General features: G+C 66.2%; 113 protein-coding genes and 6 pseudogenes (2 of these 119 only partly in view). 56 read left to right on the top strand and 63 right to left on the bottom strand.

Going from position 1 to position 112,245, the window contains the following annotated elements:
* On the bottom strand, window positions 1–573 hold the 5' portion of the coding sequence (locus tag EV647_RS41260; protein ID WP_134013066.1) for a hypothetical protein. 93 nt of this gene lie to the left of the window's left edge; the window shows 573 of its 666 coding nt (coding positions 1–573); the start codon lies at window positions 571–573; its stop codon lies off the left edge, out of view.
* 855 nt (window positions 574–1,428) lie between these two features.
* Window positions 1,429–2,157: a hypothetical protein gene (locus EV647_RS41255; protein WP_134013064.1), complete on the bottom strand. Its 729-nt coding sequence runs from the start codon at window positions 2,155–2,157 to the stop codon at window positions 1,429–1,431.
* A gap of 383 nt (window positions 2,158–2,540) precedes the next feature.
* On the opposite strand from EV647_RS41255, the gene EV647_RS41250 reads away from it, so the two are divergent.
* Both EV647_RS41250 and ctaD read left to right on the top strand, forming a co-directional pair.
* The gene (locus tag EV647_RS41250) at window positions 2,541–3,068 is read left to right on the top strand and encodes a TraR/DksA C4-type zinc finger protein (RefSeq protein WP_166680562.1); all 528 of its coding nucleotides are present in this window, start codon (window positions 2,541–2,543) and stop codon (window positions 3,066–3,068) included.
* Window positions 3,069–3,161: 93 nt separating this feature from the next.
* Window positions 3,162–4,953: pseudogene (gene ctaD, locus EV647_RS41245) on the top strand (cytochrome c oxidase subunit I).
* A gap of 27 nt (window positions 4,954–4,980) precedes the next feature.
* Here the strand turns inward: ctaD and tal are convergent.
* The 3 genes from tal to EV647_RS41230 form a co-directional block, all read right to left on the bottom strand.
* Window positions 4,981–6,117, bottom strand: coding sequence for a transaldolase (gene tal / locus EV647_RS41240; RefSeq protein ID WP_134013060.1), 1,137 nt, complete (start codon window positions 6,115–6,117; stop codon window positions 4,981–4,983).
* Between the two features lie 53 nt (window positions 6,118–6,170).
* A complete protein-coding gene (locus EV647_RS41235; protein ID WP_134013058.1) occupies window positions 6,171–6,923 on the bottom strand; it encodes a hypothetical protein in 753 nt (250 codons plus the stop codon).
* Window positions 6,924–7,138: 215 nt separating this feature from the next.
* Complete coding sequence (locus EV647_RS41230) at window positions 7,139–8,377, bottom strand: CdaR family transcriptional regulator (protein WP_134013056.1); 1,239 nt, start codon at window positions 8,375–8,377, stop codon at window positions 7,139–7,141.
* A gap of 178 nt (window positions 8,378–8,555) precedes the next feature.
* Here EV647_RS41230 and EV647_RS41225 point away from each other — a divergent pair, with 178 nt between their 5' ends.
* The 6 genes from EV647_RS41225 to EV647_RS41200 all read left to right on the top strand — a co-directional run bounded on the left by EV647_RS41225 (window position 8,556) and on the right by EV647_RS41200 (window position 16,239).
* A complete protein-coding gene (locus tag EV647_RS41225; RefSeq protein WP_166680561.1) occupies window positions 8,556–9,548 on the top strand; it encodes a universal stress protein in 993 nt (330 codons plus the stop codon).
* Window positions 9,545–12,298, top strand: a complete 2,754-nt coding sequence (gene aceE, locus EV647_RS41220) for a pyruvate dehydrogenase (acetyl-transferring), homodimeric type (protein ID WP_134013052.1) — start codon at window positions 9,545–9,547, stop codon at window positions 12,296–12,298. Before EV647_RS41225 ends, aceE begins: the two co-directional genes overlap by 4 nt.
* Before the next feature lie 38 nt (window positions 12,299–12,336).
* Window positions 12,337–12,978, top strand: coding sequence for an NAD-dependent epimerase/dehydratase family protein (locus tag EV647_RS41215; protein ID WP_202876497.1), 642 nt, complete (start codon window positions 12,337–12,339; stop codon window positions 12,976–12,978).
* A gap of 514 nt (window positions 12,979–13,492) precedes the next feature.
* Complete coding sequence (locus EV647_RS41210) at window positions 13,493–13,924, top strand: DoxX family membrane protein (RefSeq protein ID WP_130383205.1); 432 nt, start codon at window positions 13,493–13,495, stop codon at window positions 13,922–13,924.
* 33 nt (window positions 13,925–13,957) lie between these two features.
* Window positions 13,958–14,998 carry a slipin family protein gene (locus EV647_RS41205; protein WP_166680104.1) on the top strand — a complete coding sequence of 347 codons (1,041 nt, stop codon included), beginning with the start codon at window positions 13,958–13,960 and terminating at the stop codon, window positions 14,996–14,998.
* 161 nt (window positions 14,999–15,159) lie between these two features.
* Window positions 15,160–16,239, top strand: coding sequence for an ABC transporter ATP-binding protein (locus EV647_RS41200; protein ID WP_134013050.1), 1,080 nt, complete (start codon window positions 15,160–15,162; stop codon window positions 16,237–16,239).
* A gap of 343 nt (window positions 16,240–16,582) precedes the next feature.
* Here EV647_RS41200 and EV647_RS41195 read toward each other — a convergent pair whose 3' ends face one another.
* Window positions 16,583–18,001 carry a V-type ATP synthase subunit B gene (locus tag EV647_RS41195; protein WP_134013048.1) on the bottom strand — a complete coding sequence of 473 codons (1,419 nt, stop codon included), beginning with the start codon at window positions 17,999–18,001 and terminating at the stop codon, window positions 16,583–16,585.
* Window positions 17,998–19,692 carry a V-type ATP synthase subunit A gene (locus EV647_RS41190; RefSeq protein ID WP_238177654.1) on the bottom strand — a complete coding sequence of 565 codons (1,695 nt, stop codon included), beginning with the start codon at window positions 19,690–19,692 and terminating at the stop codon, window positions 17,998–18,000. The genes EV647_RS41195 and EV647_RS41190 overlap by 4 nt, the downstream gene beginning before the upstream one ends.
* Here EV647_RS41190 and EV647_RS43310 point away from each other — a divergent pair.
* On the top strand, window positions 19,634–19,819 hold the full coding sequence (locus tag EV647_RS43310) for a hypothetical protein (protein WP_238175810.1): 186 nt from the start codon (window positions 19,634–19,636) through the stop codon (window positions 19,817–19,819). The two genes, EV647_RS41190 and EV647_RS43310, sit on opposite strands and share 59 nt — an antisense overlap.
* Here EV647_RS43310 and EV647_RS41185 read toward each other — a convergent pair.
* The 9 genes from EV647_RS41185 to EV647_RS41145 form a co-directional block, all read right to left on the bottom strand.
* Window positions 19,794–20,168 carry a V-type ATP synthase subunit F gene (locus EV647_RS41185; protein WP_166680105.1) on the bottom strand — a complete coding sequence of 125 codons (375 nt, stop codon included), beginning with the start codon at window positions 20,166–20,168 and terminating at the stop codon, window positions 19,794–19,796. The two genes, EV647_RS43310 and EV647_RS41185, sit on opposite strands and share 26 nt — an antisense overlap.
* Window positions 20,165–21,175 (bottom strand): V-type ATPase subunit, encoded by a 1,011-nt coding sequence (locus EV647_RS41180; protein ID WP_134013042.1) that lies wholly within the window; start codon window positions 21,173–21,175, stop codon window positions 20,165–20,167. The genes EV647_RS41185 and EV647_RS41180 overlap by 4 nt, the downstream gene beginning before the upstream one ends.
* Window positions 21,172–21,735: a V-type ATP synthase subunit E gene (locus tag EV647_RS41175; RefSeq protein ID WP_134132458.1), complete on the bottom strand. Its 564-nt coding sequence runs from the start codon at window positions 21,733–21,735 to the stop codon at window positions 21,172–21,174. Before EV647_RS41175 ends, EV647_RS41180 begins: the two co-directional genes overlap by 4 nt.
* Entirely contained in the window at window positions 21,735–21,959 is a 225-nt protein-coding gene (locus EV647_RS41170) for an ATPase (protein ID WP_134013038.1), read from the bottom strand. The genes EV647_RS41175 and EV647_RS41170 overlap by 1 nt, the downstream gene beginning before the upstream one ends.
* A 13-nt stretch (window positions 21,960–21,972) precedes the next feature.
* Complete coding sequence (locus EV647_RS41165; RefSeq protein ID WP_134013036.1) at window positions 21,973–23,910, bottom strand: V-type ATPase 116kDa subunit family protein; 1,938 nt, start codon at window positions 23,908–23,910, stop codon at window positions 21,973–21,975.
* Window positions 23,907–24,296, bottom strand: a complete 390-nt coding sequence (locus EV647_RS41160) for a hypothetical protein (RefSeq protein WP_134013034.1) — start codon at window positions 24,294–24,296, stop codon at window positions 23,907–23,909. The genes EV647_RS41165 and EV647_RS41160 overlap by 4 nt, the downstream gene beginning before the upstream one ends.
* Window positions 24,293–24,955 (bottom strand): V-type ATP synthase subunit D, encoded by a 663-nt coding sequence (locus EV647_RS41155; protein WP_134013032.1) that lies wholly within the window; start codon window positions 24,953–24,955, stop codon window positions 24,293–24,295. The genes EV647_RS41160 and EV647_RS41155 overlap by 4 nt, the downstream gene beginning before the upstream one ends.
* 165 nt (window positions 24,956–25,120) lie before the next feature.
* Window positions 25,121–26,905 (bottom strand): glycoside hydrolase family 15 protein, encoded by a 1,785-nt coding sequence (locus EV647_RS41150; RefSeq protein WP_134013030.1) that lies wholly within the window; start codon window positions 26,903–26,905, stop codon window positions 25,121–25,123.
* A 1-nt stretch (window position 26,906) separates the two neighbouring features.
* Entirely contained in the window at window positions 26,907–27,323 is a 417-nt protein-coding gene (locus EV647_RS41145) for a hypothetical protein (protein WP_238177647.1), read from the bottom strand.
* Window positions 27,324–27,643: 320 nt separating this feature from the next.
* Here EV647_RS41145 and EV647_RS41140 point away from each other — a divergent pair, with 320 nt between their 5' ends.
* Window positions 27,644–28,096: a MarR family winged helix-turn-helix transcriptional regulator gene (locus tag EV647_RS41140; RefSeq protein ID WP_202876495.1), complete on the top strand. Its 453-nt coding sequence runs from the start codon at window positions 27,644–27,646 to the stop codon at window positions 28,094–28,096.
* Window positions 28,093–28,458, top strand: coding sequence for a DUF488 domain-containing protein (locus EV647_RS41135; protein ID WP_134013026.1), 366 nt, complete (start codon window positions 28,093–28,095; stop codon window positions 28,456–28,458). The genes EV647_RS41140 and EV647_RS41135 overlap by 4 nt, the downstream gene beginning before the upstream one ends.
* 47 nt (window positions 28,459–28,505) lie before the next feature.
* Here EV647_RS41135 and EV647_RS41130 read toward each other — a convergent pair whose 3' ends face one another.
* Entirely contained in the window at window positions 28,506–28,913 is a 408-nt protein-coding gene (locus tag EV647_RS41130) for a hypothetical protein (RefSeq protein WP_202876494.1), read from the bottom strand.
* Window positions 28,906–29,631 carry a DUF2249 domain-containing protein gene (locus tag EV647_RS43305; RefSeq protein ID WP_134013024.1) on the bottom strand — a complete coding sequence of 242 codons (726 nt, stop codon included), beginning with the start codon at window positions 29,629–29,631 and terminating at the stop codon, window positions 28,906–28,908. The genes EV647_RS41130 and EV647_RS43305 overlap by 8 nt, the downstream gene beginning before the upstream one ends.
* Before the next feature lie 87 nt (window positions 29,632–29,718).
* Here EV647_RS43305 and fdxA point away from each other — a divergent pair, with 87 nt between their 5' ends.
* From fdxA to EV647_RS41105, 4 genes are read left to right on the top strand one after another with little or no spacing between them, the layout of a single operon-like run.
* A complete protein-coding gene (gene fdxA, locus EV647_RS41120; RefSeq protein ID WP_134013022.1) occupies window positions 29,719–30,045 on the top strand; it encodes a ferredoxin in 327 nt (108 codons plus the stop codon).
* A gap of 4 nt (window positions 30,046–30,049) precedes the next feature.
* Window positions 30,050–30,757 carry a metalloregulator ArsR/SmtB family transcription factor gene (locus EV647_RS41115; protein ID WP_134013020.1) on the top strand — a complete coding sequence of 236 codons (708 nt, stop codon included), beginning with the start codon at window positions 30,050–30,052 and terminating at the stop codon, window positions 30,755–30,757.
* Window positions 30,757–31,125: a cupin domain-containing protein gene (locus EV647_RS41110; RefSeq protein ID WP_134013018.1), complete on the top strand. Its 369-nt coding sequence runs from the start codon at window positions 30,757–30,759 to the stop codon at window positions 31,123–31,125. The genes EV647_RS41115 and EV647_RS41110 overlap by 1 nt, the downstream gene beginning before the upstream one ends.
* Before the next feature lie 30 nt (window positions 31,126–31,155).
* Complete coding sequence (locus EV647_RS41105) at window positions 31,156–31,587, top strand: hypothetical protein (protein WP_134013016.1); 432 nt, start codon at window positions 31,156–31,158, stop codon at window positions 31,585–31,587.
* A 335-nt stretch (window positions 31,588–31,922) separates the two neighbouring features.
* On the opposite strand, the gene EV647_RS41100 is transcribed toward EV647_RS41105, so the two are convergent.
* The 3 genes from EV647_RS41100 to EV647_RS41090 all read right to left on the bottom strand — a co-directional run bounded on the left by EV647_RS41100 (window position 31,923) and on the right by EV647_RS41090 (window position 34,293).
* Window positions 31,923–32,582, bottom strand: coding sequence for a response regulator transcription factor (locus tag EV647_RS41100; protein ID WP_134013014.1), 660 nt, complete (start codon window positions 32,580–32,582; stop codon window positions 31,923–31,925).
* A 2-nt stretch (window positions 32,583–32,584) separates the two neighbouring features.
* Window positions 32,585–33,541, bottom strand: coding sequence for a HAMP domain-containing sensor histidine kinase (locus EV647_RS41095; RefSeq protein WP_134013012.1), 957 nt, complete (start codon window positions 33,539–33,541; stop codon window positions 32,585–32,587).
* Window positions 33,542–33,717: 176 nt separating this feature from the next.
* Window positions 33,718–34,293, bottom strand: coding sequence for a TetR/AcrR family transcriptional regulator (locus tag EV647_RS41090; RefSeq protein WP_134013010.1), 576 nt, complete (start codon window positions 34,291–34,293; stop codon window positions 33,718–33,720).
* A 71-nt stretch (window positions 34,294–34,364) separates the two neighbouring features.
* On the opposite strand from EV647_RS41090, the gene EV647_RS42410 reads away from it, so the two are divergent.
* Window positions 34,365–34,520: a hypothetical protein gene (locus tag EV647_RS42410; RefSeq protein WP_166680106.1), complete on the top strand. Its 156-nt coding sequence runs from the start codon at window positions 34,365–34,367 to the stop codon at window positions 34,518–34,520.
* A gap of 2 nt (window positions 34,521–34,522) precedes the next feature.
* Complete coding sequence (locus EV647_RS41085; protein WP_166680560.1) at window positions 34,523–34,990, top strand: universal stress protein; 468 nt, start codon at window positions 34,523–34,525, stop codon at window positions 34,988–34,990.
* A gap of 90 nt (window positions 34,991–35,080) precedes the next feature.
* On the opposite strand, the gene EV647_RS42405 is transcribed toward EV647_RS41085, so the two are convergent.
* Entirely contained in the window at window positions 35,081–35,302 is a 222-nt protein-coding gene (locus EV647_RS42405) for a hypothetical protein (protein WP_166680559.1), read from the bottom strand.
* On the opposite strand from EV647_RS42405, the gene EV647_RS43785 reads away from it, so the two are divergent.
* From EV647_RS43785 to EV647_RS41065, 4 genes are all read left to right on the top strand, one after another.
* Window positions 35,201–35,428, top strand: coding sequence for a TraR/DksA C4-type zinc finger protein (locus EV647_RS43785; RefSeq protein WP_370344950.1), 228 nt, complete (start codon window positions 35,201–35,203; stop codon window positions 35,426–35,428). The two genes, EV647_RS42405 and EV647_RS43785, sit on opposite strands and share 102 nt — an antisense overlap.
* Window positions 35,425–35,766 carry a TraR/DksA C4-type zinc finger protein gene (locus tag EV647_RS41075; protein WP_134013006.1) on the top strand — a complete coding sequence of 114 codons (342 nt, stop codon included), beginning with the start codon at window positions 35,425–35,427 and terminating at the stop codon, window positions 35,764–35,766. The genes EV647_RS43785 and EV647_RS41075 overlap by 4 nt, the downstream gene beginning before the upstream one ends.
* Before the next feature lie 30 nt (window positions 35,767–35,796).
* On the top strand, window positions 35,797–36,159 hold the full coding sequence (locus tag EV647_RS41070) for a hypothetical protein (protein WP_134013004.1): 363 nt from the start codon (window positions 35,797–35,799) through the stop codon (window positions 36,157–36,159).
* Window positions 36,160–36,296: 137 nt separating this feature from the next.
* Window positions 36,297–36,923: a rod shape-determining protein gene (locus EV647_RS41065; RefSeq protein ID WP_166680558.1), complete on the top strand. Its 627-nt coding sequence runs from the start codon at window positions 36,297–36,299 to the stop codon at window positions 36,921–36,923.
* Window positions 36,924–37,215: 292 nt separating this feature from the next.
* Here EV647_RS41065 and EV647_RS41060 read toward each other — a convergent pair.
* The 3 genes and pseudogenes from EV647_RS41060 to EV647_RS41050 form a co-directional block, all read right to left on the bottom strand.
* Window positions 37,216–37,437, bottom strand: a pseudogene (locus EV647_RS41060) (WhiB family transcriptional regulator); the annotation flags it as partial.
* 171 nt (window positions 37,438–37,608) lie between these two features.
* Window positions 37,609–38,473 (bottom strand): annotated as a pseudogene (locus EV647_RS41055) (type I glyceraldehyde-3-phosphate dehydrogenase).
* A 31-nt stretch (window positions 38,474–38,504) separates the two neighbouring features.
* On the bottom strand, window positions 38,505–39,116 hold the full coding sequence (locus EV647_RS41050) for a hypothetical protein (RefSeq protein WP_134012998.1): 612 nt from the start codon (window positions 39,114–39,116) through the stop codon (window positions 38,505–38,507).
* A gap of 239 nt (window positions 39,117–39,355) precedes the next feature.
* On the opposite strand from EV647_RS41050, the gene EV647_RS41045 reads away from it, so the two are divergent.
* The 4 genes from EV647_RS41045 to EV647_RS41030 all read left to right on the top strand — a co-directional run bounded on the left by EV647_RS41045 (window position 39,356) and on the right by EV647_RS41030 (window position 44,012).
* Window positions 39,356–40,165 carry an alpha/beta hydrolase gene (locus EV647_RS41045; protein WP_134012996.1) on the top strand — a complete coding sequence of 270 codons (810 nt, stop codon included), beginning with the start codon at window positions 39,356–39,358 and terminating at the stop codon, window positions 40,163–40,165.
* A gap of 113 nt (window positions 40,166–40,278) precedes the next feature.
* Window positions 40,279–41,229 carry an alpha/beta hydrolase gene (locus EV647_RS41040; protein ID WP_134012994.1) on the top strand — a complete coding sequence of 317 codons (951 nt, stop codon included), beginning with the start codon at window positions 40,279–40,281 and terminating at the stop codon, window positions 41,227–41,229.
* 276 nt (window positions 41,230–41,505) lie between these two features.
* Window positions 41,506–42,201, top strand: coding sequence for a sigma-70 family RNA polymerase sigma factor (locus EV647_RS41035; RefSeq protein ID WP_166680109.1), 696 nt, complete (start codon window positions 41,506–41,508; stop codon window positions 42,199–42,201).
* Between the two features lie 11 nt (window positions 42,202–42,212).
* A complete protein-coding gene (locus tag EV647_RS41030; RefSeq protein WP_134012990.1) occupies window positions 42,213–44,012 on the top strand; it encodes a glycoside hydrolase family 15 protein in 1,800 nt (599 codons plus the stop codon).
* A gap of 74 nt (window positions 44,013–44,086) precedes the next feature.
* On the opposite strand, the gene cydC is transcribed toward EV647_RS41030, so the two are convergent.
* Genes cydC through EV647_RS41010 form a run of 4 tightly spaced genes read right to left on the bottom strand, consistent with a single transcriptional unit; the run spans window position 44,087 to window position 49,804 of the window.
* Window positions 44,087–45,718 (bottom strand): thiol reductant ABC exporter subunit CydC, encoded by a 1,632-nt coding sequence (gene cydC, locus EV647_RS41025; RefSeq protein ID WP_134012988.1) that lies wholly within the window; start codon window positions 45,716–45,718, stop codon window positions 44,087–44,089.
* Entirely contained in the window at window positions 45,715–47,355 is a 1,641-nt protein-coding gene (cydD, locus tag EV647_RS41020) for a thiol reductant ABC exporter subunit CydD (protein ID WP_134012986.1), read from the bottom strand. Before cydD ends, cydC begins: the two co-directional genes overlap by 4 nt.
* Window positions 47,352–48,356: a cytochrome d ubiquinol oxidase subunit II gene (gene cydB / locus EV647_RS41015; protein ID WP_134012985.1), complete on the bottom strand. Its 1,005-nt coding sequence runs from the start codon at window positions 48,354–48,356 to the stop codon at window positions 47,352–47,354. Before cydB ends, cydD begins: the two co-directional genes overlap by 4 nt.
* An 11-nt stretch (window positions 48,357–48,367) precedes the next feature.
* On the bottom strand, window positions 48,368–49,804 hold the full coding sequence (locus EV647_RS41010; protein ID WP_134012983.1) for a cytochrome ubiquinol oxidase subunit I: 1,437 nt from the start codon (window positions 49,802–49,804) through the stop codon (window positions 48,368–48,370).
* Between the two features lie 157 nt (window positions 49,805–49,961).
* Here EV647_RS41010 and EV647_RS41005 point away from each other — a divergent pair, with 157 nt between their 5' ends.
* From EV647_RS41005 to EV647_RS40985, 5 genes are read left to right on the top strand one after another with little or no spacing between them, the layout of a single operon-like run.
* Window positions 49,962–51,239, top strand: coding sequence for an extracellular solute-binding protein (locus EV647_RS41005; protein ID WP_134012981.1), 1,278 nt, complete (start codon window positions 49,962–49,964; stop codon window positions 51,237–51,239).
* On the top strand, window positions 51,236–52,183 hold the full coding sequence (locus tag EV647_RS41000; RefSeq protein ID WP_134012979.1) for a carbohydrate ABC transporter permease: 948 nt from the start codon (window positions 51,236–51,238) through the stop codon (window positions 52,181–52,183). The genes EV647_RS41005 and EV647_RS41000 overlap by 4 nt, the downstream gene beginning before the upstream one ends.
* Window positions 52,183–53,001: a carbohydrate ABC transporter permease gene (locus tag EV647_RS40995; protein WP_134012977.1), complete on the top strand. Its 819-nt coding sequence runs from the start codon at window positions 52,183–52,185 to the stop codon at window positions 52,999–53,001. Before EV647_RS41000 ends, EV647_RS40995 begins: the two co-directional genes overlap by 1 nt.
* Before the next feature lie 5 nt (window positions 53,002–53,006).
* Entirely contained in the window at window positions 53,007–54,062 is a 1,056-nt protein-coding gene (locus EV647_RS40990; protein WP_134012975.1) for a glycosidase, read from the top strand.
* The gene (locus tag EV647_RS40985) at window positions 53,995–55,413 is read left to right on the top strand and encodes a phosphomannomutase/phosphoglucomutase (protein WP_370344903.1); all 1,419 of its coding nucleotides are present in this window, start codon (window positions 53,995–53,997) and stop codon (window positions 55,411–55,413) included. The genes EV647_RS40990 and EV647_RS40985 overlap by 68 nt, the downstream gene beginning before the upstream one ends.
* A 128-nt stretch (window positions 55,414–55,541) precedes the next feature.
* Here EV647_RS40985 and EV647_RS40980 read toward each other — a convergent pair whose 3' ends face one another.
* Window positions 55,542–56,393 carry an alpha/beta fold hydrolase gene (locus EV647_RS40980; RefSeq protein ID WP_238177646.1) on the bottom strand — a complete coding sequence of 284 codons (852 nt, stop codon included), beginning with the start codon at window positions 56,391–56,393 and terminating at the stop codon, window positions 55,542–55,544.
* Between the two features lie 274 nt (window positions 56,394–56,667).
* On the opposite strand from EV647_RS40980, the gene EV647_RS40975 reads away from it, so the two are divergent.
* Window positions 56,668–57,534, top strand: coding sequence for a GTP-binding protein LepA (locus tag EV647_RS40975; RefSeq protein WP_238177645.1), 867 nt, complete (start codon window positions 56,668–56,670; stop codon window positions 57,532–57,534).
* A 28-nt stretch (window positions 57,535–57,562) separates the two neighbouring features.
* On the opposite strand, the gene EV647_RS40970 is transcribed toward EV647_RS40975, so the two are convergent.
* The 3 genes from EV647_RS40970 to EV647_RS40960 all read right to left on the bottom strand — a co-directional run bounded on the left by EV647_RS40970 (window position 57,563) and on the right by EV647_RS40960 (window position 63,876).
* Complete coding sequence (locus tag EV647_RS40970; RefSeq protein WP_134012971.1) at window positions 57,563–60,358, bottom strand: LuxR family transcriptional regulator; 2,796 nt, start codon at window positions 60,356–60,358, stop codon at window positions 57,563–57,565.
* Between the two features lie 179 nt (window positions 60,359–60,537).
* Window positions 60,538–60,975 (bottom strand): cupin domain-containing protein, encoded by a 438-nt coding sequence (locus tag EV647_RS40965; protein ID WP_134012969.1) that lies wholly within the window; start codon window positions 60,973–60,975, stop codon window positions 60,538–60,540.
* Between the two features lie 144 nt (window positions 60,976–61,119).
* Window positions 61,120–63,876, bottom strand: a complete 2,757-nt coding sequence (locus tag EV647_RS40960; RefSeq protein ID WP_134012967.1) for an AAA family ATPase — start codon at window positions 63,874–63,876, stop codon at window positions 61,120–61,122.
* A 192-nt stretch (window positions 63,877–64,068) separates the two neighbouring features.
* Here EV647_RS40960 and EV647_RS40955 point away from each other — a divergent pair, with 192 nt between their 5' ends.
* The 3 genes from EV647_RS40955 to EV647_RS40945 all read left to right on the top strand — a co-directional run bounded on the left by EV647_RS40955 (window position 64,069) and on the right by EV647_RS40945 (window position 67,381).
* On the top strand, window positions 64,069–65,064 hold the full coding sequence (locus EV647_RS40955) for a GlxA family transcriptional regulator (RefSeq protein WP_134012965.1): 996 nt from the start codon (window positions 64,069–64,071) through the stop codon (window positions 65,062–65,064).
* Between the two features lie 230 nt (window positions 65,065–65,294).
* A complete protein-coding gene (locus EV647_RS40950) occupies window positions 65,295–66,875 on the top strand; it encodes an MFS transporter (RefSeq protein WP_134012963.1) in 1,581 nt (526 codons plus the stop codon).
* Between the two features lie 62 nt (window positions 66,876–66,937).
* Window positions 66,938–67,381, top strand: coding sequence for an ester cyclase (locus tag EV647_RS40945; protein ID WP_134012961.1), 444 nt, complete (start codon window positions 66,938–66,940; stop codon window positions 67,379–67,381).
* A 69-nt stretch (window positions 67,382–67,450) separates the two neighbouring features.
* On the opposite strand, the gene EV647_RS40940 is transcribed toward EV647_RS40945, so the two are convergent.
* Window positions 67,451–67,909, bottom strand: coding sequence for a MarR family winged helix-turn-helix transcriptional regulator (locus EV647_RS40940; protein WP_134012960.1), 459 nt, complete (start codon window positions 67,907–67,909; stop codon window positions 67,451–67,453).
* A gap of 114 nt (window positions 67,910–68,023) precedes the next feature.
* Here EV647_RS40940 and EV647_RS40935 point away from each other — a divergent pair, with 114 nt between their 5' ends.
* From EV647_RS40935 to EV647_RS43300, 3 genes and pseudogenes are all read left to right on the top strand, one after another.
* Window positions 68,024–68,287 carry a hypothetical protein gene (locus EV647_RS40935; RefSeq protein ID WP_134012958.1) on the top strand — a complete coding sequence of 88 codons (264 nt, stop codon included), beginning with the start codon at window positions 68,024–68,026 and terminating at the stop codon, window positions 68,285–68,287.
* 811 nt (window positions 68,288–69,098) lie between these two features.
* Window positions 69,099–70,325, top strand: coding sequence for an MFS transporter (locus EV647_RS40925; RefSeq protein WP_134012956.1), 1,227 nt, complete (start codon window positions 69,099–69,101; stop codon window positions 70,323–70,325).
* Window positions 70,325–70,570 (top strand): annotated as a pseudogene (locus EV647_RS43300) (GNAT family N-acetyltransferase); the annotation flags it as partial. The gene EV647_RS40925 and the pseudogene EV647_RS43300, both read left to right, overlap by 1 nt.
* A 32-nt stretch (window positions 70,571–70,602) precedes the next feature.
* On the opposite strand, the gene EV647_RS40915 reads toward EV647_RS43300, so the two are convergent.
* Window positions 70,603–71,088 (bottom strand): GNAT family N-acetyltransferase, encoded by a 486-nt coding sequence (locus tag EV647_RS40915; protein ID WP_134012952.1) that lies wholly within the window; start codon window positions 71,086–71,088, stop codon window positions 70,603–70,605.
* A gap of 128 nt (window positions 71,089–71,216) precedes the next feature.
* Between EV647_RS40915 and EV647_RS40910 the strand changes: the two genes are divergently transcribed.
* Both EV647_RS40910 and EV647_RS42400 read left to right on the top strand, forming a co-directional pair.
* A complete protein-coding gene (locus tag EV647_RS40910; RefSeq protein WP_238177644.1) occupies window positions 71,217–71,381 on the top strand; it encodes a GNAT family N-acetyltransferase in 165 nt (54 codons plus the stop codon).
* Between the two features lie 12 nt (window positions 71,382–71,393).
* Window positions 71,394–71,540: pseudogene (locus EV647_RS42400) on the top strand (hypothetical protein); the annotation flags it as partial.
* On the opposite strand, the gene EV647_RS40905 reads toward EV647_RS42400, so the two are convergent.
* Window positions 71,506–72,180 (bottom strand): TetR/AcrR family transcriptional regulator, encoded by a 675-nt coding sequence (locus tag EV647_RS40905; RefSeq protein WP_202876492.1) that lies wholly within the window; start codon window positions 72,178–72,180, stop codon window positions 71,506–71,508. The pseudogene EV647_RS42400 and the gene EV647_RS40905 sit on opposite strands and share 35 nt — an antisense overlap.
* 246 nt (window positions 72,181–72,426) lie before the next feature.
* Here EV647_RS40905 and EV647_RS40900 point away from each other — a divergent pair, with 246 nt between their 5' ends.
* From EV647_RS40900 to EV647_RS40885, 4 genes are all read left to right on the top strand, one after another.
* On the top strand, window positions 72,427–72,870 hold the full coding sequence (locus EV647_RS40900) for a DUF5709 domain-containing protein (RefSeq protein WP_134012948.1): 444 nt from the start codon (window positions 72,427–72,429) through the stop codon (window positions 72,868–72,870).
* On the top strand, window positions 72,867–73,862 hold the full coding sequence (locus EV647_RS40895) for a GNAT family N-acetyltransferase (protein ID WP_134012946.1): 996 nt from the start codon (window positions 72,867–72,869) through the stop codon (window positions 73,860–73,862). The genes EV647_RS40900 and EV647_RS40895 overlap by 4 nt, the downstream gene beginning before the upstream one ends.
* 75 nt (window positions 73,863–73,937) lie before the next feature.
* Window positions 73,938–74,711, top strand: coding sequence for an SDR family NAD(P)-dependent oxidoreductase (locus tag EV647_RS40890; protein WP_134012944.1), 774 nt, complete (start codon window positions 73,938–73,940; stop codon window positions 74,709–74,711).
* Window positions 74,712–74,882: 171 nt separating this feature from the next.
* Window positions 74,883–75,152 carry a hypothetical protein gene (locus EV647_RS40885; protein ID WP_134012942.1) on the top strand — a complete coding sequence of 90 codons (270 nt, stop codon included), beginning with the start codon at window positions 74,883–74,885 and terminating at the stop codon, window positions 75,150–75,152.
* 35 nt (window positions 75,153–75,187) lie between these two features.
* Here EV647_RS40885 and EV647_RS40880 read toward each other — a convergent pair whose 3' ends face one another.
* From EV647_RS40880 to EV647_RS40855, 6 genes are all read right to left on the bottom strand, one after another.
* On the bottom strand, window positions 75,188–75,856 hold the full coding sequence (locus EV647_RS40880; RefSeq protein WP_202876491.1) for a sigma-70 family RNA polymerase sigma factor: 669 nt from the start codon (window positions 75,854–75,856) through the stop codon (window positions 75,188–75,190).
* A 178-nt stretch (window positions 75,857–76,034) separates the two neighbouring features.
* Window positions 76,035–76,655, bottom strand: a complete 621-nt coding sequence (locus tag EV647_RS40875; protein WP_134012940.1) for an NADPH-dependent F420 reductase — start codon at window positions 76,653–76,655, stop codon at window positions 76,035–76,037.
* Window positions 76,656–76,685: 30 nt separating this feature from the next.
* Window positions 76,686–77,078 (bottom strand): hypothetical protein, encoded by a 393-nt coding sequence (locus tag EV647_RS40870; protein WP_202876490.1) that lies wholly within the window; start codon window positions 77,076–77,078, stop codon window positions 76,686–76,688.
* 74 nt (window positions 77,079–77,152) lie between these two features.
* On the bottom strand, window positions 77,153–77,701 hold the full coding sequence (gene msrA / locus EV647_RS40865) for a peptide-methionine (S)-S-oxide reductase MsrA (protein ID WP_134012938.1): 549 nt from the start codon (window positions 77,699–77,701) through the stop codon (window positions 77,153–77,155).
* Window positions 77,698–78,168 carry a peptide-methionine (R)-S-oxide reductase MsrB gene (msrB, locus tag EV647_RS40860; RefSeq protein WP_134012936.1) on the bottom strand — a complete coding sequence of 157 codons (471 nt, stop codon included), beginning with the start codon at window positions 78,166–78,168 and terminating at the stop codon, window positions 77,698–77,700. The genes msrA and msrB overlap by 4 nt, the downstream gene beginning before the upstream one ends.
* Before the next feature lie 103 nt (window positions 78,169–78,271).
* Window positions 78,272–78,433 carry a hypothetical protein gene (locus EV647_RS40855; protein WP_202871295.1) on the bottom strand — a complete coding sequence of 54 codons (162 nt, stop codon included), beginning with the start codon at window positions 78,431–78,433 and terminating at the stop codon, window positions 78,272–78,274.
* A 303-nt stretch (window positions 78,434–78,736) separates the two neighbouring features.
* Here EV647_RS40855 and EV647_RS43295 point away from each other — a divergent pair, with 303 nt between their 5' ends.
* On the top strand, window positions 78,737–79,048 hold the full coding sequence (locus tag EV647_RS43295) for a hypothetical protein (RefSeq protein WP_238175772.1): 312 nt from the start codon (window positions 78,737–78,739) through the stop codon (window positions 79,046–79,048).
* A 24-nt stretch (window positions 79,049–79,072) separates the two neighbouring features.
* Here EV647_RS43295 and EV647_RS40845 read toward each other — a convergent pair whose 3' ends face one another.
* The 5 genes from EV647_RS40845 to EV647_RS40825 all read right to left on the bottom strand — a co-directional run bounded on the left by EV647_RS40845 (window position 79,073) and on the right by EV647_RS40825 (window position 81,578).
* Window positions 79,073–79,330: a DUF6510 family protein gene (locus tag EV647_RS40845; protein WP_134012932.1), complete on the bottom strand. Its 258-nt coding sequence runs from the start codon at window positions 79,328–79,330 to the stop codon at window positions 79,073–79,075.
* Window positions 79,331–79,344: 14 nt separating this feature from the next.
* A complete protein-coding gene (locus EV647_RS40840; protein ID WP_238177643.1) occupies window positions 79,345–80,016 on the bottom strand; it encodes a ferredoxin reductase in 672 nt (223 codons plus the stop codon).
* A 47-nt stretch (window positions 80,017–80,063) separates the two neighbouring features.
* Window positions 80,064–80,660 (bottom strand): sulfite oxidase-like oxidoreductase, encoded by a 597-nt coding sequence (locus EV647_RS40835; RefSeq protein WP_134012928.1) that lies wholly within the window; start codon window positions 80,658–80,660, stop codon window positions 80,064–80,066.
* Window positions 80,660–81,157, bottom strand: coding sequence for a Dps family protein (locus EV647_RS40830; RefSeq protein ID WP_166680555.1), 498 nt, complete (start codon window positions 81,155–81,157; stop codon window positions 80,660–80,662). Before EV647_RS40830 ends, EV647_RS40835 begins: the two co-directional genes overlap by 1 nt.
* Window positions 81,158–81,230: 73 nt before the next feature.
* On the bottom strand, window positions 81,231–81,578 hold the full coding sequence (locus EV647_RS40825; RefSeq protein WP_134012924.1) for an MmcQ/YjbR family DNA-binding protein: 348 nt from the start codon (window positions 81,576–81,578) through the stop codon (window positions 81,231–81,233).
* Between the two features lie 186 nt (window positions 81,579–81,764).
* Here EV647_RS40825 and EV647_RS40820 point away from each other — a divergent pair, with 186 nt between their 5' ends.
* The 4 genes from EV647_RS40820 (at window position 81,765) to EV647_RS40805 (ending at window position 85,162) form a co-directional block, all read left to right on the top strand.
* Window positions 81,765–82,304, top strand: a complete 540-nt coding sequence (locus EV647_RS40820) for a carboxymuconolactone decarboxylase family protein (protein WP_134012922.1) — start codon at window positions 81,765–81,767, stop codon at window positions 82,302–82,304.
* A 36-nt stretch (window positions 82,305–82,340) separates the two neighbouring features.
* Window positions 82,341–83,180, top strand: coding sequence for an isocitrate lyase/phosphoenolpyruvate mutase family protein (locus EV647_RS40815; RefSeq protein WP_202876488.1), 840 nt, complete (start codon window positions 82,341–82,343; stop codon window positions 83,178–83,180).
* A gap of 1 nt (window position 83,181) precedes the next feature.
* Window positions 83,182–83,829: a nitroreductase family protein gene (locus EV647_RS40810; RefSeq protein WP_134012918.1), complete on the top strand. Its 648-nt coding sequence runs from the start codon at window positions 83,182–83,184 to the stop codon at window positions 83,827–83,829.
* 166 nt (window positions 83,830–83,995) lie between these two features.
* Window positions 83,996–85,162: a recombinase family protein gene (locus EV647_RS40805; protein WP_238177642.1), complete on the top strand. Its 1,167-nt coding sequence runs from the start codon at window positions 83,996–83,998 to the stop codon at window positions 85,160–85,162.
* A 133-nt stretch (window positions 85,163–85,295) separates the two neighbouring features.
* Here the strand turns inward: EV647_RS40805 and EV647_RS40800 are convergent, their stop codons facing one another.
* On the bottom strand, window positions 85,296–85,514 hold the full coding sequence (locus EV647_RS40800; RefSeq protein WP_134012916.1) for a hypothetical protein: 219 nt from the start codon (window positions 85,512–85,514) through the stop codon (window positions 85,296–85,298).
* 64 nt (window positions 85,515–85,578) lie between these two features.
* The gene (locus EV647_RS40795) at window positions 85,579–89,031 is read right to left on the bottom strand and encodes a putative Ig domain-containing protein (RefSeq protein ID WP_166680554.1); all 3,453 of its coding nucleotides are present in this window, start codon (window positions 89,029–89,031) and stop codon (window positions 85,579–85,581) included.
* Window positions 89,032–89,281: 250 nt separating this feature from the next.
* Between EV647_RS40795 and EV647_RS40790 the strand changes: the two genes are divergently transcribed.
* The 6 genes from EV647_RS40790 to EV647_RS42715 all read left to right on the top strand — a co-directional run bounded on the left by EV647_RS40790 (window position 89,282) and on the right by EV647_RS42715 (window position 94,937).
* A complete protein-coding gene (locus EV647_RS40790) occupies window positions 89,282–90,604 on the top strand; it encodes an ABC transporter substrate-binding protein (protein WP_134012912.1) in 1,323 nt (440 codons plus the stop codon).
* 29 nt (window positions 90,605–90,633) lie between these two features.
* On the top strand, window positions 90,634–91,593 hold the full coding sequence (locus EV647_RS40785) for a carbohydrate ABC transporter permease (protein ID WP_202876487.1): 960 nt from the start codon (window positions 90,634–90,636) through the stop codon (window positions 91,591–91,593).
* Window positions 91,590–92,486: a carbohydrate ABC transporter permease gene (locus tag EV647_RS40780; RefSeq protein WP_134012910.1), complete on the top strand. Its 897-nt coding sequence runs from the start codon at window positions 91,590–91,592 to the stop codon at window positions 92,484–92,486. Before EV647_RS40785 ends, EV647_RS40780 begins: the two co-directional genes overlap by 4 nt.
* Before the next feature lie 52 nt (window positions 92,487–92,538).
* A complete protein-coding gene (locus EV647_RS40775; protein ID WP_134012908.1) occupies window positions 92,539–93,546 on the top strand; it encodes a hydroxyacid dehydrogenase in 1,008 nt (335 codons plus the stop codon).
* A 42-nt stretch (window positions 93,547–93,588) separates the two neighbouring features.
* The gene (locus EV647_RS40770) at window positions 93,589–94,671 is read left to right on the top strand and encodes a LacI family DNA-binding transcriptional regulator (protein ID WP_134012906.1); all 1,083 of its coding nucleotides are present in this window, start codon (window positions 93,589–93,591) and stop codon (window positions 94,669–94,671) included.
* Between the two features lie 95 nt (window positions 94,672–94,766).
* Window positions 94,767–94,937 (top strand): hypothetical protein, encoded by a 171-nt coding sequence (locus EV647_RS42715; RefSeq protein ID WP_202876486.1) that lies wholly within the window; start codon window positions 94,767–94,769, stop codon window positions 94,935–94,937.
* A gap of 518 nt (window positions 94,938–95,455) precedes the next feature.
* Here the strand turns inward: EV647_RS42715 and EV647_RS43290 are convergent.
* The 3 genes from EV647_RS43290 to EV647_RS40755 are packed head-to-tail and all read right to left on the bottom strand — an operon-like array spanning window position 95,456 to window position 96,892.
* Complete coding sequence (locus EV647_RS43290) at window positions 95,456–95,593, bottom strand: ANTAR domain-containing protein (RefSeq protein WP_134132533.1); 138 nt, start codon at window positions 95,591–95,593, stop codon at window positions 95,456–95,458.
* Complete coding sequence (locus EV647_RS40760; protein ID WP_238177641.1) at window positions 95,581–95,967, bottom strand: GAF domain-containing protein; 387 nt, start codon at window positions 95,965–95,967, stop codon at window positions 95,581–95,583. Before EV647_RS40760 ends, EV647_RS43290 begins: the two co-directional genes overlap by 13 nt.
* A 52-nt stretch (window positions 95,968–96,019) precedes the next feature.
* A complete protein-coding gene (locus tag EV647_RS40755; RefSeq protein WP_134012904.1) occupies window positions 96,020–96,892 on the bottom strand; it encodes a helix-turn-helix domain-containing protein in 873 nt (290 codons plus the stop codon).
* Window positions 96,893–96,991: 99 nt separating this feature from the next.
* Here EV647_RS40755 and melA point away from each other — a divergent pair, with 99 nt between their 5' ends.
* Entirely contained in the window at window positions 96,992–98,347 is a 1,356-nt protein-coding gene (melA, locus tag EV647_RS40750) for an alpha-galactosidase (protein ID WP_134012902.1), read from the top strand.
* Between the two features lie 100 nt (window positions 98,348–98,447).
* Here melA and EV647_RS40745 read toward each other — a convergent pair whose 3' ends face one another.
* The 9 genes from EV647_RS40745 to EV647_RS40700 all read right to left on the bottom strand — a co-directional run bounded on the left by EV647_RS40745 (window position 98,448) and on the right by EV647_RS40700 (window position 108,631).
* Window positions 98,448–99,086, bottom strand: a complete 639-nt coding sequence (locus EV647_RS40745) for an ROK family protein (protein WP_134012900.1) — start codon at window positions 99,084–99,086, stop codon at window positions 98,448–98,450.
* A 540-nt stretch (window positions 99,087–99,626) separates the two neighbouring features.
* Window positions 99,627–100,730: a Gfo/Idh/MocA family protein gene (locus EV647_RS40735; protein WP_134012898.1), complete on the bottom strand. Its 1,104-nt coding sequence runs from the start codon at window positions 100,728–100,730 to the stop codon at window positions 99,627–99,629.
* Complete coding sequence (locus EV647_RS40730; protein ID WP_134012896.1) at window positions 100,723–101,493, bottom strand: ThuA domain-containing protein; 771 nt, start codon at window positions 101,491–101,493, stop codon at window positions 100,723–100,725. Before EV647_RS40730 ends, EV647_RS40735 begins: the two co-directional genes overlap by 8 nt.
* A 29-nt stretch (window positions 101,494–101,522) precedes the next feature.
* Entirely contained in the window at window positions 101,523–103,631 is a 2,109-nt protein-coding gene (locus tag EV647_RS40725) for an ABC transporter substrate-binding protein (protein ID WP_134012894.1), read from the bottom strand.
* A gap of 72 nt (window positions 103,632–103,703) precedes the next feature.
* Window positions 103,704–104,231, bottom strand: coding sequence for a hypothetical protein (locus EV647_RS40720; protein ID WP_134012892.1), 528 nt, complete (start codon window positions 104,229–104,231; stop codon window positions 103,704–103,706).
* Window positions 104,228–105,349: an ABC transporter ATP-binding protein gene (locus tag EV647_RS40715; RefSeq protein WP_134012890.1), complete on the bottom strand. Its 1,122-nt coding sequence runs from the start codon at window positions 105,347–105,349 to the stop codon at window positions 104,228–104,230. Before EV647_RS40715 ends, EV647_RS40720 begins: the two co-directional genes overlap by 4 nt.
* A gap of 2 nt (window positions 105,350–105,351) precedes the next feature.
* Window positions 105,352–106,455, bottom strand: a complete 1,104-nt coding sequence (locus EV647_RS40710; protein WP_134012888.1) for an ABC transporter ATP-binding protein — start codon at window positions 106,453–106,455, stop codon at window positions 105,352–105,354.
* Between the two features lie 66 nt (window positions 106,456–106,521).
* Window positions 106,522–107,634: an ABC transporter permease gene (locus EV647_RS40705; protein WP_134012886.1), complete on the bottom strand. Its 1,113-nt coding sequence runs from the start codon at window positions 107,632–107,634 to the stop codon at window positions 106,522–106,524.
* Between the two features lie 10 nt (window positions 107,635–107,644).
* On the bottom strand, window positions 107,645–108,631 hold the full coding sequence (locus EV647_RS40700) for an ABC transporter permease (protein ID WP_134012884.1): 987 nt from the start codon (window positions 108,629–108,631) through the stop codon (window positions 107,645–107,647).
* 305 nt (window positions 108,632–108,936) lie between these two features.
* Between EV647_RS40700 and EV647_RS43470 the strand changes: the two are divergent.
* Window positions 108,937–109,212: pseudogene (locus tag EV647_RS43470) on the top strand (LacI family DNA-binding transcriptional regulator); the annotation flags it as partial.
* A 76-nt stretch (window positions 109,213–109,288) separates the two neighbouring features.
* On the opposite strand, the gene EV647_RS40690 reads toward EV647_RS43470, so the two are convergent.
* Both EV647_RS40690 and EV647_RS40685 read right to left on the bottom strand, forming a co-directional pair.
* A complete protein-coding gene (locus EV647_RS40690) occupies window positions 109,289–109,876 on the bottom strand; it encodes a hypothetical protein (protein ID WP_134012882.1) in 588 nt (195 codons plus the stop codon).
* Between the two features lie 463 nt (window positions 109,877–110,339).
* Window positions 110,340–112,245: the 3' portion of a glycoside hydrolase family 3 protein gene (locus EV647_RS40685; protein ID WP_134012880.1), read on the bottom strand. It continues 1,046 nt past the right edge of the window; the window shows 1,906 of its 2,952 coding nt (coding positions 1,047–2,952); its start codon lies off the right edge, out of view; it ends in the stop codon at window positions 110,340–110,342.

Raw genomic sequence — 112,245 nt, 5'->3', positions numbered from 1 at the left:
GGTGGCCGTGGTGGGCCGGCCGTAGTCCGTGGTCCAGAGGCTGATCACCAGCCGGGTGCCCCCGGTGTCGTCGGTGTAGGAGTAGGTCATCGTCTTGGTCTGCAGCACGTCGTAGGGCTCACCGTTCGGGTGCAAACGCGGGGTCAGGCCGTCGACGACGGACAGGACGCGGAAGCCCTTCGTCCCTCGCAGTGCGGCGATCCTCGCGTTGACCACGTCCGTCCTGGTCTCCGTTGCTGGGAGGACGCAGTTGATCCGCAGCACCCAGAGGCCGTTCCTGCCGCTGAACTTCGCGTGGTAGTCGGCGACCTTGACCTTCGTCCAGCCCTGCGGCACCTGGGCTCCACAGCCGGACTCGTAGCCGGGTCCGGAGACGCCCCAGCCGTCCTCCTGGTAGGTCACCTGACCGGGCTGGAGCGGCGGTGTGCCGGCGGCGGCCCTGGCGGGCGGGAGCGTGGCGGGCGGGAGTGTGGCTGTGCTGGTCCGACCAGCGTGGGCGATGCTGAGTCCCCCGGCGGCGAGTGCGGCGACGACGGCGGTCACGCCGCCAGTACGCGCGAGGCTGAACCTCATGGTCCTCCCTTGATGATGCGCGCTGATCGCATCGGTCGATGCGATCACTTGGACAGCCCCTGGGAAGGAAAAGTTCGAGCCGCCGACATCCGTTCCTGGAGGCCGGTTTCAGTTACCGGGTTCGACCAGATCGACCGGGGATTCGGCCCGGCGCTGGCGGAGGTCTTCTTGGGGCGCAGAGCGCCAGGCATCAACTCGCCTCCTGCCGGTGACCGGTCGGCGCCGGTTCGCGGTCGGGCGCCGCGCGGAGTTCGCCACGGTCGATCCAGGCGATCCGACCGTCAGGCATCCGCACCCGCCCGAGCTACCGGCGCAGATGACCTATAGGTCACGCCGCCTCGCGCAGTCGCCTCCGCACGAAGGTGACGCTTGGGTCGTCGCCACCGACTCTGTTCTCGGAGAATTGGATGCTCCTGCGGGCCTCCTCGAAGTTTCTTCGGCGATGTCCATGAGGATGCGCGGCCAATCTCCGCCGACGCCGACAAGGCACCTTGGCCACTACGACCCGGGTTTCACGTTGCAGATGTACACCCACCTGCTCCCGGTCTGCTCCGAGAGGAAGTCAGAGCGGGCCGGAAGCCCTTGCGAACAAGGCTATTTGAGCTCGGCGGAGGTCTTGCCGAGGAGGCGGCGGGCGACGATCAGTTGCTGGATTTGTTGGGTGCCTTCGAAGATGTCGAGGATCTCGGTGGTGCTCACCGGCCCTGGTGGCCAGAGCCTGCCAATATGGGCCCTGACCTGGGAAAACGCTGCTCATCGGCACCCGCCGATGACCGCCGTTTGTCAGTGTCCCACGGAGCAGTGACGGAGCAGAACGCTCAGATCTGGACCGCTTCGGTCACACGGCGGCGAGGATCATTTGTCCGTGCCTTGGATCAGCGCGTCCCAGTCGATCGTCGTACTGCCAGCGGCTCCATCACCCAGGACTAACCTGCTGGGGTCGCCCGCCGCGCGGGCGCCTGAGGCGAGCCATGCAGCGACTCCGGGTGGATTCCGTCGCTCGAGTTCGTCGAGGAAGGCACGACGCGTCTCGATGATGCGTGAGCGCTCCGCCGGGGATTTGGCCTTCTCCAGAGCAGAGAAGCTGGCCCGCCACGCCAAGCACAACGCATCATCACTCAGCTCGGCAGCCTCGGTTTCCGCGGAGATGGTCAACTCGGCTTCCCGCATGGTGCCGGCGGGCGCAGCGCTCGACATGTGCTCGTCCGGGTCCCGGCGCTCAGGCAGTTGTTCGTGCACTCCGAGCCAGCCGATCCAACGGCGCGCGACGTACGGCGATCCACCGACGGCCAGGGCCAGCACAAGCACCGCCATCGGCGCGCCCAGGAGCGACCCGAGTCCGACGAACGCTACGGTGCCCGCCCCGGAGACAGCCGTATTCGTGACAATCAAAGGCCACTGCTGTCGTTTGACCTGGGCGTCGTCTACCGGTGTCAGGGCGACCATGGTCGCGGCAGCGCCCGTCAACGCAGCGAGGACGAACAACAGGATCAGCGTCGGCAGCTCCCATGTGAGCGCGGCCATCGCGCCGGTCACCCCGACGACAGCGCAGAAGCTCAGCCAGGCAACCCGGTGCACCCTCATCCTTCTCCTCCAACCTACGAGGCTCGTAGCTACAAGTCTGTTCTGAAACAGGAGTGACCCCTAGGGCAACGACCGGCGAACAGATCGCCAGTAGATCGCCGACGCCCGGCAATGAAGGCGGCTCGCAAGGAAGATCGTGCGCGTGCCGACTCAGGCAGACGTACGCCGGGAACGACGTTGCGAGGCATCCGAGCGGTCTGATCGGACCTTGACGGGCGTGCTGAGTCGATCGGGTTCAAGACTCGGTTGCCGGTCTTCGGCAGCGAAGCATGGTCGTGTTTGACCGGACTCGGGCATATCCGCCACAGGGGTACGGCGGCATTGTGAGCTGTCAGCCGTGAACCGACCAACCGGCTGACCCTGTCGCGATGCAAGGAGGTCCTGTGATCGAGTCCAGATCTGTGGTCCCGCCTGGCGAACACCACCGTCGCGGGGACTTGGACGTCGACGCCTTCCGGGCGGATCTTGAGCAACACCGGCGGTTTCGGGTCGAGCAGCTCGACGAGCTCACGGCCGACCTGTGGGCCGGATCCGATGATGCGATCGACGAGGTGGCGTCCGCGTTGATGGCAGCTGCGGAGACGGCCCTAGCCGACATCGATGCCGCTTTGCACCGCATTGATGAGGGCTCTTACGGGCTGTGCCGGGAGTGCGGCGGCGCGATTGCCGTCGACCGCTTAATGGCGCTCCCGATGGCCGGCCTGTGCATGTTCTGCCAGTTCGCACAGGAGGCGAGCGGTCTACACGGCGAACACCCGCCATGGCGGCGTCGCGGCATGCGACCCGCCCCAGCACAGCCGTCGCCGACAGTTCCGCATCGTTCGGCGCATCCCGGACCACAGCCTCGAGACATCGTCGATATCTGGGGCTACGACTCCTTCCCAGCCAGCGATCCGCCGGCGAACTGGTGAAGGGCGACCCGCACAAGCGCGCCTACGGAGACCTGATGGAGAGCTCGTGGTGAATCTGACCCGTAGTACCTCGCGCGGCGCCGGAGCAGGACGATGACCGGCGTCGCGGAACGGGCGGCAACCAGCGCGGTCACAAGGGCAGACGGTCGCCGCCCACTGGGGCATGCGCTGGTGCGTGTCCTCACAACCACCGATCACAAGCTGATCGGGCAGATGTACCTGATCACGTCGTTCGCGTTCTTCCTGATCGGCGGCGTGATGGCGCTGCTGATCCGCGCCGAACTGGCCAAGCCGGGCCTGCAGATCGTGAACGAAGAGGTGTACAACCAGCTCTTCACGATGCACGGCACGATCATGCTGCTGCTGTTCGCGACCCCGCTGTTCGTCGGCTTCGCCAACGTCATCATGCCGATCCAGATCGGCGCCCCTGATGTCGCGTTCCCGCGGCTGAACATGCTCAGCTACTGGCTGTTCCTGTTCGGCGGCCTGATCGCCTTCAGTGGCTTCTTCACCCCAGGCGGCGCGGCGAGCTTCGGCTGGACCGGCTACGCCCCGCTGTCGAACGCAGTGCGCTCACCCGGTGTCGGCGGCGACCTGTGGATCATGGGTCTGTGGATGGCCGGCCTGGGCACGATCCTCGGCGCGGTCAACTTCATCACCACGATCATCACCCTCAGGGCACCCGGGATGACGATGTTCCGGATGCCGATCTTCACCTGGAACACTCTCATCACCTCGATCATGGTGCTGATCGCGTTCCCGATCCTGGCCGCCGCGCTCCTGGTGCTGGAGGCCGACCGCATACTCGGGGCCCATGTCTTCGATGCCGCGAACGGCGGGCCGATACTTTGGCAGCACCTGTTCTGGTTCTTCGGGCATCCAGAGGTTGTACATCATCGCGCTGCCGTTCTTCGGCATCGTGACCGAGATCCTGCCGGTGTTCAGCCGTAAGCCGGTCTTCGGCTACATGGGGCTTGTCGGCGCGACGCTGGCGATCGCCGCACTCTCGTTGACGGTGTGGGCACATCATATGTTCGTCACCGGTGCGGTGAGTTTGCCGTTCTTCTCGTTCATGTCGTTCCTGATCGCGGTGCCGACGGGGGTGAAGTTCTTCAACTGGATCGGGACGATCTGGGGTGGCTCGGTGTCGTTCGAAACCCCGATGCTGTGGTCGCTCGGGTTCATGACGACCTTCCTCTTCGGCGGTCTGACCGGCGTCATCCTGGCCTCGCCGACCTTGGACTTCCAGGTCACCGACACCTACTTCGTGGTCGCGCACTTCCATTACGTCGTCTTCGGGACAGTCGTCTTCGCGATGTTCGCCGGGTTCTACTTCTGGTGGCCGAAGTTCACCGGGCGGATGCTCGACGAGCGGCTCGGCAAGCTGCACTTCTGGATGTTGTTCATCGGCTTCCACACCACGTTCCTGGTGCAGCACTGGCTCGGTGTCGAGGGTATGCCGCGGCGTTATGCGTCGTACGGCGCCAACGAGGGCTTCACCACCCTCAACCAGGTCTCCAGCGTCGGCGCCTTCATCCTGGGCGCCTCGACGCTGCCCTTCCTCTACAACATCTACAAGACCTACCGCAGAGCACCTTTGGTGGGAGTGGACGACCCGTGGGGCTGGGGCCGCTCGCTGGAGTGGGCGACCAGCTCGCCGGCGCCGCGGCACAACTTCGAGAAGCTGCCCCGGATCAGATCCGAAAGCCCTGCGTTCGACAGGCACCACCCGGAAGTCGCACTGGCTGAGTACCGCGCCAACCGCGCGCCGGCGGACAACCTGCTGGACGCCGGCGACGACGAGGGCCGCGTGGAGAACCTGGAAGAGAACATCGAACAGGATCACTCCAACAGGCCGAGCCGCGGCGGTGACTCCGGTGAGTGACCTCACTCGCCGCTCGACGGAGCCGGTTCAGTCCTTGCTCCCGGCAAGGGGACTCGGGTCGCCTGCGGCCGGGTCTGCAGCCAGGTTTGTGAGGTTCGCCAGTACGTCTTGGTAGGCCTTGTTGAAGCTGGCGATGCCGTTGTCCTCCAGGGTGTGACCGACGGCAGTCATGTCAACTCCGACGGCCGTCAGCCGCTGCATCAGTTCGGTGGCCTGCGGCACACCGTTGTCGACGGTGCGCGTCATCGTGCCGTGGTCCTCGAAGGCCGCGATGGTCGCTTCGGGCAAGGTAGTGACCGTTTCGGGGCCGATGAGTTCCTCGACATAGCGAGTGTCGCGGTCCATGGGGTTCTTGGTGGACGTCGAAGCCCACAGCGGACGCTGGACATCTGCGCCCAGTACCGCGAGGCGGTGCCAGCGCTTGGTAGAGAACCGTTCGGTGAACAACCTGTACGCCAGCTTGGCCTGCGCGACCGCGGCCTGGCCGCGTAGAGCCAGGGCCTCGTCCGTGCCGAGTTCCTCCAGCCGCCGGTCCACCTCGGTGTCGACCCGACTGACGAAGAACGAGGCGACGCTGCTGACAGTCGAAGGATCGCCGCCGTTGGCGGTGAACTTCTCCAGCCCGGACAGGTAGGCCTCGATGATCTCGGCGTACCGCGACAGGGAGAACAACAGCGTCACGTTGATGCTGGCACCCTCGCCGATCAAGGTTTCGACGGCGGTGACGCCTTCGGCGGTCGCGGGAATCTTGACGAGCAGATTGGGTTGGGCGATACGACGGCGTAGCCACCGCGCGGCGGCGATCGTGCCGGACGCGTCGTGAGCCAGCTCGGGGGACACCTCCACCGACACGAAACCATCGATGCAGTCACCCCCGTCGAAGACCGGTCGCAGTACGGTGAGCGCCTGACCGGCGTCAGAGATGACCAGTTCCCAGTAAGCCTCCTCCACCGACTTGCCGGCGGCCATCAGTTCCGAGAACTGTTCGTCGTAGTCGTGGGAGCCGGTGATGCTCCGGGCGAAGATCGTCGGGTTCGCGGTGACGCCGCGGATCCCGTCGGCGACCATCCCTGCCAGGGTGCCGTCACGCAGGTAGGTGCGGGTGAGGTTGTCCAGCCACGGGCTCTGCCCGAAGTGGCCGTACAGGTGTTCCAGCTTGGTCATCGTTTCCCGGCTCTCCCTGGCATCCGCCAGCTGTGGCTATCAAGTTGTGGTGTTCAGTTGTCCGTGTCGTGGAGCAGGTCGTCCCAGTCGATGGCGGCGCGACCTGCCGCGCCGTCTCCCAGCACAAACCTGCTGGGGTCTCCGGCTGCTCTCGGTCCCGACGCCAGCCACGCGGCCATGCCGTGCGCGGTGCGGCGCTCGATCTCGTCGAGATACGCCCGCCGGTCGTCGACGACCCGTAACCGTTGCGTCGGCGAACTGGCTCTTTGCAGGGCGGAGAAGCTGGCCCGCCATGCCACGCAGAGGGCTGCGTCGCTGAGGGCGCCCACGGCGATACGCGGCTTGGACGCCACGTCCGGCTCGGCCCGCAGGATGGCGGCCGTCGCGGACTCTAACGAGAGCTCGAGGCGAGGCGGGGGTGCGGGCTGAGGTGACGAGCTGGTCAGGTGACCGTGTTCGGTGAGCCAGCGAAGGCAGCGCCGAATCGCGTACGGGGACCCGCCGACGATGATGAGCAGGAGGAGCACCGCTTTCGCAGCGCCCACCAGGTTGCCCAAGCCGACGAAGCAGACTGTGACACCCGCGGTGAGGGCTGTGCTGGTGGCCACGATCCGTCGTCGATTCCGCGGCGGTCGGCTGGGACCGTCGGGGTCTGCCAAAGCGACCATGGCCACGACTGCGCCTATGAGTGCCGCGAGGATGAGGAGCATGATGACGTTCGTGAGTGACCACGTGAACGCCATGACTGCACCTAGTGCGCCGAACACACCGCAGAACAACAGCCAGAAGACTCGGTAGGCCTTCATGGTGTGTTCACCTGTCCCGTAGCGTCGGACGCGTCGAGGCGGGCGGCGACTGATCGGTCCACGACAAACCTCCTTGCGGCGGCGGGCCCTGCTCGTGCAGCTACGACTGTGCCGCGACGTCGCGATGACAGGTACGGCAACGATCGGCGAACCTGGGGCTCGGCTGTTGGCCGACGCCCGGCAACGATGGCCCCTCGGGAATCAGGGGCGGTCGGCTAGGCGTGGGCCTCCGCGCCGGATGGAAGGTCGCGGGCGGGCCAGTCAAGGAGTCGTGCGCCGAGGACGGCAATGTGCAACGTGAACCGTTGTGCCGGGTCGCCCGGGTCATGTCCGGTGAGGGTCTTGACCTTGTCCAGCCGGTAGGTGACGGTGCGAACTGACATGCTCAGCCGCCGGGCCGCCTCGGTTGCGACCTCACCGGTGGCGAAGTACGCCTCGAGCGTCTGCAGCAACGGCTCTGCGCCGCCGCGGGCCTGGGTCAGCGGGCCGAGCACAGCCTGGATGAGATCGACGATGGCGGCCTGGTCACGGATCAGAACCCGGTACACGAGCATGTCCTCTGCGTCGACGACAGCGGCGTCGAGCTGCAACCGGTCGGCCAGCGTCAGCGCTTCCCGCGCCTCTTCGTAGGAGCGGGCGATGCCGTACGAGCCGGGGTAGGGCCGGCCCGTTGTGACGCGCCATTCGCGGCCCGACCGGTGCCGGATCAACGCGTCGTGGATCAGGGTCCCCACTCCCTGTGTGGTGGTGCGGGGTGCCGTGCTGGAGGCGGTCGCCGGGATCAACACCACGAGAAGGCCTTCTTTGGTGGCGACGAGAACCTCACGGTCCCCGAAACGGTCGAGAATGAAGGCTTCCAGCGTGCTCACGCTCGTGTCGCCCTCGGAGAGGGTGTCAGCGGGGCGGGCCAGGACCACCTGGTGCGGTCGGCCGAGGTCGAGCCCGAATGGTTCCGCGCGCTCCACGATTCCGGCGACGTCAGGGTCGCCGCGCAGCAGATCGTCGATCAGTTCGCGGCGCAGCGATTCCTCCTGCCGGATCAGGTGCTGAGTGGCGATCTGGTAGCTGTCGACGAGGACGGCGCTCACTTCACCCACGGCGCGAAGTACTGCTTGTGCAGATGCGCGGACGGTGTCGCGGTCGCGGTACGGCACAACGTCGGGCAGGTCCCGCCACATCCGCCAGGCCGCGGACAGGTAGAGGTCGACGACGCGTCCGGCAGGGATGCCCTGTTCGGCGGCGCGGCGCCCGAGTTCACGCACGATCGCCAATTCATGTTCACGGGGGCGTCGCCCGGAGATCGCCGCGTCCGCGAGCAGCGTGAGGTATTCGACCAACAGCTCGAGCGGCGCCTGGGAGTCTCCAGCGGCCGCTTCTGCGATCGCCGTCAGCCATGCCTCATCCGCGCTGTTCGCGGCGGAACCGGGCCACCGCAGCCCCCCGGACTCGCTCATGCCACTCCCCTCGCACTGGATCTACGCAGGTCTCGGGCCATGTCCCAGTAGAGCATCGTTGCCGGACGTCGGCCATAAGCCTGGTCACAGGTTCGCCGATCGGTGCCCTACCTGCCTGACCGCTCGAGCGGCACAGTCGAAACCACTGGGGTACCAAGAGCTGAAGCGGAGCGGCGACATGACCAAGACAACTGCTGTAGTGAACCACGGCCGTCGGCCGGTCCTGGTGGGTGTCGACGGCTCGGTATCCGCGCAGGCCGCACTCGCCTGGGCGGCCGCCGAGGCGGCGTACAGGAGCTGCCCGCTGCACATCGTTCACACCTTCACCTGGCCGATGATCGGCGACCCCTTCGGCCTGCACCTGACCGAACATATGAACGACGGCCTCCGGGCTGCGGCCGGTTGCATCCTCGCCGAGGCGAAGGACCAGGCCCGCCAGGCTGCGCCCGACATCACGGTCACCGCCGAGTTGTTTGCTGCGGCCGCGGCACCGACGCTGCTGAGCCAGGCACAAGACGCGCAGTTGGTGGTCGTCGGCAGTCGAGGCCTCGGCGGCTTCCGCGGCCTGCTGGTGGGGTCGGTCAGCTCCACCGTGGCTGCGCACGCCCCGTGCCCGGTGATCGTCGTTCACCCGCACCGAGACGGTACGGCGTTCCCTACGTCGCCGACCGGCCGGGTCGTAATAGGCGTCGACGGGTCGGAGGTCTCGGCCGCGGCGATCCGTTTCGCCTTCCAGGAGGCGGCACGCCGCCGCGTCGGAATCACCGCCGTACATGCCGCGATGCCGACCCGTCAGCACCCGTCACTGCGTGTCCCCGCGGACATCGTCGAGCAGGTCGACCGGCAACTGTTCGCGGAGGCGATGGAAAGCAAGCGGGTACTCATCCCCGGCATCGACGTGAAGACCAAACTCGTCCACAGCCACCCGGTCCAGGCGCTGCTCGACGAGGCCGACGGCGCCGAGCTGATCGTGGTCGGGTCGCGCGGGCGCGGCGGCTTCACCGGCATGCTGCTGGGCTCGGTCAGCCAGGCCGTGCTGCACCACGCCGCCTGTCCGGTCGCGGTCGTCCACCCCCACCGAACCAAGTCCGACAAGCCAATGCCTGCCCAGCAGCCGATCCTCCAGATCGCCGCACCGCATCGTTTCGCGGATCTGAAGGAGCTGTCATGACACCGACACCGCAAGGTCTGCCGGAAAGCCTTGGTTTGCACAGCCAACTGCTCGACCTGGACCCGTCGGAGACGCAGGAGTGGCTGGAGTCGATCGATCAGGTCGTCGACCACGCTGGGCAGAACAGGGCGCGGTACCTGCTGCTCAGCATCCTGCAGCGAGCCCGCGACCGTCGCGTCGGTGTCGCGAATCTGCGCAGTACCGACTATCTCAACACGATCGCTCCCGATGCCGAGCCGGCCTTTCCCGGCGACGAGCACATCGAGCGGCGAATCCGGGCTTACAACCGCTGGAACGCCGCGGTCATGGTCCATCGCGCGCAACGGCCCGGCATCGGCGTCGGCGGGCACATCTCCACCTACGCCTCCGCAGCGGCGCTGTTCGAGGTCGGCTTCAACCACTTCTTCCGCGGCCACGACGCCCCCGGCGGCGGCGACCAGATCTACTTCCAAGGACACGCCTCCCCCGGAATCTACGCCCGCGCATTCCTGGAAGGGCGACTCACCAGCGACCAGCTCGACGGCTTCCGGCAGGAGATCTCCCATGCCGATACGGGTGGCGGGTTACCGTCGTACCCTCATCCCCGGCTGATGCCGGACTTCTGGGAGTTCCCCACAGTCTCCATGGGCCTCGGACCGCTCAACGCGATCTACCAGGCTCGCTTCAACCGGTACCTGCACAACCGTGGCCTCAAGGACACCAGCCAGCAGCGTGTATGGGCATTCCTCGGCGACGGTGAGATGGACGAACCGGAGTCTCTCGGCGCGATCGGAGTGGCCGCCCGTGAAGAGCTCGACAACCTGATCTTCGTGGTCAACTGCAACCTGCAGCGCCTCGATGGCCCCGTCCGCGGCAACGGCAAAATCATCCAGGAACTCGAGTCGTACTTCCGCGGCGCCGGCTGGAACGTCATCAAGGTGATCTGGGGCCGCGAATGGGATCCGCTGCTGGCCGCCGACACCGACGGCGCACTGCTCAACCTGATGAACACCACACCCGACGGCGACTTCCAGACCTACAAGGCGGAGTCCGGCGCGTTCGTGCGCGAGCACTTCTTCGGTCGCGACCCGCGCACCGCGGCCATGGTCGAGCATCTGTCCGACAACGAGATCTGGAACCTCAAACGCGGTGGTCACGACTATCGCAAGTTGTACGCCGCGTACCGGGCAGCCACCGAGCACACCGGGCAGCCCACGGTGATCCTGGCCAAGACCATCAAGGGATGGACGCTGGGCTCCCACTTCGAGGGCCGCAACTCCACCCACCAGATGAAGAAACTCACCCTCGACGATCTCAAGGGTTTCCGCGACCGGCTGTTCCTCGATATCCCCGACTCGGCGCTCGACGCGGTCAAACCGCCGTACCACCGGCCACCGGAGGACTCGCCGGAACTGCAATACCTGCACGAGCGTCGCCGCGCTCTCGGCGGGTACCTGCCCGCCCGCAGAGTCACCAGCAAACCGCTCACGCTGCCGGGCGAGGCCGCGTACGCAGTCGCACGACGCGGCTCAGGCCGGCAAGAGGTCGCCACCACGATGGCGTTCGTCCGGCTGCTCAAGGACCTCATGAAAGACCCTCAGATCGGTCACCGATTTGTGCCGATCATCCCCGACGAGGCCCGCACCTTCGGCCTGGATTCCCTCTTTCCGTCCAAGAAGATCTACTCCCCGCACGGACAGCATTACCTTTCGGTCGATCGCGGGCAGATGCTGAGCTATCAGGAAGACGTCCGAGGTGTCCTTCTGCATGAGGGCATCACCGAGGCCGGCTCCGCCGCGTCCTGGACGGCCGCGGGTACGTCGTACGCCACCCACGGTGAACCGATGATCCCGCTGTACATCTTCTACTCGATGTTCGGGTTCCAGCGCACCGGCGACCAGCTCTGGGCAGCTGCAGACCAGATGACCAGAGGATTCCTGCTCGGAGCCACCGCAGGCCGAACCACCCTGAACGGTGAGGGCCTCCAGCACCAGGACGGCCATTCGTTGCTACTGGCATCCACCAATCCCGCGTGCATCGCGTACGACGCGGCCTACGCCTTCGAACTGGGCCACATCACCGCCGACGCACTCCGGCGCATGTACGGCGAACCGCGACCAGGCGAAGACCAGAACGTCTTCTACTACCTCACCCTCTACAACGAACCGGTCCCGCAGCCGGCCGAACCCGACCAGATCGACATCGACGGCATACTCGCCGGGATGCATTGCTACTCCCCCGCCCCCGATGGCGACGGCCCGAAGGCACAAATCCTTGCCTCCGGCATCGCGATGCCCTGGGCGCTGGAGGCGCAACACCTCCTGCACACCGACTGGGGCGTCCAGGCCGACGTGTGGTCGGTGACGTCCTGGACCCAACTACGCCGTAACGCCCTCGCCGCAGAGGAGTGGAACCAGTCCCACCCCGACCAGCCTCCCCGCGTTCCCTATGTCACGCGGCGGCTCGCCGACACCGCCGGTCCCGTCCTCGCGGTCTCGGACTGGATGCGTGCCGTGCCCGACCAGATTGCTCCGTTCGTCCGCAGGCCTTGGACGTCACTGGGCACCGACGGATTCGGCCACTCCGACACCCGCGCCGCACTCCGCCGCCACTTCGGAATCGACGCACAATCAATCGCCGTGCGGACGCTGCAGCAGCTGGCCGACTCCAGAGACCTGGACGAGTCGGTCCCGCGGTCAGCCAGAACGACGTACCTGGCTGGACAAGCCAAGGCACGCCCGACGTCCGGCGGCGATGACAACACCAAGTAGACAACTGGCAGGAACGCGTTCCAGGAGGAGCCATGCGAGTGTTCGTGGCCGGTGCAACCGGAGTCATCGGTCGCCGGCTGCTGCCACTGCTCACCTCCGAAGGCCATGAGGTGATCGGTTTGGCTCGCTCGTACGGCGCCGCCGTCGAGGTCGAGCTGCTAGGAGCCGTGGTCGCCGAGGCCGATGCGCTGGACTCCAGCGCGCTGAGCCGCGTCGTCAAGGATGCTGCACCCGACGCGGTCGTTCACCTGCTCACCGCGATCCCGGCCAGGATCAATCCGCGCCGGATGAGCCGCGACCTGGCGCAGACCAACCGTCTTCGCACCGAAGGCACGCGCAACCTGCTGTACGCCGCCGAACAGGCCGGCGTGAAACGCATCATCAGCCAAGGCCTGGCCTGCATCTACGAACCGAACACGTGGGTCCCGGCCACTGAAGTCACGCCGTTATGGCGGGATCCACCCAGACAGTTCGCCCCGGTCTTCGCCGCCTTGAGGTCGCTTGAAGAGCGGACCAGGCAGGCAGACGGACTTGTACTGCGCCTGGGACAGCTCTACGGCCACGGCACGATCTATGGCAGACACGGATCATTCGTCCGTCAGGTACAGGCCGGAAAGATACCGCTCATCGGCTCCGGCGACGGCACCTTCTCCTTCACCCACGTCGGCGACGCCGCCTAGGCCATCGCCGCTGCTCTGCACAGCCAGGTGCGCGGCGCACTGAACGTGGTCGATGACGAACCCGCACCGATCCGCGAATGGCTGCCTGTCCTGGCCGAACTGCTAGAGGCTCCCCCACCGAAGCACATACCCGTGGCCCTTGCCAGATTGACCGCCGGCGCCTGGGGAGTCGCCTTCATGAACCAGCTGCGCGGCGCCGACAACGCCCTCGCCCGGCGCACCCTCGACTGGGCCCCGCACTACAGCTCATGGCGACAGGGGTTCGCCGCGGAACTGACCCACGCCGCGCATCCCTGATCCCAGCGGCGACACCACGAACCACGCGGCAACACATCCTGTTCCGTCCCTGACACGCACCGCCGGGACACCGTTGGCACTACCAACGTACCGGCGGGCCGCGCGTTGCCGATCTTCGGCAACCAGACAGGCGCCAAGTCAGCCGACCAGGGGCGGTGTCAGACCGCGGCCGTCAGACAAGCATGGAAGTACATCGACGCTCTAGAAGGAGCAGATTATGAGTACTGAGGGGCGCACTGCCCGCACGCCAAGCCGGGAGACACTGTCGGACCCGGCGTACCAGGCTTTCCTGGTTCTGCGAACCGTCTTCACCGTGGCGCCGATCGTGTTCGGCCTGGACAAGTTCGCCAACCTGCTCACCGACTGGCCCGGCTACCTGGCCCCCTGGATCAACGACATCGTCCCCGGCTCCGGACAAGACGCCATGTACCTCATCGGCGTCATCGAGATCGTCGCCGGCATCGCGGTCGCTCTCATCCCCCGGTACGGCGCACTACTCGTCGCAGCCTGGCTCGCGGGCATCATCATCAACCTGCTGACCCTCTCAGGCTTCTACGACGTCGCCCTGCGCGACTTCGGCCTCCTCGTCGCCGCCCTCGCACTGGCCCGCCTCGCCACCAAATACGCCCCCGCACGACACAGTTCCTGACGAGACCGCAGGCAACGTTCAAACGGAGAAGCAATGATCATCCTTTACCTGCTACTCACAGCGGTGGTTGGCGGCCTGATCGGGTCGGCGATGTGTGTCCGCGTGGTCAAACAGTTCGAGCGCGGCGTCGTGTTCCGGTTCGGCCGGGTGCGTCCCGCGATCCGGCCGCCTGGCCTCGCCTTGCTGGTACCGATCGCCGACCGGCTGCAGAAGGTCAACATGCAGATCATCACGATGCCGGTCCCAGCCCAGGACGGCATCACCCGCGACAACGTCACAGTCCGCGTCGACGCGGTGGTCTACTTCAACGTGATCGACCCGGTCCGCGCGGCCGTCGACGTCGAGGACTACATCTCGGCCATCGGCCAGGTCGCGCAGACATCGCTGCGCTCGATCATCGGCAAGAGCGACCTGGACGACCTGCTGTCCAACCGGGAACGCCTCAACCAGGGCATGGAGTTGATGATCGACAGCCCGGCCTTGGACTGGGGCGTCCACATCGAAAGGGTCGAGATCAAGGACGTCGCCCTGCCAGAGACGATGAAGCGGTCGATGTCGCGCCAGGCCGAGGCCGAACGGGAACGCCGGGCCCGCATCATCACCGCGGACGGCGAACTCCAGGCCTCGGAGAAGCTGGGCCAGGCCGCCGAGGTGATGACCAAGCACCCGGCCGCCCTGCAATTGCGGCTGCTGCAGACCGTGGTCGAGGTGGCCGCCGAGAAGAACTCCACGCTGGTGCTACCTTTCCCGGTCGAACTGCTCCGGTTCCTAGAGCGATCGACACCGGCCGAGAGCCCCCAGCCCGCCACCGCAGGCTCCGTGCCCGATGCGGCACCGGCCGCGAAGAACGGCGACGCCGTGTCGGATCGGTCGACGGGCGGCGAGATCGCGCAGTCCCAATCAGTCACGGGACCCGCCTCCTTACACCGATCGCAGCCACCGCAAATGGTGACGGCGACGGCACCGGCTCTCCCCGGCCCAGTCGCGACCGTGCCTCCGGGAACGACCGAGGCGGCACACAACCGGTGGGGCGGACTTCATTCCGGGAGCGCAGACCCGGCGTGGCAGCCGTGAGCCGTGGGCATCAAGGCCGGCCTGTGCCCTGGAAGCGCTGATCGCGTACGCGGCCAGTCGGCCACGTAGCAGCGGCAATGGGGATGGCTGACCCAGTCGCTCAGGTTTTGGTCGGCCAGATCCCCAGGTACGCAGGTGCCAGTGAAGGAAGGAAGCGCGACATGGCAACCGTCTCGTTCAAGGGAGCCACTCGGGTGTATCCGGGCTCCGACATCCCCGCCGTCGACGGGCTGGACCTCGACATCGCCAACGGCGAGTTCGTGGTCCTCGTCGGCCCGTCGGGGTGCGGCAAATCCACCTCGCTGCGGATGCTCGCCGGTCTTGAAGAGGTCAACGAGGGCAAGATCTACATCGGCGACCGCGATGTCACCAACTTTCCGCCGAAGGAGCGGGACATCGCGATGGTGTTCCAGAACTACGCGCTCTACCCGCATATGACCGTGGCGGACAACATGGGCTTCGCCCTCAAGATGCAGAGCCTGCCCAAGGAGGAGCGGGTCAAGCGCGTCACCGAGGCGGCCAAGCTGCTCGGTATCGAGGAATACCTCGACCGCAAGCCGAAGGCCCTGTCCGGCGGTCAGCGCCAGCGCGTCGCAATGGGCCGCGCCATCGTGCGTAACCCGCAGGTCTTCCTGATGGACGAGCCGCTGTCGAACCTCGACGCCAAGCTACGTGTCCAGACCCGTACCCAGATCGCCGAGCTGCAGCATCGGCTGGACGTCACCACCGTCTACGTCACCCACGACCAGATCGAGGCCATGACGATGGGCGACCGCGTCGCCGTCCTGAAAGATGGCCGGCTGCAGCAGGTCGACACCCCACTGAAACTCTACGACCGGCCCAAGAATGTGTTCGTCGCAGGCTTCATGGGATCGCCGGCGATGAACCTCATCGAGGCCCAAATCACCGACGGCGGCGCGAAGATCGGCGACTACGTCGTCCCGATCGAGCGCCGCCTGCTGGCCAAGGCCGGAGACGACCAGACGCTGATACTGGGGATCCGACCGGAGGCCTTCCAGCTCGCGGACGAAGGGCTGCCCGTCAGGGTCGGCGTGATCGAGGAACTCGGCTCGGACGCGTTCCTCTACGGCACCGCGGAGCACTCCACCCTGAACCAGCACATCATCGCGCGGATCGGCACCCGGCTGAACAGCGAGAACGGCGCCATCGTGCACCTAGCTGCGCGGCCCGACAAGCTGCACCTCTTCTCGACCTCTACCGGGCTGCGCCTCACCGCCTGACCGCTTCGCATCGAAGCGGGTCCCGTGTAGCGCGGTCCTCGCAACACTTCGAGTTGAGGAGTTGCGAGGACACGTCGTTTCTGATGACTGTGTGCTGAGCTGCTGCGGTTGCTGGACGCTCGGGTGTCGGTCGCTGGTGCGAATTTCCAGGGGCCGGCGCACCAACTAGCTCCAGTCTTCGACACAGCCGCTGCACTGAGTTCGGGTGACTGCTGGTGAGGCCCACCGCTAGAGCTTCTCCGCCGCGGACCGTGCTGGCTGTCAGTCGTTGGCGCCAGGGTAGCTCTTCGACCCCTTGGGATCCCGAGGATCGTCAGGGCCCAGACGAGTGGGGGAACATGCATCAAGCATCGGTCGCTGTCACGGACGCCTCGTGGTGGTAATGCGCAAGTTGTTCAGCGCTGACGCGTTTCAGCTCGGCTGCCGGGAAGGGTGCCAGGAGTTGCCAGCCCACATCGAGGGTCTCGGTCAGAGTACGGCGGGCTGGTCCTTGGCCGAGATAGGTGCGTTCGAAGGCGGCGGCGAAGGCCAGATAGCGCCGGTCCTCTGTGGGTAGTCCGCTCTCGCCGACGATCGACATCAGCCGTCGGACCTCACGGCCGCGGGCATAGCAGGCGTACAGCTGGTCGGCGAGGCCGCGGTGATCGTCTCGGGTCTTGCCGACGCCGATGCCTGCGTTCATCAGGCGCGACAGTGACGGCAGTACGTCGATCGGTGGCTGGATGCCTTGCCGGTCGAGTTCACGCGACAACACGATCTGGCCTTCGGTGATGTAGCCGGTGAGGTCCGGGATCGGATGCGTGATGTCGTCGTCGGGCATGGTGAGGATCATCAGTTGGGTCAGTGATCCGGCGCCCCCACGGACCCGTCCGGCCCGTTCGTACAGCGAGGCCAGGTCTGTGTACATGTAGCCCGGGTACCCCCGGCGGCCCGGCATCTCCTCCCGCGCGGCGGAGATCTCGCGCAGCGCTTCGCAGTACGCCGTCATGTCGGTCATCACGACCAGGACGTGCCGGTGCTGTTCGAACGCCAGGTATTCGGCCATGGTGAGCGCGACCCTCGGTGTCAGCAGCCGTTCGATCGTGGGATCGTCGGCCAGGTTCAGCAGGAGCACGCTGCGCGCGGCAGCCCCACCGGTCAGGAACTCCGCGCGGAAAAACTCCGCCTCCCGGCGAGTGACGCCCATTGCGGCGAAGATGACCACGACCTCGGCATCGTCGCCGGGCACGCGTGCCTGCGCGGCGATCCGGGCCGCGAGGCTGTTCGCGGGCAGCCCGGCGCCGGAGAAGATCGGCAGTTTCTGTCCTCGGACGAGCGTGGTGAGTCCGTCGATCGCCGAGACGCCGGTCTCCATGAACTGGTCGGGGTGTGCGCGGGTGATCGGGTTGAGCGGCAGTCCGTTGACGTGGCGGTAGTCGTCCGGGACGGGTTGCGGGCCGTTGTCACGTGGCCTGCCGGCTCCGTCGAGGACGCGGCCGAAGTAGTCGGTGCCTACGCCGGTCCTGGCGGCGCGCCCACGGGTGAGGACGGAGGTTTCCCGGCGACCGATGCCGGCGGTTCCGCCGAAGACCTGGACGACGGCCAGCGACCGGTCGAGCTCGAGGACCTGGCCTTCCCGGACCGGGCCGTCGCCGGTTTCGATCTCGACCAGTTCGCCGTACCCGACGCCGTCCATCCCGTCCACAATGATGAGTGGCCCGGCAACCCGGGTCACGGTACGGTGCCCGACGGTGAAAGGGACACGGGCGCCGGTGGTGGTCACAGCGAGCTCATTTCTTCGGCGATCCGCCGGGTCAGGTGAATGGCGGAGTCGTCGATGTCGTCGGGTGGCCAGCGGCGCATCCGGCCGAGTTCGGCCAGCACACTCGCTGCCGTGATGTCGGTAATGGCGACGCCCTGCTGGAGCGCTGACCTCATTGCGGCGCCGGCCTCGTGAACAACGCGCAGCATCGCCAGCAGCCGTTGTGGTGGACAGGACGCGTCGAGGTCGTCGAACGAGGACTGTTGAAGCAGGTCTTCTCGCAGGGCTTGCCCGATGCGCAGGGTGATGCGTTGTTCGGCGGCCAGGGCTTCGACGCCGAGCAGGGACACCACTTCCTGCAGAGCGCCTTCGTCTTGCAGGGCTGCCGCCGCCCACCGGCGCAGCGGCGACCAGTCCGGACCGATCTCCTCGTCGAACCATGCATCGAGGCCGTACTGCGAGAAGCTGCGCAGCCAGTTCACCGCAGGGAAATGACGTTGCCGCGACAGCGCGGTGTCGAGCGCCCAGAAGCACCCCGCGAGCCGCAGGCTGTTCTGGGTGATGGGCTCGGAGAAGTCACCGCCGGCCGGTGAAACGGCGCCGACGATCGTCACCGACCCGGTACGTTCCGGCGTGCCGAGGCATTGGACCGCGGCGGCGCGTTCGTAGAAGCCGGCCAGTCGCGTGGCCAGGTAGGCGGGGTAGCCGTCCTCGGCGGGCATCTCCTCCAGCCGGCTCGACACCTCACGCAGCGCCTCCCCCCAGCGGCTGGTTGAGTCCGCCATCATGGCGACGTCGTAGCCCTGGTCGCGGTAGTACTCCGCGATCGTGATCCCGCTGTAGATGCTGGCTTCCCGGGCCGCGACCGGCATGTTCGACGTGTTCGCGATCAGCACGGTGCACTCCATCAGCGGGGCACCGGTGCGCGGATCGGTCAGTCCGGGGAACTCTTCGAGCACCTCGGTCAGTTCGTTGCCGCGTTCGCCGCAACCGACGTAGACGACGACGTCTGCGTTCGAGAACTTGGCCAGGGCCTGTTCCAGCACGGTCTTACCGGTCCCGAATCCACCAGGAATGATCGCGCTTCCGCCCCGGGCGACCGGAAACAGCAGGTCGAGGACCCGCTGGCCGGTGATCAGCGGCACGGTCAGCGGTAGCCGGTTCGCGACCGGGCGAGCCAGGCGCAACGGCCATCGACGCATCATCGCCACCGGATGCCCATCGATGTCGACGACAGGATCAACGACAGTGGCCGGTCCAGGGCGGACTGCGGTGACGACCCCAGTGATGCCTGTCGGAACGAGGATCCGATGCTCGATCGCGCGTCCCTCCGGGACCGATCCGAGCAGGTCGCCAGGTCCGACCCGGTCCCCGATCTCAACGACGGGCCGGAAGTCCCAACGCTGGTCGCGGTCCAGCCGCGGCGGGTCCGCGCCTCTGGCGATGTAGAGGTTGCCGTCCGTGCTCAAGTTGGTCAGCGGACGCTGGGATCCGTCGAGGATGCCGCCGAGCAGTCCGGGGCCGAGTTCGGCGTACAGCGGTTCACCGGTCGCCACGACCGGATCGCCGACCTGCAGGCCGGTGGTGTCTTCGAAGACCTGCATCACCACCAGGTCGCCGTCGAGCTTGATGACCTCGCCCAGGAGCTGTTCGATGCCGACCCGCACCACGTCGAACAAGCGCGTATGGGGCAAGTCGGTGGCGCTGACCACCGGGCCGGAGATCCTGACCACCCTGCCGCTGTCGGTGGTCACCTGCCTGGCCTGTCCGGGCCGCCTCGGCTCGACCGGCTCGGTGCGTGGTCTGGTCGTAGTCATTCCGAGCCTCCGCTGGGGGTGAAGGTGATCTGGTAGCCGATCGCCCGGGCCAGCAGGTCACGCAGCGCTGCGTCCTTGGCCGCGGAGACATCGCCGTCCTCGTCGGGCAGGGTGAGGATGAGCGGGGAGGTCTGTTTGGTCCAGGTCGCGCGGACCGACGGTGCAACGAGCGACCAGAGTGCCCCGTGGACGGCGATGACTGCGGCCTGGCCGTCGGCGATCTCCTGGGTGACCGCGGCGACGGTCTGGTCGGCGTTGCCGGCGGTGATGGTTCGGGCGCCGCCGAGACGAAACCCCGTGGCCGTGGCAGGGGTGGCGACAACCAGTGCGTCGGTCATGGATTTGTACTTCCCGGGCGGTGTCGTGTTCATGGAACGAGCAGGTCTCGGACGTCGTGAGCCTGGGCCGTGCCGGCGAGCAGGAGCCGGATCGTGCGCGCTTCGCATTCGGCGGCCAGGACGTAGCCGACCGGCACGGTGGCGCCCAGGGGGTCGCCGCGGCGCAGGCCGCGCACCGCCTGTCGCCAGAGCTGCACGTCCAGATCCCATTCGAGCGCAGGGAGGTCCTTGTTGTGGAGGTGTCGTTCGAGGGGCTGCCGCCAGTTGGGGTAGGTGGCGATCGCGGGCTGCGGATCGCCGCGCCGCGCGGCCAGCAGCGCCGGCTCGGGGACCAGCCCGGCGGGCAGAAGACGCGGTGTCTGGAGTGCTGGGTCGCGCAGGACGGCAAGCAGGTTGGCCCGGTCGCATTCGGCCTGGATAAGCTCGAGGACTGGGCGGGCGGCGCGACCGATCCATTCCAGCCTGTCGGTCCAACCGTCGATCGCGGCTGCCGCGATGGTGGTCTCGAACTCGTCCGAATCGCCGGTCAGCTCGTAGCGTTCCCAAGCCGCCGGGAGCGCTCGAGCGGTGAGCGTGTCGGGGAGCCGATGGGTGGCCATTCGGATGACTGCTGTTGTGCCGTCGGATGCTGCGGCGATGTCGGCGGCGGCTCGCTGATCGATCGCACCGACCCCCATCACCGCAGCGAGCCGGACGGCAGCGGGCTGCCCGGTGCGTGCGCCCCGTAGCAGCGCAAGTGCGTCTTGCAGGTCGTGCCGGGCCAGGAGCACCCCGACCGCGGCACCGGCAATGCCGCCGTACAGTCCCCGCACTCCGCGCAGCAGGTCTCGCAGTCGGCGCCCGACCGAATCGAGCAACTGCCGGTCGTCTCCTTGGTCGCGGTTCAGGTAGGCGCGGTAGGCCGACGAGGCGGCGAGCCGTTCGGCGACCGCGCCGCCGGAGACACCGGCGAGCTGGTCGTAGTCGACGGGGCCGAGCAGTGCGGGCAGCCGGGCCCGCAGGCGAGTGTTGCCGGTGATGAAGTCGGGGCGGGGCGTCATGAGTCCTGGTTCCAGGAGCCGCTCAGTTCGGCGCGGGTCTCCGGCCAGATGTTCGCCAGCCGGGTGAGGTAGGTGTTGTCGATGTAGTGGCCTTGGTCGTCCTCGGCGATGGCGCCGCCGTGTTCGAGGTCGGCGACGATCTGGACCGTGGATTCGGGCCCCAGCGTCACAGCGTCGGCCGGATGAACGTGAACTGTCGTAGCCTGCGGCAGCGCCGCGACAGCTTCCTCCAGACTGGCGGCCGCCATCGCCGGGCCTTCCGGGCTGCCGGGTACGGCGAGCAGTCGCTCGCGTGCCTGGCTGAGGACCTCTTCCAAGGCGTCGTCGCGAACAGTCCGGACCGCCCGACGGGCATTGAACCGCGCGGTGACCAACAGAGTCTCCGCCTCCTGCCGGGCTGCGGCTTCGGCTGCTGTCACGACGTCGGCATGGATCTTCGCGCCTCGCTCGTGCGCCTCGGCGAGAAGCTGAGCTGCTTGCCGGCGCCTGTCCTGCTGAGCCTTCTCGTGCTCGGCGGCTCCTTCTTCCTCCAGTGCGGTGAGCAGATCGCGCAGCGCCATCATTTGCCGCCGAGCAGCAAGATAATCATTGCGGAGACCGCGAAACCGAGGATGACCAATGTCTCCGGAATGGCCACCAGCAGGATCGCGCGGCCGGTCAGTTCGGGCTTCTCAGCTACCGCGCCCATCGCAGCGGCCCCGATGCGTGCCTGGGCATAGCCGGTGGCCAGTGCGGCAAGCCCGACGGCGAGGCCGGCAGCGAGGGCGATGAGTCCGAGTTCCATGATGTTTGTCCTTTCAGACAGATGACCCAGCCGGGACCGGCTCGGGTGAGTTGACGGCGGACGCGGACGACACAGGAACGCTCCCGGACTCGGGGCCCTCGGCAACGGAACCGCCACCGAGCGGGGCGAAGAGCCGGCCGCCGCCCTCGTAGAACTGCCCGAAGAACTCCACGTAGTGCAGACGAAGCGCCTGGATCGTCGGGCTGAAGGCCGCCAGGGCTAGATTCAGCGCGTGGAACAGCGTGGCGACGAGCAGTCCGAGCAGCAGCGGCCCTCGGGCACCCAGCTGGTTGGCAACCTCGGCCAGGTACGTCGAAGCGAGACCGACCGCTGCCAATCGCAGGTAGGACAAGACGTTGCCGAGGGCACCGAGCAGATCAAGCGGGCCGAGCAGCAACCCGAGCGCGCCCTGGGACACGCAGGCCACGACGACACCGACGACCAGCGCGGCAACCGCAGGGGTCAACACCTCGGCGGGGAATCCCGCGGCGGCTACACCGGCCATCCCGAACAGCCCGGCCAGCACCAGAAGTGTTCCCAGCTTGGAGGCCAACGGCCGGCGGTGGTGCCCCCGCGCGGCCGTCCAGACACCCAGCACCAATCCCAAGACGACGTGGACGAGACCGATGGCCAAGGCGAACAGCAGCAACGGTTCCAGGGCGGTCGGGCCCCCTCGGTAGAACCACAGTGCCGGCATGCCAACGCGATGGCCCAGGCTGCCGAGTGCCTCGCCGTACAGAACACCGAACAAGACCGTCCAGGCGCCGCCCAGAACCATCACGCGGCCGACCTCACCGAGGGTCCTCTTGGACCAATGCAATCTGAGCCACCACCCAGCGGCCAGCAGCAGCGCGCCGTAGACGACGTCGCCGACCATGACGCCGAAGAAGATCGGCAGAACCAGCGCCGTCAGACCCGTCGGGTCCAGGTCGCCGCGCGCCGGCCAGGACAACAGCCCGACCAGCTGCTGGAACGGTTCCCAACCGGGCCGGTTCCGCAGCAGTACCGGCTGGTCTCCCACCGATTCACTGGTGTCGAGGCGCTCGACGGCCACGGCTGAGCCGAGCCGATCGGCCAGTACTTCCTCGACACGTGCGGTCTGCTTCGCGGGAACCCACAGTCTGAGGACGAAGGTACGTGAGGACACATCCGCCTGCGCGGCCGCGACAGCTCGTTCGACTCGGGCCCGCAGCACAGCGATGGTGGCGCGTAGTGGCCCCGTGGCGGGCATGACGGTGGCAACCAGCTCGACCCGGACTCGGTTGCGTTCACGAGGCAACACAGCGAGCCTCTCGCGCATCGCCTCGACCGTTGCGCGCAGCGACTTGCCGGCGTAGGCGGCGGGAACACCTACCTCGACGATGCGCTCCGTACCGAGCAGAGCGTCGACCTTGGGCAGATCGCGGCGACGAAGAACCAACAGGCATCCGACAGGACTGCCGGGAGCCGTCGTGGAGGTGACCATCAAGTGCCCACGGCCCAGCAACTCGGCCAGTTGCCGAGTCAGCTCCGGGACAATTCGCAAGTCCGGGTCGTCGAGGACCAGCGCCATACTGGCAAGCCCCAGGTTCGCCAGCTGCCGGTCGTTCAGCCGACCCAGTTCAGGCACGAGCGGCTGCAACGCATCAAGGGCTGCGATGGACCGGGGCAGCGCCTCGGCCTCGCCACGTAGTTCCTCGTCTTCGGCCAGCAGCTTCGCCACCTGAGGTTCGAGGTGATCGAGCGTGGTCCGCAGGGCGGTGTCGCTGAGAATGGTGCCGGTCGCGGATCGGTCGCCGAGCGTGAGGATGGCGTCGGTCCGGGCGATGAGCTCCGCCAGGTCGGGCGGGGTCTCGCCCGGGTCGACGACGGTGACGACTTCAGCCAGCCGCAGTTCTTGCAGGGCTCCCAGGGCGTCGTCCAGGCGCGACCTGAGCCCGGCGATCTCGAGCTGGGTTAGGGGGACCATCATGATCGGCTCACCTCGTCGTGCGATGTCTGCTGAGGCAAGGCCGCAGAGACGACCATTGCGACGTCCTGGTCACGGCGCCGGGCCGCGACCGCGGTCAGAGCGGCGGCTCGGCGGATACCGGCCTGCGTAACCCGGGCGGCCTCGGCGCGGGCGGCGGACAGGATCGCGGTTGTCCGTTGCCGCGCCACCTCCGCCGCCTGCGCTTCGGCCTCGGCGACGAGGCGATCCGCCTGCACTTGAGCTAGTGCCACCTCATCGCCGGCTCGGTTCGCCGCAGCCAGACGGGCCGCGATCGACTTCTCGAGGGCCCGCACCAACTCGTGCGGCGTCGCACCATCTGTACGGTTTGTACGGCCTGTTGTTTCGCTGTCGTTCGTGCGGGTCATGCGGCGCTCCGGTTGGGCTCGTTGCCACCTGCGTCACGCGATTCCCTGCGGGTGCGGGCCCGTCTGAGCCGGGCATGCTCCTCACGCTCGCGCTCCTCGAGTGTCAGCGCGATCCGGCGCGCTTCCTCGTGCAGCTGCGGGAGCACGATGTTGTCCAAGGCATTGACCTGCTTGGTGGTCCGTGCGATCTCCGTGGCCAGCCGTCGTACGCTGAGCTCGACCGCGCACAGGTCCAGGAGCCACTCGAGTTGCTCTTCGTAGGCCAGCGCGACGGTGTCGAGGTGCGCAGAGACCAGAGAGGGCGCCCAGCCGCGCGTGGCTGTGTTGCGGCGGACTGGGTCATGGCTCAGGTCGAACACGTGGACCCCTGCCACGGTCCGAGATCGAAGGTCCGCGCCGATCCCTGTCGCGGCGACCAGAGCGCCCGACGCGAGTGCCTCAGGGCCGCACACGGCGGTAGCCTCGTCAAGACGCTGCCGGGCTTGGACTGCAAGCGTCCGCAGCCGTTCCAGTCCGTCCAGCAGCTCAGTCCGACGGTTCCGGAACTCCCGGACAAGCGCGGTTCGCTTGTCCTTCAGTAGATCGCGGCCTTGAGCGACGAACACCGCCCGCCGACGGCGGTCGAGCAACTCACTTCGAGTGGCAACAAGGGATTGCATGGCACACTCCCGGATACGTGATCGGGTATCTCTGACACTGCCGTGATGTCGCCCCGACAGGTATTGGCAGCTTCGGCGAAGGTCGCAGCTCGTTGCTTGCCGGGAACCGGCAATGGCACAACTGATCCGCAGGTCACACCATCGAAGCCTGGTCCGGCAGGTGCATCACGAGACCGACGGGAGATCCCGGAGCGCGAGAGCTGCCTGAACGAGAGCAGCATGGGTCAGCGCCTGCGGGTAGTTGCCCAGGTACTCGCCCGTCGCGGGGTCCATCTCTTCGGCATAGAGGCCCAAGGGACTGGCGCGGCTCAACAGGTCGGCAAACAGCTCGAGCGCCTCGCGCCGACGATCGTCAAGCGCCAGCGCTTCAACCAGCCAGAAGGAACAGGGCAGGAACGCGCCCTCGGTACCCGGCAACCCGTCACGCCCCGGTGGGTATCGGTACAGCAAGGGACCACCGGCGCTCAGTTGCTTGCGGATGGCGTCGAGTGTCCCGCGGGTACGCGGTGAGCCGCGCTCCTCGATCCCGATCTGAGGCAGGATCAGGAGGGCGGCGTCGAGTTCTTGCGACCCGTAGCTTCTGGTGTAGCTGCCCATGCTGGTGTCGAAACCCAGGTTCTTGACCTCGATGCCGATCGCCCTGCGGGCGGCCTGCCAGCGTTGCCGGCGACCGGTGGAAAGCCGGTGGGTCTCGGCAATGCGCAGGGCTCGGTCGAGCGCCAGCCACGCCATCAGTTTGGAATGCACGTGATGGACCTGGTCTCCGCGGACTTCCCAGATGCCTGCGTCTGGCTGGCTCCACCGTCGCGCGACCAGGTCGGCGAATCCCTGCATCGCGCGCCACGTTTCGCCGTACAGCGGATGACCCGCCTGCACGAGGGTCCAGGCAGCGTTGAGAATCCATCCGTAGCCGTCGAGCTGGTGTTGCTGGGCCGCACCGTTGCCCACACGAACCGGGACGCTGCCGACGTAACCGGGCCAGTCTCGCAGGCCACGTTCGGGCGGCGCCTGACGGCCATCCAGGGTGAGTAGGACCGGTAGGCGGGGACGTTGCAAGCGGCTGGCGTGCAGCAGCCACCAGAGGAACCCTCGGGCTTCCTCGACCATGCCGACACTGAGGAAGGCCACGATCCCTATGCTTGCGTCGCGAGGCCAGGCAAAGCGGTAGTCAAAGTTCCGCACGCCGCCGCGCTGCTCGGGCAATGAGGTGGTCGGCGCGGCCACGGGCGCACCGGAGGGTGAGTACGTCAGCAGGCGCAGAGTCAGCAGGCTGCGGATGACTTCCTCGCGGAAGGGCAGATCCTGGTCGACCCGAGCGGTCCAGTCGCGCCACCGTCCTTCGTCCTCGACGAGAAGCGCCCAGGCAGCGGCAGCCTGGACATGGATCAGTGGTTCCCGATATGCGACGGTGAGGACGAACGTGACGGGCCGATCAGGGGTAACGGTGAAGTGGGTGGGTCGGCCGGGCTCGATGGCCGGTCCGGGATCGCAGCTCAGCGATATGGCCAGCGCGCCCCACTGACACACGAGATCCTGGCCACGGTGCCGGATGCGAGGCTCGCGGTGTTGCTCACCGCGGCGAGGATCGAACTCGACAACAGCGTCGACCGATCCACCTACAGCCGACAGTCGCCGGACGAGGACCGTCGCCGGCAACAGTCGTCCGCCCACCTCGGCCACCATCGCCTCGGTCAGGGTCAGCTTGCCGCCGGGCGTGATCCAGGTGGTCTCCAGAGTCGCGGTGTGGTGACGGTAGTTGCGGGCGACAACTGTTGGGGTGGCGGCTGGTCCCAACCGGAATCGACCCGCCGCAGGCCCGCCGACAAGTCTGCCGAAGATCGGGGCGCTGTCGAATCGCGGCACGCACAGCCAATCGACTGACCCGTCACTCGAGACGAGCGCCGCGGTGCGAGTGTCGCCCACCAGCCCGTAGTCGGCGATCGGCTGCATTTCAACGCGCCTGCAGAAGCAGGCCGAGCACGATGCCGTAGACAAGGTGGGCGACGACGGCTACGGCCGGGGTCTGCACGCCATAGTTGAGGGCCAGCAAACCCGGCGGCTCGAGAACGGCCCTGCTCGATGGTCCGGCGCGATGCGACGCCATCCGGGGATGCAACCCGGGGAGCACCGGAAGCAACACCATCAACGCAACCGAGACGTGCAGGAGGCCGAGCAGCCCGCCCAGCCACCAGGTGGCTCCATGCAGCAGGAAGAACACAGTCGCGTAACCAAGCGCGAACACCTGACCGACAACGAGGTGAACAAGGAACCCCGCGACCCGAGCACGATCGGGGTCCTCAGTCACCAGGGTTCCGAGAACGAGCGGAAGATCCAGCCGGGTGAGGCCTGCCAGCTGGGCGGTGATCATCACGGCAGTCAACGCCGATGTCGCCACCAACCCGAAGACCGCCCACCCTAACCAGTCCACGACATCGCCGATCAGACTCTTCGGCTACGGGTGCACCGAAGGCTCCGCCAGTCCGCAGTGCGACGGCCGACCTCGCGAGAAGACAAGCACAACGGCGACCGGCCGTCTGCGCGACGCACTCCCCAGGTTTCACGAACCACGGCGCACCTCCTGGTACATCGCGCGCGCCCTGTGGAGCGAGCTGCGCATTTATATCGTAACACGATATACTCGAAGGACGGCCGGGTTTCCCCGGTGAAACCACTGAGGATGTGATTCACGTGCAGCCCGACACGATGCACGACCAGCAGGCCGCGGAGCAGTTGACGAAGGCCGACTTCGAGGCGTTGGCCCGCTTCCGTTTCGGCATCCGCCGGTACCTCCGCTTCAGCGAACAGGCCGTCCGCGGTCATGGCCTCACACCGCAGCAGTACCAGCTACTCCTGGCGTTGAAGGGGTTTCCCGGCCGCGAGTGGGCGACGGTGACCGAACTGGCCGATCGTCTTCAACTGCGTCACCACAGCGTCGGTGAACTGGTGAACCGCGCGCAGGCGCAAGACCTCGTGACCAGGGCGCCTCACCCGACGGACGCCAGGGTAGTCCGGGTGGAGATGACGCAGCACGGCGAGCGGGCCTTGGCGCGGCTGAGTGCACTGCACCGCGACGAGCTTCGACGCATAGGCACAGCCCTCGCCGTACCCGACTGGAGCGACACCGCCGACGGTGCAGCATGACGCGCCGTACGGTCCAGGTACGCAGAATCTACGACGAGCCCTCCGCCGACGACGGCATCAGAGTCCTGGTCGATCGAGTATGGCCCCGCGGCATCCGCAAGGACGCCGCCGCCATCGACGAATGGCTCAAGGACGTCGCACCGTCAACGGAGCTCCGCAAGTGGTACGGCCATGTACCGGAGAAGTTCGCGCAGTTCGAGGCACGCTACCGCGACGAGCTCGCGAAGTCGGATGCGAGGACAGCGTTGGACCACCTGCGCACGCTGGCGAAACGCGATGCCTTGACCTTGGTGACCGCCACCAAGGACGTGGATCACAGCCAGGCGGCGGTCCTGGCGCGGCTGCTGCGAGATTCACGTTGACCTTCGCTGCCCGGACCGATCGACCCCGACCGGAGGCTTTGGCCACACTACTGACCAGGGCGCTTCCCGATCTGCAGGCCGGGACGGCGTCGATGGACGGTCAGGTAGGACAGGCCGTTCTTGCCGGCGGTGATGTTCCGGGTCGAACTGCGGGGCAGCCAGACTATGTTGCCGTCGGCAAGAACCTGGTCACCGTCGGGCGAACCGACAATGCCGCCACCGGCGATGACGATGAGTACGACGTCGAGATCGGGCTCGGTGTGGGTGTCCACGCGCTGCCCTGCAGGTAGATGGATGAGGTTCGCGTCGAGCTGCCGCCCCGGCTCGGCGAGCGTCCACCGGGCACCCGACGGTACGAGTGAATTCTCGACGAGTTCGTGCACGTCGACCAGGACCCGTACCGTCGGACGCTCAGGCCGGAGTCCAGCTGGATCCGCCTGCGACCCGTCAGGCATCAACAGCGACCCGGCCGATTCGGACTCGCCACTCGTCGGGCCCGGCCTGCAGATAGTCCCAGCTGAAGGCGCCTCGGTACCTGGCTTCGAACTCGCGGCGCAACGGCTTGGGGTCGTGGCTGTTGACGAGGATAAAGGCCTCTCCCGGTGCGAGCTGGGCGTACTTGGCGAACACGCGGGGATGACGGCCGCCACGAGCAATTCGCCGTACGTCGATCACCGTCGACTGCTCGACCCGCTCCCCCGCCAGATAAGCCTGCAGGCCTGAGGTCAGCAACGACGGATCCACGCCGGGCAATCCGGCGAGCGCGGGCAGCAACACCGACTCCTCGATCTGGAGTTGGGTATCCAGGGCCGCCATGATCATCACGCCGAGCCTCGCAGCATCCACAGAGCCGGCCGTCGCCAGTTCGTCGATCTGCGCGTTCACTGCTGCAGCGCCGACTCTCAGCGCGTCGGCCAGGAGCCGAGTTTCATCATCCTCGGTGGCGGGTCCATACAGGTCTCGATCTGCAGTCGTCAGGTACCGGCGCACTTCGTGGAGGCAGAAGTCCACCAACTCCGCGGATCGAGGCTCGGAACCTTGAGCCACGGGCTGCGTCGTGGTCAGGTCCGCCAGTCCGGACAACAGCCGCTCGTGGGCCTCACGGACTGCACCTCGAGCGATCACGTCAGGATCGGTTTCGGTCGCCTGGATGAAGATCTCCGCAGCCGGCATCGTGCCACTCTCCTCGCGTCGACGTTTTCAACGATTATTACATGTGCTATTTGTAGTAATTACAAGCGCCTGGACGAGGAGACTGTTGTGACCTACGTGATCGCGTTGCCGTGCGTCGACCTCAAGGACCGCGCCTGCGTCGACGAGTGCCCGGTCGACTGCATCTACGAAGGCGGGCGCTCCCTCTATATCCAGCCCGAGGAGTGCATCGACTGCGGGGCATGCGAACCGGTATGCCCCGTCGAGGCCATCTTCTACGAGGATGATCTGCCCGAACAGTGGAAGGACTACCAGGCAGCGAACGAAGGATTCTTCGACACGCTCGGCTCCCCCGGCGGAGCCTTCAAGGTGGGCGCGGTTCCCTACGACCATCCACTCGTCGCGGCGCTACCGCCGCAGGAGCAGGCAAGCTGATCCCATGACCAGAACCGACCAGAGCGCCGACGACCGGCCCCGTCGACAGGCGCTGCTCGAAGCTCTGCGCCGCTCCAGCACTCCGCTGGGCGTCACCGAACTCGCCGAACAACTCGGCATCCACCCCAACACGGTCCGGTTCCACCTCGATGCACTCGTGACCCAGGGGCTGGTCGACCGCCAACTCGAGAAGCCGACTGGACGGGGCCGGCCGCGGACCGCGTACGCACCACATCCCGGGATGGACCGAGGCGGTCGGCGTCAGTACCACCTGCTGGCCAAGATCCTGCTCGATCAGCTGACCACCAGTCCCGATGCGGGCACCGCAGCCGAGGCCGCGGGCCGTGGTTGGGGCGGCTACCTGATCGAGCAAATCCCGCCTTCCCGTGATCCTTCTGCCGCCGAGTCCACTGAGCGGCTGACCGCAATGATGACCGAGCTCGGTTTCGCTCCGGAACCCGACGGCGACACAACCAATCGCATCAGACTCCGGCACTGCCCCTTCCTGGAGCTCGCGGAGGAGTACTCGTCGACCTTGTGTCCGCTGCATCTCGGTCTCATGCGAGGTGCCCTCAGCGAGATCCGTGCCCCGATCGCAGCGACCAGTCTCGAGCCGTTCGCCGAACCCGACGCCTGCATCGTCCACCTCTCCCCCGTTCGCACCACCGACGCGGGCACCCGTCCGCAAAAGCGTCGCAACAGGAGCAGATGATGTACCTGACGAGGATCGGAACCACACCCCGGCGCCGGGCGCCAATCACCGGCGGCCCGACGATGGAAGTACTCGTAGCGGCCGAGACCTCGGACAACATCGCCATGGTCCAGGTGTGGATCCCGCCCGGTGGCGGCCTGCCCGAACACGACCACGGATCGTCCGAAGTCGTCCTGGTCCACATCTCAGGTTCGATCCACCTTCAGCAGGGCGGCCGGGAGCACCGGCTCGCCCCCGGCGCCGTCGCGCACATCGCCACCGGGGAACGCGTCAGCCTGACGAACCCAGGAACCGAACCGGCCGTGATGATCATCGTCGCCTCACCGCCCGAGTTCGTCGCGCGAATCACAGCCTGGCCCGCCGCCTAAGGGGCCATCGACAACCCAGTAGGAGCAGTTTTGAATGCCGCACCAGCCGCCGTAGCTACCGCCGACATCTTCATCTGGCTCGGCATGGTGCTGGCGATCTCCTTCCTGGAGGCGCCCCTCAAGTTCCGCGCTCCCGGAGTCGACATCCCCATCGGGCTCGCCATCGGCCGCATCGTCTTCCGGGTCCTCAACCGCGTCGAGATCGCACTGGCGCTGATCGCCCTGGCAGCCGTCGCCATAGGACGGCCAACCGGTTCCGTAGCAGCTCTGACAGCAGCGATCCTGATCATCCTGGCCGCACAGCTCATCGCGATCCGGCCCCAACTCAACCGACGCACGGACCGTGTCCTCGCCGGACAGCACCCGCCCCGGTCGAGCATGCACCTGTACTACGTCGGTCTCGAGGCAGCCAAGGTGCTCACCTTGGCTGCGCTCGGAACCTGCCTCCTCGTCGCAGCGTGATTCGGGAGAGTTCGCAGCCCAGTACTGTGCGGTGTACGTCGACCCGAGCCAGATTCAAGACGCATCGAAACCGGATCGTCAGATGAGTAGGCTCTGGTGGCCAGGTAGCACGAGACCCGTTCACCAGTTCGCAGTGCTGGCAGACCCCGAAGCGACCGATCGCGAGCCGGAAGAGAGCAGCGTCGACATCCGCCAGGGCAGCTCTGGCCACTCTCGGGGCCGTGACAGCCACGACTGCGCCAACGCTGCCAGCTCGCTCACGCGCTGAGTACGTACCCATCGGTGAAAGCTGGAGTCCGCCGTTGCCGGTACCGGCAACCTCGCAGTTCTGCTGCTCACGGCTCGATCAAGCCGGCCCGGATCGCGTAGCGGGTGAGCTCGAGGCGGTCGCGAAGACCGAGTTTCTGGAGCATGTTCGCGCGATGCCGCTCGACCGTCTTGATGCTGATGAACAAGGTCTGAGCGATTTCCTTGGAGGAGTTCCCCTCGGCGACGAGTTTGAGGACCTCCTCCTCGCGGGCGGTCAGGATCTGCTCCGGGATGGCCTGGCCGAGACGCGCCCGATCCAGGTAGTTGCGGATCAGCGCATTCACCGCTCCTGGATACAGGAACGGCTCTCCACGCATCGCGGCGCGGCAGGCCTCCACCAGATCGCGATCGGCGACGGACTTCAGCACGTATCCAGCGGCGCCGGCCTTGAGTGCCTGGAAGAAGTACTGCTCGTTGTCGTACATCGTCAGCATGAGAATCCGCAGGTCGGGATGGCGCGACGACAGCTCACGGGCCGCCTGCAGGCCGGTCATCCGCGGCATGGCGATGTCGAGAATCGCGAGATCGACGTCGGCGGACCGGGCGAGATCGAGGGCCTCCTTTCCGTCGCTGGCTTCAGCGACCACAGTCAGGTCCGGTTCACTGTCGAGGATCAGCCGTACGCCGCGTCGTAGCAGTGCGTGGTCATCTGCGAGCAGGATCCGGGTCGGGTCCGGTGTGACCATGCTCAGTCGCCGTTCCCGTTGACCGGCACCAGCAGGTTCACCTCGGCACCACCCGTCGGCGCGGCACCCAGGTCAAGAGTGGCGCCGACCAGGAGTGCACGCTCCCGCATGCCACGGATTCCTGCTCCTTCGTGCGCCAGTCCGAGGCCGCGGCCGTCGTCACGAATCCGGAGGGCGACCACCCCTTCGCTGTGGCGCAGGCTGATCTCGACCTGGGTGGCGTCGGCGTGGCGTGCCACGTTGGTCAGCCCCTCCTGGGCGACCCGGTAGACCACCAGTTCGGTCTGCTCGTCCAATGCCGGTAGCCCCGGCTGGAAACGGTGCCGTATCGAGAGGCCGGTGTGCGTGGACAACTCGGTGGCAAGCGCAGTCAAGGCACTGACCAGACCAAGATCTTCGAGCACACCCGGTCGTAGTCTGTGCGCCAGACGGCGTACCTCGTCCAGGCTCTCCCGGGTGGTCTCCTGAGCATGGCGCAGATCCGCACGCACCTCGGCATCGTCGACCCGCTCGGCCGCGCGCTTCAGCTCCAGCAGTACGGCGGTCAGACTCTGGCCGACCTCGTCGTGCAGCTCCTGCGCGATCCGTCGCCGCTCCGCCTCCTGCGCAGACAGCGCCCGGGAACTGCTGGCGGCACGCTCGGTTTCCAATCGCGCCAGCATGTCGTTGAAGGCCCGGATCAACTGCGAGACGCCACCCTGCCCTGCGACCGGCAGACGCTGCCCGGGCCGAAGCAGATCGACGGTTGCCATCCGTCGGGTCAGCCGGTCCAACGGCGCCAGCCCGACCTGCAGCAGCAATGCGTTGGCGACCAGCATGACCGCCAATCCGCCCAACAGCACCAGCGCCTCGGTGAATACCACCGGTACCGACACGGTCACTGGAGCCCACAGCAACAATGCTGTCGCGGCAGCGAGCACCACCGCGTTCAGAGCGAAGATGCGCCAGAACAATGGCACTGTAAGCACCCCTCTCGTCACGACCGCGGTCTCACAACGCGGCAGCCCCGTGTCACACCACCTTCACCTCTCAGTCGTGAAGGTCGAGTGCCAGCGGACATCAGAGGTTGCATGCCTTCCAGACTGCCTTCTGCCTCGCCGCACGTCGATCGGGGGTGACACTCATCTTCCGACCATTAGTGGGCGACGACTCCAGGGGCTAGTAGGTCGAGGGTACGGTCCGTCCAGCCGGGGCGGGGCAAGCCAAATCTGAGTGATTCTGCGAGGTAGGCGCCGATCAGGAGGCCGAGCAGGGTGTCGGCGTCGATGTGAGGGCGGAGTCGGCCGGCTGTGATGTCGAGGTTCACCATGTCCGTGAGCGTCGCCAAGCGGGTGGCCAGGCGGGCGCGAAGGGCTGAGGTGAACTCGGGGTCGCTGTCGGCGATGACGGCGGCGACTCCGCCGGGGCCGACCCGGTTCTCGAGGATGTCGCTGATCCGGTCGAGAACCCATTGCAGCTTCTCTCGCACCGGGAGGTCGGGCGCCAGCGCAGCGGGGTCGACGAGATGCTCCATGGTCGCGTGCATCAACTCGTCCCGGCTGCGGTAGCGGCGGTAGATCGTCGTACGCGCGACACCGGAGCGGGCCGCGACCGAGTCGATGCTCACAGCTGATGGGCCCTTCGAGCGCAGTAACTCGAGGGCCGCCTGGATGATGCGCTCGTCGGTCGATTCGAGTCTCGGCCGGCCACGGCCGGTGGTGTTGTGCGGCATCGGTCCTGACCTCCGGGAATAGATCTGCTCCTATTTACGCTACACCATGTGTATCGATTAATGGAGGAGCGATGAGTACGTCGTCATTGGAAGCGGTCGAGGTAGCACTGCTGGTTCTGATCGGGGTGCTGACGCCGCTGATCTGCATCGGAGGCCTGGGATGGGCCTACCTGATGCAGGAGCGCGACTCGACCGAGCGTGCACATGGATCGTCGGAGGAAAGGTGAAGATGGACAAGATCGTCGTCGGCATCGACGGTAGTGAGACGGCGCGGCGAGCGCTCGAGTGGGCGGCAGCGGAGGCACGCTTGCGCGGCGCCAGGCTCGTTGTTGTCCATGCCTGGCAGCAGCCGGCTGCGGCCTTGATGTCGCCATACGCTCCCCTGTTGGCTGACCCGGGCTCGCTCGCGGAGACAGCGCGACAAACGCTGACTGACACTCTGAAGGCCGCAGACCTGTCCGGCCTCGCCAGTGAACCCGAACAGCTGGTCGTCCAGGGCGCGGCCGCATCAGCTCTGATTGATGCCGCAGAGAACAGCTTGCTACTCGTCGTGGGCTCACGTGGCCGCGGCGGCGTCGCCGGCCTTCTACTCGGTTCCGTCAGCCGACAGGTCGCGCACGAGTCCACGGTTCCGGTGGTCATCATCCCTCCGGCCGCAACCGCCCCGGACGCACAGACCAGAGAACGGGACGGCTGACAAATGATTGCCCCAGGCAAAGTGCCGGCACAGGAGCTGGCCGCCCTGAAGAGGAGGCTGCGAGAGCACCGCCGTTTCCGCCAGAAGCAACTACAGGACCTCGCAGACCCGTCGCAAGATCGTCGTACCGCAGCGCACGTCGAGATCCAGGCAGCACTGACCGCCGCTGCGCACCAGGTTCTCAGTAACATCGAGGTCGCATTGACCCGAATGAACACCGGCCAGTACGGCAGTTGCCAGCAACGTGGGCGTCCCATCGACCTGCAGCGTCTGCGGATCGTGCCGCACACCCGCTGCTGCGCCCGATGCCATCACGCCGAGGACACCCGGCGCGCCGCGATTGAACCCACCGGATCGCACAAGTCAGGGGCAGCGGCGAAGATGGGTGCTGGTCCCGATAGGCAAGCCGGGTGCCGAACGGCGACGGTGGTGCCATGAAGACACCACGGGTGACCTCCAGCGCGGTCGGTACGGGTGGCCAGCCTGAGCTGCACCGCAAGCACGAGATCCTGCAACGCCTGCAGCACGAGCGAAACACCCGGCTCGCCCAGGTGAACGCCATGGAAGCCGACAAGCCCAACGCCAACGAGGACTTGGTGAAGGCACAGACCACGGCGATCCGCCTGGTCCTGGCCGAGATCGAGGCGGCGGTGGAACGCGTACAGGACGGTTCGTACGGCGTTTGTCACGGCTGCAAGGTACGGATCCCGGTCGGGCGACTGGAGATCCTGCCCTACGTTCGCTACTGCGTGCGTTGCCAGCAGCAAGCTCTATGACGACTCGCGGACACTGATCGAGGAGAGCCCGTGACCAGCCGGACGGCCACCGCCTTCAATGCCGGACTGCCTCGGCAGGAGCTCGCGACTCTGCGAGCAGCGCTGCTCGAGCAGCGCGCCTTCCGACGTGAGCAACTCAAGACCATCCGTTTGTCGGTGCCGAAGGAGTCGATCGGCGCCGACCGGTCGGCGCGAGCTGAGGTGCAGGACCACCTGGCCGTTGCGGCCCGGATCGTCCTGGCCGACGTCGAAGCCGCGCTCGACCGGCTCGATACCGGCCACTACGGACGATGCGTCCTGTGCCGCAGACCTGTTGAGGTACGACGGCTGCGGATCTGTCCGCAGACCGTGTACTGCGGCGAATGCCACCGCGTGCGGGAGTCTGGGCCTTGAAGCCGCTGCTCGCCGGAAGGCCGCTGCGTCGCACCACATCCTCCGGGCGGACTCGCACCGGTCTCGCCATCGATCTGGGCAGTGCGCGTACCAGAGCCTGGGCACCGGGACACGGCCTCCTCGTCGACGTGCCGACCATGACCGCCGCTACGGGGAAGCGCCCGGTGCGCCGCGGGAAGATCATCGACCGAGCCGCGACGGCAGCCCTTGTCGGTGAGCTGCTGAAGTCTCAGGTGATCGTGGAACGGCGTCGTACGGTCGTGGCAACGATCCCGATCACCTCCGACGAGGTACATCGCGGTCACCTCCTCGCCGTCCTCGATGTCCTGGGTCCCGAAACGATCCTGACGATCGACACCGTCAAAGCGGCTGCCCTCGGCGCCGACGTCGACATGACGGAGCCGCTGCTGGTCGTCGACATCGGCGCTCAATTGACCGAGGTCGCGCTGCTGGCCGGGGGCAGCTTGTGCGGTGCGCGATGCACAAAGCTGGGAGTGCGCGACCCGGTTTCTTCGACGCAGATCGTTCAGGAGATCGTGGAGTCAACGGTCCAGCTGATGGGTGAGTGTGGTCCACAAATGGTCGATGCTCTGGATCGAGGCGTTCTCCTGACCGGTGGCGGCGCGCTCCGCCCCGAAATCACGTACCAACTCTCGACCCAACTCGGCGCCACCGTCCAGCCCGCCCCGGCACCCCAGTCGGCCGCGGTCCGCGGTGCCGCACTCGTCCTCCAAGCAGCTCACCGCCACCCCAGCGCCTTCTGATACCAGCCCGGTCGCCGTCGGCATGGCGGGCGCCCCACGGGGGTTGCCTGGGGCACCGGATCACCGCCAGATGAACCAACATGCCCAATCACTACAGCTAGGGTACGAGCGCAGCTTGGGCTCACCCCGCTGCTCGTCGCCCGCCAGCCCTACATCTGCTACGTCACCGCCGCCCACGTGCCGGTCCGGCAGATCGGGTCGGGGCGGGCTGCCGTGTCGGTGGGATTGACAGGTCCTCGACTTGAGTGGTGCCTGTCGACACCGGGCTATGCGACTGGACTCGTTTGGGCCGCTGCTGTTTCAGCGCGCGGCGTTCGATCTCGGACAGGCCACCCCACACGCCGGCGTCCTGGCCGGTGCGGAGTGCCCAGTTCAAGCACGCGTCGACGACGTCACATTGTGCGCAGACCCGTTTGGCGGCTTCGATTTGCTGCAAGGCTGGGCCGGTGGTGCCGATCGGGAAAAACAGTTCCGGGTCCTCATTTCGGCAGGCACCGTTGAGTAGCCAGTTCATGCACTCTCCCTCCGGGAGCTGAAGCTGCGGCGCATGCCGAATCCATGTGATGGAGTGGCAGGCCCGGCGCCGAGGTGGTTAGGGGCTCAAGACGCCAGGCCCGCCGGTCTTGGGAGTTGGCCGAAATCCGTCTCCGAGTCCCGGATCGCTACTTCGGCGGTGTCCGGTGGCCTACTTCATGCTGTGCGCAACGAGTTCGGTCAGGTCGAACAGGCGGTTGGTGAAGCCCCACTCGTTGTCGTACCAGCCGAACACCTTCACAAGATTGCCGTTCGCGTACGTGAGTGGGGCATCGAAGATGCACGACGCCGGGTCGCCGATGATGTCGTGCGAGACGATCGGGTCCTCGTTGTACCGCAACAGGCCCTTCAGAAGGCTGGATGCCGCCTCAGCGAAGACGTGGTTGACCTGCTCTGCGGTCACGTCCTCGGCGAGTTCGACGACCAGGTCTGTGAGCGAGCCATCCTGGACCGGAGCTCGAACCGCGACGCCGTCGATCTTGCCGGCCAGATCGGGAATCACCAGGCCGACTGCCTTGGCCGCGCCAGTGCTCGTCGGGATGAGGTTCACAGCACCCGAGCGTCCACGGCGCAGGTCCTTGTGGGGCGAGTCGAGGATCACCTGGTCGTTCGTGTAGCTGTGGATCGTTGTCATCACACCGCGTCGGATCCCGAACGCCCGATGCAGCACGGACACCATGGGGGCGACGCAGTTCGTGGTACACGACGCGTTCGAGATGATGTTGTGTGAGACAGGGTCGTAGGTGTCGGCATTTACCCCTAGAACGACTGTCACGTCGACATCCTTGCCCGGCGACGACAGGATGACCTTGCGGGCACCGCCGGTCAGGTGCGCGGCCGCGATCGGGCAATGGCCCATAGGTCGAGTCGTACTGCAGCAGGTTCGCCAGCGTCGCACTGTCGGTGACGTCGTTGACCGACACCACCTCGACGACCTCATCTCCCCGCCCGAGCGCGACCCGCAGAAAGTCCCGCCCGATCCGACCGAACCCGTTGATTCCTACTCTCACAGACATCCTCGACCTCCTAGCGCCGCCGAACCGATCCTCAGGGCAGTTGACGTGTCCATCGCGGTGAGACCTCTCTCCACTCCCGCGCCCATTCCTCGGCGCGGTGATGGTCCAGCGGTCGGCGGGCCAACCGAACGACGACGATCAGCAGCGGCCAGGCGAGGACCGCCATACCGATACCGGCCACAACCCCGAGGGCTGCACTGTCCGAGGGTGGCCGGGGAGCGCGGGTCACCTTGCCGTCCTGATCGAGCCAGATCGTCAGCTCGCTGCCGGACTTGGTGCCGATCAGCACATCTGCCCGGTCCTCGCGTGCGGATCCTGAAGCATCGAACCAACCAACTCGAACTCTCGTGGTGGTCAGCCCGGGACTCAAAAGCGCGGTTTCGTCCGAGTCCTCGAGTGTTCGCGCTACAACCGCACGGGTGTGTGCGCGTTCCTGGGCCGCCGCGTGCTCCGCGCGATCGCGAATTGCAGTTCCGAAGGCTGCCGCCGCGGGTATCACCAGCGATGCAACCGTCAGCGCGACCATCAGCAGCACTGCCTCGAGCCGGTCCACCCTTCGACGCAACGGATTGCGGCCGAAACCGAGCAACCGCAGCTGCATCAACATGAACAACTCAGCCCGGTGTTCGTGGGTCGTGCTCATCGCGCGCTCCAATCTCTCTCTGCTACTAAGACAAGGAATCCACGGGTCTTGTGACGACGGTGGCCACGGGTCGCGGTCGGAGCGGAGCGATATCACGGATGCGCCGCAGGTCATGTCACGAATGACATCCCTGTTCGGACTTGGTTGTTGCACCACCGATCGTTGCCAACGGCGCGATTCGAATCGTCCCCTCGCGACCGGACATCCCTTGTCTGCCGTGATCACCAATTGGAGTCGTCATGTCACCCACCATCGTTCTGGTCCACGGTCTGTGGCTCACGCCGCGAAGTTGGGAGGGCTGGAAGGCGCGCTTCGAGAAGCGCGGGCATGAAGTCCTCGCACCTGCCTGGCCCGGAATGGAAGTAGAGGTCGAGGCCCTCCGCCGCGACCCGTCGGTCATGAACGGACTCGGAATCGGCGAGGTCGTCGACCACTACGACCAGATCATCCGCAGCCTCGCCAGTCCACCGGTGATCATGGGACATTCGACCGGCGGCCTGGTGACCGAACTCCTGCTCGACCGCGGCCTCGGCGCTGCCGGCGTAGCCCTGTCGCCCGCACCGGTCAAGGGCGTCTACCGCCTGCCGCTCAGTCTGCTTCGGGCCATCGCTCCAGTGCTCAGAAACCCGGCGAACAAGAACAAGACCTACGCGATGACGCCGAAGCAGTTCCACTACGCCTTCACAAACACCATGAACGACCAGGACGCCAAGGCGGCGTACGAGAGGTACGCGGTCGCTGGTCCCGGGCGGATCGCCTTCCAGGGCGCCTTCGCAAACTTCAATCCACACGCGGTCAACAAGGTCGACTTCCGCAAGGACGACCGTCCTCCGCTCCTCGTGATCGGGAACAGCGAAGACCATACGATCCCTGCCTCGGTCAGCAGAGAGGCCGCGAAGCGCCTCGGCAAGTCGAGGGCAGTGGTGGAGTACAAGGAGTTCGCCGGACGGCCTCACTTCACCGCCGGCGCCCCGGGCTGGGAAGCCGTTGCCGACTACGCGCTCGAATGGACGATCCGTCACACGAGCGCGGCCTCCAGGCACAACTAGGCATCAGCCGCTGCCTGCGGTCACCACTGCGGGAAGCGAGCGCCGTGTCAGTCGCAGCAGTTCCGGTCGATCATGTCGATCGATCGAGTGAATCCGAAAGGACGAAACCTCACATGAGCAAGCACTTCCTCGAGCCGGCAGCTCAGGAGTTCGCGGACGCGACGTCGAAGCCGCCGTTCCTCTACGAACTCGGCCCCGACGGCGCGCGCAAGGTTCTCGACGACGTTCAAGCTGCCCCGATCCCCAAGCTCGACGTCGCCGAGAAGTGGATCACCGTTCCGGCCGAGGTCGGCGACGTCCGGGTCCGCATCGTCAAGCCCGTCGACGCTAAGGAAAGCCTCCCGACCATCCTGTACATGCATGGCGGCGGATGGGTCCTCGGGAACGCCGGGACGCACGATCGGCTGGTTCGCGAGTTGGCCGTCGGCGCCGAAGCGGCCGTCGTGTTCGTCGAGTACGACCGCTCCCCCGAGGCGCACTACCCCGTCGCGATCGAACAGGGCTACGCGGCAGCGCGCTGGGTCACCGAGCGCGGTTCGTCCGAGGGCCTCGATGCTACGCGGATGGCGGTGGCCGGCGATTCGGTCGGCGGCAACATGACGGCCGCCTTGGCCATCCTCGCCGTACAGCGAGGTGATGTCAGGTTCGTCCACCAGTCGATGTACTACCCGGTGACCGACGCAGCGCAGGACACCGAGAGCTACCGCGAGTTCGCGGAAGGCCCGTTCCTCACCGCGAAGGGTATGGCGTGGTTCTGGGACTGCTATCTACCTGACGAAGCCAGGAGGTCCGAGATCACGGCGTCGCCGTTGCGGGCCGGCCTCGACCAACTCGCCGGGCTGCCGGAAGCCTTCCTGATCGTCGACGAGAACGACGTACTTCGAGATGAGGGAGAGGCGTATGCACGCAGGCTCACCGAGGCCGGCGTCCGTACCACCTCGGTCCGCTACAACGGCATCATCCACGACTTCATGATGCTCAACCCGCTCCGTCAGACCGCCGCCACGACCGGCGCTGTCGAGCAGGCGGTCCAGATCCTCCGTAAGGCACTCGGCACCGCCTGAGCTGACCGCCGGGCGCGATCTGCTGTGACCACCACGCGATGGTCGTCGACTTTCGGCGACCATCGCGTCTTTGTGACCGATGCCAGCTGGACTCGGAGCCGGCGGCTGCGTGGCGCCCAGGACTACGTGGCCACCACGGACACGTAGTGGCACGGCCACGAGGCCGGCCGGAACCACGCGACCAGCCACGTTCTACGCGGGGCGCGAAGGATGCTTCGCGGCCGCACAGTGATGTCGAGGGCATGTGACTCGCCAGGCGGGAAAGGGGTTGTTCGCGTGAACACCGGACTGTCATCGCAGAGATGGGAAGGCGGGGAGACCTGGCCGGACCGGCCGGCGAGCGCCGAGCAGTGGGATGGCGGCCTCGAGGAAGCAGTCGAGACATTCGTCAGAGTACGGCCGCGGCTGATGGCGATCGGGTACCGATTCCTCGCCAACTGGAGCGAGGCCGAGGACGTCGTACAGGAAACCTGGCTTCGCTGGCAGAACACCGATCGTACGGTCGTCGCCGATCCGCAGGCTCTGCTCGCGACCATGGCGACACGGCTCGCGATCAACATCAGCCTGTCCGCGCGGCGGCGTTACGAGGTATGCCGAACTCCGCCGGTTCCCCCGGCAACCGACGTGAACGACGACCCGGCCACGACGGCCGAACGCCGCGAAGCCGTCGAACAGGCGCTGCTGATCGTCCTCGAGAGCCTCACGCCGCGAGAACGCGCCGCCTTCATTCTCCGGGAGGCCTTCGGCTATTCATACGGGCAGATCTCAGAGTTCCTCCAGCTCGGCGCGGCCAATACCAGGCAAGTGGTCAGCCGCGCCCGCCGGCATCTCGGAGCCAACCGACGTGTCATCGTGAGCTCGGCGTCGTACCAGCGCTTCCTTCAGGCATTCTTCACCGCAGCCCGTACCGGCGATCTCGGCAGCCTCGAGAGACTCCTGGCCGCGGACCTGACGGTCGATTGGGACAACTGAGCCAGGCCACCATGGCACACATCGAGGATTACGCGCTGATCGGCGACCTGCGTACGGCGGCGCTCGTCGCGACTGATGGGTCTGTTGACTGGCTGTGCCTCCCCCGCTTCGACTCACCTGCGGTGTTCGCGGCCGTACTCGGCGACGACGGCAACGGTCGCTGGACGATGGGGCCGTCAGCCGGTGGGCGCTGCACCCGCCGACGGTACCGACGACATTCGTTGATCCTCGAAACGGATTGGATCGTCTCCGACGGCCAGGTGAGGGTCACCGACTTCATGTCTCCCACCGGCCCGGAGGGGCAACTCGTGCGCGTAGTCGAGGGCGTTGCAGGTCTGGTCCACATGCACACCTCACTGGCGTTGCGGATGGACTACGGACGGATCGTCCCCGAGCATCACGGCCTCGGCCGGCGGATTCTCGCGACGACGGAGCACCAGAACGTGTGTCTGTCCACCGACGTCCACATGAACCGTGTCGGCGGTTGCATGACTGCCGACTTCACGGTCGGCGCGGGCGAACGCCTGACGTTCGTCTTGACTCATGCCCCCGAACCGAATCTACCTGCGCCGGCCGATCCAGTCCGTTCGCTGGCCGCGACGTCGGCATTCTGGGATCAGTGGATCAGTCGGTGCACCTATGCAGGCCGGTGGGCCGACTCGGTGCGACGTTCACTCGTTGTCCTCAAGGCGCTTACTCATGCCCCGACCGGCAGCATCCTGGCCGCAGTCACGACCTCACTGCCCGAGAACATCGGCGGCACACGCAACTGGGACTTCCGCTACTGCTGGCTCCGCGACGCCGCGTTTGCCCTGGAGGCGTTCGATGCCACCGGCTACGGAGCAGAGGTCGCAGCCTGGACGGACTGGTTGGCGCGGGTTGTGGCCAGCGGCTCCTCGGACGTGCAAATCATGTACCGCCTCGACGGCGCCCGCCATCTACCAGAGCAAACCTTGGACTGGCTCGCGGGTTATCGCGCATCCGCACCGGTCCGCATCGGCAACGCTGCGGCCATGCAAGTACAGAATGACGTCTGGGGCGAGGTGTTGAGCGTTCTGTGCAATCGCGGGCCATCGGATCGGAGGATGCGTCGCATTCTGTTGAGGGGCCTCGAAGACAGTTGGCAGGAACCTGACAACGGCATCTGGGAGGTTCGCGGCCCGCGGCGTCACTTCGTCCATTCGAAGGCCATGGCCTGGGTCGGCGTCGATCGCGTCGTCCGCGCCCTGGAGGCTGAGGATGCCACGCCGGAAACCCTCGAGCGCTTGCGCAAGCTTCGCCGGACCATCCACGACGACGTTTGCCACCGTGGGTTCAACACCGCGCTGGGCAGCTTCACACAGTGTTATGGCTCCAGCCGCCTCGATGCCTCGCTCCTCCTGCTGCCGCGGTACGGATTCCTGCCATGGAACGACCCCCGCATGGTCGGCACGGTCGACGCCGTCCAAAGCCATCTGACGCGAGACGGGCTGGTCCTGCGCTACTCCACCGACGCGCGCGTACCCAACTGCGACGGCATCCCGGGTGACGAAGGCACATTCCTGGCCTGCTCGTTCTGGCTGGCGGATGCATTGCACGGAATCGGCCGCACCGACGACGCCGAGGCCCTCTTCGAACGGCTGCTGTCCTTGCGCAACGACGTCGGGCTACTCAGTGAGGAATATGACGTGGCGACCGGGCACCATCTCGGGAACACTCCACAGGCCTTCAGCCATGCTGGGCTGGTCAGCACTGCCTTGCGCCTGAGCCGCCAACTGTCCCACAGCAAGGAGCCGGCAGCATTCGAGTCTTGGTCCGACGCAGCGAGCTGAATCCGTGCAACGCTGAACGGCGTTGTCGCACAAACGTCCTACCGCAGATTCGCACCGGCTGCTGACGCTGTGGCTCAGCATTGCGTTCGCCGTGACAGCCTCACGATCTGTGGCAAGGGATGGGGGACCAACTCCGGTCTATGAGTCAGTAGAACCACGGTGCGAGACCCGGCGGCACCGAACAGATCCATCAGCAGGGCCCGCGCGGTCTCCTCATCGAGATGCTCGGTGGGTTCGTCGAGAATCAGTACGTCGTGCCGCGCGAGCAGCAGTCGTGCGAAGGCAAGTCGCTGCCGCTCTCCTCCTGACAATCGAGCACCGCGCTCCCCGACCATTGTGCCCAGTTGCCGCGGCAATCGCTCGACGAAGTCACCGAGCCGCGCGCGGTGGAGGGCGTTCCACAGCTGGAGATCGCTGGCATCCGGACACGCCAGCAGCAGGTTCTCTCGGATGCTCGTGTCGAAGACGTAGCAGTCCTGGGTCAGCAATCCGATTGCGGACCGCACCTTTTCGCTGTCGAGCTGCGTGAGATCGAAACCGCCCAGATTCACCTCGCCTGCGCGGGGGTCCAGGAGTCGCAACAGAACGGCAGCAAGCGTGCTCTTGCCCGATCCGCTCGGTCCGGTGATGATCACTCGACCGCCCTCAGGAACGTCGATGTCACCGACCTGCAGTACGTCGGGACCATCGCCGTACCCCGCCCGCAAACCGTGGATCCGCAGACTACGATCGCGCGGAAGCGGGTGTGGGCGCGCCGGGCCTGTGACCGGCCTCGGCGCGGCGAGGACCTCTCGCAGCCGGTCCAGGGAACCGCGAACCCGCACCGCGATCTGCGCGGCCGGAGGGATCTCACCGAGGACATCCAGCAACGCCAACGGCGTCAGCACCAGCACGGCAAGTGTCGGGCCGGCCAGGTGGGAGCGACTGCCCACGACGAGTCCGGAGACAGTGGCCCCACCCACGCAGAGGACGAGAAGAGCATTGCCGAGACCGGCGCTCCAAGCGGATCGGCGTTCGGCGGCAGCCAGCCGGACATCGGCATCGGCGAAGGCGCAGATCACGTCGTCCACAGCCCCGAAGGCGACCAAGTCCGCGGCCGATTGCAAGCTCTCGGACGCCCGAGCTGCCACCTCGCCGCGCCCCTTGGCGATCGACCGCTCGGCATGGCGTGCCGTGGCCGCAGTGAGCCAAGGCACGATGATGCACGCCACCAGGACCGCGAACCCGACCTGGACGCCGATCACTGGCTGCAGCGCTCCGATGAGTGCAACGGTCGCTGTAGCCGTCACCGCGGCTACGACGACGGGGAGAACGACTCGCAGCCACAGGTCGAGAACGCAGTCGACGTCGAGGAGCAGTCGAGCGAGAAGATCACCGCGCCGTAGATCGAGGCCGGCCGGCGCCAACTCCTCCAGCCGATCGGTCATCCGTGCCCGGGTTCGTGCGAGCAGCCGGTACGCCGCGTCGTGACCGGCGAGCCGCTGAACGTATCGGAACATCCCCCTTCCGATGCCGAAGGCACGGACGGCGACGATCGCCACCATCAGGACGAGCACCGGTGGCTGAGCCGCCGCGGCGCTGATCAGCCACGCGGACGTCGCCAGCAACGCCACGGAAGATCCTGAGGCCAGCACGCCCGACGTGAGTGCGACCAGCAGCCATCCTGCCGCCCGTCGGTCCGGGAGGACGATGGAGGAGAGGCTCACGAGACCGACAACTCCCGATACTCGTTGGCCGACCGTCCCAGCTCGACTACGCGATCGGCCGCGGCGATCCACGCCGGGCGGTGCGCCACGAGCAGAACTGTGCGACCGGCGCCCCTGAGACCTGCGATGACTTCCGCCTCGGTTTCACAGTCGAGACCCGCTGTTGGCTCGTCCAGGAGGAGCACTGCCGCGTCGGTGATCAGCGCCCGGGCCAACGCTACTCGGCGCCGCTGGCCGCCCGACAGTAATGCGCCTCGTTCACCGACCCGTTGCGCCGGACTCAGCTCCCGTGCGCCTGCCGCGTCGAGCGAGGTCACCACCTCATCATCCGATGCGTCGGGACGGCCGAGCCGAACATTGGCGGCAACCGAGCCGTCCCGCAGGCTCGGATGCTGCGGGACCCAGGCGAACTGCCGTCGCCACACCCTCGGCTCGAACTCGGCCGCCCCAGATCCTCCGGCCACAACACCACCGGATTCGATGGCAACCAGGCCGAGGATCGCGGCCAGGACCGTCGACTTGCCACTTCCGCTCGGTCCGGTCAGCGCGACAATCTCGCCTGGCCGCAACTCGAGATCGAACCCATCCAATGCCGGCGCGTCCCGCCCCGGGTACGTCACTTTGACGTCGTACAGGGACAGCGCCGTGCAACCGAGGTCTGGCACGTCCCTCCGATCACCCCAGTTCGGCACTGCGGTCTCCAGGACCCTGAGGGCCTCTTCGCTCGCCGCCACCCCGTCTGCGCTGGCGTGGAACTGCATGCCCAGCTGCCGCAACGGGAGATACGCCTCGGGCGCGAGGATCAACACCACCAGCGCTGTCTCGAGCCCGAGCTTCCCGTCGACCAGCCTGAGACCGACGCCGATCGCGACGAGCGCCACCGACAGGCCGGCGAGCAACTCGAGGACCAACGAGGACAGGAACGCCAGCCGCAGGGTCCCCAGCGACGCGATCCGGTACCTGTCGGTCACCTGTTGTACTGCGGCCGTCTGTGCCTTCGCGCGGCCGAACAGTTTCAGCGTGGTCATTCCACCGGTCACGTCGGCGAAGTGGTGGGCCAGAATCGCGAGCGCGTGCTGCCTGTGCCGGCTGTGTGCTCGAGCCGCCCAGCCGATCAAGGTCATGAAGATCGGGATCAGCGGCAGAGTGACGAGGACCGTGCCCGCTGCCAGTAGGTCTCCGGTCGCCATCCAGCCGATCACACCTGCGGGCACAGTGGCAGCCAGAACGAGCTGCGGCAGGTAGCGGGCGAAGTACGGGTCCAAATCGTCCAGGCCCTTGGTCAGCAGGGTTGTCAGCGCACTGCTGCGTTCACCGCTCAGCCAGACCGGTCCGAGCTTCAGAGAGTGCTCCAGCACCTGCCGCCGCAGTGTGGACTTCACCGCGGCGGCTGCGCGTTGTGCGACCACCTCCTGCGCCCACACCAGCAATGCCCGGCCTGCAACGACTGCAGCCAGACCCCAGGCGACAGCAGTCACCCCGCTGCCCCGCAGCACGACGCCCGCAATGCCGTGAGCGAGCAGCACGGCCTGAGCGATGACCAGCACACCGCTCGCGACGCCAAGCACGATCGATGCCAGCAGGAACAACCGCGCCGCCCGCGCGCGCCTCAGTAATCGCGGGTCGAGCGGCTTCATGACGCCGACACCGACACTGGCGCAACTGTGACGCGCTTGCGGAACACCCAGTAGGTCCAACCTTGGTACAGCAGCACCAGCGGCATGAAGATCGCCGTGATGATCGTCATCGCCTTCAACGTGTACGGCGTTGACGCGGCATCAACAATTGTCAATGTTGATCCGGGGTCAAGTGTTGACGGCATGACGTCGGGGAACAGCGCGACGAACAACGACACCACGGCCAGTCCGATCGCGAGCGTCGTACCGACGAAGGCCCAGCCCTCCCGAGCCAGCTCGTTCGCGACCAGACCAACCGAAAGCCCCACCATCGCAGCCCCGGCCAGAATCATCGAGGCCAGATCTCCCCGCAGATGCTGCGCCCACACCAGGAACCCCGCGGCGAGTACCGCGAGGACGACACTCGCGCGCGAGGCCAGTCGGTTGGCGCGGCGGCGTAGGTCGTCGGTGGTCCGCAGGGCGAGGAAGATCGCGCCGTGGGTGACGAACACCGCGACGAAGGTCAGGCCGCCGAGCAGCGCGAACGGGTTGAGCAGCGTCCCGAAGCCGCCGACGTACTCGTGGCCGGCATCCAGCGGCACCCCGCGCACGATGTTGCCGAAGGCAACGCCCCAGAGCAGCGCGGGCAGCACCGACCCGACGACGATCATCGCGTCCATCCGCGCGCGCCACTCCGGTTCGTCCCGCTTGCCGCGGTACTCGAGTGCGACGCCGCGCACGATCAGTCCCACCAGGATCGCGAACAGCGGCAGGTAGAACCCGCTGAACAGCGTCGCGTACCACTCCGGGAACGCCGCGAACGTCGCGCCACCAGCGACGATCAGCCAGACTTCGTTGCCGTCCCAGACCGGCCCGATGGTGGTGACGATCGCCCGGCGTTCAGGCTCGGTCCGGCCGAGCACTCGCAGGAGCATCCCGACCCCGAAGTCGAAGCCCTCCAGCACGAAGTACCCGGTCCACAGCGTCGCGATCGCAACGAACCAGACAGTCGTGAGTTCCATGTCAAACCACCTCAGTACGCGAAGGACAGCGGATCAGGCTCGTCATCGGCGCCGGACTCGTCATCATCCGACCCGCCGGTCCGCCGCCTCCCGACGCCCACGTCCGCCTCCGGCAACCCGCTCCAGATCGCGCGCAGCATTAACCTCATCTCGACGACCGCGAGTACGCCGTACAGCGCGGTGAACCCGACCAGCGAGGTGATCACCTCGCCGCTGGTCGTACCGGGTGAGACACCCGACGCCGTCGGCAACAGACCGAACACCAGCCACGGCTGCCGACCGGTCTCGGTGAAGATCCAGCCGAACGTGTTCGCCACCAGCGGCAGCAACGGCAACGGCGCCGCCAGCCACACCAGCCAGCGAGCAGGAGCCCGCCCGCGACGCGTGGTCCACAACAACCACAGCGCGACCGCCGCCGACGCCATCCCGACCCCGATCATCAACCGGAACGTCCAATACGTCAGCGGGATGTTCGGCTTGTACGACCCCGGCCCGTACAACTGCTCGTACGCCTCCTGCAGCGAGTTGATCCCCTGCACCTCACCATCGAAATGCCCGGTCGCCAGGAACGACAGCAGATACGGCAACTTGATCGAGAAAATCTCCTTCGAACCGTCCAACGTGCCGACCGTGAACACCGAGAACGACGCCGGCTTCTCGGTCTCGTACAACGCCTCGGCCGCCGCCATCTTCATCGGCTGCACCTCAGTCATCACCTTGCCCTGCAGATCACCGCTGATCGCGACACCCACACCGGCCACCAGCACGACCGACGCCCCGATCTTCAACGCCGACCGGAACACATCCCGATCCGTGCCCGGCCGACGGACCAGATGCCACAACGCGACCCCGGCCACGAACGCGCCGCCGACCATGAACGCGGCGAAGATCGTGTGCGGAAAGGTGACCAGCACGACCTTGTTGGTCAGCACCGCCCACAGGTCCGTCAGCTCCGCACGACCCCGAGCCGCGTTGTAGCGAAAACCCACCGGGTTCTGCATCCACGAGTTGGCCGCGAGGATGAAGTACGCCGACAGTTGCGTGCCGAGCACCACCATCCAGATGCACCCCAGGTGCACGAGCTTCGGGAGCCGGTCCCAGCCGAAGATCCACAAGCCGATGAACGTCGACTCGAGGAAGAACGCGAGCAGGCCCTCCAGCGCCAGCGGGGCCCCGAACACGTCGCCGACGAACCGCGAGTAGTCGCTCCAGTTCATCCCGAACTGGAACTCCTGCACCAGACCGGTGACCACACCCATCGCAATGTTGATCAAGAACAGCTTCCCGTAGAACTTCGTCAACCGCAGATACTTCTCCTTCCCGGTCCGGTACCACGCGGTCTGCAAGCCGGCGGTGATCGCGACCAACGAGATCGTCACCGGCACGAAGAAAAAGTGGTACACGGTGGTGATCGCGAACTGCCACCGCGCCAGATCCAGGCCGTCCATCGCCACCTCCCCGCGCCCACTCGTCGACATCCGTACCGACAAGTCCGCGAGGACGGTCACTTTGTGACAGCCCCGTCATCCGGACGTAGATGTCACAAACTCAGCCCTCCTCCGGACTACCCAACGCGACAACAGGCACAGATCCGTTGGAGAAACCATGAGACGAACGATCGCAACTGCCGCTCTTGCCGTGATGCTCACAGCGGCCGCAGGATGCGGAGGCGCCGCGCCCGGTCCAGATGCTCAGGCCAGAGGCGAGATCACCGTCTGGTACTCGAACAATCTCGAAGAGGTCGCGTGGGGCAAGCAGATGGTCGCAGCCTGGAACGCGGAACACGCGGACCAGAAGATCTCTGCACAGGAGATCCCGACCGGAAAGAGCTCCGAAGAAGTCATCGGCGCCGCGATCACGGCCGGCAACGCGCCCTGCCTGATCTTCAACACCTCGCCGGCCTCGATCTCACAGTTCCAGAAGCAGGGCGGCCTGGTGCCGCTGGACACGTTCAGCGACGGTACGTCGTACCTCGAGGGCCGCTCCGGCGATGTCGCCGAGCAGTACAAGTCGTCGGACGGAAAGTACTACCAGCTTCCGTGGAAGTCGAACCCGGTGATGATCTTCTACAACAAGAAGGCGTTCGCCAAGGCCGGCATCGACCCGACGAACCCGCCGCTGAGGACGTACGACGAGTTCCTCGCCACCGTTCGGAAGGTGGTGGCAGCCAAGGGCGCGCAGTACGCGATCCTTCCGGCCCCGAGCAACGAGTTCTACCAGTCCTGGTTCGACTTCTACCCGCTGTTCGCGGCCGAGACCGGTGGAAGCCAACTGGTCGCCGATGGCAAGGCACAGTTCGCCGGCGACGCGGGCAGGAAGGTCGCTCAGTTCTGGCGGACTCTCTACGCCGAGAACCTGGCCGGCAAGGAGAGGTACACCGGTGACGCGTTCGCCGACGGCAAGGCGGCCATGGCGATCGTCGGCCCATGGGCAATCTCGGTGTACAAGGGCAAAGTCGACTGGGGCGTCGTACCGGTGCCGACGTCGTCCGGCAGGCCGGCGAGCGAGATCCACACCTTCTCCGACGCGAAGAACGTGGCGATGTACTCCGCGTGCAAGAACCGCGGGACGGCCTGGGACGTGCTGAAGTTCGCCACCAGCAAGGAGCAGGACGGCAAGTTCCTCCAGCTGACCGGGCAGATGCCGCTGCGCAAGGACGTCGCCTCGGCGTACCCGGACTACTTCGCCAAGAACCCCGACTACAAGACGTTCGCGGACCAGGCCGCACGCACGGTGGAAGTGCCGAACGTGCAGGACTCGATCACCATCTGGCAGACCTTCCGGGACGCGTACTCCAAGTCGGTCATCTTCGGCCGCCAGGACCCAGGCACGGCCCTGGAGGAAGCTGCCCGCCGCGTCGATCAGCTCGCGTCAGAGTCATGACCGCCACAAGCAATCCGGCGATCCGCGAGACTCCCAGGCACGGGATCTCCGGCAGGCGAACCTGGTTCGGTCGAGTCATCGGCGAACAACCGATCGGCGGCGCACTCGTCGCGCCGTACGTCGTGTTCCTCCTCGCGGTCTTCGCGTACCCGCTCGGCTTCGCGGTCTACATCTCGTTCCACGACTACTTCTTCGCGGCACCGGGCGCGATTGTCGAGCGTCCGTTCGTCGGATTCGACAACTACGTCGCCGTGCTGTCGGACGCGGCGGTACGGCGTGCCTTCGGCAACGTCCTGGTCTTCCTCTTGATCAACGGGCCGTTGACGGTCCTCCTGTCGCTGGTCCTGGCAAACGCCCTGAACGCCGCGATCCGGTGGCGCACCTTCTTCCGGGTCAGCTACTACGTGCCGTACGTCACCGCGAGCGTCGCAGTCGTCGGTGTCTGGCTGTTCTTGTTCAACTCCGACGGCCTCGTCAACGCTGTCCTCGGTCCCGTCGCGCCCGATCCCTCCTGGCTGGTCAACTCGAAGCTGGCAATGCCGACGGTGGCGATCTATGTGACCTGGAAACAACTCGGATTCTTCATCCTGCTGTACCTCGCCGCCCTGCAGAACGTGTCGAGAGACCTCTACGAGGCAGCTGCCATGGATGGCGCAGGCCGGTTCCAGTCGTTCTGGAACGTCACGGTGCCAGGAGTCCGGCCCGCAACGACACTGGTCGTACTTCTCGCCACGGTGACCGGGGCGAACCTGTTCACCGAGCCCTATCTGTTGACCGGAGGCGGCGGGCCGGACGGCGCGTCTGCCTCCCCGGTCCTGATCATGTACCAGCGCGGAATCGAGCAAGGCAATCCTGATGTCGGCGCGGCCATCGGCATCCTGCTCGTCATCGGCGTACTGATCCTGGCATTGATCGAACGGCGCTTCGTGGGGAGAGAAGACTGATGCGATGGCGCTTTCCTGCCCTACTGGCCGGCTCGTTCGTGTTTCTGTTCCCGTTCTACTACATGCTGATCGGGAGTCTGCAGGCTGAGCCCGATCCATCGGTCGGCGGCGCCTTTCCCGCACCGGGCAACCTCACCGGCGAGAACTACGCCGAGATCGACGCGGCGATCAACCTCGGTCGCACGTTGCTCAATTCCGGCGTCTTCACCGGTGGAGTGATCCTCGGCACGATGGTTTTCGGGGTCCTGGCCGGCTATGCGCTGGCGCGACTGCGGTTCCGCGGACGTGGGCTGGTGTTCAGCCTCATGCTGCTGATCCAGGTGATCCCGTTCCAATTGCTGACGATCCCGTTGTACGTGCTGATCGTCCGCAGCTACGGGCTCGCCGACTCCTATCTCGGCATGATCGTGCCGTTCGCGATCAACTCGACCGCAGTGTTCGTGTTCCGTCAGTACTTCCTCCAATTGCCGGGCGAACTGTTCGACGCCGCCCGGATCGACGGTGCGTCCGAACTCAGCATTCTGTGGCGCGTCGCGATTCCCCTGGTGCGGCCTGCACTCCTCACCGGCGTATTGCTGACCTTCATCGGTCCGTGGAACGAGTTCCTCTGGCCCTTCCTGATCACCAAGAACCAGGAACTGCAACCGCTCGCCGTAGCACTGTCCAACTACCTCACGACGGTGTCGGCCCGCGCCGCCAATCCGTTCGGTGCGGTACTGGCCGGCGCCTGCGTACTCGCGGCACCAGCCGTCGGACTCTTCGTTGTCTTCCAGCGCCAGTTCATCTCCCAGGGACTCGAATCCGGACTGAAGGGTTGATTGACATGACCTTCCCGTACACCTTGACTCGTGTCGGCGTCCTGATGACTCCCGAGCCCGGCAACGAACTCGAAGCCGAGGGGGTGCTGAACCCGGCCACTGGGCACACTCCGGATCGGAAAGTCCACCTCCTCCCCCGCCTGGTTGCCGCAGGCAACGTATCGCGGGTCGGGCTGGCCAGCATCTCACTGGACGACGGCGTACCTGTCGGAGTCCAGCGGGAGGGAGTCGTCCTCGCGCCCGACGAGGGCTGGGAGCGCGGGGCAAACAACGCCGGCGTCGAGGACCCGCGGGTGACCTTCCTGGCCGCACTCGGTCTCCACGTGATGACCTACGTCGCCTACGGCCCGCTCGGCCCGAAACCGGCGTTGGCCGTGTCGTCGAACCTGCGGGACTGGCGACGCTTGGGACCGTTGCATTTCGAGTACCAACCGTCACTGGACACGGATCTGAACCTGTTCCCCAACAAGGACACGGTGTTCTTCCCGCGGCCGGTGCCCGGTCCGGACGGCGAACCGTCGTACGCGATGCTGCACCGGCCGATGTGGGACCTCGGGTGGTTCCGGGAGGGCGAAGGCGTGCACTTGCCCGCCGGAGTGACCGACCAGCGGCCTGGGATCTGGGTGTCCTTCATACCCGTCGCCGAGGTCGAACGAGATGTCCGCAACCTGGTGCATCTGCGTTATCACCGGCTGGTGGCGATGCCGGAGTACCCGTTCGAGGCGCTGAAGATCGGTGCGGGACCGCCGCCGTTGTGGACGCCGGAGGGATGGCTGGTCATTCATCACGGGGTCACCGGTGGACAACCGAAGGGCTTCGACCCGACGACTCAGGAGGTCACCTACTCGGCCGGCGCACTGCTGCTCGACACCGAGGACGTGACCAAGGTCATCGACAGAACCTCCGAGCCTTTACTCATCCCCGAAACCGAAGAGGAACGGACAGGAACCGTCGCCAACGTCGTGTTCCCGACCGCCATCGAGGAAATCGAGTGTGTCCGCTACGTCTTCTACGGAATGGCCGACGCGAAGATCGGCGTCGCCCGGCTCGAGAAGGTGTGACATGCGAGACCTGAACGATCTGATCAAGGCCTACGACATCCGCGGCATCGTTCCCGATCAGCTCGACGACGACCTTGCCTACCAAGTCGGCGCGGCCTTTGCTTACCACCTCGGCGCAGAACTGATCGCGGTCGGGCACGACATGCGTGTGTCGTCCCCCGCCCTGGCAGCGGCCTTCTGCGCAGGGGTCACTAGCCGCGGCACCGACGTACAAGCCATTGGTTTCGTATCGACCGATCTGCTCTACTTCGCCTCAGGGATGCTCAATGTCCCTGGCGCGATGCTCACCGCGAGCCACAATCCTCCGGCCTACAACGGCATCAAGATGTGCCGGGCCGGAGCGGCACCAGTTGGGCAGGACACCGGTCTTGGCGCGGTCAGGAAGCTGCTCGAGAGCGGTCTGCCCAGGTACGACGGGCCTGTCGGCCTGGTGCGCCGGCAAGACCTACTTCCGGCGTACGCCGAGCACCTCAGCGGCCTGGTTGACCTACGGAGCAGTCGACGCCTCAAGATCGTGGTCGACGCCGGCAACGGAATGGCCGGCCGGACCGTGCCCCGCGTGCTGGATCACCCTGCCTTCGAGATCGTGCCACTGTACTTCGAGCTCGATGGGACCTTCCCCAACCACGAAGCCAATCCGATGAACCCGGCGAACCTCACCGACCTGCGGACCGAGGTCCGCGACCATCAGGCAGACATCGGCCTCGCCTTCGACGGCGACGCCGATCGTTGCTTCGTCGTCGACGAGAAGGGTGAAGCGGTCTCCCCCAACACCATCATCAGCCTGATAGCGACGCGCGAACTCGCCCGCCATCCGGCTGCGGCCATCGTCTACAACGCCATCACCAGCCGCGCGGTCGTGGAGCAGATCACCGCGCACGGTGGCCGACCGATACGCACCCGCGTCGGGCACTCGTTCATCAAGCAGGTCATGGCCGACAACGACGCCGTGTTCGGCGGCGAGCATTCCGGCCACTACTACTTCCGCGACTTCTGGTACGCCGACAGCGGCATGCTCGCGGCATTGCACGTCCTCGAAACCCTCGGACGAACAGATCAACCGCTGTCGGTGCTGACAGCCGAGTTCTCGAAGTACGTCGCCAGTGGCGAAGTCAATCTGACGATCAGCAACATCCCCGCCGCTCTGGCCCGCATCGAAAGCCACTACGTGGCGACCGGCGCCACCGCGGACCATCTGGACGGCCTGACGATTACCCTCTCCGACGGCGCATGGTTCAACCTGCGGCCTTCCAACACCGAACCGCTCTTGCGGCTCAACGTCGAAGCACTCGACTCGACCACGATGACCCGCCTCCGCGATGAGGTCGTCGCACTCCTCAGTTCCCCTTGACAGGTCCGTCGGACGCGCCGACTCGAGCAGTGTCAGCATGTGGTTCGAGATAGCGCGATAGGTCTGCCGGCCTCGCGCACGCCAGGGCATCGAGTCCTGGGAACTCGATGCCCTGGTTCCGCGGACCGCTAACGGACGCTCGACGCGGCCTGCTCGATGACCCGCGTGACGGTCCTGGGTTCGGTGATCAGACCAAGATGCCCGGCGCCGAACTCCGTGACGCTGGAGCCGGCGCGTTTGGCCATGGATCGCTGGACGTCAGGCGGGATGATCTCGTCCTCGGTACCGATCAGGTACCAGGACGGGATTGTCCGCCAGGCCGGCGGACCGGACGGCTCGATACCGGCAGCGAGCGCTGGTGGTCGCTGGGAAGCTGCCACGACTGCCTTCTGATCGGCGCTCAGGCCGGCCGCGAACGACGTGAACACCACCGACTTCTTGAGGTAGAGGTCCGTAGTTGCCGTAGGCGGAAGCGTGGCCGGAACAAAGTCGAACACAGTCGTCGGATCCGGCGCCGAGAGGGCGGAGTCCGGCCCAACCACTCCAAGGGTCGTTTCGCCCTGATCTAGGGCGAACGCGTTGACGTAGACGAGCGCCCTGACATTCGGACTTCCGGTGGCCGCGTTGGTGATCACGGCGCCTCCGTACGAGTGCCCGACCAAGACGATGGGTCCGGTCATGGTGTCCAGGATCGCCCTCAAGTAGGCGGCGTCACTCGTCAATGACCGCAAGGGATTGGCAACCGCCCGCACTGGATACCCGTCGTCCTGGAGCCGCTCCACGACTCGTTGCCAACTGGATGCGTCGGCCCACACCCCATGTACGAGAACGATGGTGGGCTTTTCCACCCGGCTGTCGTGCGCGACAGCACTCAGCGAAGGAGTCAGGCTCGCGAGAATGACGACGACCACGAGCATCGCCGCGGTCACGAATCGCCGGCGGACGTGAAGGGCTACCTGTTGCAAGGGACGGCTCATCATCAATCGGTCCTGTTCCATCCGGAGGTCGACTCCGGCGCGGCCGGGTCGCCGTGGCCGGCTACCGAAGTCGAGTCGAGCGCGAATTCGCCGACTCGTCGCTAAGTCCGGACAGCCACCCGGAGTGTGACAGACCCAGCCTTGTGTCACAGAGCGGCCGCGCGGCCGGTCCTACACACCGAAGCTCGATCCTCGAAAGTCCTGTGAAGGTCCCGTATACGGAGGTGAAGAGGCAATGTCGCGAATGGGTTCCGTTGCCGGACGGATCGCAGTACCCATGCGTGGTTCGCGTGCCGGGCTCCACCGATTCGTCCAGTCATTTGCCGCGGAGCATCCCCCACTGTCGCTCGCAGCAGCCGACCTCACGATCAACGATCCCGAAAGCGTCCGGCGCCAGTACGGCGGAATCTTCAGGTATCTGACCCGGGTCGAGCTCGAGGTAGAGCGCAACGTACTCGAACTGCGTGCGCTCATGCCCGATGCCACCGAAACCGACCGATTCTTCTACGAAGACGTGTGGTCACCGCAGGAGCTGCAACACGGCATCCTCCTCGATGCGGTCCAACGGCGCTTCGGGATGACGCCGGCACCACCCGACGTGGCCGGGGTGAGCGCCCGCATCAGATTGGCCGGGGTGTTGTCGCATCTGCCTGGAATGCTCGCAGTCATCCGACTGCTCTACTACTTGACAGGCGCCGCGACCGAACGGTCCGCGGTGATCGCCTACTCCCGACTGGCCGAGGGACTGCGCACAACAGGCGAGCGCGCGATCTCGGAAACCGTCATCGCACCGATCAAGCGACAAGAGCCGGGTCACTTCGCGTTCTACAGGCTCTCAGCTGAGGTGCTGGTGCACGAGGAAGGGCTCAACGACTGGCAACTCCATCTCGTCCGCATCCTGCGCAAACGGTCGTTCGATCTCGTCGGCGTGAACAACCCACGACAACGCGCGGACTTCGGCGACGTCGCTCGCGCCCTCGATTTCGACAGGGATCTCATCGCGGTCGCCCGGCAGGTGAGTCTGGTCGAACGTGAACTCCTCTGGGCGCAACACCATGGGTTGAAGGTCCCCCGCTACTTCCTGACGGCGTTCCAGGAAGCGATCGCCCTGAGCACGGTCAGGAGCGCAGGACTCGAGATTTGAGCCGACCCGCTTCGCCGCGAGATCCGGTTCAAGCGATGGGCATCACCAGGGCGTCTCTCAGCTGCCGACGGTTGCTCACGTTCAGCTTCGCGAACACCTTCCGCATGTGCCAGTCCACGGTGTGGCGGCTGATGTAGAGCTCGCCTCCGATCTCAGCGTTGGTGCGTCCGTCGGCGGCGAGACGGGCGATGTGCAACTCCTGTGCAGTGAGCTCCAACTGCGTGTCGACCGATCGCCTGTGCACCTTCTCGCCAGTGGCGGCAAGTTCGCGTCGAGCCCTTTCGGCGAACGCCTCCACACCCATCGCCGCAAATGAGGCATGCGCCTCATGAAGGACCGCACGTGCATCCACACGACGGCCCGCTCGGCGCAGCCACTCGCCGTACAGCAGATGGGCTCGTGCCAACTCGACGCGTACGCCGGTGCGGCCCAGCCGGTGGATCGCCTCTGCGTAGAGATTCTCAGCTTGGTCGCCGTCGCTGATCTGTGCCCTGGATCGTGCCGCTTCGCCGAGCGACCAATCCGTTCCGCAAGCCCGGGCTGTCTCAGAGAGTAAGTCAGCGGCGGCCGCAGCAGTGGTGAGATCACCGGAACGCGCGGCCGCCTCCACCAGCTCGACGAGCGCCCAACTGCCGGGCTGCGTTTCCACCGGAAGCAGCGATACCTGCCCATCCTCGGAGTTTCCGAAGATCTCGTGACAGTGCGAGAGCGCGCCTGCGTAGTCGCCGTTGCCGTTGCACAGCATCGCGTTTGTCCAATGACTGATTGCGAGCACCAGTCCCTCGCCGCGCGCACGAGCGTTCTCGGCCGCCGCCTCGATCACCGGCGCGGCGTCTTCCTGATTCCCGCGGAACGCGGCCATACCCATGGCGCCATAAGGGTTCAGTGGGATTCCAGCGACGTCGGCCAGTGCTTCTGCCTCATCGAGCAGAGCAGCGGCGCCGACCAGATCTCCGCTGAAGAGATGCGGATAGACCACACTGTTCAGTGCAAATTGCAAAGCGATCAAGGCACCGGATTCCCGGGCGAGCTTGAGATGACGACTGGCCAACGCAGTCCACGCGACGTCATCCCATAGATCGGCGGCGACGACGCCGGCGAGCACGATGAATCGAAGCCCTTCGTCCACGGGCAGGTCGTCAGTCTCGAAAGCCTCAACGGCTCTTCTCATCACCGGCGCGGCGGCAACGAGACCGTCCTCGTGCAGCACGGCCATGCTCTTCAGCAGCAGATCGCTTCGACGCGGGTGTGCCAGAACCGGTGCGCTGCGGGCCGCCCTCGCGACCTCCAGGGCTCCGGGCTCACCCGACAACCGTCCGGCGAAAAGGGAGGCTTCGAGAGCTCCCACATAGGTATCGAGCGCAAGCTCGAGATCCAACGGCTCCAGCCGCCGAGCCGCGGCGAGCAGCAGAGGAAGAGCCTCACTTCCGCGGTTCGAGGCGAATCCGATCTGTGCCCGGACCACTTCGGCCCGAGCGCGTTGCTGCTCAGTCATAACCTCGAATTCGGCTTCTGTCAGAATGCGGAGCGCATCGCCGAGCGCTCCTGCGTGCACCATGGTCTGGGCCGCGTTGATCGCGCGGTCGGCGCGCAGGATCCCGGCGGGGGTCAGCGCGGCCGCTCGTTCCAGAAACGCCCCGGCCGCGGCAAGCCCTCCCTGGCCGACGGCCCGACCAGCCGACAGCTCCAACTCGGCGGCAACCGTCTCGTCCGGACCGGTTGTCGCATGCGCACGGTGCCAAGCCCGCCGATCCGGGTCCCGGAGTGGGTCTGTAACGTCTGCAAGCGCTTGGTGTACAGCCTTCAGATCCGCCACCTCGGCCGAGCGATAGACCGCCGAGCGCACCAGCGGGTGACGGAACCTCACGGAGCCCCGAAGGCCAATGAGTCCAGAGTCCTCGGCCGGGACAGCAGCGTCCATTCCGAGGCCGAGCCGCTCGGCCGCCGCTCGCAGCAGTTGGCCATCACCAAGCGGCTCGGCCGCTGCGATCAGCAGGAGGTGCCGAGTCTGCGGTGGGAGCGCGTCAAGCTGACGGCGGAAGCCTTCCTCCAGCCTGCGAGTGAACGCCGTGGCCGGCGTCAGTTCCGGACCGAATGTCAGTTCTGTCGCCGAGTACCACCTGGGCAACTCCAGAAGCGCCAACGGATTCCCTCGGGACTCTGCCAAGATCCGCCCGCGCACACGGTCGTCCAGCGGAGTCCTCACCGCCGATTCCAGCATCGCTGCGGCGTCGGTCTCGCTCAGGCCATTGATCGCCAACTGCGGCAACCCCGCCCACATCTGGTCGCCTCCTGTTCGGGCCGCGAACACCATGACGACAGGCTCGGCGGCCAGTCGACGGGCCACGAAGGCGAGATTCTGGGCAGAGGCGTGGTCGAGCCACTGTGCATCATCGACCAGGCAAACCACGGGCTGATCACCGGCGTGTTCCGAGAGCAGGGTCAACACCGCCAGCCCGATCAAGAATCGGTCCGGCGGCTTTCCAGCGCGGATCCCGAACGCTGTCTCGAGGGCCTCCGCCTGCGGCGTCGGCAGCCGCTCAAGACCGTCGAGAAGGGGGTTGCACAGCTGATGAACCCCGGCGAACGGAAGCTCCATCTCAGACTCGACGCCGGCCGCGCGGAGGATCCGGCAGTCGGACGCGGTGTCGACGAGGTAGTCCAGCAGCGCCGTCTTGCCGATCCCGGCCTCACCTTGCACAACGAGCACGGCACTGCGACCTGAGCGCGCCGATCGGATCAGCTCGAGGAGTGTCTCGCACTCTTCGTGTCGCCCGCGCAACCAGCGCGGAGGGCGGGCCCCGGGATGCAAGACTGCCTCCATCAGCGTTGAGAGATGCAGCCGGCCGGCCCCAGAACGAACGGCCCATACCTCACCGAGATTCTCACTCCCCCAGCGACCTGGCAAGCCCCGACGTCAACGGGACAACGGAACGCCGACCGTCATCTGATCAAGGACCGCCACGATCATCGCGTTCGCAGCGGCGGCGGCCCCAACCGTGGTCAAGAACCACGAGGAGCGCGACGCGCCTCGCGCTCAGCGAGCTCGCTCTCGAGCACCAGCGCCAACATCGGTGCGCCGGGTACACACAGCATCGTGACGATGAAGCGAACCGGTATGTCACGGCGGTGATTTGCGTCCTGGTAATGGATGACGTCCCCACCAGGCTCCCAGAACGCCTCTCCCGCGTGGATGACCCGCTCGGGCAGACCTTCGAGTTCGAACAGCAACTCGCCCCCGAGCACGTAGCCGAACACGGGGCCTGCATGCCGGTGAGGCGGCGCTCCGGCGCCGCCCGGCGGGTACTCGACGACAGCGGTCGTCACATGCGCGTTCGCCGGGACAAACGCCGGCGCGACCTCCTGTAACACAGTGAGCGCGGAGCGCCACTGTGCCGACGTGGCTTCTGGTACGTCGCCGCTGAAATCGGTACTGGGCATGGAACTCCTGGATGCCTCGATCTCGATGCGGGGTGTTCCGTAAGGCGGCTGGTGGCATCCCCGACCCGCGGGCGGTGTCATCAACTAAGACCAGGTAGCCCCACAAGATGTGACACATTCCCGGCAAAACGTCGTACCGCCTCGCTAGGTCAGAGTCTCCGTACCCAGGGCAAGCCGGGTGGCGATCTCTTTGCGAGAAGCGATGCCAAGCTTCGAGTACACCTTGCGGAGGTGCCAATCCACGGTGTGCGGGCTCAGGAACAATCTGGCGCCGATCTCAGGATTCGTGAGCCCGTCGCCGGCAAGCTGAGCGATCTGCGCCTCCTGGGCAGTGAGGGCGGAGCGACTCGCGACATTGCGTTCACGTACCTTCGCCCCCGTGCCCCGGAGCGCGCGACGTGCGCGTTCGGCGAACCCGCCGGCGCCGAACTGGGTCAACATCTCATGAGCGCGCGTGAGTTGCACCCGAGCGTCCACGCGGCGGTTCTTCCGTTGCAGCCACTCGCCGTACAAGAGGTGCGTACGGGCCAGAGTCACGCGAACTCGGGTCTGGGCGAGCCGATCGATTGCCTCTCGATAGAGGTCCTCGGCAGCGATGCCGTCGCTCAGGAGAGCACGCGAGTACGCCTCCACGCCGAGCGCCCAGTCGGTATTGCTTGCCCGGGCTGCCTCCGACAGCTGCTCGAGCGCATCGCCCGCGACCTCAGGAGCGCCGCTGTGCGCAGCGGCCTCGATCAGCTCTGCCAAGGCCCATCGCGGCGCGCCGAATTCCTCCTGGTATCGGGCCGCGGCCCGGGCCGCACTCAACGCTTCCTCGTACCGGGCAAGGCCGTTGCACAGGACCGCGTGGTGACAGTTTGCGACCGTGACCCCGAGCCCCTGTCCGTGCAACGTGCCCTGGTTCACGGTGGCATCGATCAGCGCGGCTGCCTCGCGTTCGCGACCTCGAACGGCGGCCAGCGCCAGAGCTCCGAACGGCGGTTGGATTGTTCCGGTCGCCGTACTCACCGTTCGGACCTCATCGACCACCGCCGCCGCAGTCGCCAGCTCACCGGCGAAAACATGCACAACCGCGGACGAGTCGAGGGCCAGAGGAAGCTCGCTGAACGCGCCAGCGCGACGGATGATGGCCACGTGTCGAGTCGTGACCATCTGCCAGCGCTCGAGATCCCAAAGATCTGCCGCAATGACCCCGGCGAGCAAGAGCCAGCGCAGCAACTCCTGGGTCGGCAAGTCACCGGTACAGAACGACGTGAGAACCCGTTCGATCATCGGTATCGAGGCTGTGTAGCCATCCGTGAGACGCACGGCCAACGCATCCAGCAGCTCGTCGGTGGCGCGCGGCAACTGCGACGGCGGCGCACCGCGTGCAGCCGTCGCCACCTCCCGCCCACCTGGGTTCCGCGCAAGGTGACCGGAGAAGATCACCGCTGAGACCGCTTCCAAATAGGTGTCACGGGCGAGCACTACGTCGAGTTGCTCGAGCCTACGAGCTGCTGCGAGCAGCAACGGAGGAGCTTCCATGCCGCGGCCTTGCGCAAAAGCAAGTCCGGCACGCAGGACATCGATCCGAGCGCGCGTGAGCTCGTCGGGCGCCTCTGCGCTCGCCGTCGCAAGGAGATCGGCCGCTGATCCGAACGACCCGGCTTGGAACTTCGCTTGTGCAGCTTCCAGCGCACGCTTCGAACGCTGGCCAGGATCTTGCGTCAGCTCTGACGCGCGCTCGAGTAACGCGGCGACCGCCACAATGCCACCCCGCGCCCGTGCCCGTACTGCGGAGCGCTCGAGCTCCGCTGCGACGTCCTCATCAGGACCGGTGGCGGCTTGCGCACGATGCCAGGCCTGGCGATCGGGATCGATGTCAGGATCGATCGATTCCGCCAACGCCCGATGCGCGGTCCGGCGGTCCTTCGAAGATGCGACGCGGTACGCCGCCGAGCGAACCAGCGGATGCCGGAACCGCACCCGTGAGTCGAGAGTCATCAGTTCCGAGGCGTTCGTGGCCGCGGCGTCCACATCAACCCCCAGACGCTCGGCTGCCCGGCGCAACAACTCGACGTTACCCACCGGTTCGGCGGCGGCGACGAACATGAGAGATCGAGTCTGGGGAGGAAGCGATTCGATCCGGCGGACGAACTCCCGCTCGATCTGCGTCGACAGTTGCCCGGCCTCCGCATCGGCGAAGCGGCCGGCCAGTTCCGTCGTGGCCCATCTGCGCGGCAGTTCGAGTAGAGCCAGCGGATTGCCTCCCGCCTCAGCGATGATGCGGTTACGCACCCACTGGTCCAGCGGATCGGTGACGGCCGCGTCCAGAAGTGCTCGGGAGTCGCGCTCGGGCAGCCCCCGCACCGGCAACTCCGGGAGACCCGCGAGCATTTCGTACGACGTGGGTTCACGGACTGCGAAGACGAGCGCGACCGACTCCGCGAGGAGCCTGCGGCCGACGAACCCCAACGTCAGTGCGGATGCATGATCCAGCCACTGCGCATCATCGACCACACAGACCAGCGGCTGGTTCCCTCCTGCATCCGCGAGCAGGCTCAGAGTGGCTAGGCCGACAAGGAACCGGTCCGGCGCAATCCCTGCGCGGAGGCCGAACGCCGCACCGAGCGCGTCTCGTTGTGGCCCCGGAAGGTGGTCCAAACCAGCGAGCAGCGAAGAACAGAGCTGGTGCAGTCCTGCATATGACAGCTCCATCTCCGACTGAATGCCGGCAACCCTCACAATCCGGCATCCGGCAGAAGCCTCCATCAGATAATTCAGCAGTTCGGTCTTGCCGATCCCCGCCTCGCCACGCAGAACCAAGGCCGCGCTGCGCCCAGCCCTGACGCCTCCCAGGAGGTCATCCAGGACCCGACACTCATCTCGCCGCCCAACCAGTCCGGCCCCCGCAGGTGCCACCGATCGAGAGTACTGCGAGCCAAGCCGACACGTCTTCGGTTCCGGCCACGATGCATCAGGTCAATGCCACCGACTCACCGCGCACAACGTCGTGACCTCCGGACGATCGCCTGAGCGTCGCTCGACATCGGTGGCCGAAATGGTGGGGCATCGGTCCTGGCGGCCAGACTGCGACATCGACAAGATCGAGGCATGTCAGGTACACGCCATGTGCTGGTGCTGGTGGTCGACGGGGTTCACTCGTTGAACGTGTTTGGCCCGCTCGAGGTGTTTCATGGTGCGTCCATCGAGGTGCCCGGGGCGTATGACGTGCTCTTGGTCGGCCCGAGCGATGGAGGAATCGTCCGAACGGACACGGGGGTCCCGCTGGGCGTCGCTCCGCTGCCTGAACCGCCGCCGCGGCATGACACGCTAGTGATTGCGGGCGCTGCGGGTATGGTCGCGGGCGTCGTCGATCCGGAGGTCGTCGACTGGGTTGCCCGAGCCTCCCGGCGCGCGCGCCGGACCGTGTCGGTTTGCACCGGCGCCTTCGTGTTGGCGTCTGCGGGTGTGCTTGATGACCGGCCGGCGGTTACTCATTGGGAGTATTGCGCGGAGCTTCAACGTCGCTTTGAGGACGTGCGAGTTGATGCCGACCCGGTGTTCATCAACGACGGCGACGTGTGGACGTCGGCCGGAAGTACGGCGGGCATCGACCTCTCGCTGGCGTTGGTGGAGCAGGACTTGGGGCCGAGGGTCGCGGTTGCGACGGCGCGCCGGCTGGTGATGTTTCTCAAGCGGCCCGGCGGCCAGTCGCAGTTCAGTCGCGCTCTGTCGGCCCAGCAGGCGGCGCGGAACGAGTTGCGGGATTTACAGGCCTGGATCACCGGTCACCTCGACGGCCACCTCACCGTCCCGGTACTCGCCGAACGCGCGGCGATGAGTGAGCGCTCGTTCACGAGAGCCTTTCAGCGTGAGATCGGGCAGAGTCCGGCGGCGTACATCGAAGATCTGCGGATCGAGCGCGCGAGGGATCTTCTCGAGGACGGTGCACACTCACTCGACCTGGTTGCGCACGCGGTTGGCTTCGCCAGCCAGGAGGTGCTGCGCCGCGCCTTCCAGCGTCGCTTGGGTGTCTCACCTTCCGCCTACCGAGACCGCTTCGGCGCTCATGGTCTGTCGGATGCCAGCGACCGCTTTCCGCCGTAGCGGCGGCTGTACCCCTCGGTAGTAGCCAGGGGGCCACGCGGCGTTTCGGCGCCGCAGAGAACCAACCCGGCCTGTGTCGCCTGCCGGCACGAGTCGTACTGCAGCGAGTCACGTGTGGCCGGTTGCTGCCGAAATCGTCCCCAGCGCACCGCTGGTACCTCGTCCGGGAGCAGATTCCCTCTGTCCGGATGCACGTTCCGTCATGTCTTGCCTGTGGCCGAGGAGTTTCGATGAATGCTGAGGGTGCTCGTCCCCGAGCGGGGCGGCGCGAATGGGCAGGTCTGGCCGTGTTGTCGCTGCCCGCGCTGCTGATCGCGATGGACGCCAGTGTGCTCAACCTTGCCGTCCCGGCACTGAGCCGGGACATGCGGCCCAGCAGCGTCGAAGTGCTCTGGATCCTCGACGCGTACACGTTCATGGTGGCCGGTTTCCTTGTCACGATGGGAGCTCTCGGCGATCGGATCGGCCGTAGGCGCCTACTCACGATCGGCGCGACGGGCTTCGGAACGGCTTCACTGCTCGCGGCCTACTCCGGGAATCCACAGACGCTGATCCTGGCCCGCCTGCTGCTCGGCGTGGCCGGTGCGACCCTCGCGCCGTCCACCTTGGCCCTGATCAGAAACATGTTTCAGGACTCGCAGCAGCGGGCCCTGGCGATCGGAGTGTGGGCGGCGAGCCTTTCCGCGGGCGGTGCGATCGGGCCCGTCGTCGGCGGTGCGATCCTTCAGTCCTTCTGGTGGGGCGCAGTATTTCTGCCCGCCGTGCCAGTCATGGCCCTACTGCTCCTGACGGCACCACGCCTCATTCCCGAATACCGGGATCAGCACGGTCCACAGCTGAACGTGCTCAGCGTGGCGATCTCACTTGCCGCGGTGCTGCCTGTCGTTTACGGACTCAAGCAGGTCGCGCAGGACGGGGGAAGTTGGCCCGCTGCGGTTGCGATCCTCGTCGGAGTGCTGATGGGCGTGGCGTTCCTCCGACGCCAGCGCACGCTGAAGGACCCGCTGCTCGACACCAAGATGCTTCGCATGCCCGCTGTGAGCCTGTCGTTGTTCGCGAACTTGATCGGGTTCCTGGTGTTGTTCGGGATCTCCCTGTTCGCCGCGCAGTACCTCCAGCTCGTCCTAGGTATCGACGCGCTCCAGGCCGGACTCTGGATGCTTCCGCTGTTCGCCGGATTCATCGTGGGCTCGCTACTCACGCCGTTGGCCAGGCGCCGCATCCGCGCGACCCCGCTCATGATCACTGGACTACTTGTCGCCACGGCAGGCTTCGCCGTGCTGACCCGGGTCGGCACAGACCGTGGTCTCGTCGTACTCGCTCTCGGCTCGGCGCTGCTGTCGGTGGGACTGGCGCCGGTGTTCACGCTCGTCACCACCATCGCGGTCGAATCGGTGCCGCCAAGCCGGGCAGGCTCGGCCGCGGCCATGTCCGAAACCAGCACCGAACTCGGTGCCGCGCTCGGTGTCGCCCTACTCGGGTCGGTCGGAACGGCCGTCTATCGGGCACACGTTTCCGCGGCAGCGCCGGCGGGCCTTCCGGCGAAGGTCTCGGCCGCGGCACACGACAGCCTCGGTGCCGCACTGGACGCAGCCCAAAACCTTCCCGGCGACACAGGCGCAGCGTTGGCAGACGCGGTACGAGCGGCGCTCGTCGATGCCCTGCACGCCGTATCGCTGGTCAGTGCCATCGCGCTACTCGTGCTCGCCTTCGTCGTCGGTGTGCTACTGCGGCCGCCGCGAGAAGTCGACGACATCGACCCCTGCGGGACCGCTGAAGCAGACCTCGCCGCGCCCGCAGACATCGACTGATCAACCGAAATCCGGGCGTCCCGTCCGGGGAATCGGAAACCACCCGATCGAAAGGAACCGCCATGACCATGCCCGCAGCCACCGACAGCGCCGCAGAGATCCTGCAGCGAAACATCACCGCGCTCAACAACCGCGACCTCGAGACCTACCTCAGCAACCAGCACCCCGATGTCACCATCACGCTCCCGGGCGGGGTGCAAGTCCACGGCCGCGATCAGGTTCGAGCGTCCACGCAGGTGATGTTCGCCGCGTTCCCCGACGGCAAGCTCCAGTTCGGCGAACAGGTTCTCGCGGACGACGCTGCCGCAACCGAGGTCGTGTTCACCGGCACGCACACCGGCCCGCTGGCGACGCCTGCCGGCGAGGTCCCGCCGACAGGTCGGGCGGTCCGCACCACAACAGTCTCCATGCTCCGCTTCCGCGACGGGATGATCCTCACCGAGCGAGTGATCGGTGACGAACTCGAACTGGCACGGCAACTCGGGCTCAGCACGCCCAACGCCTGAGCAGATCGATCGCCTACGGCGCCGGTGGAGCGATCGGCTCCGCGACCGCCCACGCCGACCGGTCGAGGCCTAGCCGCCGTCCGTAGCTGCGGCGATGACCCTGGTCAGCCGGTCGTGCAGGTCCATCAGCTCGTCGACGTCCATGCCGAGGCGTTCGACGACCGCCGGCGGCACCTCCAAAGCTTTGTCACGCAGCGCCCGACCTTCTTCGGTCAGAACAACCGCCAGCGAACGCTCGTCCGACGCTGAACGGTCGCGACGCAGAAGACCGGAGGCTTCGAGGCGCTTGAGCAACGGCGAAAGCGTCGCCGGCTCGAGCTGAAGCATTCCGGACAGATCCTTCACCGAAACCGGCTCGAACTCCCACAGCGCCAACATCACCAGGTACTGCGGATGCGTCAGGCCCATCGGCTCGAGAACCGGGCGGTACAGCGCGATGACCGTTCGCGCGGCCACCGCCAGGGCGAAACAGACCTGGTTCTCGAGCGCCAGCGGGTTGTCCGCGGGCGTGATCTTCGTCGCTGCCATGCCAGGAGCGTACCAACCGTATGTAGACTAATAGTTAGTACACTAACTATTGGAGACATGATGGACCAGGCCACCGAACGCCGCCCGATACGACGCCGACGCACTCCTCGCCCGATGAACATCGAGACCGTCCAGCGCTGGGTCGTCTCCGCGGTCCTCTTCCACGTCGGCACCGTGCCCGCCGTGACGCTGGCCGTCTACAGCATCGGGGTCGCGGCCACCGATTTCGGTCGCGGCGTCGGCCTGTGGCTGATGTCCGGGGTGATCGGCGTCCTCACCGCCGCAGGCATCCTCGCCATCTTCCGCCGCAACCCGCTCTCCCCCTGGCTCCTCCTCGGCATCCTCCCAACCGCCGCCACCGGCTTCTACATCTTCTGACCCACCTGAGTGCTCACCCACTGAAGCCAGCGCCGCTGGCAATGGACGGGTCTCCACTGACGAGGCCATCCTGGTGCCGCCACGGCCGACATCGCCCTGCACGAGAACAATCCTGGACACTGCGACAGCGGATCGAGGACCTTCACGACTGGCCCAGCAGTTTCGCAGCCGTCGGGATCGGGCCCTGGATGTGCACTGTCACAACTTCAATGCGCACGACCTGCCGGTGCGGGGTTTGTCCGGCACGTGGCGAACGTCCTGGAGAGCGATGGTCAGGTGCCCGGTGCGATCGCACAGGCTGACACGCAGACTCAACTGCCCTCGCGCTTCTGATATGCGTCCGTGTACAGCTTCCTGTTCGGTGCCGTCGGCAAGCATCGTGTACGTGCTGCGACCGTGGATCAACGCTACATCGCCGAGGATGCGGACCTTGACGTCATGGACGGTCGAAGACTTCGTCGTACAGACTCCGGGCGTCGTTGAAGGTCCGCGGCTTGGCGATGTACATCGCTGGCCTGATCGGCCTCGACGTAGGCGACGTTCAGTCGTTCGAGGGTCGCAAGGTCCTCGGCCGGCCGAATGGTGTCGCTCATTTCCTGCCCCTTCTGTGTCCGGTCCGCTAGTGGTCACAGGTGTGTCGGGCAAACCATGAGTTTTCGGTCCGGCAGGACGTCTTACCGACACGCACGACTCGTTCCTGCGCCACTGCAGGTAAGACACCACGACGGGATCGACGCTGATCAGAGGTACGAGGACGCCATGGCGGCACTGCGTGGCGCGGGGCGATCGACCTGGAGAGAGGCACAGCTCGATGCACGACGTGGCACCGGTAATCAATCTGCACCGCCGGGACGGGACGCTCACGCCGGCGTTCGTCTCCGCGGTGATCGCCGTGGTGGCGACGTTCTCCGCGGTAGGGTCGACGATCCCGCTGTTCAACATCTACCGCGCCGAGGAAGGATTCACCAACGCCGACATCTCGCTGACCGTCGTCGCCTACTCCGCCGCGACTCTCAGCACCCTGCTCGTCCTGGGACGACTGTCCAATTACGTGGGCCGACGGCCGCTCGCGATCGCCGGCCTCGGACTGCTCGTACTGGCTTGCCTACTGCTCCTGAACGTGCACGACATCGGCATTCTGATTGCCGGCAGGCTCCTGATGGGCCTCGGCGCCGGGCTGGGAAGCAGCACTCTCACCGCCTACATCGTCGACGCTGCGCCGACCCGGCCGGCCTGGCTGGCCTCCGTTGCTTCCAGCCAGACAGTCATGCTCGGTCTGGCCGTCGGGGCCATCGCGTCCGGTGCCTTGGTGCAGTTCGGGCCGTGGCCACGTGACCTCATCTACCTGGTAGTCATCGGCCTGCTTCTGGTGTCCGCCGGGCTCGTCGCGATCAGCCCGGAGACCGTGACCTCAGCGCCGGGCGGTTGGCGATCACTGCGCCCGAGCGTTCGCCTACCGGTCCGTGTCAGGCATCTGCTGCCCGTCGCGGCCGCCGTGTTCCTGGCCACCTGGGCGACCGGCGCCTTCTACCAGGCCTTCGTGCCCGCACTGGTCGAGGACCAACTACACACCGCCAATTCACTCATCCTCGGCCTGGTGTTCGCTGGCTACATGGGCCCCAGCGCGCTGGGCGCTCCCCTCGGCGGCCGATTCTCACCGGCAGCAGCGCAACGCCTCGGCATGATCACCTTCCTGGTCGGGTGGATCGGCATCATCATGGCGATCGCCACCGGAACACTGCTGCTGTTCATCGCCGCAACCGTCATCGGAGGCGCCGGTCAAGGCATCGCCATCAGCGCGGCCACCCGGGGTCTGCTGTACGGCAGCACCCTGTCCGACCGAGCACCGATCTTTGCGGTGGTGTATCTGCTCAGCTACAGCGGCGCGACCGTTCCCAGCCTCATCTCCGCCCGGCTCTCCGGCATCTTCTCCGTGCCAACCATTTCCCTCGGGTACGGCGGGCTCGCCCTCGTCGCCACGCTGTTCACCGTCTTCGCCGCACGTGACCCGCAACCATGGCGTGAAAGGCTGAGTTGATGAGCAACGAAGCACAGGCATCGGCGGCCGAGGAGCTGATCGACAACACCGAGCAAGGCCGCTTCGAGCTCTACCGAGGCCCAACCGGGTACGCCCTCCGGCACACCGAAGTCGAACCGACTCATCAGCACCAGGGAGTGGCCGGCGCCATGCTACGGCGAGTGCTCGACGAGGTCCGCACCCGCGAGGCCACGATCACCGCAATCTGCCCCTTCGTGGCCGACTACCTCTCGCGTACGACGACGTACGCCGATCTGCTCGACCCGAAGCACCAGGGCTACCCCGACCGCGCCACCGCCGAAGCAGCGCAGGCGAAAGCCGCCCGCCAAAAGCTGACGCCGACTCCACTCACCCGAGTTCGGCCGCACGGAGGCGGTAGATCTACTGTTGCGAATGCCCAGCGCATCAAGGCCTGGCTCGCCTCGGTCGCGAACCCCCGGCCCCACACTGCCGGTGCGAGCTGACAGCCGATCTCGAAGTCTTCTTCGTACGGCGGCAACAGGCCGATCATCAGGCCGCCGACCACTGCGTCGTCGGCCTTGGTGACGATCGCCCATCGCCCAGCGGGTACGACGAGACTCTTACCGGCCTCGATCCACGCACCGAGCAACAGGCGCATGGTCGCCTTGTTCGGTACCCGTCCCACCTCGGGCGCCAGCCACCGCGCCACTTCCCTGGATCCGAAGATCTCCAGGGCTGCCGTCGCGTCTGCTTCTGTCCAGTCCCGAATCGCGAGCCGCTCGCTGTCAGCGATCACTGCCATCTTCCCCATCCTGTCGTCCGAGACATTCCGCGCTCCAGCCGTCCAAGGACGGCCGTCCAATGACCTGGCAGGCCAGTCTGCCCACTGAAGCATTCGAGGCAGGCTGGCTTGCTCCTATCGCGGACCTGATGACGATCGGCAGCGCGCCGACAGTGAGCGTGGTCCACCATCCCGACGACGAGTACTACGAGCTGCTCGTCGACGGTGAGCAGGCCGGACTCCTCGTGTACCACGTGATCGGCTCTCGGCTGTCGATCACCCACACCGTGATCGAACCGGCCTACCGCGGCTGAGGACTTTCATGGACGCTGGTGGGCCGCGCACTCGACGACATCCGCACGCGATCCGTCGCGGTGTCCAGCTACTGCCCGGTTGTCGACCGGTTCGTCCAGAAGAACCCGCAGTACCGCGACTTCCTCAGCGCGGCTCGGGCCGCCCACCAGACGTCCTGACGGGCTGTTCGGTGGGCGTCGTGGCATGCGCGCGGACTGAGTCCATTGCCAGTGTGAGCGCGACCTCCATCGGTGCGGGGTCACGAGCCGCCTGGGCGAGGACATACCCGCCTTGAAGCGCCGCCATGATGCCGGTCGCCAGCTTCCGCGGGTCGGCGTCCAAGGTCAGTGTGCCGTTGGTCTTCATCCGCTCGAGCGCATCGGTCAGCAGGGAGATCCAGGACGTCAGGTGCGCCTCGAGATCGATACGGGCGGCTTCGTCATGGTCGGAGAGCTCGGTCGACAGCGCACCCAGTTCGCAGCCCAACGCGCCACGGCGAGCTGTGACTCGCTGGAGGATGGCCCGGCACCAGCGTTCGAGGCCACTGAACGAGTCGACCCTGCGGAAGTACTGCTCCTCGCGCTCGAGGACCCGGCTGCCGCGCAGCGCGATCACCGCCTGGACCAAGGCGGACTTGTCGCTGAAGTGCCGGTAGAACTGTGACTTGCTCGTCCCGCTCGCCGCCGTCACGTCGTCGAGCGTGGTCGCGGCCGCGCCCTTGAGGGCTATCAGCTCATCGGCAGCGGCAACGATCCGGTCTCTGGTGGCCGCGCCGCGGGCGGTCAGGCGGCGAGCGAGCTCGTCCACGGTCTCGGGCACATGACGAGCTTATCGGGACGGGCCAACGACGAACGAGGCTCCACCATCGCGACAGGATACCCCTGAGTAGCATGGCTCGGCTGAGTGCGGGGTGATGCCGAAGACGGGTGTTGACGCCGACAACGATGGCCCACACAGGCACGGACCGTGCAGCCTGATCCCGGCTTGAGGGTAAGTACCACTGTTCTGGCCGCTACCAACCCCGTGAGAAGCCGGCATGTCGCCGGTCGGGCGGTAGGAGGACGAATGAGTGAGGTCAGTCGGGAGTATTACGGCAGTTACAGCGTGGACGACGAGGACCAGCTGCAGTTCTCCGACACGCTCGACGGGCGTGGAGTCTCCGACCTGCTCGACGAGGGCTACTCACCACCGGAGAAGTGGTCGGCCGGCGAGGGCTTCGGTACGACCGCGGCCGAGGCATTACGCGGTGAGACCTTCGAGCAACGGCTCGCCCAGGAGGAACCGGACATCGATCCGTACGCCGTGCCGTTGGAGGATGTCGACGGCCCGGAGATCGGCCGGAACCGCGCCGGCCGGTTGGTGGCCCCGGACGAGGGTTCGCACTTCGATCTGGAGGAAGAACTCGTGGCCGCCGACGTCGGGATCGACGGAGGTGCCGCGAGCGCCGAGGAAGCCGCGATCCACGTCGTGGACGACGAACCGCTCGAACTCGACGAGATCGACTCATGAGAACACTGGCGAAGATCCCCGGGCCGGACCTGACCGTGGTCGAGAACGACGAGCTGCGAAGGTACGAGTTACTCGCCGCGGGGACGACGGTCGGAACCCTCGACTTCCGGCTCCTGGGCCGGCGGCGCGTCCTGGGGCATACCGAGATCGCGGCCGATCAGCGTGGCCGTGGACTCGGTACGGCACTGATCAAGGCGGCCCTCGACGACCTCGTCACCACGGGCGTCCGGGTCACGAACTACTGTCCCGCGGTCGAGCGTTTCCTTCAGAGCAATCCGGAGTACGCCGTGGTGCTCGATCCGGAGCACCCACCGATGCCGGCGAGCCGGAGGCAGCACGCCCCGCTGCAGCAGCTCGTGCACGTGCAGCACTCCAGACTCAGAGAACTCGCCGCGCGCTCCCAAGATCCGAACCTCGACGGATTCGAACGGCGCCGTACTACCGACCAGTTCGCGGCCGTAGCCGCGCAACACGCCGCGGCCGTCGCCGACGTACTGCTCACCGCCGCCAGGACGTCCTCCGGTAACGACGCCGCAGTTCTGCTCCACAATCTCAAACAGTTCGAGCAGGCGCTGAGGGTACTCAAAGGCAGGGCGTACGGCGACGCGCGCTTCCTGAATCTCAGCTCCGCCGAGACCTGGCAACAAGCCGAACGTCTGCTGACCGAGCACGAATCGACCGAGGCGCGGATCGTGTCCGGCCTCGAGCGGCTCCATGGCGCCGACCAGGCCACTGACATGGCCCGGACCCTGGCGCAACGGCAGTGGAGTTCGCCGACGCGACCGCACCCGAACTCGCCGCACGCCGGTGTCGCCGGACGACTGGCACGTCAGCTGTGGCGCATCGCCGACTCGACCTGGGACGAGCTGGAAGGGCGCGGGCTTCCGACCGAACCGGCGGAGCCCGCGAATCAGCATTCGACCTTCTCCCATTACCTGTTCGGGACCGCCGACGACCCCGATCCAACAGATCAGGATCCCGAGAAGCGGTAAGGCCGGGCCCTCGATCGGCACACAAGTAGGGACAGTCCGGGCTACTCCGGCCCGGTACGGATCGAGGGGAAGCTCATGAGTGGGTACTTCGAAGGCCGCAAGCTCATCGTGGTCGGTGGAAGCAGCGGTATGGGCCGGCAGACCGCAGTGGACGTTGTCGGGCGAGGCGGCAAGGCAGTCATCGTCGGGCGTCAGCGGGACAAGGTCGACGAGACGGTCGCCGAACTCGGCAAGAAGAGCGAAGCCTGGGGCATCACCGCGGACCTGGCCGACCGCAAGCAGGTCGAGGTCGTGCAGGAGCAGCTCGCCGCGGAACACGCCGATGCCACGCTGCTGGTCAACGCGGCCGGCTTCTTCATCCCCGAGGGATTCCTCGACTACAGCCAGGAGGACTACGACGCCTACCTGGAGCTGAGCCGGGCCACGTTCTTCCTCACCCAGACCGTCGTACGGGGAATGAAGGCCGCGGGCTCCGGTGGCGCGATCGTCAACATCGGCAGCATGTGGGCCCACCAGGCGATCGCGGCGACGCCGGCGACCGCGTACTCGATGGCGAAGGCCGGCCTGCATGCGCTGACCCACAATCTGGCCATGGAACTGGCGGCCGACGGCATTCGCGTCAACGCCGTAGCTCCCGCCGTGGTGGCCACGCCCTTGTACGAGGGATTCATCCCGGCCGACAAACTCGAGGAGACCGTGAAGAGCTTCGACGGCTTCCACCCCCTCGGGCGAGTCGGAACCGCCCAGGACATCGCCTCCTCCATTGTCTTCCTCCTCTCCCCGGAGGCCAGCTGGATCACCGGAGCAATCCTGAACGTCGACGGCGGCGTGATGGCAGGGCGCAACTGACGACCGAACCGGACTCAGCACCGCATTGTCGGGATCGTCAAGTAAGAAATCGATCTGTACCGGCGGCCAACTCGTACGAGTGCGGCCGCCGGACCGGTCGGGTGATCTGGATCGATACCGTCGCCGAACGCGCGCTCGATCACATCCGGCTGGAATGAGTCTGGAACGCGCATGACGAGTTTTCAGGATCACGGCGGCCCTGTCGGCAACGATGCGCGCCGCGCGCAACTGGACCTGTTCTGCGACTACCGGACGAACGCCGCCATCTACCCGGCCTGGCAAGCGCGGCTGCGCCGTGACCAGCCCAGAACACTGATCTTCTGGGGGCAGGGCGACATCTTCTTCATCTCCCGGATCCAGTCCGACGCAGGTATGGCGGCCGGTAAAGGCCGAGGCTCGGACCCGACACAGAATCTGCGAAGGCCTCGACTGAACTCGTAGCGTTCCTCGCGTTTCTCCCCGTCCGCCGGGGCTGCTCACGCGATCTGTTGCTCCGCCAGGTAGCCGGCTTCGACCAGAGCGGTCCGCAGCTTGCGGCGGGCGTCGAACATCATCTTGTAGATCGCGTTGTGCGTCGCTCCGAGCTGATCGGCGAGCACGTCCGTGGGCATTCCGTTCAGCACAAGAGCAACGAAGACAACCCGTTGCTTCGCCGTCAGCTTCTCGTCGACGGCGCGATGCACGGCGTTCATCAGATCCCGGCTCTCCGCATGCGACTCAGGTTCGATGCCGAGTCGTGCCGGAAGACGCTCCCAGTCCTCGTCGTCGAACGCGACGCCCGCCCGCTGCCAGAAATGCCGGTTGATCTTCGCGGCTACGTCGAAGATCACGAACTTGTACGCCCACGTGGTGAACTTGCAGTCGCCCCGGAACGTGCCGACCTTCCCGCAGATCGTCAGGAGGGCATCCGCGGCCGCCTGGTGCGCGATGTCGTCCAACTCCGGGCCGGCGAGCCGCAGTCGGGCTGCACGCCGCGCGACCTCCGACCTTGCCGCCCGCAGGAGAACTTCGTACAAGCGACGACTCGCGACTTCACGCTGATCTCCGCACCCGCTCAGGTCGCGGACCCAGACCTGGTTCTCCCCCGCGACCTCTGGAGAGACGACCCGCACCTGCGTCAACGACTCGGAACTCTCTCTCTTCACTGGAATCTCCCGCGACCAACGCACTGTAACAACTACAGGTCCGGCACGTCCGCGCCGACCGATGAACCGATGACATGGACGATACAGTCCATTCGTAGCTCCGTCCAATCATCACAACCGCTAAGCCCAACAGACGAATGCAGGTCCATCTGCCATCGCGGAACTGGTCTATATCGTCCTATTCAATCACAGCGTCATGAGGGAGTCGTAGATCCAGTCCGGCCAACGGACCCCCCGGCTGCTGCAAGGCGCTGCCCGTCGACAGGCTCCCCAGGTCGACCGCGGCGTATCCGATGTCGTCGATGAGGGAGCTGACCGCCGACCGGGCCTCCGCGTCGTCGCCGGACAGGAACATGACCCGCCGCCCGGCCGCGCTCGCGGGCGGCAGTGCGAGTACTGACGCCGGCAACGTGCAGAACGCCTTGACCACCCTGGCCCCAGCGGCGGAAGCCTGGACGACCTCGCTCGAGCTGAGCCCGCCAAGGTCGTGCGGTTGCGGCAGGCGAAGGTGGCTCGCCTGTGCCGTGGCGTCGACGAGGATCCGACCGTGCCACGGCGGCAACTGCTCGAGTAACGGGACGACCATGTGCCACGGAACCGCGAGGACCACGAGGTCCGCGGCCGCGACAGCACTCGTCTCAAGGGCACTCGCCTTCGGGCCGAGGTTTTCCACCACCGAGTCCAGGGTTACCGGACTGCGGCTGTTGCACACTACGACGTGCCGCCCCGAGGCGACGACATGTGCAGCCAGGGCTCGTCCCACCGCACCGGAGCCCACGATGCCGATCGGCGCTGCCATCGATGACCACCTGCCCCTTGGTCGCGGACGCTATTCGTAGTGGCCTTCGAACGTCACGCCATCGTTGAGCCCGGTGAACCTGAGCCCGACGATCCGTGCGCCATCGACCATCCAGCGCAGCGCATAGCAGGCTCGATAGGACGGCGGCCAGAACGAGCAGAACCTGCCCTGGTCGTCGACATACCACTCGCCGGCGCTGTCGCCGCCGCGTTCGGTATAGGTCGTCTTGCCGTCGCTCGCGAAGATCTGAGTTGCTCCGTCGCCGTACACCAACCGGCCGGCAGTCACCGCCTTCGGGATATCGGCAGCCGCAACCGCCGCGCCGTCCTCGGCCTGAATCCCCTGCAATACGTCACTCATCGCGCCCATCGCCTTCCATCCTCGACTTGCCTTCGATGCGTTGGTGGCCACCGACGCACGCATGCTTACTGCGCGAAGAGCACAGCATTGAGGGCGTGCCCATCGCTCAGCGATGGACACGCCCTCGGGTCAGACACTCAGGCGGTGGCGCGGCGTGGAAGGACCCAGTTCGGACGTGCGAAGTGGCAGGTATACCCGGCCGGGTACTTGATCAGGTAGTCCTGGTGCTCGGGCTCGGCCTCCCAGAACGGGCCCGCGGGCTCGATCGTCGTCACCGCCTTGCCCGGCCACAGGCCCGACGCGTCGACGTCGGCGATCGTGTCGCGGGCCACCTTCTCCTGCTCCGGCGTGAGCGGAAAGATCGCCGAACGGTAGCTGGTGCCGATGTCGTTGCCCTGCCGGTTCACCGTCGACGGGTCGTGGATCTGGAAGAAGAACGCCAGGATGTCGCGGTACGTCGTCCGCGCCGGGTCGAAAACGATCTCGACGGCTTCGGCGTGCCCGGGATGGTTGCGGTACGTCGCGTGATCGTTCTGGCCGCCGGTGTACCCGACACGCGTGTCGAGCACGCCGGGCTGCCGGCGAATGAGGTCCTCCATACCCCAGAAACACCCGCCGGCGAGAACCGCGGTCTCGATGCCCGGCCTGCGGGTGATCTCGCCGCTGTCCTGAATTCCGCTGGTCATGATGCGCGCTCCTGCGTACTGGTGGCCTCGAACAGTGACCGGTACTCGCCGTACCCCTGCGCCTCGAGCTCTGCGACCGGGACGAAGCGCAGCGCGGCGGAGTTCATGCAGTACCGCTGACCGCCGGCGTTGACCGGACCGTCGTCGAACACGTGGCCGAGGTGGCTGCCGGCGCCGGTGGACAGGGCCTCCGTGCGGATCATCCCGTACGACCTGTCGGTCTCCGTACGGACGGCATCCGCCGAGATCGGCCTGGTGAAGCTCGGCCACCCGGTGCCGCTGTCGTACTTGTCGGTCGACGAGAACAGCGGCTGTCCGGAGACAACATCCACGTAGATCCCGGCCTCGTGGTTGTCCCAGTACTCGTTCCGGAACGCAGGCTCGGTGCCGCCTTCCTGAGTGACGCGGAACTGATGGTCGGTGAGGCGGCTGAGCGCCTCCGAAGTCTTCCGGTAGTCGTGAGACACGATTTCTCCTTGTCTGACGCCGCTGGCTGCGCCGTCACCATGTACAACACCATGGGCGATCGATTTGGTCCCGAGTTCCGCAGGAGCCACCGTGACCGCGATCTCAGTCCGGAGGAAGTTCAGCTTCCTGTACGGCGGCCAGCAGTCCGTCGACATCCTCCGCACAGGCTTCACAGGCGGCCAGGTGCGCGGCCACGCCCGGATAGTGCTGGGCGGCGTCGACACCTGCCGCAAGCAGCTCGGCGTACAGGTGCATGACAGCCATCGCCTCATCGCACCCCACGTCACGCGGGTCAGTCGCCAGAAACCGCTCGATCCTCTCCCGCGACCCAGTCATGACCTTTCACCTCTATCCATCTGTGACCAGCAGCCCATTCTGATAACCGTTAGTGGTCGTGCGGCTCGGAATCTTACGCCCTGCACCGAACTCGACCTGCGTGGTAAGACGTCGAGGGTGTGGTGCCGCCGACACATGTGAACAGAAAGTTCGGTGTAAGCGACAGCTGGATACAAGGAAGTGCCGGCTGAGGGCAATTGTGGTGACGGACGAGAGTGCGGGGACGGGGGGATGACGCTGGCCGAGCGTCCCCGGCCGACGCCGGCGATCAACGACGTGGTCGTCGAGATCCACGCCTCGGGCTACGTTCCGACCGAGCTGACGTGGCCGTCGACCTGGACCGATCGCGCCGACCGCAACCGGACACCGTCGGTCCCGGGGCACGAGCTGGCCTGGTGGATCAGTTTCGGCCGCCAGGCCCGCAGTGGTCAGCTCGAGTGCAGGAACCTCATGATCGCCTGCGGCAGGTGCATGGCCATCTCGTCTGCGGTCGGGTCGGGCGGGGTCTGGATCGTCATCTGGCACCTTCCAGGTCGGGGGTGAAGAGCAGATTGTCGTAAGTCAGGACTACGCCAACGGGAGGATCGGGTGCGTCATTCCCGGCGCATCGAGGCAGTACATGCCGCGCCGTTCACTGAGCATCAGCAAGATCGTGTCGCAGTCCCTGCACCGAGCCACCGTGCCAGGCCCGGACGCGTACACCGCCATCTCGGCCACCACACCGGTCTTCCCGCAACCGGTGCACTGGTATCCCATGGTCGTCAGGTCTCGCGCGAAGAGATCATGCATGACGCCCGCTATCGCGTTGCCGTCGAGAGGTTGCATTGTCCTCACCCTTCTCACCCTCCTGTCCCGCCGAAGCGTTCGGTCCGGATCCGTCCCGGGTCATGCCCCAAAGCAACCATGCCTGCAGCCGCGGTCTCGACAAACGCCGTTGGCCCGCAGATATAGGTGAGCGGCTCGTCCTTGGCTGACCATCCGGTGGTGGCCAGGAGTGCCGGGTCGATGCGTCCGCGGTAGCCACGCCAGTCGTCCGGAGCCTCGCGAGTCAAGGTGACCGAGACATCGACCAGGTCGTCGGCAGCCAGCTTGATGAGTTCCTCACGGTAGATCAACAACTCCAGCGACCGCGCCGAGCACAGCAGGCGAACAGGCACCCGGCTGCCGCTCGCGCGGTGATGCCTCAGCATCGACCGAAAGGGCACCAGTCCTGATCCGCCGGCGACCAGGAACAACGGTCCACCGAGTTCGTTGTCCCAGGCAAAGTATCCGCCGACCGGGCCCCGCAACTCGATTTCGTCGCCTGGCCGCAATTCGTCCACCAGGTACGGCGACACCTCACCGTCGTCGAGTCGCTCCACTGTGAGCGACACGTACGCGTCCTCAGGCGCCGACCCGATCGAATAGCTTCGCTCCGTCTGATACCCGTCGGGTGCCGTCAGCCGTACGTCGACGTGCTGGCCGGCGCGGTGCCCGGGCCAATCCTGGATGGCAACGGCGATGGTCGTCACCCGCGGAGTCTCGACGGTCTTCGAGACCACCGTCCCGGTCTGCCACGTCAGTCGCCTTGGTAGCGCTGCTCTTTCCACGGGTCTCCATAGTTGTGATAGCCGAACATCTCCCAGAACCCGGGCTGATCCGCTTGGCGTAGTTCCAGGCCACGGATCCATTTCGCGCTCTTCCAGAAGTACAGGTGCGGTACGAGAAGGCGTGCCGGCCCACCGTGTTCCGGGTCGAGCGGCTGTCCGTCGTACTCGTCGACGACCCAAGCCTTTCCACCCCGCAGGTCCGCCAGTGGGAGGTTGGTCGTGTAGCCGCCGTCGCAGAACGCCAACGCATGGGACGCCTGGGTCGGCGCCGCATCGAGCAAGGTGTCGAGCGAGACGCCCGACCAGGTCGTGTCCAGCTTCGTCCACTTCGTCACACAATGGATGTCGACGGTGATGTTCTCGTGCGGCAACGCCCGGAACGCCTGCCACGACCAGGAGACCGGCCGGTTCACGAGTCCACGGACCGTGAAGTCCCACGTGTCCAGTGGCGTGTACGGAGTCGGCCCGGCCGACAACACCGGAAAGTCCCGGGTCACGTACTGCCCAGGCGGAACCCGCGCCGAGTCCGTAGGACGCCGCCCGACGAACCCTCTGCTGACAGCCATCAGGCCTTCTCACCGAGCTGCGCACGCAGCATCCACTGGTGCTTCTCGAGCATCCCGACAACCCTGACCAGTACGTCCTGCGTGACCAGGTCCGCCGCACCGACCGATCCCAGCCGCTCACGAATCCGCTCGGAGACGGCCGCGACCCGCCGACCCAGCTCCCAGACGACCGCATGATCAGCCAGCGACCGCACCGCGACAGGCTCGACACGCGACCCCGCCGCAACCGCCGAACTCTGCCCGTCAGGAACGACTCCCAACGTCATCGCACGTTCAGCAACAACGTCCGCTAGCTCGCGCCAGTCCCCGACCAGCTCGTCGAGGAACACATGCACACCATGCGCAGCCGCCCCCACCACACTCCAGTGCAACTGCTTGCCGATGAGCGACAGATCGATCAGGTCCTGCAGCACGACCTGCAGCTCCCCACCGACTGCCGCCCGCTCGTTCGGATTGTCCAGCGGCGGCAACTGCACCGAGTTCGCAACAGATTCCATAGACATACCTCCCCAGTGTCACGACCACCACCGGACCTTTCCTCGGCAGCCGGACAATCCTCCTCGGGAGCCGTCAGAACCCAGCCGGGCGCTCGCCCGCCACGAGCTGGTAGGAGTCGGTGACGAGCTGCTTCACCAGTTTCTCGTCGACCGTGTCCCCGCCTTCCACAGTGATCCAGTGCTTCTTGTTCATGTGATAGCCGGGGGTGATGTCCGCGTACTGCTCACGGAGGGCCACAGCCTTGTCCGGATCAGCTTTCAGGATCATGACAGGGCGCCCCGGCAAGTCCGTCATGAGCATGAAGACCTTGCCGCGGACCTTGTATAGATCCCAGTTGGGGTCGAGACGATGCTCCACGTCGGCCCCGGGCAGGTTCACGGCGAGGTCGTTTGCGATCCCCTGCAGCTCCAGCGTGTCCACGGCGATCAACTCCGTTCTCGATACGAATGGCCAGGAATCGTAGGCGTCCTCCTTTGGTGGCGAGATCGGTGTGGATCTTTCGGCTACCCGGAGAGAAGCGGATTGGCCGGCCGTGCGGCGGTAAGAACCAGCGCGGGCCAGACACCAACCACTCGCACCACCCACCCCATCGGAGGCTGATTCGCTGTGTCACGACTGACTACCCCCTCTCTGGACGACGTCCCTGCTGGCGCGCGGCAGATCCTGGACGAGGTTGCTGCGCAGCTCGGATTCGTCCCGGACATGTTCCGGACGATCGCGTCGAACCCGACCGTCCTAGAGGCCGTCACGAGCTTGCAAGGCACGATGAGCCGCGTTCTGGACGCCCGGACCCGGCACAGCATCGCTCTGGCCGTTTCTCAAGCCAACGAGTGCAATTACTGCCTGGCCATACACACGTACACGTCGTCCGAGTTCGGCGGTATGTCGAGCGAAGACATCGACCTCGCCCGCGCCGGGAACGCCGTTGATCCCAAGCGCGCCGCGGCGGCTCGCTTCGCTCGACAGGTCGTCGAGAGTCGCGGACAGGTCAGCGACGCCGACCTCGCAGTTGTCCGGGACGCCGGGTACAGCGACCCAGAGATCCTGGCGATCGTCACGGTCGCGGTGCAGGCCCTGCTCACCAACTTCATCAACAACGTCAATCAGACCGACGTCGACATCCCCGCCGTCAACGCGGCCGGCTGACGCGACATGCCCGGATCCGAACTGTATGAGCAATTCATGGCACTGCACAGCCGCGACGGTGGCCTCGTCATGCCGAACGCCTGGGACGGACTGTCGGCGTTACTGCTGGCCGACGCCGGCTTCGAGGCGATCGCGACGTCGTCCGTAGCGCTCGCCGCCACCCTCGGCAGGCCCGACGGACGGCACCAGATCACCCGCGACGATCATCTCGAGCACGCCGGACTGCTCGGCCGGCTGACCGGGCTGCCCGTCAACGGCGATTTCGAGGACGGGTACGGCGAGACTCCCGAGGATGTCGCGGCGACGGTCGAAGCCGCGGTCGAGTACGGCCTGGCCGGCATCGGGATCGAGGACACCTCGGGCAACCCCGGCCGACCGATCCGGGACTTCGACGAAGCCGTCGAACGCGTACGTAGCGCCGTCGACGCGGCCAAGGGACGGATCGTCGTCACCGGCCGAACTGACAACTTCATCCAGGGCCGGCCCGATCTCGACGACACGATCCGGCGCCTGACAGCCTTCGCCGAGGAGGGCGCGGATGTGCTGTACGCCCCGTACCCACCTGACCTCGACGCGCTCGACAAGATCATCACCGCGGTCGCGCCGACACCGGTGAACGTACTCGTGTCACCGTCGGACAAGGTCCTGTCCGTCGCCGACCTGCAGAAGGCCGGGGTCAAACGGATCAGCCTGGGTCCGTGGCTGTACGTCCACGCGATGGGGGCACTCGAAGAAGCCACCAAGGCTCTCGTCGCGGGCGACCTGGCCTCGGCCGCGACCGGCATCAGTTTCGAGCGCGTCGGCGAACTACTTGCCCGCGGCAAGAACCAGACGAAAACCAAACCAGCCATTGATCGCAAGAAGGAAGCAGATTGACATGGATCTCGACAAGCTCATGGGCAAGCATCTCACCAGGTACTTCGACCCTAGTAGGACGATCCCAGAAGAAACTCTTCAGCAGCTGTTGAAGTTCCTGCGCTCGACGCCCACGTCGACCAACATTCAGCCGAACCACTTCTACGTGCTCGCCACGGACGAAGGCAAGCAGCGGCTGGCGGACAACCTGGGCGCACGCTTCCAGGACAACGCCGAGAAGATCCTGAACTCCTCGCACACCATCATCGTCACCACCCGGGCAGACCTGCCCGAGAGCCACGTCGAGGCGGTCTTCACCAAAGAGCGAGCCGACGGCCGGTTCCCCGACCAGGGAAAGCAGGAGCTGTGGGAGTCGATGACCCGCGACTTCCTCAGCCTGCGCAACTACGGCTACAAGGACGTGAACCACTGGATGGAGAAACAGACCTACATGGTTGTGGGTCTGACCATGATGGCCGCTGCCGAACTCGGCGTCGAAGCCACACCGCTCGAGGGGTTCGACCCGACCAGCGTCGACAAGGCATTCAAGATCCGGGAAACCGGGCATGCCACGACCGTACTGCTGGCACTCGGCTACCCCGACCCCGCGAAGCAGTACACCAACCCGATCTCGCGCTTCGACGCCGACCAGCTGTTCACCTTCGTCTGACCACCGGCAGGATCGGAACGGCTGCATGCCACCGCGCTGAGGTTCCCCTGGTCACCAACCTCGCTGAACGAGACGCGCACCGACGGACATCACAGCGTGCGGACGTGAACAACCGCGTATCTGTGGCGTCGCCGGTGACACAGCGGGACGGCTGGACACTGACCAGATGGACAAGCAGGCCATTCGTCAGAGAGGCACGGCTCGGTGGAAGACTCTCCCCGGTGATGACCCCGGTCCGCCGGGACAGAACTCTCCAGATGGCGTTCCTGTCGGCAGCCAGAGCCTGGCGCAACTCACCAGAGCGACCGCCGGCCGCCCTATCGCTCGATCCGACCCGCTCGGCGTCATCGGCGGCGGCATGCTGCTCGGCTACGCCGGGGTCTCGACCCGGGAACAGAACCTGCACCGCCAGCTCGACGCGCTTACCGCGGCCGGCTGCGACCGGATCTGGCAGGAGAAGCTCAGCGGCAAGAACGCCGACCGGCCCGAGCTGCAGGACTGCCTCGCGTTCGCGCGACCCAACGACGTCGTCACCGTCACCGAGCTGTGGCGCCTCGGCCGCAACTTCCAGGACCTGATCCAAATCGTCAGCGGGCTCCATCAGCGCGAGATCGGCTTCAAGTCGTTGCACGAGGCCCTCGACACCACCACCCCGGGCGGCCGGATGATCTTCCACGTCTTCGCCGCGCTCGGCGAGTTCATCCGGGAGATGATCGTCCAGGGCACCCGCGAAGGTCTCGACGCAGCCAACGCTCGCGGCACCAGACTCGGCCGACCGCCGGCGATGACACCGGAGCAGGTCCAGCATGCACGCGATCTGCTCGGCAACCCCGACAACACCGTGTCCTCGATCGCCCGGCTGCTCGGCGTCAGCCGCGCCACCATCTACAAGTACGTCCCCGCGCTCCGCTCCCCCGCCGTACCGGGTGCATCCGCTCCGCTTGAGCTATCCACGGCCGCGGACGATCGCGGTACGGCGGATCGGCCGTTGCCGATGCCGCGCCCGCCACGTGAGGACGCGTGCCCGACCTGCGGATACCGCCCCTCAAGCAAGCACGAGCTCAAGCTGCACCGCGAGAGCCTCGAAACCCTCTGGCTCCTCCCCGACCCGGACCAGTCCGCCACAGCGGTCGTGGAGCGCTGGCACTGCGAACGCTGCCAGCCCCACCAGGCCCACATCATCATGTGCGGTCTGTGCAGCTCGATGGTGGTGCTCGGCAACGAACTCGCAGTCGGCGGCCTGACGCAGACCCCACGTGCCGCCGTACGGTGGCTCGTTGGACATGGCTGGACTCAAGCGAACACCCAGTGGATCTGTGGAGACCACTCCTAGAGTGTTGACGAGGATGATCCGAGCTGTCGTGCTGGGCCTCCGCAGATCGTGCCGTGCAAGCACCCGGGACGGGGACCCCGTCCCGGGTGCTTGACGACGATCGGGCTCGAATCACTGTGACGCTAGGGAGCGCCTACTTGTCGCCGGGAGCGCGGCGAGCTGCAAGCAGCTGGTAGACGCCGATCAGGAGCTGAACTGCTCCGACACCAACAATCGGCAATGCCGATACGCCGAGGATTGGAACATTGTTGGCGAGCAGCACCACACCGATGACGATCATGGCAGCGCCAACCACGACGCCCTGCCAGGCTCGAGCGTACGTCTTGAACCCCCGGCCGCCGCTGCGGTACATGACGGACCTGTAGCCCCGCCACTTTGAAATGCGCCACTTCCACTTGCGCGGGTTTCGGGGCGAATCAGGTGTCGTGCTTGATGTCGCCGTAGAGTTCGACCTCGGAGAGGTTGCCGAACCAGCTTGTGGCGTTGTAGATGCGCAGGTATCGGTAACGGTTCTCGCCTGAGCTGGGCTGGTCGCTCCACGTGTTGGCGACAGCGCCGGCGAGTGGCTTGGTCAGGTCGGTCCAGGTCTGGCCGTCGTTGGACCCTTGCATGACCGCGCCGTTGGCGCGCTGCGGGTGGCTGGCCCGCGGAAGGACCAGCACCTCCTCGGGCCGTACAGAGGCGTGGGCGCCGAAGTCGAGGACGTAGTACGCGCCTGGTCCACTGTTCAGGTCGGCGTACGTGTCGGCGTCGCGGTCGAACAGCAGGTAGCCGACCTCGTCGGCGCCCAGTCCGGTGCCCGGCCATTGTTTGTCGGAGGCGGTCACGGTGGCGAGCTTGGCCACGTCGATGAAGTGTGCTGGGTCGCCCGCGATGTAGAGCTTCGATCCGTCGGTGGTTCCGTACGCCGTCGGACCGGCCTTGCCCGCGACGTCGAGGTAGTCGACCGCGACCTGGATGTCGCCAGGTGGCGCGTTGTCGAGTTTGACCGATGCGGTCCAGTTGACGCCGTCCGCTGAGGTCGCCTTCGTGGTCACACCTTGGGCGGTGACGGTGACCTGCTGGATCGGCTCTTTCGCGGTGACGGAGACGTCGACGGTGTCGCCGGTCATGATCTTGCCAGCGATGGCCTGTGCGGACGTGATCGAGGTCGACTTCACCAGGTTGCCGATCTCGTGCCGTTCGCCGTAGATGTGGAACTCGGTCATCTCGAACAGGTTGCGGACGATGCCGTACAGCACGTCCGGCAGGGGTTTGAGCAACTGCACCTTGAGGTAGCGGAACTGTTGGTCGCGCAGGGTGGGTGCGACGTCGAGGGTGTTGAAGTCCTGGGTGAACCGGGTGACGCCGGGGGTCAGCCGGGTCCAGGTCCTGCCGTCGTTCGAGCCGAAGACGGTGGAGTTCGCGAGCCGGTCGGCGAAGATGTTGCTCTGGAATCCGAAGCGGGTCGCCGAGACCCGGAAGTCCGGCCCGAAGTCGAAGGTGTGGGAGAGGTTGACGGCCTGGGGGTACGACGTACCCGACTGGTTGTCGCCGTCGACGAGATTGCCGATGTTGGCCCCGGCCGTGGAGTTGACCACGAGCGAGGGATAGTCGAGGCTGCCGTCCACGGCTGTGCGCGGGGAGACGAGGGCGAGGCCGTCGACCGCTGTCACGAGGTGGGCCAGCGCCGCAAGGTACTTGTCGTTCGTACCTTTCTTGCCCAAGTCCTGTGCGGTCGTGAGCGCCTGGTCGAAGGTGGCCTTGGTGTCGGAGACGTACATGGCGCCCGCGTCGTGGCCCAGCTCGGCGAGTGTGAGCGCATCGGTGCGGTTATGGGCCGCGGCGAGTACGACGTGGTGGCTGGCCACCGTGGTGCCGTCGGAGACCGCCACTGCGATGGTGGTGGAGCCGGCTGCGGCGGCGGTCCAGGTCAGCTGCCCGGTGGAGGTGTCGAGGCTTGCTCCCGGGGGTAGCCCCTGCGCGGTGTAGGCGAGGTTGCCGGTGCCGGTGTAGTGCGCGGAGAGGTCGGCCGTCGCGGTCGCGCCCTTCCAGTTCACGATGCGCGCGGTCGACGTGTCGTCGAAGGTCGGTGAGGTCGGTCCGGCGGCGTTGGTGTCGATGTGATCGATGTCGATCGTCGCCCCGCCGCCGGTCGCCTGGACGAACAGCATGTCCCCGATCGAGCGGGGGTACATCACGTAGCGCCACTGGCCGCCGGTGTCCGGCACAAGGATCGTGTGATCGTCGTGCCGGTCGATCCGCAGCCGTACCTCGCCGTTGGTGCGGACCCGGAAGGCGAGCAGTTGCTTGCTGGTCGAGCCGCTGAGGTAGGCGATCTCGGAGCCGTGGCCCGCGGTCGACATGCGCACGTATCCGGTGGTGCCATCGGTTCTGCGCTCGACGTCGCCGGAGAGACGGGTGTACTTGTTCTCGACCTCGAGGATCGTGGGGCTGTCGGGCAGCGGCGGGACGGTTTGCCCGGCCGCGGCTGCCGGCGCGAACAGCCACGAGTCGCCGCCGCCGTCCACGTTGTCCCAGGCGTTGTTGCGGCTGCCGCCGTAGTAGAACAGCGGACCGTTGCGCTTGGCGTACGCCTCGGCGAGGTACGGCGCGAGCTTCGTGACGTCCTCGCCGCGGGTGAACGCGTAGTAGTAATAGATGTCCCAGAAGCTCGCGGTGTTGTAGCGCCCGCGGTAGCCGTTCGAGATGTGGTTGTACGTGTCGCGGATCGTGCCGTCAGGCGAGATGGCGTAGGCCATCGGAGTCCACGGGGTGTCGTAGCCGAGCATGAATCGCCAGAAGTAGTCGGCGGCGGCAACGATCCGGTCGTTCAGGAATTCGTAGGGGCCGACTGCGTTCGGGGCGTCGGAGACGGTGCCGGCGACGGGGTCGACCTTCGTCCCTTGCGCCAGCAGCATGCGGGAAATGATCGCGGCGTTGGTGAGGTCGCCGCCACCGTGGGCCTGGTCGCGTCCCATCTCCGCGTGCTGGACGTGGGGGTCCTTGATCGGCTTGCCGGTGGCGTCGTCGGTGTCGACCCATCGGAACAGCCGCGCGATCGACCCGTTGAAGCCCTGGTCGTTCGCGGTCGCGTTGACGGTGAACCATTCGACCGAGCGCTTGTAGAGCGCGGTGTCGTCCATGAAGATCGCGCCGGCCATCGCGCCCATGAGCGGGTAGCTGTGCTGGTTCATGAAGTGGTTGTTGTCGTTCTGGAAGGTCTCGATGACCGGGACGACGAGGTTGTCGGTGAACGCCCGCGTGTCGGCGTCGGTCCAGGGGTACGCCTCGTCGGAGCACGAGCTGTAGCGCAGCAGCTCGGCCGCGGACACCATCCGGTTGAGTGGGATGCCGGTGTGGATGTGCGAGTCGGTGAAGTACTCGTACTTCGCGGGATCCATCTGCTCCCAGATGCGGATGATGTCGAGCGCGTTCTTGCGGTACACCTCCTCCCCGGTGAGCACGTAGAGGACCGCCTGCGTGTACGACTTCAGGCCGTCGGCGATGAAGCGGCCGTTGAATCCCTGGCTGTTGAACGCGTCCGAGGCGGGCTTGGTCGGGTCGGTGCTGCTCCGGTTCGACGAGGTCACGCCGGTACCGGCGGCTGACGACTGCTGTATGGCGCGGAACGACGAGGTCCAGGGCTCGGCGCCCGCGGCGATCTGCCGGCGGGCGTTCTCGAGGATCGGCTGGGTCAGGCCGACGCCGGGGTGGACGAACCCCTGCGCACTCATGGTGGACCGGAACGTCACGGCACACGTGCCGAGGTCCTGCGCGGCGGCCGGTCTGGCTGCAGCGAAGAGCAGTCCGGCAACGAGCACGAGGACTGCGGCGAACGCGGAGAAGCGTCGAGCCTGGCCGCCTGTGGCGGTTGGAGTCGGATTCACAGGGAGCACCTCTTCCTTGGGCGGAGGAATTCGAAGGAGGACTTCGGTGACTGGCGGGAGCGCTGCGGCGAGCGCGACGATCAGGCCCGAACCATAGTTACCGATTTCTACGCTAGGCAACATCCAGATCAGCGGCAAGCCCACGAGCCCTTGACGATATGGACTTTCGTCTCCTAGCTTTCGTAGAAATCGATAACTATGGCAGCTGCCGCTACCTGTTGATTCCCTAGCTCACCCTGGAGATACGCGCATGCCCAGAATCAGTCGTCGCGCCGCGTTGGCCGGCCTGGCCCTGTGCCTGACCGCCACCATGGCGGCCTGCAGCAACGGCGCCGGCAGTGACACCGGTAAGGCCGGCTCCTCCGGCCCGGTCGAGATCGAGTACTGGGCCTGGGGGGACGCCCAGCCCGTGGTGGACAAGTTCAACGCGACCCACCAGGACATCCAGGTCAAGTTCGTCAAGCAGGCCGACCTCACCACCACGGCGACCGGATTGCGCAACGCGGTAGCGGCCGGGAGTGGTGTCCCCTGTCTGGCCCAGAACTTCGGCGATGTGCCGGCCCTACTGGCGGAGGGCCTGCTCGCCGACGTGACGGACTACGTGAAGCCGGCGGAGAGTCAATTCGCCCCGGCGGCCCTGCCCGGTGCACAAGTCCAGGGCAAGTACTACGGCATCCCGACCGGCAGCGGGCCGACGTTCATGATGATCAACCGCGCGGTCTACGACAAGTACGGCGTACCGGTGCCGAAGACCTGGGACGACGTCATCACTGCGGGGAAGACCCTCAAGCCCCACGGCGTACAGGTGATGAACCTCGCCGGTGAGGACCCGAGCACGCTGGTCAACCTGGTGATTCAGGCCGGAGGCAGTTGGTACTCCGTCGACGGTGACGCGTGGAAGGTCGACTTCCTGTCTCCGAAGTCTGTTGCCGCCGCCAACATTCTCCAGCAGCTGGTCGACAACAATCTCGTCGCCAACCAGACATATCAGGACCGGCCCGCCCTGATCGCTTACTTCGACCAGGGCAAGATGGTCTCGCTGCCGACCTCCACCTGGCAGCTGACCAACTACGAGCTGAACTTCAAGAAGTCCGTCGGAAACTGGGAGCCGGTCGACCTGCCGCAGTACGCCGATGCCGCGAAGTTCGCCACTCCGGCACACGGTGGTGCGCTGCTCGTGCCCAAGGGCTGTGCGCACCTCGAGGAGGCCAGCGAGGTCGGCATCTGGATGACCACCACCAAGGACGCCGTCGACGCGAGCTTCGACAAGGCCACCGGGTCGTACGCGTGGCCGGGTGCGCTGCCGGACCCGTCGCCGTGGATCGACTCCTCGGTGCCCCGGAAGCTGTTCGGCAGCCACCGGTCGGAGGCCAAGTCGGTCATCCTCAAGGCCTCGCACTCCGGCGTCGACAACTGGCTGGTCGGCCCGAACTACACGGGCGTCTTCAAGGAACTGCAGGACCAGTGGGCCCAGGCAGTCACGAAGAAGATCACCTTCCAGCAGCTCCTCGAGAACATGCAGAAGTTCACCGTCGACGATCTGAAGGCCAAGGGCATCAACGTCGCAAGCTGACCACCGACGATCGAGTTGGAGGGGTGCGGATGTCCCTGGACCAGTTGCAGAAACCACAGGTAACGACCACGACGACCGAACCGGCCCGATCCCCGGGCCGGCACTGGCGCCGAACGATGGCGCTCAAGGGCGCGTCCTTCACCGTGCCGTTCTTCGCCGGATTCGTCCTCTTCACCGTCGTACCGGTGATCCTTGCCCTCAGCAAAAGTCTCTACACAGCGAAGAGCTCCGGTCTCGGCTTCGGCGCCAAGACCGTGAGCTTCAGCGGCCTCGAGAACTTCTCCCGCGTCCTCCACGACCAGAAGTTCTGGGGCAGCCTGTGGCGGGTCGCGCTGTTCGCAGTGATCGTGATCCCGCTGATCCAGTTCTTCAGCCTGACGCTGGCCCTGCTCCTCGACTCGGTCCGCAGACGGTACGCCGGTCGGCTGCGGATCGCGATGCTCGTGCCGTACATGACCCCGGGCATCGTTGCGACGCTGATCTGGATCTATCTCTACAGTCCCGCCGTCGGACCGCTGACACCGTTCTTCAAGCTGTTCGGGATCGACGCCAACTTCTACGGCAGCGGGATGATCTGGGTGTCCGTCGGCAACCTGATGGCGTGGGGAGCCATCGGCTTCAACATGCTGATCGTGTACGGCGCTTTGCAGGCCGTGCCGCGCGACATCTTCGACAGCGCCCGCGTCGACGGCGCGTCCGAGTGGCGCATCGCCTGGTCGATCAAGGTGCCGTACGTACGGCGTTCCCTGGTACTGGTCAGCATTCTCGGCATCATCGGGACCCTGCAGATCTTCAGCGAGCCGCTGCTGTTCCGCTCGATGACGCCAGAGACCGTCACCAAAGACTTCACCCCGATCATGACCATCTACAACCAGGCGTTCGCCATCGGCGACTTCAACTACGCCGCCGCGCTGTCGATCATGCTCGCGCTCGTGGTCGGCCTGGTCTCCGCAGTCTTCTACAAGCTGACGAACAGGGCTCCCGTATGAGCACGACCGCACCGGCCAGGCGCCGGCACGACGACGACCTGCCGGCCGGGCACCATCCGTCCCGCCTGTCCAGAACCCTGGTGTGGACAGGTCTCGTCCTGTTCCTGATCTACTCCGTCTCGCCGATCTGGTTCCTGATCGTCTCCGCGACCAAGAGCCAGAGTGATCTCTACACCACGAACGGCTTGTGGTTCGCCGACTTCCATCTGTTCGACAACGCCCGCCAGCTCTTCACCTACCACGACGGCATCTTCCTGCGCTGGATGGCGAATACCCTCCTCTACGGTGTCGTCGGCACCGTCGGCATGACCGTCATCTGCGTCGCCTGCGGCTACGCACTGGCCATGTACCAGTTCCGCGGCCGCGGCATCCTGATGGGCTGCATCATCGCCTCGTTCCTGATTCCCGGTGCGTTGCTGACGATTCCGTCGTTCCTGCTGTACTCACGGCTGCACATCGTCGACACCCCGTGGGCGATCATCGTCCCGCACTTCTTCAGCGCGTTCTCCGTCTACCTCGCCAAGGTGTACGCCGAAGGCGCCATCCCTCCCGAGCTCATCGAGGCGGCCCGCGTGGACGGCGCCGGCGAGTACCGCGCCTTCTTCACCATCGGAGCAAGGCTGATGACCACCGGCTCGGCGACCATCTTCCTGCTCGGCTTCGTCGGCTCCTGGAACTCGTTCTTCGGACCACTGGTGTTCCTGCGCGGCGAACAGAAGTGGACCATCATGCTCGGCCTGTACTCCTGGCTGAACGTCAAGGTCGACCAGTCCGTCGACCTGACCGGACTGGTCATCGTCGGATCGATCGTCTCGCTCATCCCGATCGTCGCCCTGATGCTGGCCATGCAACGGTACTGGCGCTCCGGCATCACCCTCGGCAGCCTGAAATAGCCCTGGCCACCCAACCCCAGTCACTGTTTCGATCCCCTGAACGGAGGAGCCCGTGGCCGACCGCCCTGCGGCACTTTTCGCCCTCGGTGCGCACCATCTGCCGGACCTGTACCCGCCACGGTCAATGCACCGGCTGCAACAACTCGTGCGAATCGATCAGACCCTCGTCGCCGAGCGGTTCGACACCCCTGCGACAAGGGCCGCGCTGGCCTCGACCGAGTTCCTGATCACCGGCTGGGGATCCCCGCCGATCACGACGGCAGTGCTCGACGCGGCGCCGCAACTGCGGGCGATCCTCCACACCGCCGGCTCGGTCAAGGCCCACCTTGCCCCGGCCTGCTGGGAGCGCGGTCTGGCCATCACCTCGGCCGCCGCGGCGAACGCCGTACCTGTCGCCGAGTACACGCTCGCGGCCATCCTCTTCGCGGGCAAGGACGTCTTCCGCCTGCGCGACCGGTACCACGCGACCAGGCATTTCACCGTGGCCCAAGTGCAGGCAGGAGTGGGCAACTACGGCCGTACGGTCGGCGTGATCGGCGCCTCGAGGATAGGTCGGCGGGTCATCGAACTGCTCCGCCCGTTCGACCTCGAGGTGTGCCTGTTCGACCCGTACGTCGACACCGCCATCGCTGCCGGGCTCGGCGCACGACTGGTCGACCTGGACACGCTGATGCGCACCTGCGACATCGTCACCGTGCATGCCCCCGCGAACTCGCAGACCCACCAGCTTGTCGGAGCTGACCAGCTCGCGCTGATGCGGGACGGCGCGACCCTGATCAACACCGCACGCGGCGAACTCGTCGACACCGATGCCTTGATCAACCATCTCGAGGCCGGACGACTGTACGCCGTACTCGATGTAACCGATCCCGAGCCGCTGCCGACCGTCTCCACGCTCTGGAAGCTGCCCAACGTCTTCCTGACACCGCACATCGCCGGCTCACACGGCAACGAACTGGCGCGGATGGGCGATTGCATCATCGACGAACTCGAACGCATCCTCAGCGGCCGACCGTTCGAGCACGCGATCGTGGCCTCCGATCTGGACCGGGTCGCCTAATCTAGGAGTTGACCACGTCCAGCACGCGTCGAAGGGAGCCAGGTGACACGCCAACCGTCGTCCGGGGACCGCCCGACCGTCAAGGATGTCGCCGCGTCGTCGGGGGTCTCCGCCACCACGGTGTCTCGGGTGCTCGCCGGCAACTACCCCGTATCGACCGCCACTCGCGCGCGCGTGATGAAGGCCGTCCGCGAACTGGACTATGTCATCAACGCCCAGGCGCGGGCACTGGGTGGCGGCGGCACAAAGACCGTGGCCTTCATCGTCCATGACCTGGTCGGCCCTGCGTTCGCGTACGTCGGTCAAGGCGTCGAACAGCAGGCCACCGCCGAGGGCCGGCTGTGCCTGGTCTGCACCACCCATGGCGATCCCGAACGCGAGCTGGAACTCATCGAGCTCATGCGCGAGCAGCAGGCCGAGGCAGTGGTCCTGGTCGGCGGCGGCAGCAACAGCCGCAGCTACGTCGAGCGGATAACTCAGATCGCCCGGGCGCTGGACAAGTCCGGCTCCCGCCTGGTTCTCTGCGGCCGGCCGCCGCTAAGCCCCGAGGTGCCCGCGACAGTGGTCGAGTACGACAACGAAGGCGGCGCCTACGCCATCACCAGCTACCTGATCTCCCTTGGTCACCGTGACATCGCCTTCCTGGGTGCGGGCGAACCAGGGCACACCACCGTCGACGGACGCCTCCGAGGGTTCGAGCGCGCTCACGAGGCACACCACCTCCCGATGACGCCGCAGCGAACCCGCGCGATCACCTTCGACCGCGAGTCCGGCTACCAGGCCACCCGCGATCTGCTGGCCCGCGGCGAGAAGTTCACCGCCATCTTCGCCGCGACCGACGTCGTGGCCAGCGGCGTGCTGGTCGCACTGCGAGAAGCCGGCCTCCGGGTGCCGGACGACGTCTCAGTCGTCGGGTACGACGACATCCCGCTGGCCAGAGACCTCACACCGGAGCTGACCACAGTCCACGTGGACCACGAGGAGCTCGGCCGCACCGCCGTACGCTACGCCCTCAACCGCGACCGGCACGCCATGAGCCAGCACACCGTGATCGGCACCCACGTAGTCATCCGCAACTCCACCGGCCCAGCTCCCAAGCCGGCCAGGACGCGTCCGGGGAAGTAGAAAGCCCGCCAGTTCTGCGGGCTCAGGTCGTGACGACCAAGCGGTTCTTGCGGCGATGGGAGGCTGCACGTGCACACTTCTGGACGAGGGAGAGGTTGGCGGCGCTGCCTAGCAAAGGCGACGCCCACGAGCCCGATGCCGACCTGGTGTTTCATATCTTCGCCGCGCTCGCCGAATTCATCCGCGAGCTCATCATGGAAGGCATGCACAAGGGCCTGGCTGCGCCAGGGCGCGGAGCACACGGCTCGGCCGGCACCCAGCGATGACACCCGACCAGGTGCGCCAGACCCGAACGCTCCCCGCGGAGGCCGATGACTCCGTGAGCTCAGGCGCCAACTGGTCGACGTCTGCCCCTCGACGATGTACAAGTACGTCCCCGAACTCCGCCTCCGCCGTCTCCGGCGCATCAGCTCCGCTCGGGCTCCTCGCGATGCCGGCACCCGGCGGTACGGTGGACGGAAACGCTGCCGATGAACCCTGCCAGGCCTCGCATCGACGGCATCCGCACGGGCGTTGATCATCCGAGTTCAGTGCACCAAGTCTCTCTTCACTGGCGGGTCGGCGCTGGAGTTATAGAGGTCTTGGTTCGTTGGATGAGCGTCGGTAGGAGCTGTTGCATGGTCGGATCGATTCGCCGCGGGTTGTGCGCACTGCCGCATGGAACCCCGTGCTAGAAGGAACACGCGTGCGTGCGCTGCCCGATGCTGCACGTCGACCCCCGGATGCTGCGGACGAACTGTTCAGGGTCGCGCGGAACAGCTGCTGGCAATGGGGTCGGCCAGGGTCAGGTGTGGAGTGTGCGGTTGTCGACCAGTTCCTGGGCGATGTCGCGCAGTTTGCGGTTGGAGTTCTGCGAGGCCCGCCTGAGTACCTCGAAAGCCTTGTCGCTGTCGAGGTCGTGACGCTCCATCAGAATGCCCATCGCTTGTCCACCAGCTTTCGGGCATCGATGGCGTACGCCAGATTCTCGTCTCTGCGGGCGGTCGCGATCGCGACGGAGGCGTGACGGGCGAGGATGTGTGCGACCGCGACGTCATCGACGGTGAACCCGTCGGGTTTGTCGCTGTAGAGACTGAGAACCGCCTGAGGGCTGCTGGCCACGACCACGGGCAGGTGGACAGCGCTGCGGATCCCGGCCGACTGGACCTGCTCGGCCCAGCGCGGCGACCACCGAGACTCGGCGATCCTCGCATCGCTCGACGCCACGATCTCAGGGCTCCCCTCACCCGTGACCAGCGCGACCGAGGCATATCTACACCCGACCGCATGCAGAACGAACTGGACGACCTCTTGCACGGTCTGGTGTGAAGCGGGTGAGCAGGCCTATGACTGTGTCTCAGCCGCCAGCTCAATTTCGACGGTCCGGTGCCGATGGAGAACTGCCAGAGCGGCGGCGGTAGGCGCCCGGTGACATGCCGCACAAGCGGTTGAAGGTGGCGTAGAAGCCGCTCTGTGAGCCGAACCCGGCCTCGACGGCGATGGCCGCGGTGGTGGCATTCGTGGTGAGGAGCAGACGTTGCGCCTCGGCGACGCGACACTGCGTCAAGTACGCGCCGAGTGTGGTGCCGGTGACCCGGCGGAACAGGGTCATCGCGTAGTTCGGGTGCAGGTGCGCGGCCGTGGCGACCTCCGCGGCGGTGATCGGATCATGGAAGTGGGCCATCGCGTATCTCGCCATGAGAGCGGCGTGGCGAACGCCGTCGTCGGTACCGTCCCACTCCACAGACGGCAGGTCCGTGCCGCGAACGCTGTGCAGCAACCGCCGGATGTGCGCCTGGATCTCCAGCATCGCGATTCGGCGCCGCTCGACGGATCCAGTGGCGAGATCTTCGGTCCATCGGTCGAAGGCGGACAGGTCCAGCACCCCGGCTGCTTCCATCGGGGCAACCACCGGACGCCCGCCGAGCAGTCGGGCGAGGCCCGCGTCGGGCAGACTCCAGCCGAGCACCGTCCGCACGGGGATGTGAGCCCAACCGACGTGGGCGCGCGACATGTCCGCCGGACTGTCCAGTAGCCGATGCGGCATCGCAGCCCAGAACAGGCCGACCTCGCCGGGACGGATCTCGGCGAGCGTTCCGCCGAACAGGTAGCGCAGCGGCGCGTCGGTCACCACGTTGAGCTCGATGTCGTCGTGGCAGTGCGCCTGCCGCATCGTCGGTGCCGGCCCGGTGAGACACCAGAGCTCGGGCGTGTGCAGCACGAGCGCGGCCGGATAAGACATCGAGGACCTTAGTTTTCAGGAACTTCGGCGTAATCGTCCAGAAGAACTCTAGTCCACTCAGCTCTTAATGTGAAGGCGTTCACCGACGAAGGGACCACGATGGCGAAAATTGCAATCATCGGCGCGGGCGGGTACGTCTTTCCCTTCCGCCTGATCGGCGATCTGCTCAGCTTTCCTGCCCTGCAGAACAGCACGCTCGCCCTGATGGACATCGATGCCGAGCGGCTCGAGCGAACTGCGACAGCGGCCCGTGAGCTGATCGAGCACCACGGGCTACCGGCCGCGGTACTCGAAACCACCGACCGCAAGGAGGCCCTGGATGCCGCTGACTACGTGATCATCACGTTCCAGGTCGGTGGCGTCGATGCGTACCGGCACGACGTCGAGATTCCCCGCAGGTACGGGATCGACCAGACGGTCGGCGACACCGTCGGGCCCGGTGGGGTGTTCCGCTTCCTGCGGTCTGTTCCGGCATACCGGGAACTGGCCTCCGATATCCACGCTCTCTGTCCAGGAGCGCAGGTGATCAACTACGCCAACCCGATGGCGATGGCGACCTGGTACCTGACCAGCCTGGGACTGCGGCCGGTCGGTCTGTGCCACAGCGTCCAGGGCACGACCCGCATGCTCGCCCGGGAGCTCGACATTCCCTACGGCGAGGTGCGCTATCTGTCCGCCGGGATCAACCACCAGGCCTGGATCCTCGACTTCCGCCGCGGCAACCAGGACCTCTACCCCGATCTGCGACGGCGGATGCAACGCCACCTCAACTGGCAGGACACCACCGGGCTCGCCGACGACGACGGTGACCACAGTGGCGTCGACCGGGGCGTGTCCACGTACGAGGGCGGCATCGAACGCGTCCGTACCTCGATCATGGACGCGTTCGGCTACTTCCACACCGAGTCCAGCCACCACGCGTCGGAGTATCTGCCGTACTTCCGCAAGAACCCTGAGCTGGTGCGTGACTTCGTGCCGGTGCGCTGGGACTACTACGAGATCTGCCGCGACCACGACGAGGACGAGAAGATCATCACGGCCCTGGCCGAGCTCAAGGACGAACTCGCACCTTCGGTCGAGTACGGCGCCGTCATCGTCAACAGCATGGAGACGAACCGGCCCGGCGTGATCTACGGCAATGTCGAGAACCGCGAAATCATCCCCAATCTTCCCGAGGGATCCTGCGTAGAGGTTCCCTGCCTGGTGGACGGCAACGGCATCCAGCCGATCGCCGTGGGACCGCTCCCGCCCCAGTGCGCGGCGGTGAACCGCACCAACGTGAACGTGCAGGAACTCGCCGTTCAGGCCGCCCTGACCGGCAACCGCGAACACGTCTACCAAGCCGTCATGTTGGACCCCCTCACCGGTGCCCAGCTCACCCTCCAGCAGATCCGCACCATGGTCGACGAACTGTTCGAGGCTCACGCACCCCTCCTTCCCAGCGAATTGCTGTAACGGACGGAGTCAGCCTGCGAAGTCGCAAACAGTCAGGGGTTCAGCCGACCTGCCGCGCAGCTCAGAGGCAAGCGCCTAACGCGCTGGCCTTGCCTCTGAGTCAGCCTGTCCTGCTGTCCACGCACCGGGTGCGGTCGGGATCAGGTGAGTTCCGCTGGGTTCCGTAGGCGAGGTAGGAGCGGATCGCCAGGATTGCGCCGGCACGGGCCCACTCGGTGAACTCGAACGGTTCGACGTCCATGGTGACCGGTCCGTTGGCCGGGTTGCGGTGCTGGCTGATCGCGGCGTCGCATCCGGTGCTGCCCAGTTCGGTCACGGCGATGCCGTCGCCGCTGATTACGACCTTGTCGGGGTCGAAGGTGTCGTCGAGTGTCGCGACCAGGATGCCGAGGGCGCGCCCCGCCTCGTCGAAGGCGTCGATCGCGTCCGGATCGCCGTCGCGGGCGAGGGCGACGGCGGCCTCGTAGTCCAGGCCGCCGGTCTCGCCCCCGCCAGGCTCCTGGTATCCACCACGCTCGTGCTGACCGCCGCGCTCGTCTTGACCGCCGCGCCGCTGGTAGCGGTCGCGCAACCCGGCGACTATGGCGCTGTTGGTGAGGTAGGCGCTGACGCAGCCGCGCCTGCCGCCGCTGCAGCGGCGGCGCGCGTCGGGGTCGATCAAGAGGTGATCAAGACGCCCGGCCCGACCATGCGCCCCGGTGACCAACACCGCCGACGCCCCCAACATCGAAGTCCTCATCCCGATCACCACCCTGCTCAGGATGGACGATGACCCCTGCGAACTCACCGGCTACGGGCGCCGCTGGCCGACTTTCTGGGCAGGACACACTTCGTAGTAGTCCTGGCCACTCACCTCGATACCAAGGCCGTCGGGCTGCCTGAGGACGACCTGACCCCGTTCGCCTTCGAGAACTTTCCGTGGCTGCGCAACCCGAGCTTCGCCGAGCTCACCACCCCGGCTCTCGTGGTCTCCGGAGACCACGGCACGCTGCCCCTCACCGTGCGCGGATCCGACTGGACCACCGACCCGTACTTCCTCAGCCCGGGCGCCGAAAGTCTGCTCACCCTGTACGACGCGAAGCACTTCCTCGGCGGGATCTCGGGCTACCAGGTCACCGAAACGACCGACGAGAACCCACAACGGGTCTCGATGGTCCAGCAAGGGCCTACCTGCGTCACGCTCTCGGTATGGAGGACGCGAGCTGGACCGCCGAGCAGAAGGATCTTGCCGACAGCAACGACCCGCTCGGGTGCATCGAGTCCAAATGACCCTCGTCCGTCAGAGACCCAATGGCGCGGTGTGCCAGACCGTCCTTGGATCCCAGGACTTCAGGACCGCGAGGATGCGATCGTCGGTCTCCGCGGAGATCGCCTCCGCCTGGGCCTCTTCGAGGATGTCAGCGATCTGAACACGCGATCCGGTGGCCGCCGAACGCACCGCCGACTCGACCATCGCGACGCTCATGAGATTCGATCGCGCCTCTGACTGTGGCGGTTCGCCCGTACGCACGGCTCGGACGAACTCGACCAACGAGCCGGCGATCTGTTCGGGGTCGTCGGCCACCACCGCCGGCAGCGCCTCACCCGAGGCGAGTTCGGCGACGGGCGGGATGTCCCCGTCCCAGACCGCCGTACCGCCGGATGCGCTGGCCCGCCACCGGCTGTTCCAGGACGTTTCCAGGCCCAGGGCGCACCAGCTGCCGGTGAACGTGAAGCGGGTGCCGTCAGCGAACCGAAAGATCGCGGACGCCGCCGCGTTGCCGTCGAACCAGCTCCACGACGGGTTGTACGACTCGCAGTACACCGACACCGGCTCCGACCCGATCAGCTTGCGGGACAGGTCGAACTGGTGGATCGCCATGTCGACCAGGAGCGGCTCGGCCATCCGCTCCCGGAACCCGCCGAAATGCGGAGCCTTGAAGAACTCGCACGACAGCGACCCGATCGGGCCGAGCTCCGCGAGCTGCCGGCCGAAGGCCGCCCCCAGGCGAAGGTATCGGCGCGATTGCGAAACCATGAGCAACCTGCCGGCGGCTTCGGCGGCCGCGATCATCCTCAGGCACTCCCGAACTGTCTCGGCCTGCGGTTTCTCGCAGAGCACCGGCAGGCCGTACGACAGGGCAGAGATGCTGACCAGGGGATGCGCGGCGGGGACGGTGACGTCGATGACCGCATCAGCTTCCGAGCGGTCGACGAGCTCCTCCAAAGACACGGCGACCGGTACGTCGGCGTACCCGTGCTCGTCAGCCGCAACCCGGGCCCGGTCGAGGTCGAGATCGACGAGGCCGGCCAGGACGACGTCCGGGTTGTCGGAGATCGTCCGGAGCCAGACACCGCCCATTCCGCCGGCTCCGACCTGCAGCAAGCGTAGGGGTTCAGGCATCGGCAGGCTCCTCGATGGGTCCGGTATACCCATGTCCGTTGAAGAAGTCGCCGGTCTCGTAGCGCAACAGCGTCGGCAGTTCGCGCTTGGGAAGATCCGTGCGCGCCCACGCGACGCCGTTCGCAATCACCTTACGGACGTCCTTGTGGTGATACACCGGGTAGTCCTGGTCACCGGGCGAGAAGTAGAAGATCTTCCCGTGCCCGCGTCGGAACGTGCAGCCGGAGCGGAACACCTCGCCGCCGGAGAACGACGACACGAAGACCAGTTCGTCCGGGACCGGGATGTCGAAGAACTCGCCGTACATCTCCTGCTGGTCGATCACGATCGGGTGCGGGACGCCCTGCGCGATCGGGTGGGTCGGGGCGACCGTCCAGACCAGTTCGCGGTCCCGTTCGCTGCGCCAGCGCAGGGTGCACGTCGTACCCATCAGCTTGCCGAAGATCTTCGACCAGTGCCCGGAGTGCAGCACGATCAGGCCCATCCCGGCCAGCACGTGCTGGTACACGCGGTCGACGACCTTGTCCTCGACCTCGCCGTGCGCGGCGTGGCCCCACCAGACCAGTACGTCGGTTTCCGCCAGCACCTCTTCGGTCAGACCGTGCTCGGGCTCGTCGAGGGTGGTCGTGGTGACAGTCGCCTCGAGGTTCTCGCGGATCCCGGCGGCGATGGTCTCGTGCATGCCGTCGGGATAGATCTCCCGGACATGCGGTTCCACCTGCTCGTGCCGGTTCTCGCCCCAGACAAGTACACGAATCGTCATAGTGTTCTTCCGTCAGATCGATGTCCGGGCTATGCCCAGAACCAGGTTTCGGGGTCGTAGGCGGCCGGTACGGGGTGGTGCCAGTCGTTCACCAGCCCGCCATTGCCGGTCTGTTCCTTCGTAGGGACGTTCCGCAGGCCCTCCTTGACGAGCACCACCTGCGGATAGTTCGCGACCGAGCCGATAAAGAACGGACCGTGCTCGAGATGGATCTTCACCATCTGCCAGAGAAGGCTGTCCCGCTTCACTGCGTCCGTCTCGACCCGTACCTTCCCGGCGAGGTCCCACAGCCGGGCGATCGGCCCACCAGGCTCCGGCTCCGCCCGAGGCGGCTTGCGCTTGTACGGGTCCACGTCGAGTTGCTGCTTCTCTGCCGCGGTGCCCCGCAGGCTGTAGAACGCCCCTTGCAGCGGCGCCCAGCGAGACGGCTCCATCGGCATCAGCCACACCATGTCGGCTGCCATGGTGACCGTGCTCGCTTCCCACTCCGTCTTACTGATCCCCTGGCCCTGCTCCCACCGGTCCTCATAGCTGGCGGCCGGCACCGGGTTCAGCCGGCTTGCGATGCCGATCGCATCCCAGTGCTTCTTCAGCAAGTGATTCTTCTGCAGCGTCTCGCCACCTGGGGCGGAGTCGGCGGGGTAGTCGAGATCGATCACCAGTTTTCCGCCGTCGGGCATCTCGCGCTTGCCGTCGCCGTCCTTGTCCACGACGCCCAACTCGTCGAGCATCTTCTTGGCCAACTCCGGGTCGTAGCGGACGAAGGAGTCCCGCCACTTCTGGTACATCGACGGACCCTCCCCGCGGGTCAGCTCCAGCGTCTTCGGGCCGTACCCACCGGTGGTCAGCTCGCCCGAGTCGAAGTAGACAGCCTTCCGTACATCAGCACGGTTGAACGCATAGGACAACGCCTGCCGAAACTTCGGCTCACGGATCAGAGCCCGCATCTTCGGCTCGTAGTAGTCCTGGTTGAAGAAGAACATCGACCCTGTGCCGGAGCCGCTGTCCCACAGATGCAACTGGTACTTGGTCTTGGCGACGTTGCGTTTCAGCGGCGCCACGTCGGCCAGCGTCATACCGACGAACGGACCGTGCACGTAGTCGTACGAGCCGTTGTGAATCTTCAGCCGACGGGTCTCCGTCTGGGCGACCACCTCGAAGGACAAGGTATCGAGGTACGGCAACTGATTGCCCTGCTGGTCGACGACCCAGTAGTAGGGATTGCGCTTCCAAGTCGATGAACGGCCTTGGTGGTACTCCGCGAGTTGCCACCCGTTCATCGTCGGCGACTTCGGATTGGTCGTGAAGTCGCGCATCTGGTCGAACTTGGTCGTCCAGTCCTTCCCGACATTGCGGTTGTAGCGGGGGTGATAGGCCTTCAGGTAGTGCTTGGGTTCCATCCAGCCGGCACCGAGTCCACGCTTGACCCAGTTGGCCAGCAGCTCTGGCAGCATCGGGCTGGGCGCGTCGAACGTCATCACGATCGTGTACTCGTCGGGCGCGGTGACCTTCGCGATAGTCCCGGTGCCCGACCGCGCCTCGTCAGGTATGCCTTCGGCGTATTCCTCGTTGAGGACCATGTCCTCCCACCAGAACATGACGTCCTCAGTCGTCCAGGGCTGCCCGTCGGACCACTTCAGCCCCTTGCGGAAATGCAAGGTCCAGACCGTGTAGCCCGGGTTCGACTCCCAGCTTTCCACCAGACCGGGCGCGATGTCCCTGCCGTCGTTGATCCAACGTAGCGGCGAATGGCCGTAGAAGTACTCCTTGGGCGCGTACGTCACGTCGTCGGTGCTCGGCAGGTTGAGCTTGCCGCCGTACTTGCCCGACTGCAGCCAGCGGTGCGGAACCACGTAAGGCCGCTTGGGCAGACGCTGTGCCACAGGCGGCAGCGAGCCCGCCTGGACCAGCCTGGCCAGCTCGGGGGACTCCCCCAGCCGTGCGGGGACGGCCAACGGCTTCGCTTCAGAGCCTTTGCGGGCCAGATCCACCTTCGATCCGTTGCCGCTACCGCTCGAGGTGTTCGGACCAGGCGTGCAGGCCTGTACTGCGAGTACTCCCGCCGCGACGGCGGCACCGCGCAGCAACGTACGGCGGGAGGTTCCTGCCGTACCAACAGCGCTCTCAATCTTGTCCATCAGGTCTCCAAACTGGCTTCACGAATCGTCGATTCAATTCGACTGCAATGACGAGAATGCGCGAGGAGCGCGCTACGAACAGGCCCTCTCGGTCGAGAACCACAGATCCTGCGCCAGGTTGAACGTCGCGAAGGAGTAGTTGCCCATCGGGCTCCAGTACTCGTATTCCTGGCGTGACTCCCCCTGATAGACGAGCACGATCTGCCAGGTATCGACGTACACCACCCACACCCGTCGCTGACGGACCGCGTCGTCGTCCGAGAAGGTGTACAGCCGCTCCAAACGCACCAAGTTGCCCACGGCATCGTCATGCGACTCGAGCACCTCGCAAGAGTTCAGTCGAGCAAGCCCTTCGGCCATGCCAGAACTCAGTAGGTCGAGATCCTCGGCTACGACGGACTCGGGCAATCGGTTCGCCCAGGCCGCGAGGTAGGTCTGCGGCGCCGAGGCCTCCGGAGAGAACAGCGCGCCCTCCTGGCCGTCGGGCAACTCGAACGTGTTCCAGGTCGACGGGTAGCGGAATGCGAATCGTCCGAGCGGATCCTGGTAGATCGACACCCCCCGGAACCGCGGCGGGCTCTCCCGCCTCTGTCCGATCACGACATCGCCCCCTGAGTACCGTGTGGGGCCACATCGGCAGGCGGCCTCGAATTCCTGCTCGCCGCCGCTCGCACCGCCTCCTCCGCCGAAATCACGGGAACGTCCGGCAGCGGTTCGGCGCCTTTCAGCTCGAGCGAGTCGGCGAGGTGGCAGGCCGCCAACTGACCGCCACCAAGATCTCGCAGCTGCGGCACCTCCGTCCTGCATCGATCCTGCGCGTACTTGCACCGCGGATGGAAGTGACATCCGTGCGGCGGGTTGGCCGGCGAGGGCACGTCGCCGGTGAGCAGCGTCGGCCTGGTCCTCTTGCGCGGGTCCGGTTTTGGCAGCGCCGACAGGAGCGCTTCGGTGTACGGCATCTTCGGGCTGTAGAACAGCTGGTCCGTGGTACCGACCTCGACGACCTTGCCCAGGTACATCACCGCTACTCGATCGGCGATGTGTTCGACCACCGACAGGTCATGCGAAACGAACAGGTATGTCAGATCGAACTGCGCCTGGAGACTCTCCAGCAGATTCAGCACCTGTGCCTGCACGGAGACGTCCAGCGCCGACACCGGTTCATCGCAGACGATCAGTTTGGGGTTCAGCGCCAACGCCCGCGCGATGCCGATCCGCTGCCGCTGACCACCTGAGAACGCGTGGGGGTAACGGCTGGCGTGCTCGGGCCGTAACCCGACAACGGTCAGCAGTTCGGCGACCCGGTCGCGCAGTGCGCGTCCATGATGAGTCCGGTTGATCACCATCGGCTCGGCGATGATCCGGCCGACCGTCATCCGCGCGTCGAGCGAGGAGAACGGGTCCTGGAAGATGATCTGCATCTCCGGACGCAGCCGCTTCAGCTGCTGGCGGTCCGCAGTCCCGATGTTGACCGGGCCCAGCTCTTCGTGATGATAGACAACCTCGCCACCGGTCGGCTCCTCCAGGCGCAGGACGGTCCGGCCCGTCGTACTCTTGCCGCAGCCACTCTCACCTACCAGTCCGAACGTCTCACCGCGATTGATGGTGAAGTCGACGCCATCGACGGCCTTGACCTGACCGACGACCCGGCGAAGCAGGCCGTTCTTGACCGGGAAGTGCTTCTTCAAGCCGGTGACCTCGAGCAGCGGATCAGGCATCGTCATTCCTCCTCTTCACGCTCGGACACCGTGTCGACTGCGACGTCGAGAGGGGTGCACCCTGGATAGAGATGGCAGCGCACACCGTGTCCGTCGACCCCGCCTTCGACCGGCGCCTCGATCGGCACCACCGTGTCGCACACGCCCTTCATCGCGCTCGGACATCGCGGATGGAACGGGCAGCCCGGCACGGTCGAATACGGATCCGGGACGCCGCCCTTCATCGACTCCAACGGCTGTCCGCGCCCGACACCTATCCGTGGTATCGAACGGAGCAAGGAGATCGTGTACGGGTGCTTCGGGTTGTAGAACAGGTCGTCGACAGGCGCCCGCTCGACGACCCGGCCGAGATACATGACGACCACGTCGTCGCACAGCTGGGCCACGACGCCCATCGAGTGAGTAATGAACATGATCGACATGCCGGACTCGGCCTGCAGGTCACGCATCAGTTGCAGGATCTGCGCTTCGGTCGTCACGTCCAGCGCCGTCGTCGGTTCATCGGCGATCAGCAGTGTCGGCGTACACGACAAGGCCATCGCGATCATCGCGCGCTGACGCATACCGCCGGACAGCTGGTGCGGGTAGGTTCGCGCCACCTGTTCCGGGTTGGGCATTCCGACTCGGCGCAGCACCTCGGCGGCCCGCCGCCGCGCTTCGTCCTTGTCTCGCGTCTGGTGCAGCCGGACTGCTTCCTCGATCTGGTCTCCGATGGTGTAGACCGGGTTGAGCGAGGTCATCGGCTCCTGGAAGATCATCGAGATCTCCTTGCCCCGAATGGACCGCATCTCCCGGCCCTGCGGATCCAGCGAGGTCAGGTCGACAGCATCCGGCTGCGACCGGAACAGGATTCGGCCCTTGCTGATCGTGCCGGCCTTCTCGACGATCTGAAGGATCGCGCGAGCCGTCACGCTCTTGCCGCAACCGCTCTCCCCGACGATGCCGAGGACCCTGCCTCGCGGCACGTCGAAGTTCACGCCGTTGAGTGCGTTCACCTTGCCCAGCGGTGTCTTGAACTCGACGTGCAGGTTCTGCACGCTGACGACAGCGTCGGCCGGTGTCCGCGCTCCGGGGACGGTCGCGGTGGGTGTCGAGGTCGGCGTCATCCTGTGTACTCCTTGCCTCAGGCTCCTGGTCTGCGTCGTACGAGAGCGCTCGGTTGCCGATGCGGCTTATCCGTAGGGATCCACGGCGTCCCGGATGCCGTCACCGAGCAGCTGGAAACAGGTGACGGCGACGATGACCGCGAACGCCGGAATCAAGAGCCACGGGTACGACGTCACGACGTTGACGTCCTGCGCGTCCTGCAGCAGCACTCCCCAACTGATCGCCGGGTCCTGCATGCCGATGCCGAGGAACGAGAGCGACGTCTCCGCGACGATTCCCATCGGGATCGCCAGCATCGTGACCGCGACGATGTGGCTCAGCGAGTTCGGGATCATGTGGGTGCGAATGATGCGCGCGTGGCCACTGCCGGCCGCCCGCGCCGCCTTCACGTAGTCGGCTCCGGCGTACGACATCACCTTCGCGCGCAGTGCCCGGGCCAAGCCGGCCCATCCGACCAGCGACAGGATGACCGACATGAAGAAGTAGCGCTCGGGTACCGACATGTCGCGGGGCAGGATCGCCGCCAGCGTCGCCCAGAGCGGTAGTGTCGGAACCGATGAGACGATCTCGATGACGCGCTGGATCACCGTGTCGGTGATCCCGGCGAAGTAGCCCGAGATCGTGCCGATGATCACCGCCAGGACGGTCGCGATCGCCGTCCCGAACAGACCGATGCTCAGTGAGACCTGTGCGCCTTTCACCGTACGCGCGAAGACGTCGCGCCCGGAGGAATCGCCGCCCCAGATCAGCACCTTGCCGCTGCCCGGTGTGAACAGGTGGCGGTCGGTCTCGATCAGGCCGAACAGCTTGTAGTTCCAGCCCTTGCCGAACAGGTGCAGCCGATCCGGGTGCTCGCAGTCGGAGGTGTAGACGTACTCGAAGTCCTTGATCTCCTGCCGCAGCGCACACATCGCCGGTCCGCCGCTCCACACGATCCGCGTCGGCACCGCGAACTTGGCGCTGGTGTCGACCGCCGCCGGATCGTTCGGCGCCACGAAGGGAGCGAACAATGCGACCAGGTACAGGAACAGCAGGACGATCCCACCGCCGACCGCGAGCTTGCTCTGCCGGAAGCGGCGAATCATCAAGCGGGTTTGAGAAATTTCGGCGACATCAGCGCCCTTCTCGGCCGGCGCGCCCACGTCCGGGTCGGTCGAGATTACTCCGAGGCTTGCCATCACACGCCTTTCAGTCCACCGCGCGAACGCGTGGGTCGAGCCAGCCCAGTGCGAGGTCCGCCAGCAGGTTGCCGACAATCAGCAACCCGGACAGCACCACCAGCAACGACGCCGAGAGATAGAGATCCTGCTCGGTCAGTGATGTGAGGAACAGCGGCCCGATCGTCGGCAGGTTCAGTACCACGCTGACGATCGCCTCGCCCCCGATCAGTGCCGGCAGCACGCCCCCGAGGGCCATCACCAACGGATGGAAAGCGTTGCGCACGGCATGCTTCCAGATCACCCGGCGTTCGATCACACCTTTGGCGCGAGCCGTCTGGATGTACTGCTGGTTGAGTACGTCGAGCAGGTTGGCCCGCATCACCCTGGTCAGTCCCGCGGTGCCGCCGGCGGCGATGATCACCATCGGCACCCAGGCATGGCTGAGCAGATCGGTGAACTTGCCGAAACTCCACGGTGCATTCACATAGTCGCGCGAGAACAGGCCGCCGACGTCGAGGTTCAGCCATCGTGACGCGATCACCAGGATGATCAAGGCCAGCAAGAACTCGGGGATCGCGACGCCGATGAACTGCACCGAGGTGACGAGATTGTCCGGCAGGCTGTAGCGATGGGTCGCTGAGTAGACCCCCACGGGTATCGCGATCAGCCAGGCGATCATGAGGGCTCCGAAGCTCAGCATGATCGAGTAGCCCAGACGTCCCGAAATCAGGTCGGCGACCTCCTCCTTCTGGCTGAACGAGTAGCCGAGATCGCCCCGGGCAAAGCCGCCGGCCCACTTCCAGTACTGCGTGACGAAGGAATCGTTGAGGCCGTAGCGAGCCTCGAGGGCCGTGATCTGCTCCTGAGGAACAGTGCCTCCGCGCGACTGCAGCTGCTGGATCTCAGCTGTCAACGCATTCCCCGGCGGCGCCTGCACCATGAGGAAGCTGGCGACCGAGATGATCAACAGGGTGATCACCCCGTAGAGCAACCTGCGGATGATGAAACCGATCATGGCGGGTCTCCCGGCAGCAGCTTGAGTCCGTCAGATTTCGAGCGAATCGCGTGTCATCGAAGCGCTTCGACGCGTTAACCGTGCCGAGAGATTAGGACCCCCGACCTGCGCGGTTCAAGAGTTCGGCCTCCAGACGATTACGCCGAAGTTCCTGAAAACTAAGGTCCTCGATGTCTTGTCCGGCCGCGGTCGTGCTGCACTCGCCCGAGACGACATCGAGCTCAACGTGGTGACCGACGCGCCGCTGCGCTACCTGTTCGGCGGAACGGTGCTCGGCTGGAGTCTGCCCGACGCGGGCGGCTGGCGTCGCGCCGAGCACTGTCTCTTATGTACTCACAGGCAAGCGGTCGATCTCCCCCGCGACCCAGCGGCGCGTCCAAGCTGCGATCGACGAACTCGGCTTCATGCCTCATGCCGGTGCGCGGACGCTCCGCGCATCCCGACCGAACGTCCTGGCGCTGTCCGAGCCCGCATTGACGAGCGCGACGTACCACGCTGAAGTAGGTCAGTTCATCTATCACCTCAGCCGCGCGACCCGGACCAAACATCCACTGCCGTCGACCACGGCAACGCGCCGGTGACCAGCGCGACCAGCCCGCCGAGCAGGCTCACCCACTACCGCGGCGGTGATCACGGGTCAGCTACTCGACCGCATTGTCAGGCCGGGCTCAGCGTCAGCTCGAGGCGGACCAGTCCCTCGGGCAGCGCGTCGGCCCATTCCGCCATCTCAGCGGTGACCCGGAACATCATCGCCGCGATGAACGGCTGAGCCTGCTCATCCGAGCCGGTGCCGAAGGATTCCAGGCGCCAGTCTCGCCCGTTGGCGTGCAGGACGTCGTACACCTCGTCGATCTGAACGCGGGTGAACCGGCTGCGCACCACGCATAACTGTCGTGGCAGTTTCGGCGACAACTGCCGGATCACCGCGTCCACATCGGTGGCAGCGACGACCAACACTTCCTGCTCCGGTGAAGGACGGAAGATCGCCAGGTTGACGATCGGTCCGGACGACTCGCGGTCGCGGAGGTCAACGTCCAGCTCGACCACGCCGTGCCGCCAGCCACCGGGCGGCGGCGGGCACGGCGGGTCCCTCCGAGCTGCACGCGCCTCCCGAGCAGGGATCTCCGCCGACAGCACCTCGACCTCGATGCTCTCGTCGCCCCAGATCCCAACCACCGAGACGTAGCCCAGACCTCGGTTCGCTGCGATGCCGGCAGCGACTGCCTCGCCATCTGCCCCGATCAACCGAACCGACCGATCCGACTTCCAACCCGGCGCTTTCCACGTCAAATCATGCACGCGGGCCAGGTCCAACCAATCACCGTCCGCCCGGGCCACGAACCGTCCCCAAGTCCGAACCCTGTCCCCCACCCCGAACACCAGATCCCTCGCCGCCATAACTACATGCTGCTCCGCCCGAACGCTTTCGGCATGCGCCGAACGGCGCCACCCGGCCGAGAACGATGATCCCCTGTTTGGTCCCGTACCTCGTGACGAAGTGCTTCCCCCACACCTTGTTGATCTGACGCAACGTCTCGTGGACTTTGCTCTTCCCCCGAGGCCCGGACGGCCCCCACCCCAGATTCCGCTGATCCCCTCGAACCCAACCGCCCTGAAGGGACGGGAGATCTCTCCACCGCTGGCCGGCTTGAACGACCTGACGCTCGGTTCCGGGTCGGGCACCAGCCTTGCCCGACCCGGGAGTGGCCTACCTGATGGTCAGGTCGCGGATGTTCGTGCCGGCGCCGGTGAAGACCAGATAGACGTCGCGGACACCGCGGGTCAACCGTGGGTTGAGCTGGGTCGTCGTCGCGGCCCAGGTGTAGCGGTCGCCGGTGGGCGGGATGGTGAGCGTGCCTGCGAGGGGCCCCGTCGGGCCGCCAAGGCGGATCTCCACCTTCGCGGTTCCTTCCGAAGCTCGCGATACGGAGGCTTCCAGTCGGGTGGCGCCACTGCCCAGTTGGACATCCTGGAAAGAGATCCAGTCGCCTGCTGACGTCTTGCCGACTGCGTCGCCGCGCACCTTGGCGGCGTCGATGAGCTCGATACCCGAGTAGTCGTCGAAATCCGCGGCCGCCGTACGCCTGCTCAGATCACGTGGCGGGATCACCTCACCACGAACCGCCACCGTCGTACGGGCCCTGATGTCGGCCGAAGAGCTGCCCACCTGCACGTCCTGGACAGCCGACTCGACCACCCACTTGTTCCGGGTCACGTCCCAGAAAGCCAGGTCACTCGCCTTCACGTCGAAGGAGACAGTACGACGTTGGCCGGGCGCGAAGGCCAGCCGCTGGAACCCACGAAGCGTCTTGACCGGCTGGGCTACCCGCGAGGTGCGCTGAGAGGTGTAGAGCTGGACGACCTCCTCGCTCGCGGTCCGGCTGGTGTTGGTTACGTCGACGCTGACCTTGAGCCGTCCGTTCGCCGTGACGACGGGTGAGTCCACCCGTAGTCCGGAGTACCGGAAGGTGCCATAGGTCAGGCCATGGCCGAACGGGTAGAGCGGAGTCGCCCGGTGGTACTGATAGGTCCAGCCGGCCTTGATCACGTCGAAGTCGAGCGGATCCGGCAGCTCCTTGTCCGTCCGGTACCACGTCTGCGGGAGCCGGCCCGACGGCGAGTAGTCCCCGAACAGCACGTCCGCGAGAGCGCGGCCTGTCTCCTGGCCAGCGTGCGATGTCCAGAGGACCCCCTGTGCCTGTGACCAGTCTCCCGTCAACGGATAGCTGCTCTCCAGCACCACGATGGTCCGGGGATTGGCAGCAGTGACGGCCTTCACGATCGCCTGCTGGCCGGCGGCGAGGGCGGTGTCCTGACGATCGTCGTCCTCGCGTCCGTTGATGAACGGAGTACTGCCGACGACCACTACCGCCGTGTCCGCCTTCTTCGCGGCCTCCACCGCTGCGGCCGTCCCGCTGACGAGGATCTCTCGCGCGAACTGCGCCGCTGTGTCCTGGGTCGCCGCGCCGATTGCCAGCTTCCCGTCGGCCTGCAGCACGATGTACTGGTTGGGGCCGTTCCACGGCTCCTTGACCTCGTTGCCGCGGTACCGCAGTACGTAGTTGCCGTTGGCAAGTTTCTCCAGGCCGAACTGCTGCTGCACGAACCAGCCGTTGGGCTTGTCCTGGTCGTTCACCAACCCGTTCCCGCTCCGCGAGACGTACTTGCCGTTGGCAGCCGAGCGCAGGGCGAGGGTGCCGCCACCCCAGTCGAACACATCCAGCGACTGAGCCGCTCCCGCCGTCGCCGCGTCGGCGGTCAGGGGACCACCGCCGGCACCGGCCGGCGCGGTCACATACTTGCCGGTGGCAATGGAACGGAGTGCGATCCGATCCACACCTTCGGTCGCGGTGACTGTGCTGCCGGCGCCGAGTCGTTCGGCGATACCGGCCCGCGGGGTGATCCGGTACGGCATGGTGCCCGAGTACCAGTCCTCATAGACGGTGTCGGCCAACGGACCGATCACCGCGACGTCCTTGGTCCTGGCCGAATCGAGCGGCAAGGTCTGGTGCTTGTTCTCGAGCAGTACGAGTTGCTTGCGGGCGGCTTCGCGGGCGAGTGCTCTGTGAGCCTGGCTGTCGATGCTGTCCGGCCCGATCTTCTCGTACGGGTTC

This window comes from Kribbella sp. VKM Ac-2566 (assembly GCF_004366005.1).
GTDB classification, from domain to species: Bacteria; Actinomycetota; Actinomycetes; order Propionibacteriales; family Kribbellaceae; genus Kribbella; species Kribbella pratensis.
Note: the sequence above shows the minus strand (reverse complement) of the source record. Positions and strands in the feature narration are given on the sequence as shown.

Coding starts and splice junctions, on each gene's coding strand:
- EV647_RS43305 (WP_134013024.1), bottom strand. CDS start 29,631: ATGCCGGCTGCGGAGATCTTCATCCAGGCGACCGAAACCGATCCTGAC.
- EV647_RS40810 (WP_134012918.1), top strand. CDS start 83,182: ATGGATCTCGACAAGCTCATGGGCAAGCATCTCACCAGGTACTTCGAC.
- EV647_RS43290 (WP_134132533.1), bottom strand. CDS start 95,593: ATGGGCATTCTGATGGAGCGTCACGACCTCGACAGCGACAAGGCTTTC.
- EV647_RS40715 (WP_134012890.1), bottom strand. CDS start 105,349: ATGCCTGATCCGCTGCTCGAGGTCACCGGCTTGAAGAAGCACTTCCCG.
- cydB (WP_134012985.1), bottom strand. CDS start 48,356: ATGGAACTCACGACTGTCTGGTTCGTTGCGATCGCGACGCTGTGGACC.
- EV647_RS41100 (WP_134013014.1), bottom strand. CDS start 32,582: ATGGTCACACCGGACCCGACCCGGATCCTGCTCGCAGATGACCACGCA.
- EV647_RS41045 (WP_134012996.1), top strand. CDS start 39,356: ATGTCACCCACCATCGTTCTGGTCCACGGTCTGTGGCTCACGCCGCGA.
- EV647_RS41040 (WP_134012994.1), top strand. CDS start 40,279: ATGAGCAAGCACTTCCTCGAGCCGGCAGCTCAGGAGTTCGCGGACGCG.
- EV647_RS40805 (WP_238177642.1), top strand. CDS start 83,996: ATGGACAAGCAGGCCATTCGTCAGAGAGGCACGGCTCGGTGGAAGACT.
- EV647_RS41185 (WP_166680105.1), bottom strand. CDS start 20,168: ATGAACACGACACCGCCCGGGAAGTACAAATCCATGACCGACGCACTG.
- EV647_RS41160 (WP_134013034.1), bottom strand. CDS start 24,296: ATGACCCGCACGAACGACAGCGAAACAACAGGCCGTACAAACCGTACA.
- EV647_RS41010 (WP_134012983.1), bottom strand. CDS start 49,804: ATGGACGGCCTGGATCTGGCGCGGTGGCAGTTCGCGATCACCACCGTG.
- EV647_RS40710 (WP_134012888.1), bottom strand. CDS start 106,455: ATGACGCCGACCTCGACACCCACCGCGACCGTCCCCGGAGCGCGGACA.
- EV647_RS43785 (WP_370344950.1), top strand. CDS start 35,201: ATGAACACCGGCCAGTACGGCAGTTGCCAGCAACGTGGGCGTCCCATC.
- EV647_RS41130 (WP_202876494.1), bottom strand. CDS start 28,913: ATGCCTGACGGGTCGCAGGCGGATCCAGCTGGACTCCGGCCTGAGCGT.
- EV647_RS40835 (WP_134012928.1), bottom strand. CDS start 80,660: ATGGCTGTCAGCAGAGGGTTCGTCGGGCGGCGTCCTACGGACTCGGCG.
- melA (WP_134012902.1), top strand. CDS start 96,992: ATGGCGAAAATTGCAATCATCGGCGCGGGCGGGTACGTCTTTCCCTTC.
- EV647_RS40995 (WP_134012977.1), top strand. CDS start 52,183: ATGCGATGGCGCTTTCCTGCCCTACTGGCCGGCTCGTTCGTGTTTCTG.
- EV647_RS41030 (WP_134012990.1), top strand. CDS start 42,213: ATGGCACACATCGAGGATTACGCGCTGATCGGCGACCTGCGTACGGCG.
- EV647_RS40780 (WP_134012910.1), top strand. CDS start 91,590: ATGAGCACGACCGCACCGGCCAGGCGCCGGCACGACGACGACCTGCCG.
- EV647_RS40700 (WP_134012884.1), bottom strand. CDS start 108,631: ATGATCGGTTTCATCATCCGCAGGTTGCTCTACGGGGTGATCACCCTG.
- EV647_RS40890 (WP_134012944.1), top strand. CDS start 73,938: ATGAGTGGGTACTTCGAAGGCCGCAAGCTCATCGTGGTCGGTGGAAGC.
- EV647_RS41145 (WP_238177647.1), bottom strand. CDS start 27,323: ATGATCACCGCCCAGCTGGCAGGCCTCACCCGGCTGGATCTTCCGCTC.
- EV647_RS40955 (WP_134012965.1), top strand. CDS start 64,069: ATGTCAGGTACACGCCATGTGCTGGTGCTGGTGGTCGACGGGGTTCAC.
- EV647_RS42405 (WP_166680559.1), bottom strand. CDS start 35,302: ATGGCATCGGGCGCAGCAGCGGGTGTGCGGCACGATCCGCAGACGCTG.
- EV647_RS40885 (WP_134012942.1), top strand. CDS start 74,883: ATGACGAGTTTTCAGGATCACGGCGGCCCTGTCGGCAACGATGCGCGC.
- aceE (WP_134013052.1), top strand. CDS start 9,545: ATGACACCGACACCGCAAGGTCTGCCGGAAAGCCTTGGTTTGCACAGC.
- EV647_RS40755 (WP_134012904.1), bottom strand. CDS start 96,892: ATGTCTTATCCGGCCGCGCTCGTGCTGCACACGCCCGAGCTCTGGTGT.
- EV647_RS41175 (WP_134132458.1), bottom strand. CDS start 21,735: ATGGCGCTGCGCGATCTGCTCACCGCACTGGAGGAAGAAGGAGCCGCC.
- EV647_RS43295 (WP_238175772.1), top strand. CDS start 78,737: ATGACGCTGGCCGAGCGTCCCCGGCCGACGCCGGCGATCAACGACGTG.
- EV647_RS40870 (WP_202876490.1), bottom strand. CDS start 77,078: ATGCGTGCGTCGGTGGCCACCAACGCATCGAAGGCAAGTCGAGGATGG.
- EV647_RS40735 (WP_134012898.1), bottom strand. CDS start 100,730: ATGCCTGAACCCCTACGCTTGCTGCAGGTCGGAGCCGGCGGAATGGGC.
- EV647_RS41075 (WP_134013006.1), top strand. CDS start 35,425: ATGAAGACACCACGGGTGACCTCCAGCGCGGTCGGTACGGGTGGCCAG.
- EV647_RS40800 (WP_134012916.1), bottom strand. CDS start 85,514: ATGTACCGCAGCGGCGGCCGGGGGTTCAAGACGTACGCTCGAGCCTGG.
- EV647_RS41200 (WP_134013050.1), top strand. CDS start 15,160: ATGGCAACCGTCTCGTTCAAGGGAGCCACTCGGGTGTATCCGGGCTCC.
- EV647_RS41180 (WP_134013042.1), bottom strand. CDS start 21,175: ATGACGCCCCGCCCCGACTTCATCACCGGCAACACTCGCCTGCGGGCC.
- EV647_RS40950 (WP_134012963.1), top strand. CDS start 65,295: ATGAATGCTGAGGGTGCTCGTCCCCGAGCGGGGCGGCGCGAATGGGCA.
- EV647_RS43310 (WP_238175810.1), top strand. CDS start 19,634: ATGCCGACCCGCACCACGTCGAACAAGCGCGTATGGGGCAAGTCGGTG.
- EV647_RS40935 (WP_134012958.1), top strand. CDS start 68,024: ATGAACATCGAGACCGTCCAGCGCTGGGTCGTCTCCGCGGTCCTCTTC.
- EV647_RS40730 (WP_134012896.1), bottom strand. CDS start 101,493: ATGACGATTCGTGTACTTGTCTGGGGCGAGAACCGGCACGAGCAGGTG.
- EV647_RS40990 (WP_134012975.1), top strand. CDS start 53,007: ATGACCTTCCCGTACACCTTGACTCGTGTCGGCGTCCTGATGACTCCC.
- EV647_RS42410 (WP_166680106.1), top strand. CDS start 34,365: ATGAGTACGTCGTCATTGGAAGCGGTCGAGGTAGCACTGCTGGTTCTG.
- EV647_RS40910 (WP_238177644.1), top strand. CDS start 71,217: ATGACGATCGGCAGCGCGCCGACAGTGAGCGTGGTCCACCATCCCGAC.
- EV647_RS41210 (WP_130383205.1), top strand. CDS start 13,493: ATGAGTACTGAGGGGCGCACTGCCCGCACGCCAAGCCGGGAGACACTG.
- EV647_RS40925 (WP_134012956.1), top strand. CDS start 69,099: ATGCACGACGTGGCACCGGTAATCAATCTGCACCGCCGGGACGGGACG.
- EV647_RS40965 (WP_134012969.1), bottom strand. CDS start 60,975: ATGCCCAGTACCGATTTCAGCGGCGACGTACCAGAAGCCACGTCGGCA.
- EV647_RS40945 (WP_134012961.1), top strand. CDS start 66,938: ATGACCATGCCCGCAGCCACCGACAGCGCCGCAGAGATCCTGCAGCGA.
- EV647_RS40725 (WP_134012894.1), bottom strand. CDS start 103,631: ATGGACAAGATTGAGAGCGCTGTTGGTACGGCAGGAACCTCCCGCCGT.
- msrA (WP_134012938.1), bottom strand. CDS start 77,701: ATGACCAGCGGAATTCAGGACAGCGGCGAGATCACCCGCAGGCCGGGC.
- EV647_RS40900 (WP_134012948.1), top strand. CDS start 72,427: ATGAGTGAGGTCAGTCGGGAGTATTACGGCAGTTACAGCGTGGACGAC.
- EV647_RS41110 (WP_134013018.1), top strand. CDS start 30,757: ATGTACCTGACGAGGATCGGAACCACACCCCGGCGCCGGGCGCCAATC.
- EV647_RS41165 (WP_134013036.1), bottom strand. CDS start 23,910: ATGATGGTCCCCCTAACCCAGCTCGAGATCGCCGGGCTCAGGTCGCGC.
- EV647_RS40705 (WP_134012886.1), bottom strand. CDS start 107,634: ATGGCAAGCCTCGGAGTAATCTCGACCGACCCGGACGTGGGCGCGCCG.
- EV647_RS41170 (WP_134013038.1), bottom strand. CDS start 21,959: ATGGAACTCGGACTCATCGCCCTCGCTGCCGGCCTCGCCGTCGGGCTT.
- EV647_RS40745 (WP_134012900.1), bottom strand. CDS start 99,086: ATGAGGACTTCGATGTTGGGGGCGTCGGCGGTGTTGGTCACCGGGGCG.
- EV647_RS40915 (WP_134012952.1), bottom strand. CDS start 71,088: ATGGCAGTGATCGCTGACAGCGAGCGGCTCGCGATTCGGGACTGGACA.
- EV647_RS41085 (WP_166680560.1), top strand. CDS start 34,523: ATGGACAAGATCGTCGTCGGCATCGACGGTAGTGAGACGGCGCGGCGA.
- EV647_RS41225 (WP_166680561.1), top strand. CDS start 8,556: ATGACCAAGACAACTGCTGTAGTGAACCACGGCCGTCGGCCGGTCCTG.
- EV647_RS41090 (WP_134013010.1), bottom strand. CDS start 34,293: ATGCCGCACAACACCACCGGCCGTGGCCGGCCGAGACTCGAATCGACC.
- EV647_RS40980 (WP_238177646.1), bottom strand. CDS start 56,393: ATGATGAGCCGTCCCTTGCAACAGGTAGCCCTTCACGTCCGCCGGCGA.
- EV647_RS40785 (WP_202876487.1), top strand. CDS start 90,634: ATGTCCCTGGACCAGTTGCAGAAACCACAGGTAACGACCACGACGACC.
- cydD (WP_134012986.1), bottom strand. CDS start 47,355: ATGAAGCCGCTCGACCCGCGATTACTGAGGCGCGCGCGGGCGGCGCGG.
- tal (WP_134013060.1), bottom strand. CDS start 6,117: ATGACCAAGCTGGAACACCTGTACGGCCACTTCGGGCAGAGCCCGTGG.
- EV647_RS40895 (WP_134012946.1), top strand. CDS start 72,867: ATGAGAACACTGGCGAAGATCCCCGGGCCGGACCTGACCGTGGTCGAG.
- EV647_RS41005 (WP_134012981.1), top strand. CDS start 49,962: ATGAGACGAACGATCGCAACTGCCGCTCTTGCCGTGATGCTCACAGCG.
- EV647_RS41150 (WP_134013030.1), bottom strand. CDS start 26,905: ATGCAGCCGATCGCCGACTACGGGCTGGTGGGCGACACTCGCACCGCG.
- EV647_RS40970 (WP_134012971.1), bottom strand. CDS start 60,358: ATGGAGGCAGTCTTGCATCCCGGGGCCCGCCCTCCGCGCTGGTTGCGC.
- EV647_RS41230 (WP_134013056.1), bottom strand. CDS start 8,377: ATGAGCGAGTCCGGGGGGCTGCGGTGGCCCGGTTCCGCCGCGAACAGC.
- EV647_RS41205 (WP_166680104.1), top strand. CDS start 13,958: ATGATCATCCTTTACCTGCTACTCACAGCGGTGGTTGGCGGCCTGATC.
- EV647_RS40940 (WP_134012960.1), bottom strand. CDS start 67,909: ATGGCAGCGACGAAGATCACGCCCGCGGACAACCCGCTGGCGCTCGAG.
- EV647_RS41050 (WP_134012998.1), bottom strand. CDS start 39,116: ATGAGCACGACCCACGAACACCGGGCTGAGTTGTTCATGTTGATGCAG.
- EV647_RS40815 (WP_202876488.1), top strand. CDS start 82,341: ATGGCACTGCACAGCCGCGACGGTGGCCTCGTCATGCCGAACGCCTGG.
- EV647_RS40975 (WP_238177645.1), top strand. CDS start 56,668: ATGCGTGGTTCGCGTGCCGGGCTCCACCGATTCGTCCAGTCATTTGCC.
- EV647_RS41000 (WP_134012979.1), top strand. CDS start 51,236: ATGACCGCCACAAGCAATCCGGCGATCCGCGAGACTCCCAGGCACGGG.
- EV647_RS41065 (WP_166680558.1), top strand. CDS start 36,297: ATGACCGCCGCTACGGGGAAGCGCCCGGTGCGCCGCGGGAAGATCATC.
- EV647_RS41115 (WP_134013020.1), top strand. CDS start 30,050: ATGACCAGAACCGACCAGAGCGCCGACGACCGGCCCCGTCGACAGGCG.
- EV647_RS41155 (WP_134013032.1), bottom strand. CDS start 24,955: ATGCAATCCCTTGTTGCCACTCGAAGTGAGTTGCTCGACCGCCGTCGG.
- EV647_RS40855 (WP_202871295.1), bottom strand. CDS start 78,433: ATGGCTGTCATGCACCTGTACGCCGAGCTGCTTGCGGCAGGTGTCGAC.
- EV647_RS40845 (WP_134012932.1), bottom strand. CDS start 79,330: ATGCAACCTCTCGACGGCAACGCGATAGCGGGCGTCATGCATGATCTC.
- EV647_RS40875 (WP_134012940.1), bottom strand. CDS start 76,655: ATGGCAGCGCCGATCGGCATCGTGGGCTCCGGTGCGGTGGGACGAGCC.
- EV647_RS41135 (WP_134013026.1), top strand. CDS start 28,093: ATGACGCGCCGTACGGTCCAGGTACGCAGAATCTACGACGAGCCCTCC.
- EV647_RS41255 (WP_134013064.1), bottom strand. CDS start 2,157: ATGAGGGTGCACCGGGTTGCCTGGCTGAGCTTCTGCGCTGTCGTCGGG.
- EV647_RS40790 (WP_134012912.1), top strand. CDS start 89,282: ATGCCCAGAATCAGTCGTCGCGCCGCGTTGGCCGGCCTGGCCCTGTGC.
- EV647_RS40830 (WP_166680555.1), bottom strand. CDS start 81,157: ATGGAATCTGTTGCGAACTCGGTGCAGTTGCCGCCGCTGGACAATCCG.
- EV647_RS41235 (WP_134013058.1), bottom strand. CDS start 6,923: ATGAAGGCCTACCGAGTCTTCTGGCTGTTGTTCTGCGGTGTGTTCGGC.